Source organism: Pelobacter seleniigenes DSM 18267 (assembly GCF_000711225.1).
GTDB classification, from domain to species: Bacteria; Desulfobacterota; Desulfuromonadia; order Desulfuromonadales; family Geopsychrobacteraceae; genus Seleniibacterium; species Seleniibacterium seleniigenes.
The window spans coordinates 414753-530095 of the sequence record NZ_JOMG01000002.1 but is presented as its reverse complement, the minus strand read 5'-3'; the positions used below and the strand labels follow the sequence as shown (position 1 = coordinate 530095).

At 53.3% G+C, this 115343-nt stretch carries 98 protein-coding genes, 4 tRNA genes and 1 pseudogene (1 of these 103 only partly in view); 67 read left to right on the top strand and 36 right to left on the bottom strand.

What is annotated here, in order from left to right; genetic code table 11:
- On the bottom strand, nucleotides 1–1034 hold the 5' portion of the coding sequence (locus N909_RS0105065) for an SEL1-like repeat protein (RefSeq protein ID WP_051689537.1). The gene continues 64 nt to the left of window position 1, outside the view; the window shows 1034 of its 1098 coding nt (coding positions 1–1034); the start codon lies at nucleotides 1032–1034; its stop codon lies beyond the left edge, outside the window.
- Between the two features lie 162 nt (nucleotides 1035–1196).
- On the opposite strand from N909_RS0105065, the gene N909_RS0105060 reads away from it, so the two are divergent.
- Together N909_RS0105060 and N909_RS0105055 are read left to right on the top strand one after the other, a co-directional pair.
- Complete coding sequence (locus tag N909_RS0105060) at nucleotides 1197–2165, top strand: chemotaxis protein (RefSeq protein ID WP_029912296.1); 969 nt, start codon at nucleotides 1197–1199, stop codon at nucleotides 2163–2165.
- Between the two features lie 185 nt (nucleotides 2166–2350).
- Entirely contained in the window at nucleotides 2351–2965 is a 615-nt protein-coding gene (locus N909_RS0105055) for a LysE family translocator (protein ID WP_029912293.1), read from the top strand.
- 11 nt (nucleotides 2966–2976) lie between these two features.
- Here the strand turns inward: N909_RS0105055 and N909_RS0105050 are convergent, their stop codons facing one another.
- The 5 genes from N909_RS0105050 to N909_RS0105020 form a co-directional block, all read right to left on the bottom strand.
- The gene (locus N909_RS0105050) at nucleotides 2977–3420 is read right to left on the bottom strand and encodes an SRPBCC family protein (protein WP_029912289.1); all 444 of its coding nucleotides are present in this window, start codon (nucleotides 3418–3420) and stop codon (nucleotides 2977–2979) included.
- Between the two features lie 493 nt (nucleotides 3421–3913).
- On the bottom strand, nucleotides 3914–4516 hold the full coding sequence (locus N909_RS0105035; protein WP_029912285.1) for a superoxide dismutase: 603 nt from the start codon (nucleotides 4514–4516) through the stop codon (nucleotides 3914–3916).
- A 326-nt stretch (nucleotides 4517–4842) separates the two neighbouring features.
- On the bottom strand, nucleotides 4843–6567 hold the full coding sequence (locus N909_RS0105030; protein ID WP_051689536.1) for a methyl-accepting chemotaxis protein: 1725 nt from the start codon (nucleotides 6565–6567) through the stop codon (nucleotides 4843–4845).
- Nucleotides 6568–6943: 376 nt separating this feature from the next.
- Nucleotides 6944–7564 (bottom strand): response regulator, encoded by a 621-nt coding sequence (locus N909_RS0105025; protein ID WP_029912274.1) that lies wholly within the window; start codon nucleotides 7562–7564, stop codon nucleotides 6944–6946.
- A gap of 494 nt (nucleotides 7565–8058) precedes the next feature.
- On the bottom strand, nucleotides 8059–9498 hold the full coding sequence (locus N909_RS0105020) for an aminotransferase-like domain-containing protein (protein ID WP_155005868.1): 1440 nt from the start codon (nucleotides 9496–9498) through the stop codon (nucleotides 8059–8061).
- Between the two features lie 54 nt (nucleotides 9499–9552).
- Here N909_RS0105020 and N909_RS0105015 point away from each other — a divergent pair, with 54 nt between their 5' ends.
- Nucleotides 9553–10497, top strand: coding sequence for a DMT family transporter (locus tag N909_RS0105015; RefSeq protein ID WP_029912267.1), 945 nt, complete (start codon nucleotides 9553–9555; stop codon nucleotides 10495–10497).
- A gap of 448 nt (nucleotides 10498–10945) precedes the next feature.
- On the opposite strand, the gene N909_RS0105010 is transcribed toward N909_RS0105015, so the two are convergent.
- From N909_RS0105010 to N909_RS0104985, 6 genes are all read right to left on the bottom strand, one after another.
- Complete coding sequence (locus N909_RS0105010) at nucleotides 10946–12055, bottom strand: IS110 family RNA-guided transposase (protein WP_029912265.1); 1110 nt, start codon at nucleotides 12053–12055, stop codon at nucleotides 10946–10948.
- 107 nt (nucleotides 12056–12162) lie between these two features.
- On the bottom strand, nucleotides 12163–13359 hold the full coding sequence (purT, locus tag N909_RS0105005) for a formate-dependent phosphoribosylglycinamide formyltransferase (protein WP_029912264.1): 1197 nt from the start codon (nucleotides 13357–13359) through the stop codon (nucleotides 12163–12165).
- 278 nt (nucleotides 13360–13637) lie between these two features.
- The gene (locus tag N909_RS0105000) at nucleotides 13638–14057 is read right to left on the bottom strand and encodes a SufE family protein (RefSeq protein WP_029912261.1); all 420 of its coding nucleotides are present in this window, start codon (nucleotides 14055–14057) and stop codon (nucleotides 13638–13640) included.
- Nucleotides 14054–15292: an aminotransferase class V-fold PLP-dependent enzyme gene (locus N909_RS0104995; RefSeq protein WP_029912259.1), complete on the bottom strand. Its 1239-nt coding sequence runs from the start codon at nucleotides 15290–15292 to the stop codon at nucleotides 14054–14056. Before N909_RS0104995 ends, N909_RS0105000 begins: the two co-directional genes overlap by 4 nt.
- Nucleotides 15293–15364: 72 nt before the next feature.
- Entirely contained in the window at nucleotides 15365–15772 is a 408-nt protein-coding gene (locus N909_RS0104990) for a hypothetical protein (RefSeq protein WP_029912258.1), read from the bottom strand.
- Nucleotides 15773–15831: 59 nt separating this feature from the next.
- Nucleotides 15832–17379 carry a hypothetical protein gene (locus N909_RS0104985; RefSeq protein ID WP_029912256.1) on the bottom strand — a complete coding sequence of 516 codons (1548 nt, stop codon included), beginning with the start codon at nucleotides 17377–17379 and terminating at the stop codon, nucleotides 15832–15834.
- A 334-nt stretch (nucleotides 17380–17713) separates the two neighbouring features.
- On the opposite strand from N909_RS0104985, the gene N909_RS24415 reads away from it, so the two are divergent.
- On the top strand, nucleotides 17714–18355 hold the full coding sequence (locus N909_RS24415; protein ID WP_029912254.1) for a GntR family transcriptional regulator: 642 nt from the start codon (nucleotides 17714–17716) through the stop codon (nucleotides 18353–18355).
- A gap of 282 nt (nucleotides 18356–18637) precedes the next feature.
- Here the strand turns inward: N909_RS24415 and N909_RS23630 are convergent, their stop codons facing one another.
- Nucleotides 18638–19294 carry a class I SAM-dependent methyltransferase gene (locus N909_RS23630; RefSeq protein WP_211253923.1) on the bottom strand — a complete coding sequence of 219 codons (657 nt, stop codon included), beginning with the start codon at nucleotides 19292–19294 and terminating at the stop codon, nucleotides 18638–18640.
- A 191-nt stretch (nucleotides 19295–19485) separates the two neighbouring features.
- Between N909_RS23630 and N909_RS0104965 the strand changes: the two genes are divergently transcribed.
- Nucleotides 19486–20484, top strand: a complete 999-nt coding sequence (locus N909_RS0104965) for a metalloregulator ArsR/SmtB family transcription factor (protein ID WP_029912253.1) — start codon at nucleotides 19486–19488, stop codon at nucleotides 20482–20484.
- 26 nt (nucleotides 20485–20510) lie between these two features.
- Here the strand turns inward: N909_RS0104965 and N909_RS24410 are convergent, their stop codons facing one another.
- The 5 genes from N909_RS24410 to N909_RS0104940 all read right to left on the bottom strand — a co-directional run bounded on the left by N909_RS24410 (nucleotide 20511) and on the right by N909_RS0104940 (nucleotide 25337).
- Nucleotides 20511–21794: a GGDEF domain-containing protein gene (locus N909_RS24410; protein WP_051689534.1), complete on the bottom strand. Its 1284-nt coding sequence runs from the start codon at nucleotides 21792–21794 to the stop codon at nucleotides 20511–20513.
- 29 nt (nucleotides 21795–21823) lie between these two features.
- Nucleotides 21824–22942, bottom strand: a complete 1119-nt coding sequence (locus tag N909_RS0104955) for an ABC transporter substrate-binding protein (RefSeq protein ID WP_051689533.1) — start codon at nucleotides 22940–22942, stop codon at nucleotides 21824–21826.
- 550 nt (nucleotides 22943–23492) lie between these two features.
- Nucleotides 23493–23714 carry a hypothetical protein gene (locus N909_RS0104950; protein ID WP_029912247.1) on the bottom strand — a complete coding sequence of 74 codons (222 nt, stop codon included), beginning with the start codon at nucleotides 23712–23714 and terminating at the stop codon, nucleotides 23493–23495.
- A gap of 157 nt (nucleotides 23715–23871) precedes the next feature.
- Nucleotides 23872–24360 carry a universal stress protein gene (locus N909_RS0104945; RefSeq protein ID WP_029912245.1) on the bottom strand — a complete coding sequence of 163 codons (489 nt, stop codon included), beginning with the start codon at nucleotides 24358–24360 and terminating at the stop codon, nucleotides 23872–23874.
- Between the two features lie 44 nt (nucleotides 24361–24404).
- Entirely contained in the window at nucleotides 24405–25337 is a 933-nt protein-coding gene (locus N909_RS0104940) for a YeiH family protein (RefSeq protein ID WP_029912243.1), read from the bottom strand.
- Between the two features lie 117 nt (nucleotides 25338–25454).
- Here N909_RS0104940 and N909_RS0104935 point away from each other — a divergent pair, with 117 nt between their 5' ends.
- Entirely contained in the window at nucleotides 25455–26339 is an 885-nt protein-coding gene (locus N909_RS0104935; protein WP_029912241.1) for a LysR substrate-binding domain-containing protein, read from the top strand.
- 394 nt (nucleotides 26340–26733) lie between these two features.
- Nucleotides 26734–27837, top strand: coding sequence for a ribosome small subunit-dependent GTPase A (rsgA, locus tag N909_RS0104930; RefSeq protein ID WP_036682910.1), 1104 nt, complete (start codon nucleotides 26734–26736; stop codon nucleotides 27835–27837).
- Between the two features lie 287 nt (nucleotides 27838–28124).
- Here rsgA and uxuA read toward each other — a convergent pair whose 3' ends face one another.
- A complete protein-coding gene (uxuA, locus tag N909_RS0104925; protein WP_029912237.1) occupies nucleotides 28125–29336 on the bottom strand; it encodes a mannonate dehydratase in 1212 nt (403 codons plus the stop codon).
- 12 nt (nucleotides 29337–29348) lie between these two features.
- Nucleotides 29349–29556 (bottom strand): annotated as a pseudogene (locus N909_RS26475) (hypothetical protein); the annotation flags it as partial.
- Nucleotides 29557–29823: 267 nt separating this feature from the next.
- Between N909_RS26475 and N909_RS0104915 the strand changes: the two are divergent.
- On the top strand, nucleotides 29824–33123 hold the full coding sequence (locus N909_RS0104915) for an FG-GAP repeat domain-containing protein (protein ID WP_029912235.1): 3300 nt from the start codon (nucleotides 29824–29826) through the stop codon (nucleotides 33121–33123).
- Between the two features lie 148 nt (nucleotides 33124–33271).
- On the opposite strand, the gene N909_RS0104910 is transcribed toward N909_RS0104915, so the two are convergent.
- Both N909_RS0104910 and N909_RS0104905 read right to left on the bottom strand, forming a co-directional pair.
- Nucleotides 33272–34186 carry a DMT family transporter gene (locus tag N909_RS0104910; RefSeq protein ID WP_036682907.1) on the bottom strand — a complete coding sequence of 305 codons (915 nt, stop codon included), beginning with the start codon at nucleotides 34184–34186 and terminating at the stop codon, nucleotides 33272–33274.
- Nucleotides 34179–34679 (bottom strand): MarR family winged helix-turn-helix transcriptional regulator, encoded by a 501-nt coding sequence (locus N909_RS0104905; protein ID WP_029912231.1) that lies wholly within the window; start codon nucleotides 34677–34679, stop codon nucleotides 34179–34181. The genes N909_RS0104910 and N909_RS0104905 overlap by 8 nt, the downstream gene beginning before the upstream one ends.
- Before the next feature lie 220 nt (nucleotides 34680–34899).
- Between N909_RS0104905 and N909_RS0104900 the strand changes: the two genes are divergently transcribed.
- Entirely contained in the window at nucleotides 34900–35859 is a 960-nt protein-coding gene (locus N909_RS0104900; RefSeq protein WP_029912229.1) for an NAD(P)-dependent oxidoreductase, read from the top strand.
- 102 nt (nucleotides 35860–35961) lie between these two features.
- Here N909_RS0104900 and N909_RS0104895 read toward each other — a convergent pair whose 3' ends face one another.
- Together N909_RS0104895 and N909_RS0104890 are read right to left on the bottom strand one after the other, a co-directional pair.
- Complete coding sequence (locus N909_RS0104895; RefSeq protein ID WP_029912227.1) at nucleotides 35962–36165, bottom strand: tautomerase family protein; 204 nt, start codon at nucleotides 36163–36165, stop codon at nucleotides 35962–35964.
- Between the two features lie 16 nt (nucleotides 36166–36181).
- Nucleotides 36182–37375, bottom strand: a complete 1194-nt coding sequence (locus N909_RS0104890; protein ID WP_162179110.1) for a YbfB/YjiJ family MFS transporter — start codon at nucleotides 37373–37375, stop codon at nucleotides 36182–36184.
- Nucleotides 37376–37452: 77 nt separating this feature from the next.
- On the opposite strand from N909_RS0104890, the gene N909_RS0104885 reads away from it, so the two are divergent.
- Nucleotides 37453–38313 (top strand): LysR family transcriptional regulator, encoded by an 861-nt coding sequence (locus N909_RS0104885; RefSeq protein WP_029912223.1) that lies wholly within the window; start codon nucleotides 37453–37455, stop codon nucleotides 38311–38313.
- Between the two features lie 61 nt (nucleotides 38314–38374).
- Here N909_RS0104885 and N909_RS0104880 read toward each other — a convergent pair whose 3' ends face one another.
- The 5 genes from N909_RS0104880 to N909_RS0104860 form a co-directional block, all read right to left on the bottom strand.
- Nucleotides 38375–38887: a methylated-DNA--[protein]-cysteine S-methyltransferase gene (locus tag N909_RS0104880; RefSeq protein WP_029912221.1), complete on the bottom strand. Its 513-nt coding sequence runs from the start codon at nucleotides 38885–38887 to the stop codon at nucleotides 38375–38377.
- Nucleotides 38884–40290, bottom strand: coding sequence for a DNA-3-methyladenine glycosylase 2 family protein (locus tag N909_RS0104875; protein WP_029912219.1), 1407 nt, complete (start codon nucleotides 40288–40290; stop codon nucleotides 38884–38886). The genes N909_RS0104880 and N909_RS0104875 overlap by 4 nt, the downstream gene beginning before the upstream one ends.
- A gap of 101 nt (nucleotides 40291–40391) precedes the next feature.
- On the bottom strand, nucleotides 40392–40991 hold the full coding sequence (locus N909_RS0104870) for a class I SAM-dependent methyltransferase (protein WP_029912217.1): 600 nt from the start codon (nucleotides 40989–40991) through the stop codon (nucleotides 40392–40394).
- Nucleotides 40992–41257: 266 nt separating this feature from the next.
- Nucleotides 41258–43741 carry a hybrid sensor histidine kinase/response regulator gene (locus tag N909_RS24405; RefSeq protein ID WP_051689530.1) on the bottom strand — a complete coding sequence of 828 codons (2484 nt, stop codon included), beginning with the start codon at nucleotides 43739–43741 and terminating at the stop codon, nucleotides 41258–41260.
- Between the two features lie 273 nt (nucleotides 43742–44014).
- A tRNA-Met gene (locus N909_RS0104860) sits at nucleotides 44015–44091 on the bottom strand.
- Nucleotides 44092–44243: 152 nt separating this feature from the next.
- Between N909_RS0104860 and mnmH the strand changes: the two genes are divergently transcribed.
- From mnmH to N909_RS0104755, 19 genes are all read left to right on the top strand, one after another.
- Nucleotides 44244–45284, top strand: a complete 1041-nt coding sequence (gene mnmH / locus N909_RS0104855; protein WP_029912214.1) for a tRNA 2-selenouridine(34) synthase MnmH — start codon at nucleotides 44244–44246, stop codon at nucleotides 45282–45284.
- A gap of 122 nt (nucleotides 45285–45406) precedes the next feature.
- Nucleotides 45407–46720 (top strand): hypothetical protein, encoded by a 1314-nt coding sequence (locus N909_RS0104850; protein ID WP_029912212.1) that lies wholly within the window; start codon nucleotides 45407–45409, stop codon nucleotides 46718–46720.
- A gap of 89 nt (nucleotides 46721–46809) precedes the next feature.
- Complete coding sequence (locus N909_RS0104845) at nucleotides 46810–48306, top strand: leucyl aminopeptidase (protein WP_029912210.1); 1497 nt, start codon at nucleotides 46810–46812, stop codon at nucleotides 48304–48306.
- A gap of 196 nt (nucleotides 48307–48502) precedes the next feature.
- A complete protein-coding gene (hisZ, locus tag N909_RS0104840; protein WP_029912208.1) occupies nucleotides 48503–49795 on the top strand; it encodes an ATP phosphoribosyltransferase regulatory subunit in 1293 nt (430 codons plus the stop codon).
- An 83-nt stretch (nucleotides 49796–49878) separates the two neighbouring features.
- Nucleotides 49879–51171, top strand: a complete 1293-nt coding sequence (locus N909_RS0104835; RefSeq protein WP_029912206.1) for an adenylosuccinate synthase — start codon at nucleotides 49879–49881, stop codon at nucleotides 51169–51171.
- Nucleotides 51172–51233: 62 nt separating this feature from the next.
- Nucleotides 51234–51309, top strand: a tRNA-Lys gene (locus N909_RS0104830).
- 49 nt (nucleotides 51310–51358) lie between these two features.
- Nucleotides 51359–51436: transfer RNA gene (locus N909_RS0104825), tRNA-Glu, on the top strand.
- Nucleotides 51437–52046: 610 nt separating this feature from the next.
- Nucleotides 52047–54560: an ATP-binding protein gene (locus N909_RS24400; protein WP_051689529.1), complete on the top strand. Its 2514-nt coding sequence runs from the start codon at nucleotides 52047–52049 to the stop codon at nucleotides 54558–54560.
- Between the two features lie 250 nt (nucleotides 54561–54810).
- Nucleotides 54811–55542 carry a DUF1003 domain-containing protein gene (locus tag N909_RS0104815; protein ID WP_051689528.1) on the top strand — a complete coding sequence of 244 codons (732 nt, stop codon included), beginning with the start codon at nucleotides 54811–54813 and terminating at the stop codon, nucleotides 55540–55542.
- Nucleotides 55543–56009: 467 nt separating this feature from the next.
- Nucleotides 56010–56138, top strand: coding sequence for a hypothetical protein (locus tag N909_RS26290; protein ID WP_281174811.1), 129 nt, complete (start codon nucleotides 56010–56012; stop codon nucleotides 56136–56138).
- 626 nt (nucleotides 56139–56764) lie between these two features.
- Nucleotides 56765–58678 (top strand): potassium transporter Kup, encoded by a 1914-nt coding sequence (locus N909_RS0104800; protein ID WP_029912200.1) that lies wholly within the window; start codon nucleotides 56765–56767, stop codon nucleotides 58676–58678.
- Between the two features lie 310 nt (nucleotides 58679–58988).
- Nucleotides 58989–59066: transfer RNA gene (locus N909_RS0104795), tRNA-Glu, on the top strand.
- Between the two features lie 891 nt (nucleotides 59067–59957).
- The gene (gene trhA / locus N909_RS0104785) at nucleotides 59958–60596 is read left to right on the top strand and encodes a PAQR family membrane homeostasis protein TrhA (RefSeq protein WP_029912196.1); all 639 of its coding nucleotides are present in this window, start codon (nucleotides 59958–59960) and stop codon (nucleotides 60594–60596) included.
- A gap of 43 nt (nucleotides 60597–60639) precedes the next feature.
- A complete protein-coding gene (locus tag N909_RS0104780; protein WP_029912194.1) occupies nucleotides 60640–62067 on the top strand; it encodes an AsmA family protein in 1428 nt (475 codons plus the stop codon).
- 264 nt (nucleotides 62068–62331) lie between these two features.
- A complete protein-coding gene (locus N909_RS0104775; protein WP_245613571.1) occupies nucleotides 62332–62835 on the top strand; it encodes a nucleotide exchange factor GrpE in 504 nt (167 codons plus the stop codon).
- A 69-nt stretch (nucleotides 62836–62904) separates the two neighbouring features.
- On the top strand, nucleotides 62905–63867 hold the full coding sequence (locus tag N909_RS0104770; protein WP_029912189.1) for a DnaJ C-terminal domain-containing protein: 963 nt from the start codon (nucleotides 62905–62907) through the stop codon (nucleotides 63865–63867).
- A gap of 51 nt (nucleotides 63868–63918) precedes the next feature.
- A complete protein-coding gene (locus N909_RS0104765; RefSeq protein ID WP_029912186.1) occupies nucleotides 63919–64305 on the top strand; it encodes a chaperone modulator CbpM in 387 nt (128 codons plus the stop codon).
- A gap of 168 nt (nucleotides 64306–64473) precedes the next feature.
- Entirely contained in the window at nucleotides 64474–65307 is an 834-nt protein-coding gene (locus N909_RS0104760; RefSeq protein WP_051689861.1) for an AraC family transcriptional regulator, read from the top strand.
- Between the two features lie 11 nt (nucleotides 65308–65318).
- The gene (locus N909_RS0104755) at nucleotides 65319–65927 is read left to right on the top strand and encodes a LysE family translocator (protein WP_029912180.1); all 609 of its coding nucleotides are present in this window, start codon (nucleotides 65319–65321) and stop codon (nucleotides 65925–65927) included.
- A gap of 52 nt (nucleotides 65928–65979) precedes the next feature.
- Here the strand turns inward: N909_RS0104755 and N909_RS0104750 are convergent, their stop codons facing one another.
- A complete protein-coding gene (locus N909_RS0104750) occupies nucleotides 65980–66729 on the bottom strand; it encodes a sulfite exporter TauE/SafE family protein (RefSeq protein WP_029912178.1) in 750 nt (249 codons plus the stop codon).
- A gap of 105 nt (nucleotides 66730–66834) precedes the next feature.
- Here N909_RS0104750 and N909_RS0104745 point away from each other — a divergent pair, with 105 nt between their 5' ends.
- Entirely contained in the window at nucleotides 66835–67716 is an 882-nt protein-coding gene (locus N909_RS0104745; RefSeq protein ID WP_029912176.1) for a LysR family transcriptional regulator, read from the top strand.
- A 108-nt stretch (nucleotides 67717–67824) separates the two neighbouring features.
- Here N909_RS0104745 and N909_RS0104740 read toward each other — a convergent pair whose 3' ends face one another.
- Nucleotides 67825–68679: a DUF169 domain-containing protein gene (locus N909_RS0104740; RefSeq protein WP_029912171.1), complete on the bottom strand. Its 855-nt coding sequence runs from the start codon at nucleotides 68677–68679 to the stop codon at nucleotides 67825–67827.
- A 165-nt stretch (nucleotides 68680–68844) separates the two neighbouring features.
- Here N909_RS0104740 and N909_RS0104735 point away from each other — a divergent pair, with 165 nt between their 5' ends.
- The 16 genes from N909_RS0104735 (at nucleotide 68845) to N909_RS25190 (ending at nucleotide 88107) form a co-directional block, all read left to right on the top strand.
- On the top strand, nucleotides 68845–69729 hold the full coding sequence (locus N909_RS0104735; protein WP_036682904.1) for a LysR family transcriptional regulator: 885 nt from the start codon (nucleotides 68845–68847) through the stop codon (nucleotides 69727–69729).
- 200 nt (nucleotides 69730–69929) lie between these two features.
- Nucleotides 69930–70586 (top strand): hypothetical protein, encoded by a 657-nt coding sequence (locus N909_RS0104730; RefSeq protein ID WP_029912165.1) that lies wholly within the window; start codon nucleotides 69930–69932, stop codon nucleotides 70584–70586.
- Nucleotides 70556–71251, top strand: coding sequence for a hypothetical protein (locus tag N909_RS0104725; RefSeq protein WP_029912162.1), 696 nt, complete (start codon nucleotides 70556–70558; stop codon nucleotides 71249–71251). The genes N909_RS0104730 and N909_RS0104725 overlap by 31 nt, the downstream gene beginning before the upstream one ends.
- On the top strand, nucleotides 71251–72261 hold the full coding sequence (locus N909_RS26285) for a YecA family protein (RefSeq protein ID WP_029912159.1): 1011 nt from the start codon (nucleotides 71251–71253) through the stop codon (nucleotides 72259–72261). Before N909_RS0104725 ends, N909_RS26285 begins: the two co-directional genes overlap by 1 nt.
- 238 nt (nucleotides 72262–72499) lie before the next feature.
- Nucleotides 72500–73027: a hypothetical protein gene (locus tag N909_RS25570; protein WP_155005867.1), complete on the top strand. Its 528-nt coding sequence runs from the start codon at nucleotides 72500–72502 to the stop codon at nucleotides 73025–73027.
- Between the two features lie 613 nt (nucleotides 73028–73640).
- On the top strand, nucleotides 73641–74651 hold the full coding sequence (locus N909_RS0104710; RefSeq protein ID WP_029912156.1) for a tetratricopeptide repeat protein: 1011 nt from the start codon (nucleotides 73641–73643) through the stop codon (nucleotides 74649–74651).
- A gap of 32 nt (nucleotides 74652–74683) precedes the next feature.
- Entirely contained in the window at nucleotides 74684–76774 is a 2091-nt protein-coding gene (locus N909_RS0104705) for a WG repeat-containing protein (RefSeq protein ID WP_029912153.1), read from the top strand.
- A gap of 385 nt (nucleotides 76775–77159) precedes the next feature.
- Nucleotides 77160–77963: a class D beta-lactamase gene (blaOXA, locus tag N909_RS0104700; RefSeq protein WP_029912150.1), complete on the top strand. Its 804-nt coding sequence runs from the start codon at nucleotides 77160–77162 to the stop codon at nucleotides 77961–77963.
- Nucleotides 77964–78580: 617 nt separating this feature from the next.
- Entirely contained in the window at nucleotides 78581–79483 is a 903-nt protein-coding gene (locus tag N909_RS0104695) for a phosphate/phosphite/phosphonate ABC transporter substrate-binding protein (protein WP_084167469.1), read from the top strand.
- A gap of 101 nt (nucleotides 79484–79584) precedes the next feature.
- Nucleotides 79585–80955 (top strand): sensor histidine kinase, encoded by a 1371-nt coding sequence (locus N909_RS0104690; RefSeq protein ID WP_162179108.1) that lies wholly within the window; start codon nucleotides 79585–79587, stop codon nucleotides 80953–80955.
- Nucleotides 80948–82330, top strand: coding sequence for a sigma-54-dependent transcriptional regulator (locus N909_RS0104685; RefSeq protein WP_029912141.1), 1383 nt, complete (start codon nucleotides 80948–80950; stop codon nucleotides 82328–82330). The genes N909_RS0104690 and N909_RS0104685 overlap by 8 nt, the downstream gene beginning before the upstream one ends.
- Nucleotides 82331–82523: 193 nt before the next feature.
- Nucleotides 82524–83240 (top strand): 4Fe-4S dicluster domain-containing protein, encoded by a 717-nt coding sequence (locus N909_RS0104680; RefSeq protein ID WP_036682900.1) that lies wholly within the window; start codon nucleotides 82524–82526, stop codon nucleotides 83238–83240.
- A 14-nt stretch (nucleotides 83241–83254) separates the two neighbouring features.
- The gene (gene nrfD, locus N909_RS0104675; RefSeq protein WP_029912136.1) at nucleotides 83255–84304 is read left to right on the top strand and encodes an NrfD/PsrC family molybdoenzyme membrane anchor subunit; all 1050 of its coding nucleotides are present in this window, start codon (nucleotides 83255–83257) and stop codon (nucleotides 84302–84304) included.
- A 43-nt stretch (nucleotides 84305–84347) separates the two neighbouring features.
- On the top strand, nucleotides 84348–87485 hold the full coding sequence (locus N909_RS0104670; RefSeq protein WP_029912133.1) for a molybdopterin-dependent oxidoreductase: 3138 nt from the start codon (nucleotides 84348–84350) through the stop codon (nucleotides 87483–87485).
- 5 nt (nucleotides 87486–87490) lie between these two features.
- On the top strand, nucleotides 87491–87727 hold the full coding sequence (locus tag N909_RS0104665) for a hypothetical protein (RefSeq protein ID WP_029912130.1): 237 nt from the start codon (nucleotides 87491–87493) through the stop codon (nucleotides 87725–87727).
- 278 nt (nucleotides 87728–88005) lie between these two features.
- Entirely contained in the window at nucleotides 88006–88107 is a 102-nt protein-coding gene (locus N909_RS25190) for a deoxyribodipyrimidine photo-lyase (RefSeq protein WP_084167466.1), read from the top strand.
- Nucleotides 88108–88165: 58 nt separating this feature from the next.
- On the opposite strand, the gene N909_RS0104655 is transcribed toward N909_RS25190, so the two are convergent.
- Complete coding sequence (locus tag N909_RS0104655) at nucleotides 88166–88834, bottom strand: hypothetical protein (RefSeq protein WP_029912127.1); 669 nt, start codon at nucleotides 88832–88834, stop codon at nucleotides 88166–88168.
- Entirely contained in the window at nucleotides 88827–89423 is a 597-nt protein-coding gene (locus N909_RS0104650; protein ID WP_029912124.1) for a hypothetical protein, read from the bottom strand. Before N909_RS0104650 ends, N909_RS0104655 begins: the two co-directional genes overlap by 8 nt.
- Before the next feature lie 351 nt (nucleotides 89424–89774).
- Here N909_RS0104650 and N909_RS0104645 point away from each other — a divergent pair, with 351 nt between their 5' ends.
- Nucleotides 89775–91202, top strand: a complete 1428-nt coding sequence (locus N909_RS0104645) for a cryptochrome/photolyase family protein (RefSeq protein WP_029912122.1) — start codon at nucleotides 89775–89777, stop codon at nucleotides 91200–91202.
- Between the two features lie 22 nt (nucleotides 91203–91224).
- Here N909_RS0104645 and N909_RS0104640 read toward each other — a convergent pair whose 3' ends face one another.
- A complete protein-coding gene (locus N909_RS0104640) occupies nucleotides 91225–92379 on the bottom strand; it encodes a PQQ-dependent sugar dehydrogenase (RefSeq protein WP_051689526.1) in 1155 nt (384 codons plus the stop codon).
- A 118-nt stretch (nucleotides 92380–92497) separates the two neighbouring features.
- Nucleotides 92498–93517: a radical SAM/SPASM domain-containing protein gene (locus N909_RS0104635; RefSeq protein WP_029912115.1), complete on the bottom strand. Its 1020-nt coding sequence runs from the start codon at nucleotides 93515–93517 to the stop codon at nucleotides 92498–92500.
- Between the two features lie 68 nt (nucleotides 93518–93585).
- Between N909_RS0104635 and N909_RS0104630 the strand changes: the two genes are divergently transcribed.
- The 8 genes from N909_RS0104630 to N909_RS0104595 all read left to right on the top strand — a co-directional run bounded on the left by N909_RS0104630 (nucleotide 93586) and on the right by N909_RS0104595 (nucleotide 101085).
- Complete coding sequence (locus N909_RS0104630; protein ID WP_029912113.1) at nucleotides 93586–94086, top strand: cupin domain-containing protein; 501 nt, start codon at nucleotides 93586–93588, stop codon at nucleotides 94084–94086.
- A 101-nt stretch (nucleotides 94087–94187) separates the two neighbouring features.
- The gene (locus N909_RS0104625; RefSeq protein ID WP_029912110.1) at nucleotides 94188–94631 is read left to right on the top strand and encodes a MarR family winged helix-turn-helix transcriptional regulator; all 444 of its coding nucleotides are present in this window, start codon (nucleotides 94188–94190) and stop codon (nucleotides 94629–94631) included.
- Nucleotides 94632–94748: 117 nt separating this feature from the next.
- Complete coding sequence (locus N909_RS0104620) at nucleotides 94749–95459, top strand: pirin family protein (protein WP_029912108.1); 711 nt, start codon at nucleotides 94749–94751, stop codon at nucleotides 95457–95459.
- Between the two features lie 207 nt (nucleotides 95460–95666).
- Entirely contained in the window at nucleotides 95667–96215 is a 549-nt protein-coding gene (locus tag N909_RS0104615; protein WP_029912107.1) for an NADPH-dependent FMN reductase, read from the top strand.
- A 33-nt stretch (nucleotides 96216–96248) separates the two neighbouring features.
- Nucleotides 96249–96926, top strand: coding sequence for a hydrolase (locus N909_RS0104610; protein WP_029912102.1), 678 nt, complete (start codon nucleotides 96249–96251; stop codon nucleotides 96924–96926).
- Between the two features lie 119 nt (nucleotides 96927–97045).
- Nucleotides 97046–98191 carry a low temperature requirement protein A gene (locus N909_RS0104605; RefSeq protein WP_029912100.1) on the top strand — a complete coding sequence of 382 codons (1146 nt, stop codon included), beginning with the start codon at nucleotides 97046–97048 and terminating at the stop codon, nucleotides 98189–98191.
- Between the two features lie 383 nt (nucleotides 98192–98574).
- Nucleotides 98575–100257: a biosynthetic-type acetolactate synthase large subunit gene (ilvB, locus tag N909_RS0104600; protein WP_029912096.1), complete on the top strand. Its 1683-nt coding sequence runs from the start codon at nucleotides 98575–98577 to the stop codon at nucleotides 100255–100257.
- A gap of 75 nt (nucleotides 100258–100332) precedes the next feature.
- On the top strand, nucleotides 100333–101085 hold the full coding sequence (locus N909_RS0104595) for an alpha/beta hydrolase (RefSeq protein ID WP_029912093.1): 753 nt from the start codon (nucleotides 100333–100335) through the stop codon (nucleotides 101083–101085).
- Between the two features lie 46 nt (nucleotides 101086–101131).
- Here the strand turns inward: N909_RS0104595 and N909_RS0104590 are convergent, their stop codons facing one another.
- Nucleotides 101132–102517 (bottom strand): sigma-54 interaction domain-containing protein, encoded by a 1386-nt coding sequence (locus tag N909_RS0104590; RefSeq protein WP_051689525.1) that lies wholly within the window; start codon nucleotides 102515–102517, stop codon nucleotides 101132–101134.
- Between the two features lie 442 nt (nucleotides 102518–102959).
- Between N909_RS0104590 and N909_RS0104585 the strand changes: the two genes are divergently transcribed.
- The 12 genes from N909_RS0104585 to N909_RS0104525 all read left to right on the top strand — a co-directional run bounded on the left by N909_RS0104585 (nucleotide 102960) and on the right by N909_RS0104525 (nucleotide 115327).
- On the top strand, nucleotides 102960–103433 hold the full coding sequence (locus tag N909_RS0104585; RefSeq protein WP_029912088.1) for a hypothetical protein: 474 nt from the start codon (nucleotides 102960–102962) through the stop codon (nucleotides 103431–103433).
- Nucleotides 103434–103456: 23 nt separating this feature from the next.
- Nucleotides 103457–104812, top strand: a complete 1356-nt coding sequence (locus tag N909_RS0104580) for a GntP family permease (RefSeq protein ID WP_029912085.1) — start codon at nucleotides 103457–103459, stop codon at nucleotides 104810–104812.
- Nucleotides 104813–104828: 16 nt separating this feature from the next.
- Nucleotides 104829–106385, top strand: a complete 1557-nt coding sequence (locus N909_RS0104575; RefSeq protein ID WP_029912082.1) for an acyl CoA:acetate/3-ketoacid CoA transferase — start codon at nucleotides 104829–104831, stop codon at nucleotides 106383–106385.
- A gap of 63 nt (nucleotides 106386–106448) precedes the next feature.
- Complete coding sequence (locus N909_RS0104570; RefSeq protein WP_029912073.1) at nucleotides 106449–106865, top strand: MaoC family dehydratase; 417 nt, start codon at nucleotides 106449–106451, stop codon at nucleotides 106863–106865.
- Between the two features lie 10 nt (nucleotides 106866–106875).
- Nucleotides 106876–107670 (top strand): enoyl-CoA hydratase-related protein, encoded by a 795-nt coding sequence (locus tag N909_RS0104565; RefSeq protein ID WP_029912070.1) that lies wholly within the window; start codon nucleotides 106876–106878, stop codon nucleotides 107668–107670.
- 54 nt (nucleotides 107671–107724) lie between these two features.
- Entirely contained in the window at nucleotides 107725–108576 is an 852-nt protein-coding gene (locus N909_RS0104560; protein WP_029912054.1) for a 3-hydroxybutyryl-CoA dehydrogenase, read from the top strand.
- A gap of 91 nt (nucleotides 108577–108667) precedes the next feature.
- Nucleotides 108668–109804 carry an acyl-CoA dehydrogenase gene (locus tag N909_RS0104555; protein ID WP_029912052.1) on the top strand — a complete coding sequence of 379 codons (1137 nt, stop codon included), beginning with the start codon at nucleotides 108668–108670 and terminating at the stop codon, nucleotides 109802–109804.
- A gap of 34 nt (nucleotides 109805–109838) precedes the next feature.
- Entirely contained in the window at nucleotides 109839–110627 is a 789-nt protein-coding gene (locus tag N909_RS0104550) for an electron transfer flavoprotein subunit beta/FixA family protein (RefSeq protein ID WP_029912049.1), read from the top strand.
- Between the two features lie 15 nt (nucleotides 110628–110642).
- Nucleotides 110643–111662, top strand: a complete 1020-nt coding sequence (locus tag N909_RS0104545; RefSeq protein ID WP_029912045.1) for an electron transfer flavoprotein subunit alpha/FixB family protein — start codon at nucleotides 110643–110645, stop codon at nucleotides 111660–111662.
- Between the two features lie 53 nt (nucleotides 111663–111715).
- Nucleotides 111716–112891: a thiolase family protein gene (locus N909_RS0104540; RefSeq protein ID WP_029912042.1), complete on the top strand. Its 1176-nt coding sequence runs from the start codon at nucleotides 111716–111718 to the stop codon at nucleotides 112889–112891.
- Between the two features lie 497 nt (nucleotides 112892–113388).
- A complete protein-coding gene (locus N909_RS26005) occupies nucleotides 113389–113550 on the top strand; it encodes a hypothetical protein (RefSeq protein WP_155005865.1) in 162 nt (53 codons plus the stop codon).
- A gap of 511 nt (nucleotides 113551–114061) precedes the next feature.
- Nucleotides 114062–115327: an acetate kinase gene (locus N909_RS0104525; protein ID WP_029912025.1), complete on the top strand. Its 1266-nt coding sequence runs from the start codon at nucleotides 114062–114064 to the stop codon at nucleotides 115325–115327.
- Nucleotides 115328–115343: the final 16 nt, after the last annotated feature.

Below are 115343 nucleotides of genomic sequence, written 5' to 3'. Positions count from 1 at the left end.
ACCCCTTTCCCGGTTGAGTACATCATGCCCAGGCAATATTGGGCCTTGGTATGACCCTGGTCGGCGGCCAGGGTCAGCCACCTTTTACCTTCCATTGCATCGGTCTGCACCCCTTTACCGTTCAGGTACATGATCCCGAGGTTGTATTGGGCATCCGGGTTGCCACTGTTGGCTGCTTCCAGCCACCAATGATAGGCCAGTTGCAGGTCTTGCTGGATACCGTTGCCTTTGGCATAGTGCTGCCCCAGCAGCACCTTGGCGCGCTGATGTCCCCGCGTGGCGGCCTGTTTCAGCAGGGTGACGGCAGTCAGCGGGTCACGGACCTCTTCGCTGCCTGAACTGTGCAGCTTGCCAAGATTGTAGATAGCGTCGAGAAAGTTCTGTTCGGCTGCTTTGCGCAACCATTTGCTGGCCTCGGTATAGCTCTGCAGGACACCGGTCCCGCGGGCATACATCATCCCCAGGTGATACTGGGCGGTCGGTAGCCCCTGTTCCGCAGCCTGGCGCAGCCATTGGCGGGCTTTTGAATAGTTTTTTTTCACCCCTTTGCCGACCAGGTACATGTGGCCGAGGGTAAACTGAACCTTGGGATTGCCCTGCTCGGCGGCCATGGCCCACCAGCGTTTCGCTTCAATGAAGTCCTTGGGCACCCCATGCCCTTTGGCATACATCAGGCCGAGGTTATATTGGGCATCGGAAAAATTCTGCTCAGCGGCTTTTCTGAACCAGTGGAGGGCCTGATCGTAATTAGCCGGCACGCCGCGACCTTTGATGTAGGCCTGGCCGAGCGTGTTCTGCGCGCGGGCATAACCCAACTCCGCAGCCGCCTGGTAATATTTGGCTGCTTCAGCAGGATTAGCCGTCGTGCCCTGCCCGTTATCATACATACGTCCCAACATGAAAATCGCTTTGGGATATTTATGCTGGGCGGCCAGGCGGAACCACTTCATGGCTTCAACAAATGATTTCTCCACACCTTTGCCCCGGAAATAATTCATTCCCAGTCGATAATGGGTCTGGGCCATATCTGTCATCGAACACCTCAACTAACTGAAAATTAACTTGATTAATCATCTATCTTACATGAGAACTCAGTTGTTTGGGCAGGAAAATATTGAAGAGGCAAATATTGACAAATTGTTATTAAAGTGATCAAATAATAAAAATATTATAACTCTGACCAGCGAGGCACGCCCATGAGCGAATATCAGAAGCAGGAGATCCTGCTTGAAAGCGGTACCAACGAGATGGAAATTATTGAATTCTATCTTGGTCATCAATCTTTCGGGATCAATGTCCATAAATTAAAAGAAATAATCCCCTTTGATGAAAAAGCCTTGACCGTGGTACCCGGCAGTTCCCCCGGCATGCTGGGAACTCTGCTTTTGCGTGGCAACACCATTCCGCTGATCGACCTGAAAAGCCACCTTGCCAAAAAGCATTCCAGCGAGGATGAAGATGTGCGCCCGGTGGTGCTGGTCTGTGAATTCAATGATCGGGTCAACGGCTTCAAAGTCGATGGAGTGAATCAGATTCACCGGGTTTCCTGGGGCAATGTTCAGCCCATGGCGACCTTTATCGATCAGTATCGGCCGCGCTTTACCGGCAGTATCAATATCGAAAAACGTGAAATTCTTATTGTCGATCTGGAACATATTGTGGCGGAATTCGATCCGGATTCCGGCCTTGATTACGAAACCGAGGTCTTGGGCACCAGCGATGGCACCATGACCCTGCCAGAAATGCGCCGCCAGAAAAAACTGATGTTGGCGGAAGATTCTTCGCTGATCAGAGCCGGGATTGAAAGGGTTCTGAAAAAAGCAGGATATGAAAACATCAAAATTTATGTTGATGGGCAGGACTGCTATGACCATATCATGCAGATCCGGGAACATGTCTCAGCTGAAGATACGCTGGACAATCATTTGCATCTGTTGATATCGGACATTGAAATGCCCAAGATGGACGGACTGACTCTTTGTAAAAAGGTCAAGGACGATCCTCTCTTGCGCGGCACCAAGGTGGTCATGTTTTCATCGCTGATCAATGAGCAGATGGCACGCAAGTGTGACCAGGTCGGTGCTGACGGCTACGCCACCAAACCGCAGATCCCCTACCTGGTGGAGATGATGGATCGGATGCTCGGAATCACCGCAGCCCATTGAAGACAGCCTGTGGATAAAGTTGTTGATTTGTGTGGAAAAGCCGACTGAATGGTCGGCTTTTCCTTTTGAAATCGAGCAGGTTAGTTATTCTTATGTGACTGCTGGCAGCAAATTGTCAGCATGCCCGCCATCTTCCTGTATAATGTTTTCCTGATATCTTATCCACATTGCTTAAGGGGGTAACAGTGATTTCAACAGACTTCTTAATGACCGCGCTGATTGTTGTGCTGATCCCGGGAACCGGGGTCATATTTACGGTTTCAAATGGGCTATTGTTCGGGCGAAAGGCCAGCCTGGTGGCGGCTCTCGGCTGCACCGCTGGGATTATTCCGCATTTGTTGGCCAGTAGCCTGGGTCTGGCCGCCCTGCTTCATGCCAGTGCCGTGCTCTTTCAGGCCGTCAAATTTGCCGGAGTGCTGTACCTGTTTTATCTGGCCTGGACGCTGTGGCACGACACCGGGACCTTTCAGCTGCCGGGGAAAGCCGATCATCTTGCGGGCCGCGGCCTTTTTGTCAAAGCGGTGTTGATCAATATTCTCAATCCGAAGTTGTCGATTTTCTTTCTGGCGTTCCTGCCGCAGTTTATAACCCCCGGTCACTATTCGGCCCTGATGCAGATGATGGCCCTCAGCGGTCTGTTCATGCTTATGACTCTGCTGGTGTTTGTCGGCTACGGGTTGCTGGCTGACAGGTTCAGAGTGCATGTCGTCGAATCGAACCGGGTTCAGCGCTGGCTCAAGAAAGGATTTGCCGGGATCTTCTTGCTCCTCGGTATTGATCTGGCTTTGGCGGATCGGTAATTGGCCAACAGCTAATCGGGAATGTCCGGCTCCACCAGTTTGGCAAGAAATGCCAGGGATTCCTGCCAGCCAAGATAGCAGGCGTCGGCAGGTACAGGGTCGGGAACACCTTCCTGGATAATGTTGAGTTCCGTGCCGACGGCACCTTTTTTCAGCGAGACGGTCACGAACATCTGTCCGGAAAGATGCGGATCGTCAAAATCATCGCTGTAGCGGATCAATTCATAGGGGACCAGCTCAAGGTATTGTCCGCCGAATGAATGAACCCGACCGGTGGAAAAATTGGTGAAGGACATTTTGAAGGTTCCGCCAATCTTAACGTCCATGTGATGGACCTTGCCGGTAAAGCCGTTGGGCGGAACCCACCTGGCCACGGCATCGGCATCAAGAAAGGCTTTGTATATTTTTTCTGGGGTCGAGCGAAATACGCGATGCAAGCGGATTGTGTTCGGCATGTATCAGCACCTTTCTGCCTATAACGGGGTTGTTCAGATCAGCATCTCTTTTCTTCCGTTCTCAAATCAAGGCCTGGAAAGAGAAAAATCAGCTAGTTTTCATCCGGAAACGGCCCTTTTCCGCTGTGGCGGTGTCAATCTGCGGGTTTCTTGTGCGGCGTAAAGTCCTACGACTCAGCGCAACCTCTTGATTTCCTTGCCACAACGAGAAATTGCTCGTTTCCAATCTGAAAACTTAGCCATTGCCCTTCGGAGTTTTCGGATGGCAACCAGCTTGCTTCCTTATCTTTGTCACTGTGGATTTATATCTATCCGTAACCGAATTGACAGGGAGATTTCTTGAGCTGAAAGGATCGATTCATGGACGAAAAGTCCCCTGGCCGGGAGTCATCGCGATTCTCCAGCCAGGGGATGACGGTCAACCTGCCTGCTTTGGTCAAGTCAATCCTTCCGTTCCGGTTCCTTGGGGCCATATTCAGCTGAAAGTTCGAGCTCAGGCCCCATAACGCTGCGCGACAGCGGCCCAATTGATGACATTAAAAAAGGCATCGACGTAATCGGGCCGCCGGTTCTGGTACTTCAGATAATAGGCGTGTTCCCAGACGTCGAGGCCGAGCAACGGTTTATTGCCGGTCATCAACGGGCTGTCCTGATTGGGTGTACTCTCGACCACCAGTTTCCCGGCCGGATTCAGGCTTAACCAAGCCCAGCCGCTGCCAAAGCGGCCGAGGGCGGCCTGGGAAAAATCCTCCTTGAACTTGCCAAACCCACCCAGCTCTTTGTCAATGGCTGCGGCCAGCGCACCGCCGGGCTCACCGCCACCCTGCGGGCTCATCAGGGTCCAGAACAGGCTGTGGTTGGCATGGCCTCCGCCGTTGTTACGCACGGCGGTGCGGACTCCTTCCGGGACCTCGTTCAGCCGTTGCATGAGGGTGTCGACCGGTAATTCTGCCAACGGTGAGCCTTTGAGGGCGTCATTCAGTTTATTGATATAAGCCTGATGGTGTTTGGTATGGTGGATTTCCATAGTACGAGCATCAATGTGCGGTTCGAGAGCGTCGTAACTGTAAGGAAGATCGGGTAATGTGTAGGACATAAAATAACTCCTTGGGTTGTTATCATGAGTTGCATTTGATGTCATGGCTTGAGGTTTTACGACCCAGTCACATCGTGCAACCCGGTGTTCGTGGTAAAAAACTGCTTCGACACTGGCAGCCGAGTGTTCTGCTGTGTTGAATTCTCGGCACAAGAGAATAATATCTTACCATATTGGTCATGTTTTTTGGGGGAGAGGGTCAATTTCCTGCTGATTTTTATCTCGATTGGAACGGTGAATGGTATGAAAAGGGGACAGCTTCTGGGCAAATGGATTCCTCAGTGCCGGGTAACCGCTGCTGGTTGCCCGGCACTGAGGCTCAGTGGCTAAGTGAGCAAGGTGTAAGGCCGTTGTTGCTCGACTTCCGGTTGTGGCTGATGCAGGATAAAATGGTGCAGCATCCCTTTTAACTGCTGTGACTGCTCGGCCAATTCTTCCGCGGCAGCAGCGCTTTCTTCCGCGCTGGCAGTATTCGCCTGGGTGACCTGATCAATTTGGGTCAGGCCCACGGTAATCTGACCAATGCCTTGAGACTGTTCATTGGATGCGATTGATATTTCCTTGAGAATTTCCGCCACTTCAGTTGTTCGTTCCGTAATGTGTTGCAAGCTGGCTTCGGTTTCCCTGGCTATCAGGACTCCCTGCTCAGCCAGTTGTACCGATCCTGCAATAAGATCCGTTGTTTCCTCGGCTGCCTTGGCACTTCTTGCCGCCAGGTTCCGGACTTCTTCGGCCACAACGGCAAATCCTTTACCATGCTGCCCGGCTCTGGCCGCCTCAACGGCAGCGTTGAGGGCGAGAAGATTGGTCTGGAATGCGATCTCGTCGATGACTTTAATAATTTTTCCGATATCCTGACTGGATTGATTGATTTTATCCATTGAAAGGGCCATTTCAGCCATTTTTTCATTTCCCGATTGTGCCGCGTGTTGGGCGTCGGAAGACAAACGATTCGCCGTGCCGGAGTGCTCGGCATTAATCCGAATCTGCTCCGCTATCTCATTCATCGAGGCCGTGACTTCTTCCATGGAACTGGCAGACTCGGTTGCTCCTTGAGACAGGGCCTGGCTGGCGTCAGAGACCTGACCAGCGCCGGCCGCGATCTGATCCCCGGCAGCCTGGATGTGCTCGATCATTTGTTGCAGCGAGTGCAGCATGTTGTTAAGGGCATTTCCCAGTTGATCTTTTTCCGAAGCCGGTTCGATTTTACTCGTTAAGTCCCCTTTGCCTATTTTTTCAGCCGTTTGGGCCAACTGACTGAGGCGTTCGGTCATGGCGTCCAGGGTTCCGGCCAGGACACCGATTTCATCCTTCTGCTCCAGATTAAGGCGTTGATCAAACTCACCCTGGAGGATAAATTTCGCAAGACGGACTCCCTGATGAATCGGTTTGGTCAGGGAGCGGGTTATGAAAAATCCCATGGCTATGGCAATGACCAAGGCCAGAAACAGGGTCACTGCTACAGCTAAGACAACATGCCGGTACAGATCGAGAGCCTCGGCCTTTGTTTCCTCAATGATCTGTTCGTTTAAATCCTGAAGTTTGTCCATGTTCTGGCGCAGGGTTTCGAACGCTTCTTTTGCACTCCCTCGACTCAGTTTGATCGCCGCTGTCAGGCCATCCTCTGTCCCGGCCTCCCGTTGAGAAATAATCTGCTGGGAAAATTGGTCCCAGACGGCCCAGTCCCTATTGAATTTTTCTGCTAAAGCACGCCCGGCAGAAGACGAAAATAGCTTGGCTGCAGTCTGGAATCGTTGACTTGCCTGGTCTTTGTTTTCAAAAAAGTCTTCTTTGAGCTTGTTCAGCGTGGTTTGGTCCAGATTGTTGAGAAGCATGGATCTTTCTGCGACTAATGCCTGTTGCAAGTCGCGGTCGGAAGATGCGAGATTGTTGGTGACCACGATTCGTCTATGAAGAGTGTCCTCCAGCAAGGCGTCCAATGTTTTAAGGCCGTGATAGCCGGTTCCGGCAACAATAGCCAGCAACAGAATCATGACCGAAAAGCTGATCAACAATTTTATTCCAATTCGTAGATTTTTGAAGCATTGCATGTGAACTCTCCTTTTTTCGTCTTCTGATTTTTAATGGATGCCCCCCTTCCTTAGCTGTGCGTTTTCTGTCAAACCCGCGATAAATGTTCAGCGGCGCCCTTTACAAGAGCGCGAAATTCTTAAAATGCATGCTTATAGGGCATTGAAGGCCGCTGTTACGGCTTTGATCGTTCTACCCAAATTTCATTTTTGAGCGACCTTTGCTGGAACGATTTGGAAAAGAGAGATTTGAATGTATTAATGGCTTCGTTAGGATATTTTAAATATGAAAAAATTCAAGACGCTATCTCCTGAAAGAGGCTCAGGGTTTTCCTGATAAGGGGTAGGGGGATAGCTTACTGAAAAGGGTATTCAGTTGAAGGAACGGACACTTTGCTTACGGCTGAATCAAATTGCGTCGAATTGCATAGCGGGTCAAATCGGCCAGGTTTCCAAGATTAAGCTTCAGCATCAGGTTTCTACGATGAGATTCAACGGTCTTAGGGCTGATACACAAGTCCGTAGCAATTGTTTTGATATTAAAACCAAGGGCAAGCAGCCGCAGGACTTGATTTTCCCGTTGTGAAAGAGATGGTTCTCCCGATTTATAATAGGTGCGGGTGAGGTTTGAGCTGAGCTGGGGTGACATGTATTCTTTTCCTTGAAGAACAGTTTGAATTGCAGCGAGTAAATCTTCGAAGGAGTCACTTTTTAAGATGAATGCATCAGCACCGGCATGAAACATCTCGCTGACGAGATAGAAATCTGAAGCGGCTGACAGGGCGATTACTTTGGCTGCAGGACATTCTTTTTTTATTTTTGAAGTTGCGTCGATACCGTTCAGCAACGGCATGTTAATATCCATAATGATGATCTCCCAAAGTTGCTCTTTGATTTTTTCAACAGCATCAAGCCCATTATGTGAAAAGTGAATAAGAAAATCAGAAAATTCACTGAGCAGGGATTTGATCCCTTGGCAAATGATCTTATGGTCGTCAACAATGAGTATTTTTTTCATGTTACCGTTCTAGTGAGAGAGAAGGTAGAATCGTTATGTATATTAATATTTTCCGGGAGATGGTTTTATAGATTGGTTATGTTTTTTCTTTTAGAAAAAATCTATTAACTTTCCTATGTATAGTTTCCATAACGAATTCTATTTTTAGAAATAGAAGTAATTTAAAAAATAAAATGTTATGATTGTTTACTAAATGCCTGATAAATTATCTTCATTTTCAATGTCTATAAGAATATGACTAGATTTCTTTATACATCATAAGATATTGGGATGATACTGGGTAAATATAAAAAATATTTTAGTTAATTTTTGTTATTGAGATGAAATTAAGATGAGAGAGGATTTGTTTTCTTTCAGAAAAAGAAGAAGGGGATTTTTTAATTGTTTGGCTTTTTTGAGTGAAAAGATTGATATTGATGCCTTCCCAGAAAATCACTCTGTCACGATCTCCACATCGGCTGATTTTAAAGTGAAAAGTCAGCTCCGATTTATGTTTAAATCAGTAGAGGACGGGATGTCGCGGCAGGCCTGATCAAAAGCTCGGCCAGCTTTTTCAACCCCATGGCAACCCGCTCCCGGTCTGCTTCATGGCTGAGACTGATGCGCACAGCCTGCGGTTGCAGGCGTTGAGCAACGCAAAATGCAGTCCCTGGCGTCAGGAGAACCCCTGTTCTGGCCGCTTCGCTACAGAAAAGGTCTGCTTGCCAGTGTTCAGGAAGTTGCAGCCAGACATGGAAGCCATGACTGTCTGCCTGCAGCTTGAAGCCGCCCAAGAGTTTCTGCGCCAAAGCCTGCCTCACATTGGCTTCAGATCTTTGGGCTTGGGTCAATAAATCGGCCGTTCCATCGCTGATCCAACGTGCTGCAATCTCTGCCATCAGTGGCGGAGGCATCCAGCAGCTGAGAGTTACGGCGCGGCGTATAGCGGTTGCCAGAGCTGCTGGCGCACGCAAAAATGCCACTCGCAAACCGGGCGAGAGGCACTTCGAACAACTGCTGATATAGATGGTTCTTTCCGGAGCCAAAAGGGCCAGTGGGGGAGGGCTTTGAAGCCGCAACGGGCCGTAGACGTCATCCTCGATCAGCAGCAGTTGGTGTTTCCTGGCCACCTCAATCAGGGCGTTTCGCCGCCCTTCACTCATCGTCACGGTCGTCGGCGTCTGGATGGTTGGCATCAGGTAGAGAACCCTGGCGGCGCGCCTGTCGCAAGCCTCTTCCAGAGCTTCGGGCAAAAGGCCGTCCCTGTCCATGGCGACACTGTGCAGTTTCAATCCCAGGTGCTCGGCCATATTGAAAACCGGCGCATAGCTGAGTTCTTCTGTTAGCAAGACGTTGCCCGGTTCGGTGAGTGCCATCAATGTGGCCAAAATGCCATGCTGAGCGCCACAGGTCAGGACGATCTCGTTGGGAGCCGCATTCACTTCCATTTGTCGCAGCCATTGGGCCCCAGCTGCAAGATGATGGGCATACTCGTGATTGGTCTGATAGTCAAGAAAGGCCTGCAATCCAGGTTGCCCGCTCAGTTCTGCGAGGGTCTGCGAGAGGAACTTTGCAGCCGTTCCGGGAAAAGGCAGGTTATGGCAAAAATCAACCGGTCCTTCGTTTGTCCGGTGAAGGTTGGCCGACAGTTCCCGGTTGGAACGGTCTTGTGGCATTCGAACAAAAGTTCCCCGACCAATTTCTCCCTGTAACAAACCTCGTGATACGCACTCTGCATAGGCCCGGTTGGTGGTGTTTGGTGATATGCCAAGAGCATAGGCTAATCGTCGATGTGGCGGTAAGCGGGTTCCAGGGGCTAATGTCCCGGATTTGATCTCATCGGTGATTGCTTCAACGAGCTGGCTATATTTTGGGCCTTTGCGCCCGCCCAGATCAGGTATCCAAATTGCCATGAGTGCAATACGTTTCTTGTCTGAATTTAAAGTGAGGTGCAATGATCCTATTGCTATGAAGCAATAGGATCAATTGTTATTTTTAGGAGTGACTCTATGGCTCGTCCGGCACCGCGAATCGGAATTGCGTTATCCTTTCTCTGCCTACTCATCCTTGGGGTGATGCCAATCATCACCAATAGTCGGCCTCAGGGCAGCTCCGCCCTGGGATTTGCCTGGATATTGTCCCTGTGGCAGCTGATATTTGCCCTCCCTCTCTTTGTCCGCGAGCTAACCTCCAGCCATAAAGGTCTTTTTGGCGCCCATTTTCCCCGGCGCGTACTGGCTCGCATGTTTATTGTGAACCTGTTGACCGGGTTGATGTTTGGTCTGGCTACCTGGTTCTATGTCCTGGCTATGGAACAGGCCGGTGCGGTCAGTGCTGCGATCGCTATCCAAGCTTACCCGCTGTTCGCTATGTTGGTGGAAATGATTTTGCTGCGGCGGATGAAGGGGCGCTGGGAACTGGCCAGTACAGGGATTCTGCTGGTGACCCTGTATTACCTTGGAACGGCCGGAAGCTGGCGTATCGACGGCTTCTCACTCTGGTTTCTGGTCGCTCTTTGCGTTCCTCTGCTCTGGGGGGTTGCTCATGTCCTGATTCGGGAGGAACTGACCAACACCCCTATTACACCAGCTCAGGTGACCTTCTTTAGAGTTTTGTTGTCGGCTCTGTTTCTGGGTGTTCTGTATGGACTGAGCGGAGCTGAAGATTGGGCTGTGCTGTGGCAGCGGGATCTCATGATGTTCGGTATGGTGATGGGCTTGTTTTATTATCTGGAACTGATCGTCTGGTTTCACGCGGTTCGCCATATTGACGTTTCGTTGGCCAGTTCGGTGACGACACCCTGGCCGGCTGTAACTATGATTCTGGCAGTGATTTTTCTGGATGAAACTGTTTCGTATTCTCAACTGGTTGCTTTTATTGTTGTTGCCCTGAGTATTTATCTGCTCCTGGCCGCCGCCGGGAAACGGTTGGCGGCCAGGGCGCGTCTGCCATAGTGCTGGAATTGAAAAGGACTAAGAACCCTCGCAGGCTGTGGAAAAACAGCCAGCTGCGGCCATGGACGGGCGATTAATATCTTGCAAGTCATTGATTTGTAAGGCGAAGAAAATTGCACTTCTCTCCACCAAGCTTGAAAAAGGCCAGGGATGGACTTTTTCGACAACCTGCTGATATGGCTGACAATTACAAGAGTAAACGCACTGCTCCTTGAAAACTGTGGTTAAATCTCTGTCACGAAAAAACGGGGCCGCTTTTTACGACGGTAGATCACGCTGATATTCGCGGGTTGGTTACCGCCTGTCTTGGCTACGTCGTGGAGCTGCCTCTCGCTAGAGCCGGGAGTTCGGCAAATGCCTGATCCCATAACAGGCCCGAGGATTCTCCGTTACCGGGGCCGCGCTTTTTCGCGACAGAAGCTGGTTCCGTTGTTCCTTGACTCCTTCGCTATGCCGGGCGTGGCACCGTTTGGGCGATGGCCCAGATAAATGCTGATAACTCACGGGCGATGGCCGCAATGACCACCTGACTGCGTTTCCCCTTGGCGGTCAGCAGTCGATAGCGGGAGCAGAGCCTCAATTGTGCTTTCCAGGCGATCTCCCAAACAGCCTGCGGTAGGTGCCTCTGCCGTTCAAGCAGCCGACGACTGACCCGAGCCGGAAGTCGATACGACCAAGCCGCTTCGACCAGCATGCGCCGGGCATGTCCGTTCCCGGTTTTGGTGATCCCGCCACGCTTGACCGTCTCGCCGCTGGAGTGTTCCGAGGGAACCAATCCCAGGTACGCCATGAGCTGTCGAGGATGATCAAAGCGGGTCAGGTCTCCCAATTCGGCAACCGTTGTTGTCGCAACAATCAGGGAGACGCCTCGCAGGGCCTGAATCGCCTCGACGACAGGATTCATGCGCCACGGCTCGGCAAGTTGGCGAATCTGTTCAGTCATGCGTTCAACTCGTTCTGTGCAGGAACGTATGGCATCAATATATTCCTGCAAGGTGATCTGCTGGGCCGGATGCGGCATCTTGATGCAAGAGATCCAGTTCCAGTGAGCCTTGCTCCAGGGTGTTTTCCCGCTGTAGCGGAACCCGCTGCGCAGGAGAAAGGCCCCCAGTTGTTGGCGCGCTTTGCGTTCAGCACTTTTGCTGTCGATGCGGGCTCTGCACAAGTCGCGCATCGCCTCATCTTCGAGACAAGGGACATAGACCGGAGTCAGTTCTCCAGCACGATGCAGCCGCGCCAGCATCTCAGCGTCGCGGCGATCATTCTTGATGCGGTCGCCGCTTTTTCGCGGAATCAGCGATGGGGCAACCACCTTGCAATCGTATCCTTGCTGTGTCAGATGCCGATAGATTTCATAGCCACAGGGTCCGGCCTCGTAAACAAAGGAGGGTCTGGTTCCCCGTGAGACCAGTTTACGGATCACCTTGTCCAGTGAGGCAAGATCTCCGTTAATGGTGCCGTAATAGCGGATCTCACTCTCGCGGCCAGCATCGGCTAACGCGACATCGATCGAGTTTTTATGAACATCGAAACCAACATAAGTGATAGACTTTGTCATGACCTGTCTCCTTGGTTATGGCTCTGTGCCGGTTGTTTCAACGACTCCAGCATAACCCATGTTTGCAAGGGGCAGGTCTTCTCTTTTTTAACTGTCAGCCATGATGGCTAGAGTGTCACCTGAATATCTGTAATGACGGCATTAGCGGTCTGGCGTGCTTTGGCGACGTTCTCCGCTCGTGCCAGCGCGACTCCAAGGCGGCGCTTCCCGGCGATTTCAGGCTTGCCGAACAGGCGCAGTTGGGTGTCTGGTCGGTTTAATGCGGCTTGCAGGTTGCCGTATTGCATTCGGGTGGAATGTCCTGAAGCCAGCAATACCGCTGAAGCTGATGGTCCGTTCTGCACGATATTAGGGATCGGCAGGCCGAGGATGGCGCGAACATGCAACGCGAATTCGGACAGATCCTGGGAGATCAGGGTGACTAACCCGGTATCGTGCGGTCGGGGGGAGACTTCACTGAAGATGACCGCATCTCCTTTGATAAACAGTTCCACTCCAAACAGCCCGCGTCCGCCCAGTTCGTCCGTGACCGCTTTGGCAATGCCCTGGGCACGCTCCAGGGCCAGGGGGCTCATGGCTTGCGGCTGCCAGGATTCCTGGTAATCACCGTCTTCCTGACGGTGACCGATGGGAGCACAAAAACTGGTGGTGATTTGCCCGGTGGCATCATTGTGGCGGATGGTCAGCAGGGTGATTTCAAAATCGAAATCGACAAATCCTTCCACGATAACCTTGCCTTTTCCGGCGCGGCCGCCTTCCTGGGCATAATCCCAGGCCGCTTCAATCGCTTCCCTGGTTTTGACCAGACTTTGCCCTTTACCCGAAGAGCTCATGATCGGTTTGACCAGGCAGGGCAGGCCGATTGCAGCGACTGCTGCGCGATATTCGTCCCGACTTGCGGCAAAGCGATAGTTGGAGGTCGGCAGGCCCAGGGTTTCTGCCGCCAGACGGCGGATTCCCTCGCGGTTCATGGTCAACTGAGTAGCCCGGGCGGTGGGGACCACGTTAAATCCTTCCTGCTCCAGTTCGGCCAGGGTGTCGGTGGCAATGGCTTCAATTTCCGGGACGATATAGTGTGGCTGTTCCTGCTCGATAACCGCTCGCAAGGCCGCTCCATCCAGCATCGAGATGACATGGGAACGGTCCGCAACCTGCATGGCCGGAGCATGTTCATAACGATCGACGGCGATCACCTCGCAGCCGAGGCGTTGCAGTTCAATGGCAACTTCCTTGCCGAGTTCGCCCGCACCGCAGAGCAGCACGCGGGTGGCTGTGGACGAGAAAGGGGTTCCTATTGTGGTCATAACATGATTCCTGTCTGATGATGTCCCGCAGCACGGGCGGGACGACCGGTATTTATCAGGTTTAAATTTCGGATTGAGAAACTACTGATGTCAGAATGGTAAGGTTTTAAACGATAGGCCGCAGGAATTCAATCCCTTGAGGAAGAAAATAAAGCCGTGCCAAACGGTCAGTGGCAAGCAACCGGAAAAGCGTTTCAGCCGGTCGGGAGACCGGCTTGATGGCTGGGCCGCCCTGGGTATGAAATATGACGGGTCGCCCGAGAGCAACCCCGAATCACTTAAACAGAACCGAGACAGGCCGCTGCATAAGAACGGATTTTTGCCAGGATGGCGGCAATACCGTTGGCCCGGTCCGTGGACAACACATCCGTGATCCCTGCCTTTTGTAACAGGTAGAAGTCGGCGGTAACGATTTCCTCCGGGCGGCGGCCGGAATAGACCGTGGCAATGATGGCCAGAATGCCGCGGACGATTAAGGTGTCACTGTCCCCTTGCAGCTCGATTTTGCCATCGCGGCAATGCATCTCCAGCCAGGCTTGGGACTGGCAGCCGGCGACCAGGTTGGCAGTCGATTTCTGTTTCTCGGTCAGCCTGGGCAGGGTGGTTGCCAACTCGGTCAGGTAGGCGAACTTGGTGAAACTGTCTTCCAACTCCTCAAAATCGGCAATAATCTTGTTCTGCAGGTCGTTAATGGTCATGGTTTGGATTCCTGGTGGCGCAGTAATGCGATCACTCGTGATAGTGAGTCAACCAGATTATCGATCTCTGCTCTGGTGTTGTAAAAGGCCGGTGAAACCCGAACCGCACCGCTTAAGCCGAGTTCTCCGAACAACGGTTGGGCGCAGTGCTGGCCGGAGCGTACGGCGATGCCGAGCTTATCCAGCAGCGTGGCAATGTCGTAAGGGTGGAGGCTGTTGACATTGAAACTGATCACCCCGGCCCGGTGCTGCGGCTGGCCAAGGATGTGCAGGTCCGCCATGGTGCTGAGCCGGGCGCAGCAGTAATCGGTCAAATCCTGTTCGGCACGCTGAACTGCGTCCCGGCCCAGGCTGTTCAGATACCGCAGGGCGGCGGCCAGGGCCACGGCTCCGGCACAGTTGGGCGTTCCGGCCTCAAAGGTATGGGGCAGGTCTTCGGCAACCGCCTGCTGCCGGTCGACTTTGGCCATCATACCGCCGCCGAAGCGGGTCGGCTGCAATTGCCGCAGCACATCTTCCTTGGCATACAACACCCCAATTCCGGCCGGTGCCAGAACTTTATGGCCGGAAAAACAGAAAAAGTCGCAATCCAGCTGCTGGACATCGATGATTTCATGGCGAATGCTTTGCGCGCCGTCGACCAGCACCGGGATGTCCCGCTGATGAGCCAGCTTGATGATGGTTTCAAGAGGGTTGACGGTGCCGAGGACATTGGATACCTGGGTCACGGCGACCAGACGGGTTTTGTCGCAGAGCAGTTCGGTAAAGCGGTCCAGGCACAGATCACCCTGGTCATCCAGCGGAATGACTTTGAGCCTGGCACCTTGTCTGCGACACAACATCTGCCAGGGAACCCAGTTGGAGTGATGCTCCATGGCGGAGACAATGATCTCATCGCCCGGCTTCAGGAACGCATCGCCAAAGGACGCGGCAACAAGGTTGATGGCGTCGGTTGTGCCCGAGCAAAGGACAATTTCGCATGGATTGCGCGCGTTGATAAAGGCTCCGATCTCTGCGCGGGCCGACTCCCGGTCGGCAGTGGCCTTGGCGCCGAGGGCGTAGATCCCCCGATGGGGGTTGGCATTGCAATAGCAATAATGGTTTTGCAGGGCATCGAGGACCGCAATGGGCAACTGGGTGGTGGCGGCGTTGTCCAGATAGATCAGCGGTCGGCCGTATACTGTTTCCTGCAGGATCGGAAAATCCCTGCGTATCTGTTCCACATCCATTGACATAAGGTGCTCCGCAAGAGGGCCTGAGCGACAGGATCCGCAGCCTTTTTAGTAGGCTGCGGATCCTGGTGACGCTTAACGCAGTTTGGTCAGGACCGCTGTGGTCAGGTCGGTGATGGTTTTAATGCGCACGCTTTCCTGTTCCGGGATGGAAATGTTCAATTCCCGTTCCAGGGCCATGAGCAGCAACACTTTCTTGCTGAACACCGAAGAGCTGCCGGTACAGGTCTGCGACAGATCGAGCCCTTTTAATTCGGCCGGCGAGACCGCCAGAGTCTTGGCCAGGCTGATCGCCGCCAGTTCCTGCAGGTTCTCGCTCCGGCAGTCTTCTTCCTCAAGAAGAAACCTGCTTTTGAGGTAGTTCCGCAGATGAAAAAACAACGCCTCCTGGTTCAGTTCCGGCAGGGCTTTAATCGCAGCGATTTGCTCGGCCGCCTGGTTCTTGGAGCATAAGAGTTTTTCCTTAAGCGCTGTTGCCGACATGATTTCGCTCCTGTTGGGATTTTTGCTTCACCAAACCGTCACCCATCGAGCCCACTGGCTCAGGCGGTTACAATCTCCATCCCCAGCAGTTCGCCGAGGGCGATCAGATCGTCAAGATGATCGCCATAGACCAGTGGCACATGGTTGCCGAAAGCGACCTGCTTGTTAAAGAAGTCTTTGTCGCTTTTCACGGTGAAGAAGACCCCTTCGCTGCAGTTCTTATCGGTGTAGCCCACGCCGCCGACGATGGTCCCTTTGGCTGCGAACAGCTTGCTGCAGGTCGGGTCGAAGCGGCACATGGTGATGGTCTGGCCGATATCCTTTTTGAAGTCGTAACGGATGGTGGCTCCAAACTCAGCATCGCGGGCAAAGGCGCGCAGGGCATAGGAGGATTCGGCACTGTCAAAACCCTTCATCTTGCGGTTGGGGACCGAGTGGAAGGTCAGCATGACATTCTCCTGCTCACCCAGTTCCGGGATATCCTGTTCCTGCGACTGGTCCGCTCTGAAGAAAGTTGGCCGTACATTAACCCGTTTGCCGTTTTTCAGCAGGGTCGGGAAAGTATTGCCCATGTAAGGGGCAGCGTTGGCCAGGTTCATCAGCACCACCATGGAAATCAGGGCAGGGATGTCATACTCGCAGGCCGATGGAATCCCTTCTTCATTGAGCATGGAATGGATAAAGCAGGGGGTGATCTTTTCCTGGTTCAGGCGTCGCGTCGCACAGGCGTCCGGGCAGGGCATGGAAAAGGCGTTGCACTCATTGTGGGCCAGGAACTTTTTGACTGTCGCATAGGCCATGACCGAGCGCAGCACGTTTTCGCGGGTCATATCGCATTCGACCGCACCGGCAATCATTTTGTCGGTCAGCGCGTAGATCTCTTTCATTTCGGCGTCGGTGGGGTTGAGACCGCTTACCCCGGGGGTGGTATGGTTGCTGTCCGCAGCAACGTGCCGGGTCTGGTCGAGGAGTTCATGGACATCGACATAGCGGAATTTGACGCCAAGAACATCGCTCACTTTTTCCAGGGACAGGAACGAATCAAGGGCGCTCAAAGATATATTGGAATTTCCGCGCGGGGCAAGCAGGACTTTGGTCTGTTGCAGCGCTTTGCGGACGCGCAGGAGTTTCAGTTTTTCTACCGTGTCTTCCCAACACATGGTGGGGTAGGCTTCCAGGCCGCGAGCAAGGATCGGTGCGGCGGTGCAGGTGATATGCAGGGCGTTTTCCGCAAACATCACCGGTTTTTTGTAGCGTTGGGCAAACTCAATGATCACATCGAAGCCGCGTCCGGCCTGACCGAACAGATAGACATCGACCTCTTCCACATGGCCGGCCATTTTCGCCAGCATTGCATCGGTGACAGCGAATTCCTCGTTGCGGTCAATGAAGACCGGTTCCAGCAGGTTGACTTCTTTGGCAACATAGGTTTCCACATCGCCAAGAAAAGCGGCATAAATTTCCTGATTGATCTTGAGATCAAAATCCTTGGTCAGCCCGACTCCGCTACCGAAGCGGCAGGGCCCTTCGAAAACGTAGTCATGGTGCATGGCTACAAAGACCGGTTTGACATTCAACTTTACATCTAACGTCCGTTCGATCGACATAACAACACTCCTTTTTGTGTGATAGCTGGTTATCCAGCTGGTTTTGTCGTCCTTGGCCTGGTATGTTATCGAATGCAACACTGAATTCAGTAATGAATTCAGTGTTGCATTCAAAATATTCGAAGTCAAGAAATTTTCGAGCTATATGGGATAGGCCAGAACGGAAACAATGTGTTTACGAGACAGAAAATGGGCAGGCGGATGGGAAAATCTGCGCCAAGATGGCCTGTCCTTGCGGCTTACTGAAAATTATTATATAAACCGCAGGCAGCCGTTTTTTCTTTTATTCCTCAGGCCTGAAGAAAAACAGGAGGCGGCAGACAAGGAGAGGTGAATGCAGGAAGACTCGCTCGAAGTTCAAACCTATCTCAAAATCAGGAACATGATGCTCAACTTCGAACTGATCCCCGGACAACGGTTGGTGATCAGCGAGTTAGCCGAACAACTCGGGGTTAGCCGTACTCCGGTCAAGATTGCAGTGATCATGCTTTACAAAGAGGGGTACCTCGATTATTCGGCTCGAAAAAGTTATTACATGGTCCATCAACTCACCAAGGAGGAGCATGATCAGTTGCATGATTTTCGCCGTTTTCTGGAACTCGGTGCAGCAGAAAAGGCCATTATCAACATTACCCCGGAAAGCCTGCGGGAGATGGAGCGCCGGGCCCAGGTCATCAGGGAGACTGCCGCGTCGGATGATCATCGCTTGCGCTTCACTCTTGAACTGAATTTTCATTCATTGATTCTTGAACTCAGTGAAAACCGGTATATCCTGGACACCTTCCATGACACCTTTCAGCGGTTTTTTATGCGCCGCCATATCAGCCGTCACTACGGTGCTCGCTATGAAGAGTTTTTGAATGAGCACGATGCCATTGTCGAGGCTTTCCGCAGTGAAGATATCGTTCGGGTCCGCGAGGCCCTGCTTGAGCATATCGACAACGGCAAAGAGTTTATCGACTCCATCTATTTCTGATCTGCGGTTGTTTTGCAGCGGCTCGGTGCCACCCGGTGGTCTTCCTTTGACTGGTTGTTGAAAAATCCATCCGGGAATTATTGCAGGCAAGGTCCTGTACACCTCGTTTTATCTCAGCCAATGATTTGACAGGTCGGCATTGACTCTGCTTGTCTCCCTGCAGAGCCCGCAGGCGATTTTCCCACGTCAGCGTTTGTGTGCCGCAAAGCGCAACCGGACATAGTCGGCATGCCAGCCGTCCCGTTCCGAGTACAGTACCGGTTTGACCAACTGCTCGGTTTGTTAAAGAAACAGCTCTTCGCCTCCCTCCGGTAAATCTGCAATCACATGGTTGGCAAAAATTTTCAGCCACTCCCGGACCCCGGACCGTAACGGGGTCGGGCGGGGAATCAACTCGCAGTAATCGACTCTGAAACCGTTTCTTTCCAGGAGTTGTTGATATTCTTCCGCCCGGGGGAAGAACCAGGGGTTGGTAAAAGGCCCCATCTCCGGATGCTGTGCGACCACCGTGCCCATGGCCTGAACCAGGGTGGCGATATTGTCGTGGCCACCGAATTCTCCGACAAATCTTCCCTGTGGCTTCAGTGCATTGAAAACTCCCTTGATAACCGCCGCGGCATCATTGATCCAGTGCAGGGCGGCGTTGCTGAACGCGGCGTCAAAGGCATTCCGGTAAGTGATATCCGCACCGCTCATCAGCTCCGCATGCAGTCCTTTTTCCAGGGCGGCCCGAACCATGCTCGGGCTGGAGTCGATGCCGACCACCCGGCTGGCGATCTGGGCAATTTTTTCGGTCAGCGCGCCATCGCCGCAGCCCAGGTCCAAAATCGCTTCATGGGGCTGCGGGTTCAGTAATTCCAGCACCGGGGTGCCGAGGTCGGCAACGAAAGAGGCTTTATCCTGATATTGGCGGGCGTTCCAGGTTTGTTGGTTCATCATCGCTCCGGTGTCCATGAAGGAGATTGGTCAGTCTGCTGTTGCGGGGCCTTGTTCAAAAAACTGACAATAGAAAAAACTTCCTTCTTATTCAACCTGGAGAAGGTATTTGTTTCGATATGTATAGAATTAGTTTGACAAGGCCTTGTTTGTGCCGTAATTTGATTCGATAAATATCGAAACAGGAGGTTCCGGTGAACGCCGCACAAAGTATCGCCATCATGAAGGCCCTGGCTGATGAGTCACGTCTGGCCATGCTCAACTCATTGCTTGAGCAGCCCCAATATGTGGAAGAGCTCGCCAAACGGCATGCCCTGGCACCGTCAACGGTCTCCTTCCACCTCAAAAAGTTGGAACAAGCCGGACTGGTGCAGAGCAGAAAAGAACAGTATTACGTGATCATTGCCGCAAATGAGCAGCTTTTGCAGGTAACCCTGCGTGAGATTGTCTGTGCCGCTCCGGCCAGCAAGAATTTGCAGGATCAGCGGATGGAGGTCTATCGCCGCAAAGTCCTGACCACCTTTTTTAACGGGGGCGTGCTGGAAAAGTTGCCGGCTCAGCATAAAAAGCGACTGATTATCCTGGAAGAATTTGCACTGCGGTTTCAGCCGGGACAACGCTACTCCGAAGCCGAGGTCACTGGTCTGCTGCAGCCGCTCTATGACGATTATTGTACCATCCGCCGGTTATTGGTCGATGAACGCCTGATCCAGCGGGATGGCACCGGTTACTGGCGGGAGCCTCAGGATAACAAAACGAATGGGAAAGCGATGATGAATCTTGAACAATCAGCCCGAAAAAAAAGCAAGCGGGCACAGCTCAAGCAGGAATACAAAGAGAGTCGGCCGGAGATGGGGATTTTCCAGATTCGCAATAAAGCCAACGGAAAAATCTATATCGGCAGCAGCGAGAACCTGGAGGCAGAAAAGAAAAGCCGCCTGTTTCAGCTGAAGATGGGAAAAGTGGTCTTTAACCGTGCGTTGCAGGCTGAACTGACGGAATTTGGTGCCGCCAGCTTTGAATTCAGCGTGCTGGAGACCCTGGTCGAACCTGATAAGATTGACCATCCCAAGCGGGCCTTATTGGCATTGAAGCTAAAATGGCAGGAGCAACTGCAACCATTTGCTGAGCGGGGCTACAACAGCCGCAAGGGCTTTGAGCGGGAACAGGCCAGCGGGCTGGCGGGTGGTTAACCTTTTGTCGGAGAGCCGACGGCTGGCTATTGCCAGACAATGCGGTTGCGGCCAAACCGCTTTGCTTCATAGAGAGCGTCATCGGCTCTCTTGACCAGGCCGGCAGCGGAATCTCCGGGCAGATATTCGCTGATGCCAAAACTGGCGGTAATGGTAATGTTGGCATCGGTAAACCGGTGGCTGCAGATCGTGTTGCGGAGCTTTTCCGCCAGCTGTTGCGCATGCAGCCGTTTTTGTTGGGGCAGGATGATGATGAATTCTTCGCCGCCCCAACGTCCGGCAATGTCGGTTGTCCGTAAACAGTTCTGCAGCAGTTCGGCCAATTCCACCAGAACCCTGTCCCCGACCAGGTGGCCATGGGTGTCATTGACGGTTTTAAAGTAGTCGATATCGATCAGGATGAAGGCAAAGGGATTTTGGTAGCGGCTGGATTGCTTGATTTCGAAGGCCAGAACTTCATCCAGCTTTCTGCGGTTATTGAGTTTGGTCAGGACATCGGTTCGGCTGCCGATATAGGCATTCTTCAGGGCCAGCAGCATTTGCTGAAAAGCATAGCCCAAAGAGCCGATTTCATCCTGGGTCTCTTTCGAAACCTTCAAGTGGCAGGAGTGTTCGTCAAAAGCACAGACCATCCTGGCCAGTCTCTGTTCGTCGTCGATCTCTTCCTGATCGGCTGGACCATCCCTGTTTTCGATAGAGTGCATGGTTTTTTGCAGCGCATAGACCGGTTTGAGGACAAAGCGCCGCAGAATATTATTGAGCAACAGGCCGAGGAGCAATGACAGGGAAATGATCAGGGCGCTAAAGATGCTGACGATCTCCAGAGTCTGCTGGTTCAATGTCGTCATGGCATAGCGGATCTGCCAATAACCCACGGGTTCGTTGTAGGCAATGATGGGGCTGATATAGCTCAGCACCGGCTGGTTATGCCAATGCTGCAGGCGGGCAACAGGGGAACCGAACGGTCGTAACTGATCCAGTTCGAGACCTTCCGGGGACTTAGCTGCGGTGGTGACCACAAGGTTACCGACCTGATCATAAGTGTCGATCGTCAAAATGTTACTTCGCTTCTTGAGCTGAGCCAGGGTGGCGGAAAGTGCCAGTTCCTGACCGGCAAAAATTTCATTGCCGAGCTGTTCCGAATATTGGGCGGTCAGGTCATCAAGGAACTGTTTGACTTGCTGGATGGCATCGTTCCGGCGGGTGATTTCATAGATCGCCAGAATGGAGCCGAACACCAGGGTGACGATCAGCAGGATCATGGCGATGGAGAGATTGATTTTAAAGCGCAGGCTTCTGTTGCTCAGCATAGCTCGCCTTGATCGCACAAAGTTGCTGGTCAGTTGGGCATGACAGTTGAGAACAGGGCCGGGCGCCCGGCGGTGATTTTCATCATCACCACCTGTTTCTGGGGATCTCCGTTTTTGTCAAAGGAGATCTTGCCGGTCACTCCATAAAAAACCGTGGCAGCCAGTGCATCGCGAATGGCCTGATGGTCGACCGATCCGGCCCGTTTTATGGCATCAAACAGGAGCGTTGCCGCATCGTAGGCCGTGGCGGCAAACTCCGTGACGTCATAATACTTACCATAACGGGCCGCAAAAGATTGGGTTGCCGGCGTGGCCAGCTCTTTACTCCAGTGGGCAGAGTAATAGCCCAGCTTGAGGTCTTGCCCGCCGTTGGCATAAAACTGCCGATAAGGCCAGCCATCGCCACCGAGCATGATGGCATTGATGCCCATGTCCTGGGCCTGGCGGATGACATAGCCGCTTTCCGCGTGGCCGGGGATGAACAGAATGTCGGGATTCAGCTGTCTGGCGTGATTGAGCAGCTCGGTGAAATCGGTCTGCGGATATTTGTAGTTGAGAACCCTCTGTACCTTGCCGCCTCTGGCTTCGAATTCTTGCTTGAAAAAGGCGCTCAACCCAAGGCTGTAATCGCTGGTGATGTTCTGGATGATGACGGCAGTGCTTGCATTGAGTTGCTGCATGGCAAACTTGGCCAGGGCTTTGCCCTGGAACGAGTCGATGAAACAGGCCCGGAAAATATAATCACCGGCCGTGGTGACATCGGGATGTGTCGAATCCGGGCTGATCATCGGGATCTTCATCTTCTGCAGGTAGGGGGCGATGGCCAGGGAGTGGGAACTCCAGGACGCTCCGATCACTGCGACAACCCCGTCTTTTACGGCCTGCTTGGCTGCCAACAGGCTTTGAATCGGGGTGCTGTGATTATCGTATTCAAGAAGTTTGATTTTTCGTCCGAGCAGCCCGCCGGCCTTGTTGGCCTCATCGACAGCAAACCGGACCGCCTGGAAAAGTTCCAGATTGTCCTCCGCTGCTTCTCCGGATTTGGCATAGATTGCGGCAATTTTGAGCGGCTCCTGGGCGGTGGCATCAAGCGCAGGGGCAAGCACGATGATCAGGAGCAGGCTGAACAGAATGAATGATCTGAACATGTCGTGTTCCTCCTTGCTGACAAAAGACTCTTCCCCCCTCCTGAAAATGCCTTGCAGGGAAGGTTGCACTCGTTGGGCGTGGGCTGCCGCTAAGGGAAAATCATGAATTCATCCGGAAAAGATCTCTGTTGATTTACCTGAAAAACCTCAAGAGGTAAAGATAAATTTCCTTTTTTTTCTTTTAGGATCAGCTGGTTATGGTCCTCATGTCGATTCTTCCAAGCCCCTTTTTTCTGCTGACCGTGCCCTGGCAAGTGGATTTTTAGAAGTGGCGGATGGCCGGTTAAAAACGGTTTCCTGGCAAGAAATGACCGGTAGTTCCCAGAGTTCTCTTTCTTTCATGAGAACCGGAACCGGCGCAGGCTGAATGGTCGTCTGCCGATTGAATGGGCTGAACCGTTTTTCAACGACCTGTTTTGTCCATGACTGGGCTATCAAAGTTAATAATGACTTGTGTTGATTTTGTCCGCTTGAGAAGAGGGGCTTTGTTCCCACCGTGCTTGGAAAAGTCCCTGCTGGGGCTCGTTCAAGCACGGTGGCTGGAGTGTCTTCAGATTTTCAATGGGTCACACAGATGATCCGGTTGGTCCGCCGGGCGGCCGCAAGAATTGCACATATAGGCGGCTTGTTTCTTCATGGGATTGCACATGACGGTGGGTTTATCGTCCGTTCCACAATATTCATCCTTATCCTCAATGGCCACTACATCGCATACTTGTTCACTCGCTTTGGTGACCGCCCCGCAAATACCACACTTATACAGCTCTGCCATGTTCACTCCTGAAACTGGGAAAATGAGTTGAATAGGAAGATGACCATTTCACTCTTTAATTTCAGTTTAAGAGGACTTAAGAGCCGAGGCAAGGGAGGCTGGGAAAATTTCTCGAATCATGCTCAGAGCTGCCCCTGACAAAACACACAAGCGTCGGCTAAGCTGGCAGCGGGATAACCAGAACCGGTCGACTTGCATGACGCAGGACCTTTTCAGCGACACTGCCGAGCAGCGCGTGTTCAATGAAGCCGCGGCCGTGGGTTCCGAGCACGATAACATCGACGTTATTCTGATCGGCAGTGGCAACAATCTCTGTCGCAGGTGTCCCGATGACCACCTCGGCCCCGTTGAAGCGTTGCAGGTCCTCGGGAAAATCAGCCAGTTCGGTGCGGGCGAAGTCAGCGAGTTCCTGCTGCAACTCCTGCTGTAATTGCTGATATTTTGATTTTTCCAGCTCAGCAATCATTTCGCTGCCGGGTTGGTCCGAAAACAGGCTGCGGAAATAAGGATCCAGGGGCTGCATGACATGCAGCAGCTGAATCTGGGCATTGTTGTGTCGGGCCAACATCACGGCATGTTTAAAGGCCATGGTCGAATGAGCAGAAAAATCTGTCGCTACGAGGATTTTTTTATAAAGGGGTAACATCAGAATTCTCCTAATCCTTTTAAATTGTTGAAAAGTTATGTTGCTCAGGCGACACCAAACAGTTCCAGACAGGTCAGGGTGAGGCTGCCGACCAGCAACCACAGCACCACTCCTTGCAGCAGTGGGCGGACCCCGACTTTGCGCAGCAGCTCCCGGCTCAGGCCGGCGCCAATCAGAAACAGCGTCACCACCAGCAGTTGCTTGGCAATCAGCGCCAGCCAATGCCATTGCGAAGCAAATTGTGGCAGCGCAGTGCGGATGGCTGCGGCCAGGATAAAGCCGATGATAAACAGCGGCACGGCTTTTTTGCCGGTAGCCCTGCTGCGCCAGGAAACGAACAGCACAAAGGGGGTGATCCACAGCGCCCGCGACAATTTGACCGTGGTTCCCACCGCCAGGGCTTTGGCTCCGTAGACCGAGGCCGCGCCGACCACGCTGCTGGTATCGTGGATCGCCATTCCGGCCCAGGTGCCGAAAATGGTCTGGCTTAAATGGAGCTGATGGCCGATGACCGGGAACAGCAGCAGAGCGACTGCATTCAGAGTGAAAACGGTTGCCAGGGAGACCGCGATTTCATCATCTTCGGCTTTGAGAACCGGTGCCATGGCCGCAATGGCGCTTCCTCCGCAGATCGCCGTGCCGAACGCCACCAGCGATGCCGTGCGTTTTTCGACCTTGAACAGTCGCCCCAGCGCAGTTCCCAGCAGCAGGGTAAAACAGATGCCGACAAAGGTATAAATGATGGACGCGCGGCCCGTGGTCCAGACTTCACCAAGGCTCAGGCCGAAACCCAGACCGACCACCGAGAGTTGAAGCAGTTTCTTGCTGGCGGTGGCCGCCTGCTGCGGCCAGGGATTGCCGAACGCCATACTGAGAACGATTCCTGCCAGCAATGCATAGGCCGCATCCATGAACGGGCACAGGCAGAGCAGCAGGCAACAGAGAAAAAGGATCTTTACAACCAGGGAATCACGCACAACAGCCTCCACATGAAGTTAAATCATTGAACAGGAGCCATTAAATAGCAAGTTTTCTGCATAAATAAAATTTCATAATAATGATGAAAAATATCATTTGAATTGATATAAGAATTTATGGCCATTTCTCTGCGACAATTACAAATTTTTGCCAAGGTTGCCGATCTGGAAAGCGTGACCCGAGCCAGTGCCGAACTGCAGCTGACCCAGTCGGCCGTCAGCATGGCCCTGGGGGAACTCGAACGCTATTCCGACGCGCCGCTCTTCAACCGTCATGGCAAGCGGCTGCACCTCAACGACCGGGGACGGCAATTCCTGCCCATGGTCAAACAGTTGCTTACCCAGCAGCTTGAGATCGAAATGTTCCTCAACCAGTCACTTCGCGAGCCGATTGGTATCCTTCAGGTCGGGGCCAGCACCACCATCGGCAATTATCTGATGCCGGGATTGATCGCCCGTTTTTGTCGTCGGCACAGTAAAGCGCAGATCCTGCTGCAAGTCGCCAATGCCTGGCAGATCGAGCAGGATGTGGAGAGTGGGAAGCTTGATATCGGGCTTATCGAAGGTTTTCTGCACACCGCTGGCCTTCACACCCGGAAATGGCGGGATGACGAACTGATCATTGTCACCGGGCCGCAGCATCCCTGGGTTGAGACTGGCGTGATCGGCGACGACCAACTGCAACATGGGGAATGGGTCATGCGCGAAAAAGGATCGGGCACCAGGGAAGTCTTCGAGCGCGCCATGCTGAAAAGGCAGCTGGCGTTTGCGGTTACCATCGAACTGGGCCATACCGAAGCGATCAAAAAGGCAGTCGAAGCCGGGACCGGCTGTGCCTGTCTGTCCCGGCTGGCCGTACAGCGTGAACTGGATCACGGCTGGCTGGTGGAAATCGATTCTCCCCTGGACCTGAGCCGTGACCTGAGCATCCTCGCCAAGGAAAGCGTTCACCAGTCCGTCCTGTTGCGAACTTTTCTGGATGCTCTGCGGGAAACAGCCTGAACAGGGATTGGCCGGCGGCAGTTGTTCTTGACTGTCTTTCCGGTTGCTATATAGTAAAGATCATCTTTAACAGACCAAGAGGTTTTATGTTGATGAACGTTATGGATATTGTGTCAATCAGTGCCGGCCAGGGGAGTTTCTTCGCGGCAGTTGATTGATCAGTGTTCTGCGCAATCCTGACAAATTTTTATCCGCTTCACTAATGGGCCAATTTCTTTCGGCCTGTTCCTCTGCAGTTCTCTGATTGAGAATCTTCCGCTACAGTTGCGTCCTGCGCCGGCAACACATCCTGTTTAAACCTGGCAATTGTTGATTAACCATCGGTATTCCGTGCGCGTGGCCCATGTCTTGGTGTCCGCCGCGCAGTTGCAGACAGGAAGGATGCAAGCAAATCATGAACGATACGCAAATTTCAGATAATAAAGACAGCAATCAGCGGCTTTTACAACTGGGCTGGAGCCCCTATTTTCAGGCCCAGCTGGATTCATCGCCCAGTGCTGATGGGACTCCGGCCAGAGTGGTCGGAGTCGGGAAAAACCTCTTTCGGGTCAGGGATGGTCAAAAGGAACGGCTGGCAAGTCTGGCCGGGCGGCTGCGCTATGCAAGCGGCGGCAGTTATCCGGTGACCGGGGACTGGGTTCTCTTAACGGATTCGGTGATTTGCCGGGTCCTGGAACGGAAAAATAGTTTATCCAGAGGGGCTTCAGGGGCCCACCAGAAGGCGGAAGCCTTGCCGCAGAAGGAACAGCTTCTGGCCGCAAACCTGGACAACGTCTTCATCGTGTCCGGACTGGACCGGGATTTTAACCTGCGGCGCATCGAGCGTTACCTGACCCTGGTCTACAACTGTGGTCTGCGGCCGGTCATCATCCTGACCAAAGCAGATCTGCACCAGGAACCCGAGTTTTGTGCCAACGAGGTCGAGAATATTGCCTGTGGTGTTCCCATCCACCTGGTTTCCGCAGCGGATGATGAAGGTTTGACCGGCCTGGGCCAATATCTCGGCTGCGGTCAAACCACAACCCTGATCGGGTCCTCCGGGGCGGGCAAATCCACCCTGGTCAATCGGCTCTGTGGCGAACCCGTTCAACTCACCGCAGCGGTCAGCGAGCAGGTCGGTAAAGGGCGGCATACCACCACCAGCAGGGACCTGTTCATGGTCCCCCAGGGGGGGATGATTATCGACAATCCCGGTATCCGGGAGATTGCCTTCTGGGATGGTGAAAGTGGTCTTTCCGCAGCCTTTCCGGACATCGAAAGACTCGCTGTGCATTGTCGCTTCAGGGATTGCAGCCATCTTCACGAACCCGGTTGTCATGTTCGGGAAGCTGTCGCCCGCGGAGAACTCGCGGCAGAACGTTTGGCAAACTATGAAAAAATGAAACGCGAGCAAGATTACCTGGCTCAACGGCAGAATAAAAGTGCCGACCGGGTTGAAAAGGAGCGCTGGAAGGATGTCGCTCAGAAGATCAAAGCAATAAAAAAGAGCTGGAAATAGCCGGTTGTTGGAAAAGGCCATCCTGGAATTTCTCCAGGCATGTCCATGTCTTCCGCAATTTTGGTCAACTTGTTCCGTTCCAGAGGTGAGGGGGAAAAGTAAAATGTCCTGGAGAATTCTGCGATAGATGTCCATGGGTCCCCAGGACGGGTGGTTGGTGCTGCGATCGGTTGTGAAGACCCGCAATGATGAGTTGGTATTTGACCCGCTTGCGGCACCGACTCCTCTGCCTTGCGCAAATAATCGACCGGGGTATTGAGCCCCGGTCGATTATTCTACTGGTTGGGCTAGTCCATTAAATTTTTCAGTTTCGGGAGGGAGCGGAGGATGCCAAGCTCCAGCCCGCGAATTTCAGCAAGTCCGCGCAGCCGGCCGATCGCCGTGTAGCCAGGATTGTCGATGGGGGGCTTGTTCAGATCATCCATCATGGTATGGCCGTGGTCGGGGCGATAGGTCAGCCGCCAATCTTTCCGGCCGCTGCTCTTCCGCTCAGCCATCTCTTCCAGCAGAGCCAGAACCACCTCATACATATCCACCGAGCCTTCCAGGTGGTTGGCTTCGTAGAAGCTGCCGTCCGGATTGCGCTGGGTGCTGCGCAAATGCGCCACATTGATGCGTCGGCCGAACTTCCTGATCATCTCCGGCAGGTTGTTGTCGGCACGCGGGCTATAACTGCCGGTACAGAAACAGAGGCCGTTGGCCGGGTCGTCCACCATTCCCAGAAGGTCACGGATGTCTTCTTCACAACTGACAATCCGCGGCAAGCCCATGATATTCCAGGGGGGATCATCCGGGTGAACCGCCAACCTGACGCCGGCCTGGGCGGCAACCGGGACCACCGCTTCCAGAAACAGCCGGTAATGCTCTTTCAGCTTGGCCCGGTCAATATCCTTGTATTTGGCCAGCATGTTGCGGACATCTTGAATATCCAGCCCCATCCTGGTGCCGGGAAAGACATCGATGAGGTTGCGTTCAAAGGTTTTCTTTTCTGTTGCGGAAAGGCCGTTGATAAACTGCTCGGCGGCCTTGACCTGCTCTGGAGAGTAGTCCTGTTCCGCCCCTTCGCGCTGCAGCAGGAAGATATCAAAAGCGGCGAACTGAACCGGGTCGAAGTAGAGGCATTCCGAGCCGTCCGCGAGCTTGTGGGTCAGTTCGGTGCGCACCCAATCGAGCACCGGCATGAAGTTATAGATGACCACATCCACCCCGGCCTTACCCAGATTGATCAGGCTGGTCTGGTAATTCTCAATATACTTCTGATATTCCCCGGTCCGGGTCTTGATGTCCTCATGGACCGGCACCGACTCGACCGCGGCCCAGCGCAGACCAGCCTCTTCCAGCATGGTTTTGCGCTCCATAATGGCCTCAAAGGGCCAGGCTTCGCCGTAGGGAATTTGATGCAGACTGGTGATAACCGATGTCGCACCGGTTTGTTTGATATATGCCAGTGAAACGGTATCGTTCGGTCCGTACCAGCGGAAAGATTCTTCTAATGCCATCCTGATGACCTCCTAGATGCCTGAGCAGGCGGAAAATCCGTCGTCAACCGGGACCACCACACCAGTAACAAACCTGGCCGTGATGGCTTTCCTTCTGATTTTAACCTTTGCCATGTGAACTGCCAACCTCTGAGTGAAATTACTGCTCGCAGCCTTGGCTTTGATTGGCCCGGATCTTGGCCAGCGCGGGAAAGGCCTTCATGGAGGAGATATTGATAATGCCGCATTCAGGGTTGGTCGAACCTTCCTGGTAGTTCGCCGAATGTTTCAATCAAGTAACTTTTTTATTGTTGGGGTGTTCTCCGTTGACAGATATGTGAATATCGGTAACTTTATGTTAATTGTTGTGGGAGGGGAGGTTAACGTGTCGGCAAAACAAGAATATTATTGGGTTCAGTCATAGGGACGTGCTGCTTTGTATCAAAGTGGTCTGTCCCTATTTTTTTGCAAAACGGATCAGTCTGAAATCTTTGCCAGGAGGGCGGAAATGAAGCAATTATTATCCTTGGTTTTAACCTTTGCTCTTGTCTTGCAATTGAATGCCTGCGGCGGGGGCGGCGGCGGGGGCGGTACTACCGATAACTCATCCAGCCTGAGCTATTCGGGCCTGACCTCCGCGGCGGCAGTTGATGAGACGAATGCCGAACCATTGGCAGTCGGTGCCTACTTTGGCCAGCAACAGGGGATGACAGTTGGTTTGATGTCCGTTGAAACCCCTGCTGACAGCAGCACGATGTCCGCCCAAAGCATTTCCGCAACCTTACGCAAGACGCTGCATCTTGAGCGTCTGGTTCCGCAAGCGTCCAGCCTGTCGGCTCAAACAGCAGCAACCAAGCTGCCCACTGCCTATTATGCAGGGTCTTGCGGTGGTCGACTGGTGAGTAATATGGAGGTGGACACCGACAAGCTCAGCTTCAAAGACTTTTTTGAATTTCAGGATTACTGTGACAACGGCCTGGTTATCAATGGCGGGGCCTCGGTCGCGGGGACATTTCTAAACAGCGATGGAGATCTAGGTACGGTACATATGAGCTTCCATTCACTGAAGGTGAGCCAGGACAGCTCCAGCAATACATCGGACGGAGAATTGCAGATCAATTTTGTCAGTACGCAATACGCAGAAAGCCTGACCATGAATATGCTCCTGGGCGATGACGGCAGTGGTCAGGTGTTCCGCTATGAAAACTTTTTCAGCGGTATTAACTATGGTTCGGGGTATGTGGAAGAGACGGTCTCTGGCCGTTACTATCACCCTGATTTCGGCTATGTCAATCTGGAGACCGAGCAGCCTTTGCGAACCTATAATGATTTGATCTGGCCGACAAGAGGGGCATTCAAGTGCAACGGTGATGCTGAAACCTTTGTCCGAATGTCTTTTGTTACAGAAACGTCCTCCCATTTGGAGGCAGACACGGATGGTGACGGCGATGGCGATTGGGAGACGGATATCAACAATCCCCTCCCGCCGGACTATGTGCCGACTAATCATGACCCGATTGCCGACGCTGGCAGCGACCGGAGTGTTTATCAAGGCAACCTGGTGACTCTCGATGGCAGCGCCAGTAGTGATCCTGAAGGGGATTTGTTGAGCTATCAATGGTCCTTCTCTGCTTGCCCCGCTTACAACTGCCCAACCTTGAATTATCGTACGACTGCGACTCCCAGTTTTCATGCCGTAGAGAGTGGCAGTTACACTCTGCAGATGGTGGTGAATGATGGTAATAATAGCAGTGACCTGGACAGCGTTCATGTGGAGGTCGTACCGGTTTCGCCAGCCAATCCCGAACTCCTAAGTCAAGAGTGGCTTTACGGTCGCTTTGGCACCTCTATAGGCCGCTCAGGTCTGGCTGTTCAAGATCTGAATGGAGATGGATCTTTGGAAATCGTGACCGTGGCCTCCTCATTGGGAGATACTGACCAGTATTGGTATGTCCTCCGGGCCGATGAAGATGGTGGCTATGAACAAATTTTTCTGAGTGAGCTGTCAGCGGTTGGGGTCACTCGGATGGTTGTTGCCGATCTGGATGGTGATGGCACCGGAGAGATCCTGGTCAGTTATGAAAATGGGGCCATTGAGATCTTTTCCGGGGACAATTTTGTCCGTCAGGCCTCATTGCAGACGCCGGGGGCGGTGAGTGCCCTGGTTGCGGCGGATCTGAATGGCGATGGTCAGGCTGAAATCATCACCAGCGAAGGTCTCAAGGTTTATGTCTATACTGCTGCGGGGAACCTCCTTTGGCAGACTGAGGGCTATGGCGGCAGTGATATAGCGGTTGGCAATGTTGATGATGACCCGGCAATGGAGATCGTCATTGCCGGAGTCAATCATGGTTATGTGATCGATGCCGCCACGCGGCAACTTGAGTGGGACTATATTAACGGGTTCGGTGCCATTGTCCGTACCGGTGATATCGATGGCGATGGCCGCGACGAGATTGTAGCTGCCGCTTCTTGGTACAAAATTACCCTTTTCGATGCGGAACTGCAAACTCCAAAGAGTGAGATGTCTACCGACCTGGATATTGGGACTCTTTTGGTGACTGATCTGGACGAGGATGGTATCGCCGAAATTCTTTATGGCGATGATCAGTGGGGCTCGATTCACTGTTACGAAGGTGATGGTATTGCCGAACGCTGGGCGATTATCAATCCGGCCTCTGGGAGCGCTGGCCTGGCGGTTGGCGATGTGGATGACGACGGGACCATGGAAGTCTTATGGGGAGCGGGAAGACGCAACTTAGCCGGTAATTTCCTGCTCGTTGCCGATCCTGCGACAGGGATTGAATGGCAGAATAGCCACCTGGATGGCCCCTTGAGCGCTGTTGCCATTGGCGACGTGGACGACGATGGCGAGGAGGAGATTGTCATGGTCTCTTTCACGAGCAACAGTGGGTATGGCGATGGTGTTATCAGTGTTTTTGATGCAGCGACCCATTTTTTGGAATGGCAGAGCAGTAACGATTTACCGGGTATTCGTTCTTGGGAGGGGATCAATCAGGTTCGGATTGCCGACGTTGATGATGATGATGAAACGGAGTTCATCCTCGCTGCTTCTGATCACCATGACGGACTGGTTCAGGTTTACAATGGTCGGACCCATATATTGGAGGGACAAAGTGCCATTTATGAAGATGAACCGTTTACGGCTTTGAAAGTGGCGGATGTCGATGGCGACGGTGACACTGAAATAATCGGAGCAACCGGAGGTTACCTGGTCGTACTGAACGGAGTTACCCTGGCCGAAAAATGGAAAAGTGTCAGTTTGCAAAATAGTTGGAGAACCATTAGCGATATCGACGTCGCGAATGTTGACAATGATGAGACTCTGGAAATTCTGGTAGTCGTCAATGGTAGCAGGGTTTATGCCATCGACGGTGTCACTCATCACTACGACTGGCTTAGAGAACTGGCGGCTACAACGATCGACGTCTACGACCTTGATGGAGACGGGCAGATGGAAATCCTGATCGGTCAGGAGGATGGAACCATCGGCATCTATTCTGGGGCACCTTTTTCCCTTCAAGCGACCTTCGGGACCCTGAGTGAGTCTCCTGTTGCAGCCCTGACCCCAGCCGATCTTGACGATGACGGCGTGCCCGAGTTGCTGGTGGCCAGCGGCGACGAACTCAGCGTATTGGCAAGCGGAACCGGGCAATTGCTGTGGCGCGAGACCAACCTGGGGGACCAGCTTGGCCGCTACAATAATTTGCCGGTCAGAGATATTGATGGTGATGGCAGACTGGAGGTCATTTCCGGTTCTAATTTCGCGCTATATCAATTCGATTGAAGACTCATCCCTGAACAACCGACAAGACCAGGAAAGGTGCTCGGCCGGGTGTACCTTTCCTGGCATTTTAGCTGTAATTCGCCGCTGGCAAATGTTTCAAGCGGTTGGCGGCAGCAAGCGCCTTTTTAAGAAAGCACTCGGGCAAACCTCAATTCAGTTTTTGTCTCTTGTTCAGGTCATAGCGGAGCAGCTGGAGGATGGCGACGGCGACCAGGAGGCTGCCCGGCAGCCATTTTAAACTCAGTTCCGCCGGATTTTCCACAAACAGAAAAACCATGGATACAAAGGGAACCAGATAGCTGTAGGCCGTCACTGCTGCGGGGGTGAGGACAGCCGTGGCGTATTGCATCAGCCAGAAGGTCAGCCCGCTGGAGAATATGCCGAGATAGACAATGAGCAGGACATCCCGGAGGTTCATGCGCAGCAGATCGGCAGGCGCTTCAAACAACAGGCCGGCCAATGCCATCAGCAGGCTGCCCAAGAACAGGCTCCAGAAAGTGCGGACCAGCGCAGAGGAAGACAGCAGCCCCTTTTGCAGGCCGGCTTTGGTCAGCACCGGGTACAGGGCCGAAGCGATGCAACCGACAAAAAAGACCGCCTCTCCCTTCCCGAAGGTCATCCCACCGTGGACCCGGCCCGCATCGATAAAAGCAAGCAGCAAGGCTCCGACCGCTCCGGTCAGCAGAACGACGAGCATTTTAAGGTCGGCTCTCTCCACGCTGAGTAGCCGGCCGAAGAGATAGGCCAGCAGCGGAACGCTGACATACAGGGTCGCCATGGACAGGGACGTGGCCCTTTCGGCTGCCCAGAACATGCCACAGAAGAACAGGGCTAGGCAGAAGGCCATCAGGGTATAGAGGGCAAACCCTTTGCGGGACGGTTTGACGTCTGCTTTCCCCTTTAAAAACGGGGCTATGGAAAGGATGGCAACGGCAAACCGGAACGAAGTCAGCAAAATCGGCGGTAGTCCTCTGCTCAGCATACTGACCGCCGGAAAAGAGAGGCCGACGATGAAGGTCCAGAGCAGCAGATTCAGATGAGCGCCGAGGATGGTTTTATTCATCAGCCGTGCCCTCGATGTGGATAAGCAGTTTGCGGAGTATGGCTGCGCCCGTGTCACGTTCTGCTGTACTCAGGCAGCTGAGCAGGTTTTCCAGAACATCCAGATAGTCCGCAAGGGAATCCTCTACCGTCTGTCGGCCTTTGGCAGTCAGTTTGATCAGGGTGCTGCGCCGGTCCTGCGGATTCGCTGCGCGCACAATAAGCCCGGCCGATTCCAGCCCGTCGAGCCGGTTGGTCATGGCCCCGGAGCTGAGTACGATGGAACTTCTGAGCTCGTTGGGGGTCATGCCGGCGGGCTGGTTACTCCGGAACAGGGTCGCCAACAGATCGAAATCACCGTCATGAAGATGGTGTTTCCGGAAGGTTGTGGCCAGCGGCTGGCGCATCTGTTTATTCAAGCGGAATATCCTGGTCAACACCGCCATCGGCGAAACATCTGCGGCGATTCCGGTTGCTGCCCATTGGGCCATGATTTTGTCGACATGATCTTGCATGGTCACCTCATCTCAATATCTTCACCTCAAGATACTTTGTCTGGAGATAAAGTCAAGCCTTCAAAAGCGATTCCGCTGAACAGCAGTACCGGCCCGATTTGCTCGTCGTGGGAGGGGGCGGTCAAAAAAAACAGGCTTGAGCGAAGGGCATTCTCTGTTATCCTCTTCCCGGTTTCGAAAAACTGAATTCAGCTTGAAAATATCATTAAGAGAGGTACCCATGAAAAAAGCGGTTTTTTTGAATGTCGATAAGATCGATTTTGACAAATGCCTGGATTTCTCTTCGCTGGACAGGATCGTCACCTGCTCCAGTTATCCGGAGACCAGTGAAGACGACATCCTTGCGCGCGTGGCTGGGCAGAATATCGTCATCACCAAAGAAATGCCGGTCAGCGGCGAGTTGATAGCTCAGTTCCCGGACAGTGTCGAGATGATCTGCGAAGCCGGGACCGGGTTCAACAATATCGATATAGCGGCCGCCCGTGCCAAGGAGATTGCCGTGTGCAATATCCCCAGTTACAGCACCGAAGCGGTGGCCCACCTGGTGATTACTTTCATCCTCAACTTCAGCGCATCGTTACCCCAGCAGCAGCGGATGCTGAGTGCCGGCCAGTTCGATAATTTTACCCGCCACCTGCTGGTGCCCCATTTTGAAGTGACCGGTAAAACTCTCGGCCTGATCGGCGGCAGCGGGGCCATCGGCCAGGCGGTGATGAAAGTTGCCCTGGCGCTGGGCATGAAAGTGCTGATTTCCAGTCGGACCCCAAGGGACTGGGCCGACCCGCAGGTTCAGTCGGCTTCGCTCGAGGAACTGCTTAGCCAGAGCGACTTTATCAGTATCCACTGCCCCCTCAACCACCAGACCCGGCACCTCATCAATCGTGACAGCCTGGGGTTGTGCAAGCCTGGTGCGTACATCATCAATACCGCCCGCGGCGCCATCATCAACGAGGGCGACCTGATCGACGCGTTGGAAAGCGGTCGCATCGCCGGGGCCGGGCTCGATGTCCAGGATCCGGAGCCGCCGGCCTTGGATAACCCGCTGTTCGCCAAAAACAATGTCATCATGACCCCGCATATCGGCTGGCGACGGTTGGAAACCCGGCAACGGCTGATCGAGCTGATTGCGGCAAATGTGGCGGCGCTTCTCGATGGTCGAGCGGTGAATGTGGTTAATTGAGGTGTTTTGAGGTGGTGAATCCTCCCTTGCCAACTGCAACGGAGGTTCGCAACGACTGCCGTGAACTGTCTGGCGAAAGGCTGGCAGGCGTGTTTCTCGATGTCATTTGCCCGCCTTGCGCCTGACGGTTATTGTTTCGCCGGCAATGCCCCAGTTGTCTGTTTCAACTTCGTCGATAACGACGATAGTTGTGGCGGGATTTTTCCCAAGCTCATCAACCAGCAACTGGGTCACATTCTTGATCAGCCGGGCTTTCTGCTCTCGACTGGCGCCTTCCCTGGTGATTTTGATATTGACATAAGGCACGATAAGACTCCTTTTCTTATCTCGGGTTTGAAAAACGTCGATCCAGGGCGGTCAAGACTCCGCCCATGGCAACACAAGCTGCTGCCAGCAGCAGAGGAAGAGTGAACCCATCCTGCCGGTCGGCCAGGCTGCCAGCCACGATCGGCCCAAGTATCTGACCGACGCTGAAACTGGCAGTCAGGAACGCAGCGGCTCGTCCTGCCTCCTTACCCATGCGCAATTTGCCTTCCGCCAGGGTCAACGCCACAATACCGAGGAAGGTCCCACCGAAAGATATCGCAGCGAACAGCACCGCGACGATGTTATGTGCACTGGCACTGACAAAAATACCGGCGGCCTGTAACACATAGGCCGCCAATAGTGCCTGTTTGTTCCCGATCCGACGGGCCAGTTGCGGCCAGAGAATCGTGGAAGGGATGGCCGACAAGCCGACGGCGACCCAGCTGTATGGTGCAAAAGCTTTTAATTCAGGGGTGCCGGCAATAATGGTGACAATGAAGGTCGCCGTGACGATATAGCCCAGACCCTGTAGAAAATAAGCAACGGCCAGGATGCGGATACTGCGCAAATCTGTCTTCGGTTGGGCCGGATCGTTTACGGAGGCTGTGCTATGAACATGCTTTCGACCCAGGGTAATACCGATTATGGCCAGAATTACGGCAATAGCTCCGATCCCTGTCCAGGCGGTATGCCATCCTCCCGCTTTATCCAGCAATGGTACAAGCAGGCCGCTCAGGGCGATGCCGAAACCGACGCCGCCATATAGCGCGCCAAACCAATGGCCATAGCCACGTCTGGTCAGGGTTTCCCCAACCTCGGCGGAAATAATGATGAATAGTACGGCGCTGGCGAAACCGCCACTGAGGCGCATCAGGCTCCAGAAAAACTCCGACAGCGTCATGCCCATGAAAATGGTGGTCAACAGGCTCAGCAATAAAGAGCCTCCCGCCATCAGCCGGGAGCGCAGGAGGCCGGGGGCGATCGTACAGACAACAGCACCGGCCAGATAGCCGAGGTAGTTCCAGCCCGCCAGCCACCCTGCCAGCGTATTGGTTATCCCCAGGTCACGCTGCATGAGCGGCAGGATAGGGGTGTAGGCGAAACGCCCGATCCCCATGGCTACCGCCATACCGAGGATGCCTCCAACCAGAACTTTGCAGGAGGTCCAGTCCCGCCCGGAAAATTCCTTATCGATGATCTTTGAATCCATGTTTGACATTCTAACGTTCTGGTGATATCAGTTCAAGTGAATGTTGTTGATATTTTCTATCTGCAAAGGAGATGGTCTTGGAAGTCAGCGAGTTGAAGATTTTTCTGGCTGTTGCCAGAAACGGGAGCATTTCCCGGGCGGCGGAAGAGCTTCATTGTGTGCAATCCAATGTTACGACCCGTCTCAAGCAGATGGAAGAGCGTCTTGGTGTCGCCCTTTTCCATCGGAAAAGCAAAGGGGTTGTTTTGACCCACTCCGGACTGCTGTTGATGGATTATGCCGAACGGATCGTTCGCCTCTCCAAAGAAGCTGAAGACCTTGTCAGCGATCAGGATGAGCCCAAAGGCAAGCTGCGGGTCGGGACGATGGAAACCACGGCAGCGGTACGCCTGACTCCTCTCATGATCAATTATCATCAGCTTTATCCCCGGGTTGAATTGAGCCTGGAGACAGGCTCTTCGTTGGAGTCGCTGAAGCGACTGCTTAACTTCCGGATCGATGGTGCCTTTGTGGCGGGCGAGATCACCCATAACCGCCTGATTGCCGAAAAGGCATTCGCAGAAGAACTGGTTCTCGTGACAGCGTCTGATATCACCTCGCTTGAGCAGATCGAAAACCTGAAAATTCTCGTATTCAGGGATGGATGCAGCTACCGGGAGCAACTGGAGGAGTGGCTCAGGAGAACGGGCAAGCTTCCTTACCGGATTGTCGAGTTTGGTTCGCTGGAAGGGATCATGGGCTGTGTTGCTGCTGGAATGGGGGTCAGCTTTCTCCCGCGGTCGGTGGTGCAGCGGCCGCAGTATCAAGATCATTGCTCTTTTCACCGCCTGCCGGAGGATATTTCCAACATGACCACCTGGTTTGTCCGGCGCCGGGATGAAGTGCCTGGTAAAGCCATGCAGGCGTTTATGGATTTGATCGGGCTTGAGCGGGGATGATCCGGATTCAAGGGGATAAGGGAGCACGACTGCCGGTAGGACCCGGTCCATGTCAAATTGTTCAGCCTTCTATATTTTTAACTCCTTCATGATTGAGCAACCAGCTTTTCCGTTCCAGCCCGCCTGCGTATCCGGTCATCTGGCCGTTGGCGCCGATCACCCGGTGGCAGGGATAAATCAGGGAAATCGGATTCAAGGCATTGGCCCGGGCCACGGCGCGGACCGCTTTGGGGTTGCCGATGCTGATGGCCAGATCCCGATAGCTGATGGTTTGCCCGACCGGTATGTTTTTCAAGGCCTTCCAGACGCTGCGTTGAAACGGACTCCCCCCCGGATCACAACTGATTTTTTCCAGGGCCGCATAATCCCCCGCCATATAGGCTTCAAGGCAAGGGCGGATCAGCTGTGAGTGTCGCTTGACCAGTTCGAACTTTTTATAACGTCTGGAGAGCAGCCGGTGCTGGCGCTCTCCCTGATCGGGAAAATCGAGATGCAGCAGGGTTTCCTGCTCATCGAAGACAATGGATAAAGCTCCGCAAGGTGTTTCAATGATGTCTTCATAAAGTCTGATCATCCTAAAACTCTCCAAAGGTAGAGTGCCCCGTAAGCCCGCCAGGGTCGCCATTTCTCGGCGCGTGCTGTTAAATCGTCTTTACCTGCCGGTACCGCCAGTTTCTCCAGGGCGCGGAGCAGCCCAAGATCGGCAACCGGATAGACATCCGGTTCCGCTCCGCTGCGCATGACAATATAGTGAGCCGTCCAGGGACCGATGCCGGGGAGGGCGCACAGTTCAGCGATGCGCTCCTCGACCGGCTTGGTTGTGTCCAGAGCGGGCCAGGCCTGTGCGAGACTCTGTAGGGTTGCGATGCGTCGGCCGGTGAGGCCCAACCCGTCCAGGTTGCTGCGCAAAATATCCTGTGGGTTAGGAAACTGACTCCGGCCGACCCGCTCGACCAGGCGGGTGCAGATGGTGCGCGCCCCTTTCACGCTGATCTGCTGGCCGATCACCGCCCGTACGGCGATTTCAAAGCTGTCCCAGGCGCCGGGCAAACGTAAACCGGGAGATGCGGCGATGAGCGGGTGCAAGACCGGGTCCTGGCCAAGGTCCGTCGCAATCGCCTGCGGGTCGGCATCGACATCGAACATCCGCCTGATTTTGTACGCGACCCTATGTAAGTGGCGGGTCAGAATACCGCTGAGGGTACAGCGCAGGCGGTTTTTACCCGCTTCATTCCTGACCTCAATATCACCCGGTTGGCCGTCGATTTCGATGTGTCGCCGGTAGCTGTTCCGGGTCACCTGTTCTACCGGTACAATGGCGCGGGATTGAAAGAAAGCCAGCAAACCGTCCCAATCATAAGGGGGACGATAGGAAAAGTGCAGCTGCAGCCCTTCTGCCAGAGGTTCATGTGGAGCGGTCAGGTTGCGTTCGCGGGACGGGGCAAAGCCGAAGGTCTTTTTATAGGCATCGTTAAAGCGGCGCAGGCTGTTGAATCCGGCAGCAAGGGCAATCTCCGTGACCGGTAAGGTGGTTTGGGTCACGAGGTTTTTGGCAAACAGCAGGCGTTGGGTTTGGGCAATTTGTTGCGGAGATGCTCCAAGGTGGATCTGGAATAACCGGCGTAACTGGCGTTCCCCCACCGCAAAGCGCTCACAGAGATTGCTCAGTGATTGGCCGTGATCCAGCGCCCCTTCTTCAATCAGCCGTACCGCCCGGCGCACCGTGGCTGCCGTACCCAACCAGGCCGGGCTGGCCGGAGCCGCTTCCGGTCGACAGCGCAGGCAGGGGCGAAAGCCCGCATGTAAGGCGGCCGCAGCGGAAGGAAAAAAAGTGCAGTTCTCCGGCTTTGGCGTGATGGCCGGGCAGATCGGCCGGCAAAAAATCCCGGTACTGGATACCCCGGTAAAAAACCTGCCGTCGAAACGGGCATCACGGGTTTTCAGGGCCTGATAGCATATGTCGTGTTCGCTGTTCATGATGTTGAGTATACATCAACCGTGATTTCGAACCCGCCATTTTCGGACATCAATACTGGTTATTTAACAGGGCATGAAAGTGATCTTCATATAAAACAATGTCAGGAATTTTTGTCGATTGAGCGCGTGGCCAGAAATTCACCCTTGCCAACCGGCACCAGGCTGGTGGTGAAATCGGGATCTGCTTCGACCATTAAAATAAAAGCTTTGATTTCCTCCGGGTGCGAGAGGGCATTATCAGCAACAAGCAGCCCGCCCGGTCGGATAACCCGCTTCAAGTCTGGCCACCAACCCGGATATTCCACCCTTTCCGAGTCGAGGAAAATCAGATCGTAAGCACCTTCGTCGCTTTTGGAAAGGAAGTCAGCCGCGTTCTCCTGAACCTGCCTGATCGTGGATGACAAATTGCTGCGCTTGAAGTTCTCGGCCGCCAGGTTGTATTTGTGCTCGGACAGCTCGACCGTGGTGACTTTCCCACCGATGGCATTGCAGGCATCGGCAAGCCAAAGGGTCGAATAGCCATTGGATGTCCCGATTTCCAATACCTGTCGCGCAAGAGTTGCACGGATCAGGACCGCTAAAAACTCCCCAGTGTCGCGGGTGATATTTAACATCCGTTGGGAACGTTCGGATGTGCCTTGGTCGTTTTCTTCGCCAAATTGCTCCAATTCAGACAATAAGTTTTGCAGTGAGCTGTCCATAATCTCATCTTCTCCATTGCTCTGGGCAGAATTTTCAAGTCCCTTAATTCTGTTGATAGCCAGCATTCTTAATGTGGTTTTCCTCCAGGATTTCCAAGGATATCTTTGCTTTGTCTTGCTTTCAACAAGTATCGGGTTGATATCGTGCACAGGCGATAAGCGCGAGCCCGGCGGCGATCATACAAAATGCCATGATTGCCTAAAATGATCATTGGTATCCGCAACCAGAATAGTGAAAATAATCCTGCGGCAAAGTTTTTATCAAGTCATTGTGTCGTATGCCTGTCCGGAAGCAGGTCGGACAACATGCTGGAGAGCTGCTTGAGGGTATAGGGCTTACGCAGATAGCCCGAAGGCTTTTCCCCGGAGAAGTGGGTGGTCATACCTTCCTCCGTAAAGCCACTGGCCAAGACGACCTTCAGCTGAGGATTCAGCTGCCGCAGGATTCGAAATGTTTCTTCGCCACCCATTTTCGGCATGGTGAGGTCGAGAATAACCAGATCGATCTCTGCCTGCTTTTTCCGATAAATATGAATTCCCTCCTGTCCATCTCGGGCTATTAAAACCTTGAATCCGAGCATTTCAAGCTGACTTGAACAGACCGTGCAGACAAGCTCCTCATCATCGATCAGGAGCACTTTTCCACCAAAATTGTCCTTTTTCGTATTGCCTCTATCAGGACATTCCGGAACTTTCTTTACATGGCTTTGGAGCGCGGGAAGAAACACTTCAAAAGTTGTGCCCCGACCCAGCTCAGAATGAACCCTGAGCCCTCCGCCGTGGGATCGGATAATTCCAAGGACAGCCGAAAGGCCCAATCCCCGGCCGGTAAATTTTGTGGAAAAGAAGGGCTCAAAGATCCGACCGAGCGTCTCATTATTCATGCCGGGGCCGTTATCGGACACTTCCAATTTTACATAAAGGCCAGGTTTTAAAGGTTTTATCACATAGTCATCGGTGAAATATGACTGCTCGCAAATCATGCTGGTGGTCAAAATATTGATCGTGCCGTGACGGTCGCCTATGGCATCGGAGGCATTAATGACGAAATTCATCAGGATCTGCCGCACCTGGGAGGAGTCACCGATTGTCATTGGCAGCTGCTCTTCCAGATCCAGGTTCAGAGCGCAATTTTTAGCAATAGAGGTTTGCAGCATCTGGGCCATTTCACCGGCCAGCTCGCTGATAGAAAACTCTTTTTCCTCAATTCTACCCTGACCGGAATAGGCCAGGAGTTGGGTACATAGATCTGCAGCCCGCAAGGAAGCGTTTTTGATATTTTCCAGGTTCTTTGTCACCGGGGAAAGTTTCGGAATCTGCATTAACGCGATATCGGCATGCCCGAGAATGGCCATGAGTAGATTGTTGAAGTCGTGGGCTATGCCCCCAGCCAGAACTCCCAGGCTTTCCAGTCGCTGTGCCTGTTCCATACGTTCCTGGATCAGTTTTTCCTGTTTTTCTCGCTCAATCTGATCAGTGATGTCGTTGCTGACGATGACAGCCAGTTCCACCTCGCCCTGCGCATTATAAATCGGAACGCCGGAGATCATCATGACCCGATGATACTCCTTGTCCAACCGTTTGATATCAATGATCTCTCCGTCCAGGTGTTCGCCGGCCAGCACCCTTGAGGCGGGCCACTCATCGGCCTTTAGCTCCCTGTAGTCAGGATAGGTCTGCACAGCAAAACGGCTGACAACAAATTCAATGTTCAGACAGTTCCGTGGCGTTTTATCTTCTTTTTCAAAGCCATAGATCTCTGCATGAATACCATTGGCATAAATCTGATTCCCGGTAGCATCAAAGACTGCAACGCCATTGCTGACGTGGTCAAGTATGGCCAGCCATTTGGCCTGCTCCTGCTCGGCAAACTCTTGGGTTTTACGGAGCTCTTCCTCTGCCTGTTGGCGTTCGGTGATATCGGTCATCATCAGCAATTCGATCTCCGGGTCGCCATTGGCATTGCGGATCAGAGTTCCGTATTGCTCGATAATCCGCTCCCGGTCTGTGGCAAGCCGCAAGATGACACACTTCTCATTGTTTATCGCCTCCCCGCGGGATAATCGTGCCCACGGCCATTTATCAGGTGGGATCTCTTTTCTTTCGGGATAGGAAAAGAGCCGGAAGCAACTCTCGAAATTGCTGGTATCCAATGGCAGTTCAGATTTATTTTGGTAGCCTAGAATCCTTGCCAGCGCATCGTTGACATGAATGGAATGACCCTCCATATCAAATGCGGCAACCCCGTTATCCATGTTGGACAGTACGGCCTCAAGTTGTTTTTTATCCCGTTCTTCCTTCTCCTTCGCTTCTTTCAAGACCCGCACCTGCTCGGTGATCACCTCTGAATAGAGAATTATGCCACCGATTTTGTCCTCTTTGTCATACCACGGGCGGCATTCCCAACTGGTGTAACAGGTGGATCCATCGGGCCTTGTAAACCAGTCTTGCTCCTTTTTTTCAACAAAGCCATGCAATGCCCGCTGATGAACGTCACGCCATTTCTTTGGTATTTCTGGAAAGGCTTCATAGTGATTTATCCCGATGACCTGATCTTCCGCCACCCCATAGTCCAACAGATAACGATCGCTGCAGGCAAGGCAGACCATATTCCGATCATAAATTGCCGCGGCATTAGGGCAGTGTTTGATGAAATATCTGATCAGATTTTCAGAGAAGAATGTTTTACTGGAGGCGCTAAGCTCAGAATTGACATTTTGGTTGTGCAAATCAGAATTCGTTCCTGACATATCCAACCTCCTTTCCAGAACATAAGCCCCTCCAATAAATACGGGAATAAATTGCTCTTTCTTAGACCAGTGAAGAAAAAACCAGCGAATCGGTTGGAACTATTTGCTCCCCCCAATTTGTTTATACAGGTGATCCCTGTGGTCAATTTTCCGTATTTCAGCAGGATTTATGTGGAAAGGTGCCGAAAATCATTAAGTATAATTATATACTTAAATCAATGAAGGGCAATAAAAAAGGGACTTGCAGTTTTCTGCAAATCCCTTGAATGTTTTTGGTTGCGGGAGGCGGATTTGAACCACCGACCTTCGGGTTATGAGCCCGACGAGCTACCAGACTGCTCCATCCCGCGGCAACGGATGACGACCCTATAGGATTTGATTTGGATCGTCAACCTTTTTTTCTGCTTTTCTTCTCCACTATTGTTCTTCGGGGTCGATTGGTGTAGAACCACTGCATTCAGGTATTAATAAAATAAATCCATCAGCAGGAATCGATAGGTAAATGCAGGAACCGATTGAATTGGATAAAGCGCTGGAGCAGCAGCGCAAAGGCGCATTGCTGGTTGATGTCAGGACGCCGGCCGAGTTTGCCGAAACGACCATCCCCGGTGCGATCAATGTGCCAATCTTTTCCAACGAAGAGCGGGCGCAGGTTGGGACGGTCTACAAGCAGCAGGGGAGTAAGATCGCCCGGCGGTTGGGGGTGGATCTGGTTGCGCCAAAAATTCCCCAGATTATCTCCGCTATCGAAGCGGCTCAGGAAGGGCGCAAGGATCCAGTTATCGTGTTCTGCTGGCGCGGCGGGATGCGCTCCCATGCGGTCTGCTGTTTTCTGAACCTGGCCGGAATCCCGGCGCGCCAGCTGATTGGCGGGCACAAAGCATTTCGGCGGCTGGTGGTCGATTATTTTGCTACCGAGCAATGGCAGCCGATTTACGTGCTGCGCGGGCTGACCGGAGTCGGCAAAACCCGGGTGCTGCATGCTCTGGGCAAAGAAGATTATCCGGTGGTTGATCTGGAGGGGCTGGCCAACCACCGTGGCAGCGCATTCGGCAACCTTGGACTGGCGCCGCAACCGTCGCAGAAGATGTTCGAAGCTCTGCTCTGGAGCCGGCTCAACCAATTGACGGCGGCTCCATATCTGCTGACCGAAGGGGAGAGTTTGCACATCGGCCGGGTGGTGGTGCCGAAACGTTTTCACCAAGCCATGCAGGTCCAGACCAGTCTATGGCTGAGTGCTACGCTGGAGACCCGGATCAAGGTCATTCTGGAGGAGTACCCGGCCCGTGATCAGTTGCGGGCCCAGTTTGAACGGCCGCTGCTGCTGCTCAAGGAACGGCTCGGGAAAAAGACCGTCGCCGAGTTTTGCGAATTGCTGCAGCAAGGGGAGTGGGAGCTACTGACCCGTGAGCTGATGGTCCGCTATTACGATCCGCTCTATTTGCATACGCTGCCGGAACAGCGCATCGAAGTCGACCTTGATCCTTTCCCGAGCGGCGTTCGGCGGGTCGCGGAAGCGCTGGAAAAATTGACCTCATCCTGAATCTTTTCTCCCGCCCCGGCTTGCCCGGCCCGCGCCGGAGGGTTATCCTGTTGGTTGATGCCTGAATGGCAGGAGTTCAGCCGACCCGTTTCCGAACTGGAAGCGAAGCGATGGGATAACCGATGCCGGAGCCGATCCGTACGCCAGCACAGATATCACCGCTGTTCATGAGCAATTTCGAAGTTGATGAGAATGCGCCCTTTACGCGCTATCTCAACCGGCTCGAAGTGGAGATCGCCCGCGAGGACTATGGCGAACTGAAGCAGGTTGAACGCCTTACAACTTGTCCGGACGACGCTTTTTTCGACGGCTGCGTGGAATTGACCGAGCGGCTGCTGGAAACCTCCCAGAACCGTTACAATTGCAGCCTGATCCGGCGGGAAAAGATCCGCATCTATATGGATCATGCGCTTTATCATGTGTATTATCGAATGCCGCGGCAATGCCTGCGCTTTGTGCCGACCTGGCGCGAAAAGGTCCTGGAGCAGGTTTTCGGGTTCATTCCGGCGGGCGATACCGAATGGCGTCCCTGTCGCCGTTTGCTGGACAGCTCTGCGGCCAAGTTTCTGGCCGATAAGGCGGGCGGGGCACTGTTGCTGAGAGGGCCGGTGGACAACCCGGAATTGCCGGTGTTGACCGTCAGCCACGGCCCCTACGACCCGCACACCCTGGAGGTGGCGCTCTATTTTCTGCGCTACGGCAAGGGCCGGGCGGCGCTGATCAACCTGGGTTTTTCCGGGCGCGAACCGCTCACCGATGAAAACCTCGCCAAGCTCAAGACCTGGGGGGTGCCGCTTAATCCGAGTAATATCGATGTGATCTATCCGTATGTCGATGATCATGGCCAGCCAAACTGTTATAAGCATGAAGAAAGCCTGTGCCGTTATATCAATCAGCTGGGCGGCCCGGAGCCGGAGCTGATCGTTGATGTTCATGGTTACGTGGGGACCCATGCCGAAGACAACCGGGTGCTGGTGGGCATGGGCGGGTTGCCCCCTTATCCGCAGTTGGCGGAGCTGGGACATACGGAGCAGCGGGGCGAAGTGCTGGAGTTGCGGCCACACAGCAGGTTTCGGCGGGGCCTGGCGATGATGCGGGAGCTGTCGCCAGAGATTTTTGTGCAGCTGTGCTGCGATGCCCAGCGGGGCTGTCATCTGCGCCTGCGTGACGATCTGCAACTGGTCGGTCGGACCTTTGACCCGGGCACCGAAGTAATCGATATGTTGCCCGGGGAAACGCGCAGTTTTCTGCCCCGCGAGAATATCCGCTGGCTACCGAGTGCCGGCGCCAATGCCCTGCAGCGCATGCAGGCCTGCAAACTGGGCACCCAGGCGCTCTGCCTGCATGTTGAAATTCCGACCCGCATCCGGCAACGGATTGCTTTGAAGATGAAGCAGCAGGCGCTGGAAGATTCCTACCTGTCGAGCGAATTGTGAGTATTTCTCAGCCAGAGGCTCGGCAGGTTGTATGATAATTGACTGGTCATGCAAAGCATGATCACTGAGCAGATAACGAAAGGATTGTCATGAAAATTTCCGTAACAACAGGAGCGGCTGAACAACAGAAAACCGCCTGCCTGGTCGCAGGTGTTTATGAGGGCAGAAAAAGGCTCGATATCGAGATCGGCAAAGGGCTGGATGAACTGTTTGGGCGCGCGCTAAAAAGCAAAGAGTTTTCCGGTTGCAAAGGTGAGGTTCTGCTCCTGCACGGGGTGAACAAAGGCGGCCCCGAGCGGGTCCTGCTGCTTGGCCTGGGTAAGGAAAAGGATTTTACTCTGAGCGACCTGCGCCAGGTCGCCAGCGAAGCGACCAATATCCTGACCCGCAAGCAGTTGGGATCGTTTGTCCTGACTCTGGCGCAGGTTGCGATGAAAAAGGCAGAGCTTGGCGAAAAGGTTCAGGCCATCGCCGAAGGCCTGCTGCTCGCCGATTACAATTACGATCGCTACCTGCCTAAAAATCGGCCAGGACAGCCGGTCAAGGTCAGTGATGCCCTGTTGCTGCTGGCACCGGGAGATGATAAGCATGTGGCCGAGACCGCTCTGGGCAAGGCTGAGGCGATCTGCGCCGGGGTGTGTCTGGCGCGTGATCTGGTCAATGCGCCGGGGAACCTCAAATCCCCCGAATATCTCGCTATGCAGGCGGTGGCCATGTCCGAGCAGGTGAATATCAAGGCCAAGCTGCTCAACCGTCAGGAAATGGAAAAGCGAGGTTTCGGCGCTTTGCTTGGCGTTGCCCAGGGCAGCCAGCGCGACCCCTATCTGATCGTTATGGAATATAACGGTGCCAAGGCAGATGAAAAGCCGGTGGCGCTGGTCGGAAAAGGTGTGGTCTTTGACAGCGGTGGCATCTCCCTCAAACCCGGCGAGAAGATGGATGAGATGAAAATGGACATGGGCGGGGCCGCCGCGGTGATCGGCACCATGCTGGCCGCGGCCCGGCTGCAGCTGCCGATCAACCTGGTCGGCGTGGTTCCGGCCGTGGAGAACATGCCTTCGGGAACCGCCATCCGTCCCGGCGATATTCTCACCTCGCTGTCCGGAAAGACTATCGAAGTTCTCAATACTGACGCTGAAGGGCGGCTGATTCTGGCCGATGCCCTGACCTATGTCGGTCAATACCAACCGCGGCTGGTGATCGACCTGGCGACCTTGACCGGCGCCTGCATTATCGCCCTGGGCAATCAGGCGGCCGCGGTCCTCGGCAATGACGACAAGCTGATCGGCCAGCTGCTCAAGGCGGGCGAGCGCAGCGGTGAGCGGCTCTGGCAGCTGCCCCTCTGGGAAGAGTACGCCGCCCAGATCAAGAGCGACTTTGCCGATGTCAAGAATACCGGTGGCCGACCGGCCGGGACCATTACCGCTGCGGCTTTTTTACAGAAGTTTGCCGACAGCTATCGCTGGGCTCATCTCGATATCGCCGGCATGGCCTGGGAAGAGAGCGGCAAGGCCGGTCGCCCCAAAGGCGGCACCGGGTTCGGCGTGCGCGCCCTGGTCGAGTTTCTGCACGGGGAATGCGCGTAAATTAAGCTGGGCGCCGGTGATTCGCCGGCGCCCGGTTAGGCCGACCTTTCCTTGACAGAACGCAGAGACTGTTGGTAAATTGCCACGTTCGGCTGTTCCTGACCAGGACCGCCGAGACCGTTCCTGTTTGACCTGAACCCAGCATATTTTTCTACTTTCAGAACTACTTTTTTGGAAGTGGAATGGAGAATAGTTCATGCGTTTTTCCGATTCAGTGCCCGAAGCGGACCTGCCGAAAGGGGTACGGGATTTCCTGCCTCTTAAAGCCGCCAAAGTGGAATATCTGCAGCAACAGTTGCAACAGGTTTACTCCGCATGGGGGTTTCGTCCGGTTATTACCCCGCAACTTGAATTCCTCGATGTCCTGGAGCGCGGCATGGGTGATGAACTGCGCGACCGGGTCTTTCGGTTTGATGACCGGCAGAGCGGCCGCCTGTTGACCTTCCCGCCGGACATGACCCCGCAGATTGCCCGGATCGCCGCCACCCGGATGCGGGAGCTGCCGTTGCCGTTGCGCTTGAGTTACAGTGGCCGGGTGTTGCGTCATACTGAGCAGCAGGCCGGCAAGGATCGCGATATCTTTCAATCCGGTGTCGAACTGATCGGGCTGGACAGTCCCGAGGCCGATGCGGAAATGATCGCCATGGCCATCGAAGCCCTGGCCGCGGTCGGTGCGGAGGATTTTACCGTCGATATCGGCCAGGTGGAATTTTTCCGCGGGGTCATGGACGGTCTGCCCCTGGCCCCGAAAGCGGCCAATCAGGTGGCGGATGCCATTTTGCGCAAGGACAGCTCCGAGTTGAAGCAACTGCTGGATGAATCCTCTCTGACGGAATCCGCCCGCGCCGAGATTCTGGCCCTGCCCCGTCTGTACGGCGGCCGGGAAGTGATCGACCGGGCCGCCAAGGCGGTCAGTAACGAACGGTCCCAGCGCGCCCTCGACGGTCTGGCCCAGGTTCTGGATATTCTTGAAGTTTACGGTGTCCTCGAACATGTCACGATTGACCTTGGCGAGCTGCGCGGTCTGAACTATCATACCGGAATCACCTTTCAGGGTTTTCTTTCCGGGGTTGGCCGTGCCGTTTGTAGCGGCGGGCGCTATAATAATCTTATGTCCAATTACGGACTCGATGCACCGGCGACCGGTTTTACTTTCAGTCTGCTGCATCTGTTGTTCGCCCTGGACAAGGTTCTGGATGGGCGGATCGAGCCGCATTGTGACCTGTTGATTTTTTCCACCGGCCGCAATCTGCGTTCGGCCCAGAAACTGGCCTGCCGGTTGCGTAAACTGGGCTATTCGGTGTCACGGGACATCCTTGATCGGAGCCGGGAAGACGCCCTGGCATATGCCCGCCAGTTGGATTATCGTTACCTGGCGGTCGTGGAAGACGACGATCAGGATATTGAACTGACCTCGCTGCGCAGCGGACAGCAGAAAAATCTATCCTGGGAGGAGATCTGTCAGCCAGGGATTGATTTGCAGTTATAATGAGTCGCCATCCGGCAGCTGCGGATGGCAACAAATCTATTACGGCCGGCCATTGTTGCCGGCAAGACAGGAGCACACAGAGCATGGCCAACGTAATTGTTGTCGGCGCCCAATGGGGCGATGAAGGCAAGGGAAAAGTTGTCGATATCTATACTGAATATGCACAGGACGTAGTGCGTTTCCAGGGCGGGAACAACGCCGGACACACGCTGGTGGTCGGCGATCAGAAAACGGTCCTTCACCTGATTCCGTCCGGAGTGCTGCATGAAGGCAAGCGCTGCATTATCGGCAACGGTGTCGTGCTCGACCCGAAAGTGTTTCTGGAAGAGATTGATGGCCTGCAGAGAAAAGGTTTTCTCAAAGATCCGGCTCAACTGATGGTCGACGGTGCGGTCAACCTGATCATGCCTTACCACAAAATCATCGACATCGCCCGGGAACGCAAATCGGGAGCCAAGAAGATCGGCACCACCGGGCGCGGCATCGGACCGACTTATGAAGACAAGGTGGCCCGGCGCGGGATTCGTTTTGCCGACCTGCTCAAGCCGGAAACCTTCAAGCGCAAGCTGGCCGAACTGCTGCCGGAGAAGAATTTCTATATCGAGCAGTATCTCGGTGAGAAACCCCTTTCTGAAGAAGAAATTTTTGAAGAGTATATGGTCTATGCCGAGCGCCTGCGCTGCTACCTGGGCCGGGTCTCGCCCTATCTCGACCAGTCGATGAAGGCCGGCCACAATATTCTCTTTGAAGGCGCTCAGGGCAGCCTGCTTGATATCGATCACGGCACCTATCCCTACGTCACATCCTCTTCCACCATCGCTGCCGGAGCCTGTACCGGGACCGGAATCGGCCCCCATCGGATTGATGAAGTGATCGGCATCTCCAAAGCTTATGTCACCAGGGTTGGCGAAGGACCGTTCCCGACCGAACTGGATGACGAGATGGGTGAACGCCTGCGCACTGCAGGAGGGGAATTTGGGGCCACCACTGGACGGCCGCGGCGGACCGGCTGGCTTGATATCGTCGCCTTGCGTGAAGCGGTCAGAACCAATGGCCTGACCGGCATCGCCCTGACCAAAATGGATGTGCTGAGCGAATTCGAATCCCTCAAGGTCTGCACGGCCTATCGCTACGGCGAACAATTGCTGGAAGAATTTCCTCAGGATCTCGATGTTCTGCAGGAATGCAAACCTGTTTATGAGGAAATTGCCGGCTGGCAGAAAGATATCTGCAGCCTCGGTTCTTACGCCGATCTGCCGGTGCAAGTAAAGGATTATGTTGATAAAATCGAAGCTTGGACGGGTTGTCCGGTGGTTCTGGTTTCGGTCGGACCACGGCGTGATCAGACCCTGATTCGGTCAAATCCTTTCGCATAAAAAAAATTGAAAAAAAGGTTGACGGCATAAAGTGATTCACGTATAAAAGGTCTCCGTTGTGAGGGCCGGTAGCTCAGTAGGTAGAGCATCTGACTTTTAATCAGATGGTCACAGGTTCGATCCCTGTCCGGCTCACCATTTAAACGCAACACTCTGCGGGGTCATTTCCTGCGGGGGCTTTACATAAGTCCCTATCGTCTAGCCTGGCCCAGGACACCGCCCTTTCACGGCGGCGACGGGGGTTCGAATCCCCCTGGGGACGCCAATTAAAACAAAAGCCTCACTGTGCAAACAGTGGGGCTTTTGTTTTATCTGCCTCTGTCGGGATTCGAAGCGGAGCGAGCGCTGACTTAATGGGGTCGAGTCTACGTCAAAGAAAGGGGCAACTCTTTTCGGGTCTACACCAAAGAAAGGGGCAGGTAACTTTATCGGGTCTACACCAAAGAAAGGGACAACTCTTTTATTCCGCACCAAGCCTGATCAAATATCCGCTATTTGGGGTTTACATCAAAGTTTCTCGCGTTTCGCAATTTCATATATTTGACGCAACGATCCTAAATTAAGAGAGAAATTGTTTGTCCTAGGGTTTGCGTATGCACAATTCCGAAAACTGTATATAATTAGTTTTCATCTGGAAACGGCCCTTTTCCGCTGTGGCGGTGTCAATCTGCGGGTTCTCTTGTGCGGCGTAAAGGACTACGCCTCCGCGCAACCCCTTGATTTTCTTGCCACAACGAAAAATTGCTCATTTCCAATCTGAAAACTTAGTCGTTGGCATCCCGAGTTCCCGCATGCCAACTATTTAGATCGCTCATATATCCCATTTCTGGTTTCAGATTGCCCACTGTTTCACAGTCATTATAAGAGTCCGAGCTATGCTGAGCAGACTTCTTCAAGATTATCACTTAAAAGCCCCACTCATAATTTTGGTCAACCTCCTGTTCATGCAGTGTCTATTGCTGACAATATTGCCTTCAGCGTTGGCGCGTGGGATGGATCCTGCCATCAAACTGACTCCAGAAGAAACTGTTTGGCTCGATGAAAATAGAGGCAACATCAGCTACGCCCCGAATCCACATTGGCCGCCGGGTGACTACATGGAGGACGGGGTACATAAAGGAATTGTTGCCGATTACATCAAGTTGTTTGAAAAAAAGCTCGGTATTACTTTTAAACGGGTTTACTACGATGATTGGGAAAGCCTCTACCATGGCATGATGACAGGGGAGTTTGATCTTATTGGGGCGGCTCAGAAAACCGAAGAGCGCTCAAAAGTTCTCGTATTTACCCAACCATTTCTAACGACGCGACTTGGCATTTTAACCAGGACCGACACTCCAGACTTACAGTCATTGAATGATCTCAATTCCATGACTCTCGCCGGAGTTGAAGGTTATTCCAGCCTGGATTATGTAAAAGCGAACTATCCGGGGAGCAAAGTTTTACAATGTGACGATGACCTCACGGCCTTGTTAAAAGTTTCGGCAGGAGCTGCCGACGGTGCAGTTGTTGATTACATGGAGGCCAGCTACCTGGTCGATAAGTATGGCCTGACGAATCTTCAGTATGCCAAGGAGCTTGATTTTCACTGGGACTTACGGTTTGCCATCAACAAGAAGAAAGCCCCCTTGCGCTCAATTCTCGATAAGGTCCTTGACACCATCAGCGAACAGGAACGTAAAGCTATTTACAATAAATGGGTCACGTTAAACCTTGAGCACAAGCCAAGTTTTGTTGAGCGCAACCTGAAACTGCTCAGCGGCATTTTTTTGGTTATCCTGTTGCTGTTATCTGTCGTGGTCTATTTCAATCGTTCTTTAAAAATGCAGGTCTTGGCACGGACAAAAGAACTGAGTGAACAAAAAGAGAAATTGCAGGTTGTTCAAGATTCGACCGGGGATGCAATTATTATCGCGGCTGCGGATACGCAGAAAATCATAGAAGTCAATCGGCGGGCCACAGAAATGTATGGCTATTCGTATGAGGAAGCTTTACAGATCAGTTTCACCGAACGCAACCAGGGGGAACCACCCTATTCCAGATATGAACTATCCGAATGGTTCAGGAAAGCGAAAGAGAATAGTCCGCAAACATTTGAATGGCCATCTCAGCACAAAGAGGGCCATATCTTTTGGGTCGAGGTGAAAATCAGTTTTGTTCTTCTTGGAGGTGCTTACTGCTACGTCATCGCAGTACGAGATATTCACCAGCGAAAACAAATTGAAGAACAGCTACGAGAGACCCAGAAGATGGAAGCCATTGGGACCTTGGCTGGTGGGATCGCCCATGACTTTAACAACATCCTTTCAATCATACTTGGCAATGCTGAACTGGCTTTGTTGAATCCTGAAACCAATCTCCAAAATCGAGAGAAGTTCGATCAGATTCTGACCGCGACCAAAAGAGCAAGAGAGCTCGTGAGCCAGATCCTCCTGTTCAGTCGGAAAGATCAAGAACCGAAAAAGCCTCTGTCTTTTGCTTCTGTTGTCAACGAGGCGGCAGACCTTTTAAGAAAGACTATTCCTCGATCAGTTGGGTTGGTGCTGCATGTGGATGACAGTATTGGGTCAGTTCTAGCGAATGCGACACAACTGTATCAAGTGATTATGAATCTGGGGACCAACTCTTATCACGCATTGCCGGACGAAACCGGAACAATTACTATAACACTTCAGTCAGAGTACATTGATGAGGCCACAGTCAAAAAACATCCCAACTTAAATCTCGGACAACAATATGCCAAGTTGGCAGTGACTGATAATGGGGTGGGTATATCAGCAGAGGCTTTATCCCGAATGTTTGATCCGTTCTATACAACCAAGCCGCCGGGTAAAGGAACCGGCTTGGGGCTTTCTGTCGTCCATGGAATTATCGAAAAACACGAAGGTGTAATCTGGGCAGAGAGCACTGTCGGGAAAGGGACAACCATGAACATCCTGATTCCGATTATGGAAGAATCCGACGATGTCTTGCCGGAGGAAGAAAAACTCGAAGTTGTCGGTGGGCGTGAGAAGATTATGCTTGTTGATGATGAGGTCATGCTTGCGGAGACAACAAAGCAATATCTTGAGGTGCTGGGTTACCAAGTCAGCACATTTACCTCGTCACAGGAGGCAATAAGCGCTTTCCGTGAAAATCCCGATTCCTATGATTTGCTCATAACAGATCAGGCTATGCCGGATATGACTGGAGATATTCTTGCCCAAAAAGCATTGGAGTTTCGTCCGGATATTCCCGTTATCCTCTGTACTGGGCACAGTCATATAGTTGATCAGGAGAAAGCAAAAACTATAGGTATTAAGTCTTTTATGATGAAACCCGTCAGCGGTCATGAGCTGGCAAGAGAAGTCCGCACAGTACTGAAATCTTCACTGCCTCATAACGCGTAAGTTTTGACATGTTTTCCGTTACCTCCTCCAGATTACCTTGGCTCCCCCAACGATGCCGTTGCTCTGATCTTTGCAAACGGCCCGCTGTTTGCGCACCGGTCTCGTGAAACGACTGCAACCTCGCTGAGTTTTTAAGGAAATGATTTATACTAAAAAGCGGAAGGTTCCTGCTGCTGCCGCAGGCATGGGGCGTCTCACCCGCCACCGGCGCGGGATTCATTGTCCAGCTTGATAAAAAGAGGATCCGCGGATGAAAAAAGCCAAGAGCAGTTGCGTGGTCTGCAAAAAAAACTTTGAGACGGCTGAGCTGGTTCCCTTTTCTGCCGTGAGGACGGTCATTTCTGCCATCATCAAGGAAGATTATCCCGCCTGGGCTGATGGCTGCTATATCTGCAGGGCGGATATGACGACCTATCGCGCTAAAGAAGTGCAGATCATGATTGAAGAAGAATTGGGCGAGCTTTCAGCCCTTGAAAAAGAGGTTTTGGAAAGCTTGCAACGACATGAGTTATTATCTTCCAACACGGAGCAGGAGTTCGATAAGGAGCGGACGCTCGGCGAAAAACTGTCGGATAAATTAGCGACCTTTGGTGGCAGCTGGAGATTCCTGATCATTTTTTCGGTGTTCCTGATTTGCTGGATCACCATAAATTCATTGGTGATGTTTTGGCGACCCGCAGATCCATATCCGTTTATCCTGTTAAATCTCCTCTTGTCCTGTCTGGCAGCGGTGCAGGCGCCAATTATTATGATGAGCCAGAACCGGCAGGAACAAAAAGACCGGTTGCGCTCGCAACATGACTACCAGGTCAATTTGAAGGCCGAATTGGAGATAAGACTGATTCACGAAAAATTGGATCATCTTCTTTTGCGGCAATGGCAGAAACTCATGGAGATCCAGGCGACCCAGATTGAAGAGATTGCCGATATAAAACAGGGGCTGAAGCTGATCAAGCCGGCCGCATTCAAGAATGATGGATAGTCTTTTGCACCAGTTGGGCAACGCTGTGTTACGCCAGGAATGACCCTGATTCTGCTGAGCTGCGAATCTTCACGGAACATCACAAAATTATTTATTTGTTAAAATAGTACACATATCTATAATAGTGTCGATTCAAACTTCGGCAGAAGCATGACCCTGCTATTGCTGTTGCCCCAAAAGGGTTTCGCCAACTGCAAATTGCGGTTAGACCGGCCGGTCCATTGCCGGGATGGTTCGAAGCTGAAGCATGTGCCGTCGGCACCTTTCGATTAAACAGGGGAAGGGATATTCGTATGAATCTGAAACTGACTCCCAAAGCGCAAAAAATCATCTCCGAAAAAGGCAGCGATATCACGGTCAGTCTAAATCAGCAGATCTGTTATAACTGAGGCGGCGCTCAGTCGCGAGACATCCCATCCGTGCGATGGGGCCTACCAGAACCCGCCGAGATCAACGAATACCAAACGATGACAATTGACGGAACAGCCATCTATATCCATCGTGCTGTCAGAGGGATCGCCAATGCCCGCATTGATGCCGTGACCGGCGGCGCCGGGACAAAGCTTATTTTTCTTGGCTTTGCCGGGAGCCATTAGCCTTTTTGCCGAACGGCAAGGAGGTAAAGTCCACTTGTCGCGAATGCTCAAACCATGAAAAAAGCCTCTTTTGAGCAATTGGCTTAGGCTTTTTTGTGACGACCAGGCCCGGAGCTAATGAGCCGGGGCTCGCCGGGAACGTGCTCTTTTTTCATCCAAGGGGTTTTTCTCCAAATTTAGGGAAATCTTTCATCGCAACGAATTTGGTGTTATGAAGACAATCGATTTAATTCGGGGCGTTCCGGATTAGAGGATGTTTCTTGATTGCTGACGTACTGCTCAGGTTGTGACCGGATTCTCTTTGCTTGCCGAAAGAGTTTTTGAGATGTGCTAACCTCGTTCCCCTGAAGTGTTTTTTTGATTTCAGAGAGATGTGAAGATGATTGCAGCTGTACAGCCACTATTCCCTTCTGTACCCCGGCGGGATGGCCATATCCCGCAGGTCTGCCAGCATATACTACAATAAAATGAAAATTTGCATTCTGTACTGACAGTCACCGGCTAAAAGGCGGTGGGATTACTGTTTGTGTCCAGCAGCGCGGTAGCTGGGCGCTGTTCAACTGGAAAGAAGTGTCTTTTTGTTTTGCTGCCAGGCAGCACACTTTTGGATTGAGGATTTTCTCAAAATGAATATGCCAACTGATACCGGGTCGAATAACGACCAACCATCCGCTCACCAGCGGAGCTCTTTAGCAGCTCTTTCGCTGACCGCCCTTGGTGTGGTTTTCGGCGACATCGGGACCAGCCCCCTTTATGCGTTGAAAGAATGTTTTCATACCAGCCATGGCTTGACGCCGACGCCGGAAAATGTGCTCGGCATCCTGTCGCTGATCTTATGGGCACTGATCCTGGTTATTTCCATCAAGTACCTCAGCTTTATCCTCCGCGCCGATAATCAGGGGGAGGGCGGCATCATGGCCCTGACCGCCTTGATCCTGCCGCAAAAAGCCCGCCAGCAGGGGAATCGCTGGGCTCTTGTCACCCTTGGTTTGTTCGGTGCCGCGCTGCTTTACGGTGACGGCATGATCACCCCGGCCATCTCGGTCCTCTCCGCCATCGAAGGTCTGCGCATCGCGACCCCGGCGATCTCCGCCTATATCATCCCGATCACCGTTGTGGTGCTGGTTGCCCTGTTCCTGGTGCAGTACCGCGGTACCGGCAAGGTCGGGGCGGTTTTCGGACCCTTGACCTTGCTCTGGTTCATTGTCCTGGCGATTCTCGGGATCAGGCAGATTATCGAATATCCGGCAATTCTGGCGGCCGTCAGCCCCCACTACGCCTTCCGTTTTTTGCTCCACAACGGGTGGTCGGCTTTTCTGGTCCTCGGTTCGGTCTTTTTGGTGGTGACCGGCGGGGAGGCACTGTATGCCGACATGGGGCATTTCGGTGTCCGGCCGATCCGGTTGGTCTGGTTTTGCCTGGTGCTGCCCGCTCTGGTTCTGAATTATTTTGGCCAGGGTGCCCTGTTGCTGAGCAATCCCGCAGTGCTGGAGAATCCGTTCTATCACCTGGCGCCTTCCTGGGCGCTGATCCCCTTGGTTGTGCTGGCGACGATTGCGACCATCATCGCCTCCCAGGCAGTGATTTCCGGATCGTTCTCCATTACCATGCAGGCCGTACAGCTCGGGTTCTGTCCGCGGCTCAAAGTGACCCATACCTCGGCCCGGGAGCGCGGCCAGATCTATGTCCCGGCGGTCAACTGGATTTTGATGTTCAGCTGCATCGGCCTGGTCATCGGCTTTGGCTCGTCCAGCCACCTGGCCGCGGCTTATGGCTTTTCCGTGACCACCGACATGGTGATTACCACATTGTTGTTCTTTTTTGTCGCCCGCGAAAGATTCCACTGGCCGCTGGGTTGGGTCCTGCTGTTGTGTGGCGGATTCCTCTCCTTTGACCTGGCGTTCTTCGGCGCCAACTTTGCCAAGATTCTGCATGGCGGCTGGTTCCCGTTGCTGGTCGCCACCCTGGTCTTTACCTTCATGTCGACCTGGAAGACCGGGCGGAAGATTCTTGCCACCCGCATGCGGGAACGGCTGATGTCGATCAGTGACTTTCTGACCGTGATTCGCTCCTCTATGCCGCAGCGCGTCAACGGCACCGCCGTGTTCATGTCCGGCAACCTGAAAATTGCCCCGCCGGCGCTGTTGCATAACCTGAAGCACAACCGGGTTCTTCACCAGCGGGTGATTATCCTGTCGGTGGTTACCGAAGATGTTCCCCATGTCATCGGAAACGATCGTTACGATGTCGAAGATGTTGGTGAGGGGATCTATCTGTTGGTGCTCCATTCCGGCTTTATGGATGAAGCGGACGTGCCCGAGCTGCTCAAGGCGATTGAAATCGGGAACGCTCCTTTCCTGATGGAGGAGACCACCTTTTTCCTCGGTCATGAAGCGATTATCCCGTCGGATAAGCCGGGCATGGTCATGTGGCGCGAGCATTTGTTCATGCACATGTCCCGAAACGCCCGCTCGGCCACCAGCTTTTTCGGCCTGCCGCCGAACCGGGTGGTGGAACTGGGGATGCAGATCGAGCTCTAGTGTCCTGTGCGGTTAGTTCTATAGTCCAATTCTGGCCCTTTTTACTGCTGTCTACGTTCTGCCTTCTCGACTTGGCTTTGGCCAGGCCTGCGGCGGCACGCCTTGGCAGCAGAAAAAATGACTTAGAATTTATACAAACAACTAACCGAACAGGACACTAGGCGATTTTGCGAGCAGGTTGATTTTTTTTCTTGCAACTTTTCAGTTCTTTAGGTATTTAATGCATCTCCTCGCGACAGCGGCGGAGAAAAGCAGATTAAAAAGTAGCGTTCTGCGGGTACATTTCCCGCAGGGACTTGAAGTTTTCTAAGTCCCTATCGTCTAGCCTGGCCCAGGACACCGCCCTTTCACGGCGGCGACGGGGGTTCGAATCCCCCTGGGGACGCCACTTAAAACAAAAGCCCCACCGTGCAAGCGGTGGGGCTTTTGTTTTATCTGCCTCTGTCGGGATTCGAAGCGGAGCGAGCGCTGACTCAATGTCAGAACAGCGGCCCGGATGGCCGCGGCAGCGAGCGCAGGGGAGCCGACGCAGATATCCGCACGATGCGGATGTCGAAGTGGGCGAATCCCCCACCCCACCGTGCAAACGGTGGGGTTTTTGTTTTATCTGCCTCTGTCGGGATTCGAAGCGAATCCTCCTGGCCGCGCCCATCGCGGGACGAATTGCAGATCGGAGCGGACCTGAACGAGTCACCCTGTTGGGCGCAACCTTGATTCTCCTGTCATTCGCGGCCATGTTTTTATGCCAAGGCTTTCATCCCGGGCGCTGCTGTGAATATTCGCTATCAGCGAGATTGGTTTTGATCTGGGCCTTCAGGTCCCTTGATTGCTCACCAACAGCATATACACATGCAACTCAATAATCGTCTCGCGTTAGTCTCTGGTAGTACAGCCGGAATCGTCCGGACGATAGCTTTGGCCCTAGCGCAAGAAGGTGCCCGAGTTTTCAAATACCGCACCGTCGATGATGTTTGCAACGCCGTAAAGACCTTCATCGAACTTTACAACAGCAAATGGCGCGTTGAGAAAAACGGTTTCAGATCGCCTGACGGAATCCGGCAGGTGCCATAATCTAAATTTGTGTCCAAGGAACCGGTTTCGCTACACTTATGCGGGGCAATATTTGAGCAATCGGAAAATCCCGGCCGGGATACTCTGCAAAGATATGACCGCTTTTACCGTGGCAAGGCGCCGTGCCCGGTTTTTCTTTGTTAAAATTAAATCGATAAAGAGGATAGATCTCCGGAAACCATTTTTTGTGACATTTAGGTCAGGAACCATGGAACAGCGATATTACAAATCGACCCAGATTGCCAACATTGCTTCCCCGGCGTTGGGCTTCATTCTGAGCATTCCCGGACTGATCGCCTTGCTTCTGCATGCAAGCAACGATGGGAATGGCATGCATCTCCTGACCTTTATCATCTACGGCTTGAGCCTGGTCATCTCCTATGCGGTGTTTACGCTGTACCATATCTTTAAATTTCATGCGCGCCTTGGGAAACTGTTCAAAATTTTTGATCATGCGACCATCTATCTCCTTATCGCCGGAACCTATACCCCATTTGCGCTGGTTTTTCTGCGCGGCAACTGGGGGTGGACCTTGTTTGGCGTGGTGTGGGGCATCGCTTTGCTGGGGGTGATTTTCAAAATTTTCTACATTGATCGTTTCAAAATATTAGGGCCGCTGATCTATCTGGCGATGGGCTGGTTGATCGTCATCGTCGTCAAGCCGGCAATCGAATTGATCCCCACGGCAGGCTTAGTGCTGCTGTTGGCTGGCGGGCTGTTTTACAGCTTCGGGCTTATTTTTTACGCCTGGAAGCAGCTGCGTTTTCACCACGCGATCTGGCATCTCTTCGTCATGGCGGGGAGCATCTGTCACTATTTTGCGGTCTATTATCATATCATTTCATGAACCCGACTGATCCCTGTCGATCATGCGAATCTGGGGCAAGGCCATGGCAAGAGCGCTTAAAATAGTCATTATTATCGCCGGCGGGTTGATTGCGCTATTCGCCATCGCCACCATGGTCCTGTTTCTTTTTGTGGACACAGATGCCTATCGGGCCAAGCTGGAGGCCACAGCATCGAAAGCGCTGGGAATGGAGGTCAGGGTCGACGGCGCTCTAGGTATGACCCTCCTCCCGAGTTTGCATATCACTCTGGAGGACGTGCACCTTACTCAGCAGGGGACTGAGATCGCCAGTGCCGAAAAGGTCCGGCTCGGGATTGACCTTTTTCCTTTATTGCAAAATAAAATCCGTATCGGAACGTTCGCGCTGAAACATCCCAGGATATCCATTGAACGGGATCTGGACGGAAAATTCAACTACCAGAATAAGGAGCCGGACGGCGATGCTGAAACCACTCTGGGCTGGTCGAAAGTCTCCCTGTCAGAAGGGACGCTGATCTTTTCGGACCAACAATCGGGAGCGGGGTTCGAGGCATCGAACTGCAGCCTGATAGTCGACCAGTTGCGGCCTGCGGGTTGGAAGGTCTCGGATCTGCGGAAAAACCTTTCCTTTACGGCGGAACTTGCCTGTAGAGAGATGCAAAGTCATGACCTGACGCTGTCCGCGGTGAACCTTTCAGCCAGCGGGAAGGACGGCGTCATCGATCTTAGTCCGGTCACGATGCAGGTTTTCGGTGCCCAGGGGGTGGGAAGCCTCCGTGCGGATTTTGCCGGCGAAACCCCCATTTACGTCCTCCGTTATGAATTGCCCGCGTTCCGAATCGAAGAGTTTTTCAAGCTCCTGTCGCCGCAGCCCGTCGCAACGGGAACGATGGATTTTTCCGCAGACCTCTCGGCGCAGGGAAAGACCTTGAACGAGATAAGACCGACGATCATGGGAAACGTGACCCTGCATGGCGAGAATATCCAGCTCTTGGGCCGGGATCTGGATGAGGAGTTCTCCCACTTTGAATCCAGTCAAAACTTCAATTTGGTTGACGTGGGCGCCTTTTTCTTCGCCGGACCGCTTGGGCTGCTGGTCACCAAGGGTTACAATTTTGCCAGCAACCTTCAGGGCTCGGAGGGAAGCAGCGAGATCCGCACTCTCGTTTCCGATTGGCAGGTCGAGCGGAGCGTTGCCAATGCGCGGGATGTCGCTCTGGCAACCGGCAAGCACCGGGTCGCCCTCCAGGGGGGACTCGATTTGGCTAACGAAAAATTCAATGACCTGACCCTGGCGTTGATCGACGCCGATGGCTGCGCCAAGGTGCGTCAGAAAATTCGTGGCAGTTTCCTTAACCCGGAGGTAGAGCCGCCGAATTTCCTCAAGGCTCTCGCTGGACCGGTAACGAAAGTCTTAAAGATGGGGAGAGATCTTTTTCCTGGTGGAGAGTGCGAACCCTTCTATACCGGCTCGGTTGCTTCGCCGAAATGATTGCTGGCGCGCTATTTTAACGCTTCAGTTAGCGCGTGTTGAGCACAGTGTCCCATAGTGGTGTGGTTACCCCGAAATTGATATCGGGATGGTAATGCTGAATGCTGATGGTTGGCTGCTCAACGTTGGGGTAAAAGACTCCACTTGGCGAAGCTGTTGATTATTGCCGAAAATGGCATCTATCTTCATTATTTTGCTCCATCAGCGCAGCTGCCCATAAGAGAAAGAAATGGGTCTGAAAAATAACTTGTTGACAGAGGTGAGATGATGGTCGATGAGAGGCAAATAAATACCGGTAAGCCCGGGGATAGAGATCCGGAAACCGAAAATCTGTCACCGGATGAAGGAGTTGTCTGGAAAGAGCGATACCTGCGCCTGCTTGCCGACCTGGAGAACACTAAAAAACGGCTGGCACGTACCTCCGCCCAGGAAGTCGAGGCTGAAAGGGAAGCGCTGCTGAAAGATATTTTGCCTGTCGCTGATGGCCTTGACCTGGCCTTGCGGCATATTTCGCAAGAGGAGGATAGCCGAAATATCTTGCAGGGGATTGAAATGAACCGAATCCTGCTTGGTAAATTTTTGGCCAAGTATCATGTCGAAGAACTGGAAGCCCTGGGCCAACCGTTCGAACCCAGTCTACACGAAAGCATAGGTGTGGTCCGGTATCCCGGGGTCGCACCCAATACCATCATCAGGGTCGAGCAAAAGGGTTATCTGCTCAACGGCAAGCTGTTACGTCCCGCGCAGGTGTTGATCGCATCGAGTTGAGCGGAAACTCCGGACCGGGTGTAATAATCTCCCGTTGAACCTGTCTGGATGCGACTGATTGGAGCCAGCATGGAGTTTAAGGATTACTACAGCATTCTGGGTGTGGATCGACAAGCGGATGCGAAAGAGATTAAACAGGCCTACCGCAAGCTGGCCCGAAAATATCACCCGGATGTCAATTCGGCCAACAGTGATGCCGCAGCGAAATTTCAGGATATCAACGAGGCCAACGAAGTTCTTTCCGACCCCGCAAAACGCCAGCAGTACGATCGCCTGGGCTCGCAGTGGCAGCAGCACCAGAAAAGTGGAGGAACGCCAGAAGACTTCAACTGGGGAGAGAGGGCGGCAGCAGCCGATCAGAACTCCAGTTATCGAACCGTCAGTCCCGAAGAATTTGAAGAGTTATTCGGCTCTGGCGGCGGCTTTTCGGATTTTTTCACTAATCTGTTCGGCGGCGGAGCCCGGCAGCAAAAGACTGGAGACAGGGGTGGTGCGCAATTTTATCAGCAGGTGCAACCGAGGCACGGAGAAGACCTCGAACATTCACTGCAGGTGAGTCTCAGCGAAGCTTACCACGGAACCAAGCGGGTGTTGGAATGGGAGGACGGCCGTAAAATTGATGTCAAAATTCCTCGCGGGGTCAATACCGGATCCAGGGTCAGGCTCAAGGAGCAGGGAGGTTCTGGTACTGGAGGAGGGAGGGCAGGGGATCTGTATCTGACCATTGACGTTTTGCCCGACAAACGGTTTCTGCGCGACAACGATGATCTCAAAACTACGGTTCCGGTGGATTTGTTCACCATGCTGTTAGGCGGCAAGCTCTCGGTTCCCGGCATCGATCGCACAGTGAGCCTGACTATTCCACCAGAAACCTGTAATGGTCGGGTTTTCCGGCTGCGCGGGTTAGGGATGCCTAAAATCAAACATCCAGAGCAACGTGGAGATCTGTATGTCACCGTGGAAGCTGTTCTGCCGCAAAAGCTGACTACCAAAGAAAAGGAACTGCTTGAGCAGTGGAAGACTCTGCGTTAAGCGAAACGTTGTGCCGGTTGTGAAATTAGCCGGACCGGTGAGGAGCAGGCTATGACGAAATATCCCATTTCACCATTTTGCGGGGATCCGGATGTTCACTACGAATATCGGATAGTCGCCCGTATGACCAGAGTCTCAGAAGAGTTCATCTTCCAATGTGAACATGAAGAATTGGTTACTGCGCATACGATGTTGCATGGTGCAAAGGGGTTGAGTGCCGCGGATGTCAGGAAGCTTAAACTCATCCGCTACCTGCACGAAGATATGGGGTTGACCCTGGATGCCATAGACTTCGTGCTGCGTTATCGGGAGCGCGTAAAAACAATGGAACGTGAGCTTGAAGAAACGAAACAACGATTCCGGCAAAAAGAGCAGGAACATCAAGCACAGGTTCTGGACCTTTGCCGCCGGTTGGCACAGCTGATGGGTGAAGAGTAGCATTTTTGCCCTGTTTCTCACCCTCTTTAGTTCAGATAACGCCCTCACTCCGACTCAACCAGCCGGCCCCTAAAATGTTTGACAGGAGAGAAGATCGATTGAGCAACTTTGTACAAGCGCAGCTGCTCATAGGTAGGGTATGGTATCGACCAGGGTATGGGTGAAAAAATGTCATTGAGTTCAGCAAACAGCTTTCATTTTCAGAATCCAGGGTCCTCATCGGGGATAACCGTGCTGAATGCCGTCATGGCGGATTTTTCCTACGGCAAGCACGCGCATGAAGAACTGGCCATTGGCGTGACCACTGCAGGCGTCCAGGAGTTCTCCTGCAAGGGGCGCTATTTCAGCAGCTTGCCCGGCGATATTATCCTGTTCAACCCTGAGGATGTGCATAACGGTAGCCCTGGCGGGGGCGATGTCCTGAAATACACCATGCTGTATTTTGACCCTGGCAAACTCTATCCACTGGTTGGGTGTGCCAGCAATGAGCTGATGACAAAGTGCCGGATTCCCCAAACCCACTTCAGAGATGCCGCGCTTCGCTCCACGCTGCTGGGACTCTCTCGGCATGCCGGGCAACTGGCCAATTCCCCCCTGGAACAAGAACATGAGCTTTATGCTGTCGCCGTGCACATCGCCAAGATGCTGGGCCGGTTTCACCCTGATGGCTGGACCAATAAAAAAGATGCGCTCCTGCTGAGGGTGCGTGACTACATCCACGCTAACATTGAAGCGGACATCTCCATTGACGAGCTGAGCCATGTCACCACTATGTCCAAGTATCACCTGATCCGTCTGTTTCGCAGCCAGTTCGGGCTGACGCCGCACCAATATATTCTGAATCATCGCATCAACAAGGTCCGCGAAGCCTTGAAAAACGGGGTGTCCGCGACCAGTGTCGCACATGAATTCGGTTTCTTCGACAGCAGTCACTTGAATCGCCACTTCAAACGGGCCTATGGAATCACCCCGAAGCAATACCAGCTTCAAGTGCAGAGATAAAAGGTCAACCCATGCTGGAAATCATCCTTTTTGCCATTGGGGTCATGTACACCCCAGGGCCGGTCAACATCCTCAGTTTGAACAGCGGCGCGCAGAAGCAGTTTCGGGCGCACATTCCCTTCTGCGGCGGTGTGGCAAGCGCTTTGGCCTGCTGGTTTTTGTTGGTTGGCTATACGGGCAGCCTGATCGTGAACGACCGGTTGTTGCCCGTTATTGCTGCGGTGGGCGTCTGCTTTGTCCTGTACCTGGCTTACAAAATAATGTCGAGCAGGGTCGAGACCGGCGGGGCAAGCCAACCCGCAGCTGTTCTTACCTACAAAGACGGGTTGCTGATGCAGCTGTTAAACCCCAAAGCCATGATGGTCGTGCTCCCCGTAACCACCGTTCAGTTCCCTGCCGCGGGGATCCATGGCGGGTGGATCGCGCTCTGGTCTGTCGGTCTCAGCGTTCTCGGGTTCGGCGCTCCCCTGACGTACGCTGCCTTCGGGGCCACTGTTTTTCGCTCTCTCCGCGGCAACACCTGCCTGAAAGTCATGAATATCATCATGGGGATGATGCTGATCGCCGTGGCCGTGGATATGGGGTACTCCCAGGTGTATCTTGCCTTGGCGGGGCAGTGAACGGCTTCCAATCGTCCGCCGGGGCTTTGCTCATCCATCTTTGCTACGGTCATCAGCGCATCATTTTCAGAAAGAAGTAAGCGGTGATGATGATATTGAAGAGGGTGATCCCGCGCCGCAAAAATATTGGGTTGAGGTGCCGGGCGCAACGGGCGCCGCTGTAACCACCGATGACCGCGCCTGCCAGCATGATCAGGGCCTGGGGCCACCAGACCATGCCCATTGCCGAGAACCAGAGAACAGCGGCGGCATTCGTTACTCCCACCAGTAAGGTCTTTATCCCATTCATGACCCGAATATCCAGGATGCCGAACAGGCTCCACACTGCCATCATCATGATCCCCACCGCCCCGCCGAAATAGCCGCCGTAGATTCCCAACAGCAGCTGGGCGGCGAGAAGGGCCGCGGATTGTCCCTGACGTTTCTGCTGCATGAGCCATCCCAGCTTCGGACCTGCGGCAAAGATGACGGTTCCTGTGGCCAGCAGCCAGGGGATCGCCTTGTCGAAAAGCGGCGTCGGGGTGAGCTGGAGCAGCAGGGCACCCAGTAGGCCGCCGGTCAGGCTGGTTAAAATCATTGCCTTGAGTGGCGCCGCGGTGAAAGAGGTACATTCGCGGCGATAAGCCCAGGCGCCGGCGATGCTCCCCGGGAACAGGGCGACGGTGCTGGTTGCGTTCGCTGAAACCGAAGGCACCCCTGCAAAGATCAACGTCGGAAAAGTAATGAACGATCCGCCGCCAGCCACGGAATTCATGAATCCTGCTAATAATCCAGCAATAAATATGAGTATTGACGTGTCCATGGCGTAATGGTCGACGAACTTGCGAATCCGGTCAATGTGGGATATTTTGAGGGTGACTTCGTATAATACGAAGGGAAGACGTTTTACAGACCATGCGGAGTGACTATGCGCTTTGACTTCACCGATTTGCGATTATTTCTTCATGTGATAGATGCCGGCAGCATTACCGGTGGGGCCGAACGGGCTCATATGGCCCTGGCAGCGGCAAGCGCCCGGATTCGCGGCATGGAAGAGGAATTGGGAACGCCCCTGCTCGAGCGGTTGCGCCACGGCATCGAGCCGACCGCTGCCGGACAGACTCTTGTTCAGCATGCGCGGATCATCCTTCGCCAAGCGGCGGATATGCGCTGGGCGCTCGGTGATTATTCCAGGGGAGTGAGGGCGCAAGTGAAGCTGCTCTGTAATACTGCAGCCCTGACCGAGTTCCTGCCCGCAGTCCTCGGCTCGTGTCTGAACCGTTATCCGCATATCAATGTTGAGCTGCAGGAAAATCCCAGTACCGAGATTATCCGGTTGGTAACGGCAGGGCGGGCCGATCTTGGTGTCTTCGCCGATTCCGTCGATGCGGGCCGTCTGGTCACGCGACCTTTCCGGGTTGATCAATTGGTGGCCATCATGCCCCGGCATCACCCGTTGGTCGGCAGGGAGTCGGTCAGTTTCAGGGATCTGCTCGAATATCCGTTTGTCGGGTTGAGCAAGACCAGTGCACTGCAGGAGCACCTGGATCACCAGGCGGAACGGTTAGGCCGTCGCATCGAGTACCGGGTCCGGCTTCACGACAGTGCGGCCGTCTGCAACCTGGTGGCGGCGAATGTTGGCATTGCCGTTGTCTCGGAAACTGCAGCTCTGCAGCAGAGTCGGGAGATGGCGCTGCAGCATATCCCTGTTACCGAGGGCTGGGCGCGGCGAAGGCTCATGTTCTGCGCACGGGACTTCGCCGCTTTGCCACCCTATACCCAACTGCTGCTGGATGCTCTGACCTGCTGAGCCGGCTGCCCCCAAAGGCCTCATCATTTATCAATGAAAACGGCCAGCCCCAAAGCAGGGCCGGCCGTTTTCATTGACTCTTATCGTCGCAACAGAATGTGTCCCAAATTACGCGGTTGCGGTATCTTCCCCCCAGGCTTTGGCGCTGCGCGCCACCTTCTTGCGTACCTCCTTCCAGGCACCATCGACGTTGAACATCGATTCCGGCAAGGTTTGCAACATTTTTTGATAGAGGGACCAGGACACCGTGAAGGTCAGTTCGTCCCCTTTCATATACTTTCTGACCGACGGATCAAAGCCGCCGAGTACGGCTTTCTCGACACCCTGTTCCTGATAATACAGGGGCCAGGCGACCATATTCGTGCAGCCCGCACCGAAGGGTGATGCGACGCAGTCCATCTCCCCGGTCGTAAAAATCGTATGGGTGAAGAGGCCGCTCAACACTTCGGGCCGGGCGAAAAAAATCACCAACTCCGGCTCTTCTCCGTCGGCAAAGCTGGAGAGTGGTTTGAAGATGCAGTATCTGCCCGGGGCTTTGCGCGGATCGACCTCAGCAAGAAATTTACGCATGGCCTCCGGAGTCGGTAGGTACCGTTCGCCATGCACGGGCGTCCCGCTGAAGCCGGTGGTCACATAGTGCTCGATGAAACGCAGGTGCGGCTTCATCAGCGAGCAGTAGTAGACCCCGCCAAAGCAGCCATACTCTTCCTTGGAAATGAAGGCGGCGCAGCCCTTTTTGCGCGCAAGCCGGATGTTGGCCATAACACAGGAAAAGGTCTTCATGGCTTCCTGCAGATCGAGTTGTCCCGCGTCTTCCAGCTCTCGTGAAATGGGCACCCCGGTTTTGGGGCCGACGGCATTGTCCGGCAGGCGGTCTGCATAATAGACGCCGAATGGTTCTTCGCCCAGGCCGAGATGCTCCAGAAAGCGCTGCGTGTCTTCAAGAACATGCTGAACAGTCATGATCGTTCCTCCTTGCTGGTGTTGTTGACTCCGCCAGGATCTCTCCCATCGAAAGAGTCTTTAGCGACTTGGCGTCTTGCATTGAACAGACATCATTCTATATTGTATCCAAATACAGAATAAAGCGGATAAAATAAAAACTCTCATCCAAAAATGGGCATAATCATGCAGGACTTTCTTAATGACGTTCCCCTCCTGGTCGAAGTGGCCCGCCAGAAGAGCTTTGCCAAAGCCGCAGAGATTCTCGGGCTGGGAGCATCGACCCTGTCGCGGCGCATCAAGTTACTGGAGCAACGCATGGGGGTGCTGCTCTTCTACCGGGATACCCGCAATGTCGATCTGACCCCGAACGGAGTAGAACTGCTCGAAAGCTGCGAATTCATCCTCGCTGAGTCGCAAAAAGCTTACGACGCTGTGGTCACGAATATGCAAAGGCCCGCCGGGCTGATCCGCATCAGCATGTTCAGGGATCTCTTCACTCCGCACATGAAAGAGGTTCTGCTCAGCTTTGCCGCCAAGTGGCCTGACATCCAGATCGACCTGACCTTCGCCGAACACGCGGTTGACCTGCGGACCGATCCTTATGACATCGCCTTTCTCATCGGTCCGGCGATCGCTGCACCGCTCATCGTGCGAAAGCTGCTCAGAATCGAACCTTATCTCTACGCAGCGCCGGAACTGTTTGAGCACTACCCACGACCCGGCGAGCCGAAGGACCTGTACAAGCTGCCCTGCATCGTTCTTGAGCGTTTCGGCAATCGCTGGACAATGACCAACGGCAGCCGCCAGGAGACTCTCGACATCCAGCCTGCCTACCGGTTCAGTTCCGCCGAACTGTGCCGCGACTTTGCCATCGCCGGGCACGGGATCGCCCTGGTGCGGGATGTCTTTGTCGCTCAAGAGGAAAAGGAGGGGAGGCTGGTCAGGGTGCTCCCGGAATGGAGCGGAGGTTTCAAACATGACGTCTACCTGGTGACCGGCCCCGGCCAGCTTCCCCAACGGGTGCGCCATTTCATCGATCATATCCAGGAACTGCGGCCTGTTCTGTAATATCTGAAACGCTGACAAGCTTGCCAAAGATAATGGTGTGGGGAATTATCCCGCCCTTGGTTACAGATGGTCTGTTCTTGTTGATTGGAAAATGAAGGAGAACACCCCTTGAGATGATAAAATATTTCTCTTGACAATAACCTTGTTTGCTCTGGAAGATGTCCCATGTCCTGGGATTAGGGACATTTCGTGGAGGTGCTATGAAAAGTCAAGATATCTTTCTGCTGCTAAAACTGGTCTCGATAGAGCAAAGGCAAGAAGGTTGGAAACTGCCATCGTGCGAGAGAGATTGGTGGGATTGGGAAGATTGGAATGTCTCTCCATTAAAAGAAGTTCCAACCAAGTCGGAACTAAGGGGGAATGACTATACGATGCGTTCCCTGGCTCTCGAAACAGGGATAAGTAAATCCCAAGTCAATCTTGCCCTGCAGAGGTGCTACGCCGTAGGGCTGCTTAAGCCCGACAGAAAAACGGGACTCCCTCGGGTGAATATTTCCTCTTTGTTTGAATTTATCGTTTATGGATTGCGCTATGTTTTTCCTGCCAGGCCTGCAGAACTAACACGAGGCATTGCTACGGGCTTGGCTGCGCCGGTCCTTCAGGGCAAGTTGATGTCGGCTGGAGACATTCCTCCGGTGTGGTCGGACGCTAAGGGAAACACCAAGGGATCTTTAATTGAACCGCTTTTCAAGACAGTACCTCAGGCAGTCAGGAGAGATCAGAGGTTATATGCTTTTTTGGCTTTGACTGACGCCATTCGGATGGGACAGCCTAGAGAGAGAACAATGGCAGCTGAAATCTTGAATAAACTTCTCAAAGAAAGCATATGTCAAGATTCAATTTATTTAGAGAAATGATAACGCGAGTCGCTGTTGCTCTTGGTGAAGAATTGCTTGATCAAGTGGCATTTGTCGGGGGATGCACCACAGGCCTCCTGCTCACAGACGATTATACGCGGGAACAGGTGCGTTATACTGATGATGTCGACTTGATCGTACATGTTGTCAGTCATGTCGAATGGGCCAAGTTACAAGAGACCCTGCGTGAAAAAGGCTTTGCAGAAGATGCAAGTGAGTCGGCAGTTATTTGTCGAATGGTTCTCGGAGAGCTTAAAGTTGATTTTATGCCGGATTCGGGTGTGCTTGGATTTTCGAATCCTTGGTATCCTGAAGCCCTTAAAACAGCGAAATACTATAGCCTTGCAGATGGGATTAATATCCGTTTGGTGAGGCCTGAATACTTTGTAGCAACAAAACTGCAGGCCTATCAGGGACGAGGGAAGAATGACCCCATGGGCAGTCATGATATTGAAGATATTCTTAATCTATTCAGCGGGAGAGCGTCACTGGTAAAGGAATTAGAGCAGGCTGATTTGAAATTGAGAGAATGTGTCGCTGAGCAGATTTCGCAATTACTCGACAATCGGGATTTTGAATATGCAGTTCAGGCTGCAGCAAATGATGAAGGAAGAGAGCGGGAATTGTTCGGACGGCTTGAAAGAGCAGCAAAGGTTAAGTTCTGATGAAAATAAACAGAAATGATCCCTGCCCATGCGGCAGTGGCAAAAAATACAAAAAATGCTGTCTCGGAAAGCAGCAACCTGCTGGCCAGCCTGAAGCTGTTGCCGAAACCTTCGCTGAGATCCAGCAATTGCTGCAAGGGGAAGAGTTTGCTTCGCTTGAAGAGGTCAACAGCTTTCTTGCCACGCATATCCCTGAACGCAATCAGGCCCCGGAGAATGATTTCGCAGGATTATCTCCGGAGCAGATGCATCGTTTCCTTTATTTTCCCTTTGAATCGAATCTGCTCGTTGCCTTTCCGGAACAACTTGCAACCGAACCCGCTGCGCCGATTGTGACCCTGTTCAGTATGCTGGTCGAAGCGATTGGCGATAATGGCCTGAAACCGACCGCGACCGGCAATCTGCCCAGAAATTTTTGTCGCCAGGCAGCCCTCAGCTATTGGGGTGAGGAGCTTTACCGTAAGAACACTCAGATTGGCAATATCAACAAAGAAGAGGATTTTTTTGATCTGCACCTGACGCGTGTTGTTGCCGAACTCGCCGGGTTGATCCGCAAATACAAAGGAAAATTCATTCTCAGTCGGGAATGTCGCAAGCTGTTGGGGGACTCCGGGATGAGGTGCTTGTATCCGCGACTTTTTCGCACCTATGTTGAGTCATTCAATTGGGGGTATCGGGACGGTTATCCAGAGTTCGGATTGATCCAGAAGAGTTTTCTTTTTTCTCTCTTTCTCTTGAATCGGTATGGTGGAGACTGGCACCCTCAGACCTTCTATGAAGACCGTTTCCTACAGGCTTTCCCCATGATTCTGGAAGAGGAGGCGGGCACAGACTATATGACTCCGGAGGCAATGGTCCGTTCTACATATAGTTTCCGCAACGTGGAAGGATTTTTCGGATTTTTGGGGTTGGCTAAAGTGGAGCCGATATCAACTGAGCGATCTTGGCCGCGACAATTCAGGGTGAAGAAACTCCCGTTGCTTGAGGCTGTTGTTAAGTTCAATATTTAGGTGAGATGAAAAAGAAGCTCCGGAATTTCATCTGGAAAAATAAATCTGCCCCTTTTCTTCTAAAATGAGACCCCGCAAACCGGGAAGGCCAAAGAAAACTGGGACGTCCCAGTTTTTTTGGACGGAAAATACGTCTGCGCAAACTTGAAAAGCAAAACCAAATTGCGGTGGTGTTCGGACATTTCGTCGCTGCCGGTTATCATTACCTGTTTAGGCTTAAAAGAAAAAAGGTGAAATTTTGAAGAAAATACTAATAGCCGTACTTATTTCTCTTGCACTTCAAGGCTGCTCCTCAAGCCTCAGCCCAAGAATTATAGAGAATCCAGAGCTTAGACTGTCAAATTTTGGATATAATCCACCTACTCCCCCAAAAGGCATTGTTAGCATCATATACCCACGCACAAGTAAACATTGCGAAGCCCTTGAAAATTTAGAAGTTGCTTTTTTTGATCAGAGTGCAGTTTACAACCTTTCATTATATGCAAAAAATGAAGATCAAAAGTTGTTAAGTTCATCAACATTCAAATCAATCATTGAATCAAATGAAAATATAACTCAATCAACAGCTCACAAAAATCTAGCGGATCGCAACTTCAACAAAATCAAAAACAAAGCAAAAAAGATCTTTTTAAAAATAGCACGGGAAGAAGGCTATCAGGTTGGATATGAACTTTCAACAATGCCAGAAGACGTTGAAAAGTGTTCTTATAGTTTTACAGACCTAAGCGGTCCAGTAATTGACACATTGGATCGACAGCTAAAATAAAAAAGGCCTAACGAATAAGGATAGATAGCGCGAGGGACGAGCTGCGATCTTATCCTGTGGTTGGACAATCCCGGTCTTTATAGAGATACCGAGTGGCAAGGGGGCAGATTTATTTTTTGGCAGTACCTCATGTGAGCATAGAGCCACTGTCCAATCTTCGATAAATCACCATTTCCAAAGCAAAACGAGCCCCAACTTGCACAAGGACGTTGGGGCTTTCGTCTATGTCGGATCATATTGTGGAAAAATAAATCTGCCTCCTTTTCTCCTATCGGAGGCTGTCCCAAGAGTTTGTGAGCCATGAAACTGTAGCGGTTAGCACCGCAAAGACCTGGGACAGCCCCCGTGTGGGACAGTCCCGGTTTTGCTGCCATCTCCTCTTAAACGAGCGTCGTTCGGGAGCGCCCCTGGTTTTTCCTTAAGGTAGATGACGATCCCGATGAAATAACTGTGACGAGTTGAGACCTGCCCCCCCTTAGATTGGGAAGATAAGTTATAACGGATTAAAATTGCAGGTTTTATTACGATTGCCGCAGAAAATATGATATTTTTCTCAGATTCAATTTCCCCCGCATAATCGATGAGGCTTCACTTCCTGATCGGAGAATAACTGATGAAAATCATATTTTTTGTTGCCCTTTGCCTGTTGTTGATCCTGCCGGGGTGTGGAGGCAGTTACTCAAAGCTCCAGGAAGTCCCCTTAGGTCGGGAAACTTTTTACGACGCGGACAATACCTCAGCCTGTGGCATAAAAATCAACAGTGTGGAGGTCAACGGTCGAAACTTTGATGTGACCGTCAGCAGAATCTATTGCACCCCTGAGGTGAACGCCGAAAAATACAAACAAATTCGCCACAGCGGCAAAAGGCCGAATCCGGTGGCTACGACCCTTGCAGCTCCGATTGCAGTTCTTGTCGATGGACCGAAAGAGATCCTGCAGGGGTTTGTCGGTGAGCATCATAAATACGAATCCATCCATTACCGGGATAAAAAATCGACCGGCCGCTCCAAACAGGAATACAAGCCCTTTCCTGGTAAAACCATGTGGGCCAACCTGCTCATAAACTCAGTCAATCTCCACAACGGAAAGCCCCTGACAAAAGAATTTCAATGGGAAAAAGTCATCACAAATAGCAATTCCACCTTTTCAATCCCCCTGGCAACATATCTGGAAAAACTTGAAGAGCAGCCGCAGAGCGTCGACTACAAGCTCTCTGTCAAACTGGCGGCCAGCGATTCCGGAAGGCACTCTTCTTACGCCACGTCCATCACGGCGCAAGAGCTCGACGAATTCAAGCTGACAAGTTCACTGTGGCAGGAAAAGGCCAAAGAGAGAGCCCTTCAGGCCCTGCCCAAACAAGAGCAACGTCAGCTGTACCAACAGGAACTGATCAGCGCCCTGAAAAACGAAGACTATCCCCTGGCCCTGAAGAATTTTCAACGCTTTGAACGGCTCGCCATGGATCTGCCCACCAGCTTTCAATATCACTATGGCAAAACCCTGCTCGAAGTCGGCGACAAGGAGATGGCGAAACAAAAATTTCAGGCCTATCTCAAGCAGGCAGGCGAACAGGGGCGCTATGCCCGGCAGGCCGGCCAATATCTTGCCGATCTCAATCAATGATACGGGTACTGTCTGCCAAATAGGGAATTCCCATGAATAAACTGATCGTTCTTTTCACCGTCATCCTGGCCATGTCCGTTTGCTCTGCTTCCGTAACAATGGCCGATTCCGCCAAGGGGAAAAACAGTTCTCAGGGCCAATTGCATATTGAAAGTCGCCCCTCTCTCCTCGACGAAGAAGGCATGCCCTGTTACTTCGATATTCACTGGAAGCAGTGGACGCTGATTGGGGAACCGGTTTTCAATACCAAAATTGTCTGGGGGATAAATGATCTTATCGGCTCCTTCCATTTCAAGGACAGGAATGGCAAGAGCGTGACCCTGTCCCCATCCGGGATACCGCTGGAGGTCTTGCAGGAGATCTTCATCGTTGACCTCGATTTCGACGGCAGAGTCGACCAAGAGGCTGTCCGCAGTGCGGGGCTGTCGGCCAGGGAAAAGGTCTATTTCCAAATAGGCTCAGGGGTGCCGGGAAAACCCACGGTCCAGCATTTTAAAGCCCGTGAAACACTGCCCGGAACCGAAAACTTCAATGTTCCCGGCAGCCCGAACTGGGACCGCGTCTTCTACACCTATTCCGGAGATGAGCGGAAGTATTTGCCGCCCGAACAGGCCAAACAAATCGTCAAGCACGGTTTTGAAGCGGTCGAGATGCTTTCGCGCGTTTCCAGACTCGAAGCCAGCCTCTCTTCCGTTAAAGCCTGGTATAACTCCAGGCTTGAGGAACAAGAGCTCAAAAAGCTCAAGCGGAAGCAGCAGCAAGAGAGTAAACAGCTAGCGGCCAGTTATCAATTACAAGAACGCCGCAACAAAGAAGCGCAATCACGGCAAGACGCGGGACAGGATGATTTTCTGGCCGAACTCGATGACCAGCTCTCCCAAATTGATCTGGATAAAGAGCGGCAACGCGCTACAGAACGACTGGCAGCACAACAACGCCAGCAAATCGCGGATCTGGAAAGAAGCTCTCAGGAGTATCTGGACGAGCTGGACCGACAGCAAAAGAGGGACGCCCTCAAGCTCCAGGCCAGACGTAGCGAGGTGGCAAGGCGGACCTTGCCGACCGGGAAGTTGCTTGTTTTCCAGGACAGAAACGAGGGTTACGGTTACAAAGACAGCAAAGGAAATATTGTCATTTCAGCCCAATATTATAGCGCTGCGTCTTTTTATGGTGACTACGCCTCTGCCTGCACTGGTGAGCATAAATGCGGAATCATCGATAAAAAAGGAACCGTCATCATCCCGATGGATTATGACGATAGCAAGGTTGTCGGGCCGGATCTGTTTGTCCTTGAAAGAGGTAAAGAGGGGCTGTTTGACCGCAATTTAAATGAGATCCTCCCTTTTCGCTACAGTCGCATTGAAGCATTCGGGGGCGACCATGTCGCCGTACGCGAACTGGGCAGTGACTATGCCAATTTTGCTTTGGTCGATCGCAGCGGAACCTTTTTGACCGGTTATGATTACGATACTTTTTCGACATATAAATATGGTGCCGAAGAATTTGGCGGTCAATATGCCGCGGTCTGCACCGCTTACAACTCCTATCACCCCGAAAATAACCGTTGCGGCATCATTGACGAACAGGGGAAAACCGTTGTTCCTTTTGATTATAAATACACGAAGATTGTCGGACCGGGACTCTTCGCTGTCCGCAATGGCAGATATTATTACGGTGTGCTCGACAGCAATCTCAAGCAGATTTTTCCCTTTAAATTCTATGATATCAAACCCCTCGGAGACTCCCATATCACATTGAGAAACGCGGATGAAAAATGTGCTTTGGCAGATCATCAGGGACATGTATTGACCGGTTTCGATTTCAGCGAACTCGAGCTTTTTTCAGATGGCTATGTCCGTTTCCAAAGTGAAAGTAAGAAAGGCCGCAAGGTGGGGCTGCTGAGCATGTCAACGGGAAAAGTGACTGTTCCTGCCGAGTATTACGCGATCAGCGCACTTGATCAGGATCGCGCTGAAGCGACTATCTCTATTCATACAAAAGGGCACTGCAGTGCATATCGTGAATATACAGAATCAGTTGTAATTGATATGCATGGCACCCGACTGGAAGCACCGAAAACAAGTTTAACCAAAACAGGGGAGTTGTGCCTGAACAGGGAGTAAAGCTCCCGCAGATTCCCTGGCAGGATGTTAAATACCTTTTCGTGATGACAATCTTGATGACCGGAAAACAAACTTATAATTGATGGGTCTCGTCCCACCGTTTCCAGCCCCATCAACAAACCGATGGGGCAACCTGCGTTCCAGCATGATTTCCAGGCCGTTCCCATGCGCTACGCTTAACCTCACGGCAAAACTCCGGAAATCAAGCCTCCACTCCGGTGGAAACAGAGGGGGATGCAATAAGCTTACAGCTGCGCTTACCCATGTGACGCTGCCGGAATGAAGCTAGCGGCTTTGTTCAACAACCAAGGGCTCCAGCGGATTTGTTACACGCTACGCGTTCCGCAAACGCCCTGAGCCCAAACGTTATTAAAGAAGAAAGTATATGAAGCATTTTCAGACGATATTTGGATGTCTTGTTGTATTGACACTGACTATTTTTATTGTCGCACCTTCTTATGCTTATGCCGATGATGCTGGCTTGGCTAACTTGTTCCAAGATCGTGGGGTGGAGGGCACTATTGTCATCTCGTCACTTGACGGAAAAATGAACTATATCCACAACAGTCGTCGGTCCGAAACCAGATTTATACCAGCATCAACCTTCAAGATTCCCAACACGCTCATTGCCCTTGAAGAAGGTGCTGTCAAAAACGAAAATGAAGTTATCGCGTGGGACGGAAAAGACAAGGGATTTAATGCATGGAACAGAGACCAGACCCTTAAAACAGCCTTTCCTGTGTCTTGCGTGTGGTTTTATCAGGAACTTGCCAGGCGTGTCGGCAACCAGAAGTATTTGGCTCATCTTAAAAAGCTGGAGTATGGCAACGAGAAGACCGGCCCTGATGTCTCCACTTTCTGGCTAGAAGGCGACCTGAAAATATCCGCCAAGGAGCAGATAGTTTTGCTGAAGAAACTCTATGCAGAGTCACTTCCTTACGACAGTAATCATATAAAACTGTTGAAGAAAATGATGATCGTCGAGGAAAATCCGCAATTTACTATAAGGGCAAAAACAGGTTGGGCTATGGGAACTGATTCCCAACAAGGCTGGTATGTAGGATATGTGGAAACAAAAGGAAATATCTGGTTTTTTGCAACTAACCTTGAGATTAGAAAAAAAGGCGATGCTACTTTCCGAAAAGAGATTACGATGGCGGCGCTAAAAGCAAAAGGAATACTAAAATGATGCATAACCAAAAGGCCCATCGGCCCGGTGATTCACTGGCACGACTCACTGTCAGGTAACTTTCCCGATAGGATGGGACGGGCTGTCGTACCTCACGCCATTGCTAGATTCCACGCTACGCACTCCACCTATCAATGGCGTTCGAGCCAACTGCGGTTCTCGACCCGAAAAGTATCTGCTGCAGGATGAAAATGAGACCCCGGAATTTCATCTGGAAAAATAAATCTGTCCGTATTTTCTTTGTGAGAGGGTTTTGACGGTTCTTAAGGATGAGGGTGCTCCGTCTTTGTCAGTGAGGCCCTGAGTTTCACACAACGCCTCTTCTGGTTCAACCCGGATCTGCGGCTACTCGGTAACTCGGCCTGACGGTGGCGGTGTGGACTGGGACCGTGCTACTGGTTTATATTCTGACCGCACTCTTCTTTGTCATGTTCCTAGGCCTGAAAAGTGCATAGATCCCAAATGAAAGCTATTGTCAGAGGTCCGAAGAGATCTCGGGGGATACCTGATGGGATACAATAATCGCATTCGGCTACATGGATGGAATGGGGGCTTGTTGTGTGTGGCTGCCGAAGCAAAACTTTAATCTGTGTCTGAAATGAGTTGACCACAACATAATGACTCACAGATGGAGCTTTAAAATGTTTAAGAGGGTTGTTCAGAGATCTGTCGCGCGTGTTTTCACACTTTTGTTTTTTTTAGTGGCTAGCATAAGCAACTCCGCTATGGCAGAGGAAAACCAGGCGCCTTTTATTTTCGCTGTTTCCGCCATGACTTCACCGGCAACGACATTCAAGCATTTTTCAGAACTTAAAGATTATCTTGCTGAAAAACTTCAACGGCCTGTCATTCTGAAGCAAAGGCGAACCTATGCAGAAATAAACCAGCTGCTGGAAAACAACAAGATATCGATGGCGCTTACCTGCACCGGGGGATTTCTTGATGGCCACCAAGCATTCGGGTTGGAAGCATTGGTTGCTCCGATGATAAATGGGGAAACCCGTTACCAGTCGTTTATTATTGTCGCAAAGGATGAAACAGCGCAAAGTTTAGCGGATTTACAAGGTCGTGTTTTTGCATTTACTGACCCGTTGTCTTTAACCGGACGCGTTTACCCGACAGCTAAAATCAATGAACTGGGCTACAAAACGAATCAGTTTTTCAAAAAAACTTTTTATACTGCCAGCCATGACAAATCTATTGCTGCTGTCGCGAATGGTATTGCTGATGCCGCTGCCGTTGACAGTTTGATATATAAGGCCTTGTTAAAAGACCCACAGTCAGCTGCCCACAAGGTAAAGGTGATTGAGGTTTCTGAATATTTTGGCATGCCTCCATTTGTCGTTTCCCCTTCAATGCCAAAAGATGAAAAACTCTCTTTGCTGAAAATTCTGTTGGGAATGGCCTCCGATCCGGAAGGTCGGCACGTCTTGGAGGCTTTGGACTACAATCGGTTCACAATTCCGGACCCGGCAATGTACCATTCGGCTTTGAGACTGATTAAACATGTTTCGGAATAGTGCTGATATCTTTTGGGGCTAATCACTTCAGTTTTCAGAAGAAAGGTATCGTTTTGAGGTGGCCTAACAGTATTGCATTTCGATTATCGGCGTCAATTGCTGTGGTGTTTATTGCAACGGCTTTAACAATTGCCAGTGTTATCCTGAAAGAAGAGCAAAAAACGCTGGAAAATCTTCTCGAGATTAGGGCGTTACAGCTGGGAGAAATCATGAGCCGGCAGATGGTGGAGCCGCTTCTCTACGAAGAACGATATTCAATTTTTACTCTTTTTCAATCCTACATTAATTCTGCTGACAGCATCATCATCTATGCCGAAGCTTATGACCAACAAGCCAAATTCCTTCTCACCTCTTCTCAGCAATTAAATATAAAACCGCTTCCAGTTGAGTTGTCTACCTATCAGTCCAAGGCAGGGTTTATCCATCGTGCGAAAGCGATACAAAACAGGAAAGCTTTTGATCTTATTTTTCCGATAACAACTCCGAGTTTAGGCCTCATCGGCTATCTTAGATTAGGCATTACGCCAGAGCATCTCATTGAAACCATACGGGATATCAAAAATAAGGTGCTGACGTTAACAGTGGCGATTGTTTTTTTAGGGATCTTGGCCGGACTGTGGATGGCTCGGCGCATATTGAAGCCGATTTTAACTTTAAATCGAGCGGTTCTTCAGCTTGAAGGAGAGAATCTTGGGGAAGATATTGAAGTCCTCGGTATTGGCGAGATCAGGGAATTGACATTGTCTTTTAATGCCATGTCGAAAAAGTTGAAAGAATCAATGATGGAAATAAAAAAAACTCAGGACGCACTGGTGCGAAAGGAAAAGCTTTATGTCCTGGGCGAGTTTTCCGCCGGGCTGGCGCATGAGATCAAAAATCCTCTAACCCCGATAAAAATGCTGATACAAAGAGCATATGAACAGAACGAACCGTTGGAAGGGACCGACCTTATTACTATTAACGACGAATTGAGGCGCATTGATAAGATTGTAAGCCAGTTCCTTGGATATGCCCGAATGAACGCCCCACAAATTCAAACTGTTGATATTAATAGACTCGTTAAAGACGTTATCGCTCTGACCAAACGAAAAATAGAGAAATCCGGCGTTGATTTGGCGATCAACATAGATGACACTCCTCTGAACTGTGAAACCAGCGCCGACGGCTTGCAACAGGTTGTCATCAATCTGGTGCTCAATGGTTTACAGGCCATGCCGAACGGAGGAGTATTGACACTGTCCGTTAAGCGCGATGACAACTATGTAAAAATAGCAATCAGCGATTCCGGTGTTGGTATGACTGAAGATCAGTTGGAAAAGATTTACGACCCATTTTATACGACAAAGCAAAATGGAACCGGCTTGGGTCTGGCCGTCGTTTGGAATATTATCGAAACATTAAATGGGAATATCGAATTTTCATCTGAACCGCAGATGGGAACCACCGTTATCGTGAGTCTACCCTATGGATAAAGTTCTGATTGTTGATGATGAAAAAACCGTCCGCTATGCGTTCAAGCGTACTTTTGAAGATGAGTATGAAATTCTTGAAGCTGAAAACGGCGAAGAAGCACTCTCGATTCTGGAAAGAGATATTCCTGATGTCATTCTGATGGACATCCGCATGCCGGTCATGGATGGCCTGACCGCTTTGAGGACTATCAAGCAACGGTCATCGGATATTCAAGTGGTGCTTATGACCGCTTATACCGATACCGGGACAGCCATGCAGGCAATGAAAGAAGGGGCTTTTGATTATGTTATCAAGCCATTCGAAAATGCAGAGATCCGGCAGGTCCTCCAAAAAGCTTGTCACTTGTCTCGCCTTCAGGGACAGGTGCGCGAAGCCGATGATAAGACGCCGTCTTCGGCGAAAACGGATTACATTGTTGGTTGCAGCAGGGCGATAATCGCCGTTAGTAAGCTTATTGGGCAAGTTGCCCCGACAGAATTTCCAGCGCTCATTCTTGGCGAGACCGGTGTCGGCAAAGAGCTGGTTGCACGAGCAATTGTTCAGCACAGTCCTCGAACGGCAGGACCCTTCATGGTGGTCAATTGCGCTTCGCTTCCGGACACGCTTATTGAAAGTGAACTGTTTGGTTACGAATCAGGAGCATTTACCGGCGCAGTCAAACAGCGTGTCGGCCGCTTTGAGCAGTGTCAGGATGGAACCATTTTTCTTGATGAAATAGGCGATTTGCCGGCACCTATGCAGGCCAAAGTATTGAGAGTCCTTCAAGATGGCTCATTCGAGCGCTTGGGCGGAAAAGCTACGCTCTATACAAATGCCAGAGTCATTGCTGCAACGAACCGCGACTTACTGGAAATGGTGGATAACGGTGAATTTCGACGAGACCTTTACCACCGCCTGAACGTCTTTCCTATCCACATCCCTGCGTTGCGTGACCGGCGGGAAGATATCCCTTTGCTGGCAAAATATTTTCTCTCCCGCTTTGGTCAGGCAATCACTCCCCCAGTCACCGACATTACCCCTGAGGCACTCAACAAACTTCACGACTACTATTGGCCGGGCAATGTTCGTGAGTTGCAGAATGTTCTTCGCCGGGCAATTGTTTTGGCCCGTTCCGCCACTGTCACAGCAGACAATTGCCAGTTGGATATTTCGGTTTCCGTTGAAAAAAGTGAAAGATACTCTATCAGCGCCCTGATCGATGAATCGTTCCTGGAAGGCGACGATTCTCCATTTCATCAAGTCATTTCCAAGGTTGAGTGTGTCTTGATAAAAAAGGCTCTAGCCCTTTCCGGAGGAAACCAGGTCAAGGCAGCTAAACTTCTTGGCATCAACAGGGTGACCTTAAGAAAAAAAATGGAATTATACTCCTGTTAGAACACAGCCTCACCCACACACCTTCTCTCAAACGATCTGTATAGCGAGCATACAGGTTATTGTATAGCAACTATACAGTCTCCCTGCTTTTCTATATCGAACCTCCGCTGATTCAAGTCTTTTCTGCTTGGCAAACTTATTGCTCTTAGACGCTCTAGAGCAATATGCGCCAACCTACGTAAAGGAGGACTTGATGAATCCAAAGATGGAAGACCCGGTTGTCACAATGTCGGATGACTTGGCCAAAGCATTGAAGCGCCCACGAAGTGCGCGGAGATGGGGCATGGTCATCGACAAGAAAAAATGTTCGGGATGCTTTGCCTGCACAGTTGCTTGTGTTGCGGAATACAAACTCCCACCTGGGGTTGTCTACCGCCCTGTCATGGAAGAGGAAATCGGCAAGTTCCCTAACGTGACCCGTGAATTTACCCCCCGTCCCTGCATGCAATGCGACAATCCTCCTTGCATCAAACCATGTCCGGTAAATGCAACCTTCAAACGCCAAGACGGGATTGTTGCCATTGATTACCACAAATGCATCGGCTGTCGTTCCTGCATTGTCAATTGTCCTTATGGCGCGCGAACGACCGACCTCGGAAAATATTACACAGACAACACGCCTCAGCGGCAAGAGTATGAAGCAGCAGAGACATACGAATACAACAAAAGCTGGAACCGTAAAGAAAAAGGGGCTTCACCGATGGGGAACGCCCATAAATGCCATTTCTGCACGAATCGTATAGAGGAAGGCCTGCTGCCGTTGTGCGTTAGCACTTGCCTGGGACGCGCTACCTACTTTGGAGATCTGAATAACCCTGATGCGCTGGTCAGCCGTGTGCTCCGGGGGAGAAGCGTCGAGATCCTGAAGAGTGAGCTGGGGACTCATCCTAAAGTCTATTATCTGGCCTGATAAAGGGGGTAGTTATGAAGATAGTTTTAGCATTATTGGCTCTGGGAGGCGGCGCTCTCGCCATCGGCAAAATAGTTATCTGGGGGGATAATTCAGTCGGTTACGGAAGTTATGTGCCATGGGGACTCTGGGTTGCCTCCTATGGATTTCTGATTACCTTGTCGGCAGGGTCGGCCCTGGTGGCTAACATGTACTATGCTTTCGGTCGTGAAGGTTACAAGGCCTCTGCAAGGCCAGCACTGTGGCTGGCAATTATCAGCCTGATTACGGCGCTCCCGATTATCGGGATGGACCTGGGACATCCGTTTCGCGGGATCATGGTTCTTTTTACTCCCAATTTTAAGGCCTTCCTGCCATGGGCAGTCTGGAGCTATGTCCTGTTCCTGATCGTTTCATTTTTGCTGCTCAAAAAAGATAAAGCAGGAACCGATACCCGCATGCTCGGCAGACTTTCTCTTCTTTTTGCCGGGCTTTTCACGATTTTTGAAGCCCTCCACTTTGGCACCGTCATTGCCCATCCGGTCTGGAACTCGGCAATGACGATCCCGTTGTTTTTTGCGACTGCGGTCGCACTCGGTTATTGCGTACTGGCTCTTCTGGGAGCAGGTGAGCGTGAGTATGTGCGCACAATGCTGCTGGCGCACCTTTTGATCGTTGATATTATGGAACTCGGCAAGTTTACTGTGGAATGGTATTCCTCAACCCCGGCAATGAGTGCATCGGCCAGTGGAGCTTTAGCCTCTCCCATGTTCTGGATATTCATTGTGTTGGCTGTTTTGTTGCCACTTTTTATGCTCTCACAAAAGAAACTTTCCTCCTCCCTTATCAAGTTTGCCGCGTTGTCAACAATAGTTGGTTTGTTTGCTGCGAAATATGAATTTGTGACCAGCGCCTTCGCTTTGGCGCAGTTTGCTGAGCTTCCAGCCGCATTCAGTGGACCCGGCCTGACAACCCACTATGTGCCATCCTTGCTGGAAATCGGTGTAACGATCGGATTTGTGGCTGCTGGATTGTTGGTGTTGATCTGGACTGTGCAATCGAAGAAACAAGCCCAAGAAAACTAACTTCATTCACGATTGCCATATAAAATCTGCAGAGGAGAAACGAATGAAAGAACTATTCGATAAAAAAATATCCAGGCGCTCGATCATGAAAGGAGCGGTTATTGCCGGCGGTGGCGCTTTTTTGGGAGACAAACTGGGTTGGTGCAACAAGGTTCTGGCTGCAGTTGCTGACACCAACACCTACCCCTTGGGCAGCGCGGAATCCATTATTTACTCAGTCTGCCTGCAATGTCATACAGCTTGCCCGTTGAAGTGTAAAATTCAGGAAGGTTTGTTGGTCAAGATCGATGGCAATCCCTATACCCCCCAGAATATGCTGCCTCACTTGCCCCACAAAACATCGCCGTTTGAAGCCGCCAAGGTCGATGGAAAAATCTGTCCCAAGGGGCAAGCCGGCATCCAGAGCCTTTATGACCCCTATCGGATCGTCAAAGTCCTGAAGCGTAACGGGCCCCGTGGAGCAAACAAATGGAAGGTGATTCCCTTTGATCAGGCCATCAAAGAGATTGTTGAAGGGGGAAAACTGTTCTCCTCCATCGGCGAAGATCGGCATGTCGAGGGATTGAAAGACATTTACGTCCAACGGGATTCCGCTGCCTCGTCCGCCATGGCCAAAGACTGGAAGTCGGTGGCCGGTGGCGAGATGTCGGTGCAGGAATTCAAAACCAAGCATGCCGCACACCTTGACTCCCTGATTGACCCGGATCACCCGGACCTGGGCATGAAAAATAACCAGTTTGTTTTCCAAGCCGGACGGATTGAGCACGGGCGCAAAGAGTTGGGCAAGCGGTTCATAGGCAACAGCTTTGGTTCTGTCAACTTTTACGAGCACACCACTATTTGTGAGCAGTCCCATCACATCGCGTTCTGGGGAGTGTCAAACAAATATAAAGACGGTAAATGGGGTGGAGGTAAAACCCATATGAAACCGGACACTCTGAATTCCGAGTTCAATATTTATTTCGGCACCAGCCCCTTTGAGGCCAACGTTGGTCCGCCGATCATGACCGGTAAAATTACCGATGGCATTGCTGATGGTCGCCTGAAAATTGCTGTTGTCGATCCCATGCTCAACAAAACCGCAGCCAAAGCCTGGAAATGGGTTCCAGTCAAACCGGGTGGTGACGCGGCTCTGGCACTTGGAATGACCCGCTGGATTATTGAAAATAAACGCTATGACAAGCAGTTTTTGGTCAATGCAACGGAAACTGCCGCACATGAGTCGAAGGAGGTCTCCTGGACGACGGCAAGTTTTCTGGTGAAAATCGATGCGGAAGGGCCGGAAACTTACCTGCGCGCCTCCGAGGTGGGCCTTGGTGACGAGGATGCCTTTGTTGTCGCCGTCAACGGAGTACCAACAAAGGTTGATGAAAAACAAGCAATTTACGGTGATCTTGAGTTTGACGGGATCGTTGCTGGAAACAAGGTCAAGAGCAGCTTTACTCTGCTGAAAGAATTGGCGTTTTCGCAAACTCTCGAAAGTTGGTCGGAACTGGCGGGAAGCTCTGTTAGAGAGGTTGCCGAACTGGCCAAGGAGTTTACCGCCCACGGCAAACGTGCGGCGATCGACTTTTATCGCGGCCCGGTTCAACACACCAACGGCTATTACAATGGACAGGCTATCATCACCTTGAATATGCTGGTCGGCAATATCGATCACAAGGGCGGACTGCACGCTGGTGGAGGCCACTGGCACGAACTTGGTGATAAGCTGCATTTCCCATTTGACCTGACGAAACTTCATCCGGGCAAATTGAGCCCATTCGGCCACAAAATTACCCGGGAAGGTTCCAGCTACGAAAAATCGACCTTGTTCAAACGATACCCGGCAAAACGTCCCTGGTTCCCCTTTACCGGCAGCGTTTATCAGGAAATCATCGCTTCAGCGGACGACCAGTATCCCTACGGGATCAAGGCCCTGTGGCTGCACAAAGGGACGCCCGGATTTGCCACACCAGCAGGTCATACGGCGCTGAAGATCCTGGCCGACACCAAGAAGCTGCCGTTGATTATCGCTGATGACATCGTGATCGGTGAGTCGTCCATGTATGCGGATTATCTTTTCCCGGACACGGCTATCTGGGAACGCTTCGGGTCACCACATACAACTCCTGATTCTCCGACCAAAGCATCCAAATTCCGTCAGCCTACAGTGACGCCACAGACGGAACTGGTGGAAGTCTATGGTGAAAAGATGCACTGCTCCATGGAAGCGGTCATGCTGGCCATTGGTGAAAAACTTAGCTTGCCGGGATGTGGCAAAGATGCTTTCGGGCCTGGCTTGGACTTTACTCGTCCTGAAGATTTCTTCCTGAAACTTGCCGCTAACCTCTCATGGGGGGACAAAAAGGATGATGATCTCCCCGATGCCTCCAAAGAAGAGATGCAGTTGTTCCTGAACGCCCGCAAGCATCTTGAAAAAACTGTTTTTTCACCTGAGCGCTGGGAGAAAGCGGCGGGCACTGAGAGCTGGAAAAAGGTTGTGTATTTCTTGAATCGTGGCGGTCGTTTCGAAGATTTTGACGAGGCCAAGCAGATGGGGCATGACGGTTTTGTCGAACATCAGACCAAGCAGCGTTTCAATCTGTACGTCGAGAATGTCGGGACACAGCGTCATTCCCTGACCGGAAAACGCTTCAGTGGGCTGGGGATTTACGAACCTGTCACGGATGCCGCTGGCAATCCGATAAGTTCAAACGGCTATGAACTGGACCTGAGTACCTACAAAGAGATTCTTGGCGGGCAATCGAGAACCCTGCCTGGGAACTATTGGCTTTCTTCGATTCTCCCTGAGAATTACATTATGATTAACGCGGATACGGCCGCCAAGCTTGGCTTCAAAAATGGTGATCGGGTCCGTGTAGCGTCTCCAACCAACCCTGACGGTGTTTGGCCGGTGCCGAATAACAAACCGGTGCCTATGGAAGGCCGTCTGAAAACCATTGAAGGGATTCGTCCGGGGGTTGTTTCCGTCTGCTGGAGTTACGGTCACTGGGCCTATGGTGCGGCCGATGTCGATGTTGACGGTAAGATGACCTCTGGGGACAAGAGGCGTCAGGCAGGTTTATGCGCGAACGCAGCCTGCATGGTTGACCCGGTTTTGCAGAATGTCTGTATGAGTGATCCCATTGGTGGCAGCGCCAGTTTTTACGACACCAAGGTGAAATTGATCCGGGTTTAGCTAAAATGATCAGAAAACTGTGCTGCGTTCTCATTTTTATTCTGCTGGCAAATACGGTTACGTGTCGGGCCAAGGGGCAGCCTGGAGAGGAGTCTCTCACTCCAGCTGACCCTGCGGCCACCGCGACGTTGAAAAAAAAGGAACCACAGAGAAAAAACTCAGCATCGCAGGAAGATAAGCCGGGGAGTACCGCTGAAGATGAGGGCGAAGGCGACTCCGTTTATGACGACGGGCACGGCTGATAGAGCGATCCCATCAGTTTGATGGGCAAATACATTCCTGGCAGGTTCAGCACAACGGACCTGCCAGGATCCAATCAGAATTTGTTACCGGTTGAAGTCTAACTGCACCCACGTTTCTTTGGCCTTGTCTATCGTGTTCAAAAATAACCGCAGCATGCATAGGCCTTATCTGAAAGTGTTATTATTACAGCATGTTTGCAGCGCTCACATGCGCTACTGACCTGCCACCGTTGCAGAGCACGACTCTCAATTAACCTCTTACCACCCGGAAAGAAGTCATGCCTAAAGCCCCGGTGATCTTCTGGTTCAGACAGGATCTGCGGCTGGCCGATAACCCCGGCTTGACGGCGGCTGAGACCGTGCTGTCGTTCTTTTCTTGATGACGAGAATACAGTGGGTGTGGGTGTTTTCGTTTGTTTAGAGGTGACAAGCTACTGTTTACTGCTCAAGTAATTTTCTGGCTAAGCTATGCAACTCCGAGTTGGCAAGTGCAACCACTTTCTTCTTGACCGTTCGTGAGTAGTATTCCTGTTCGGTTTTGGTTAGGGCATCTCCTTCCAATTTCTTTTTAAACAGTTCTTTTTGTTTTGGTGAGAAAAGCTGCGATAAAGCATATTCCAAAGAAAATTCTTCGTAGCGGTCTTTTCGCCTGCGATCTTTCTCGATTTTTTGCTCATAATACAGTTCGAACAGGCCTCTGACTCGTTCAGGGTCGACGTCAGCGGGCCAGCTATTTGTCTGGCGGTGGGCTAAACCTTTCCGCAAGGATTTGACGAGGGTTTTGTCTTGGTCGGAAAACGACTTTTTTAACTTGTTCAGCCATGAAAAAGACAAGTGATAATGGGTGTAGACGGCTGCCGATAACAATATCAGCTGGTGGTACCGTTGTTTAAGTTCCTTGTTAGGAAGGCGTTGTTCAACTTGGTCCGAGGCAAATTGATAGCTTTCTCCTGCATTGGCCAAGAGGACAGGAAATCCCTCCCATATCCGGGTATCGTTGCTTTTGACTGCTTCAGCCAAGGTTTCATTGACCTCAAGTTCTTCATTCGGTTCGAACATTGGGAATCCGAGCCTGGATAGACTTTTGAAAAATTTATCGTCAGTCATGTGGTTCATCCTCCCGTAGTCGTTCTAGGAAGTCGTCTATGTTTGGCCTTAAGCGTTCCTCTGCGACATCATAGCTGATCATTTCGCAGAAGTGTCTCCTAAGCCGTTCCAGATCTAATTCTGCTTCATGGGATTTTGCCAACATTATGCAGTCATCAAAATCAACTCTGGTTCCACGCATTAGTTTGCTGGAGATGAGGTCATAGTCATTGAGGATGCCGATATAAAGGTGTGAGAATTCATGCAGAAGTTTGTTCCGGCCGGATTTCAGGGGTGATTCCAGTAATCCGGTTGTGTGGATGTTGTTTCCACGGAATATGTCAAAATGAAAGACTTCACCTTTTCGCTGCCAGCCATGTCCGCTGGTTTCCGTGTACCCCATTGCAGGTAATTGTTTTGTCAAGTAGTTGTATTCTTTGATTTCGGGGACCATGAAGTCGACATCTTTTGTCGATGCTTTGACGCCCAGTAAGGTCATGGCCGTGCCGCCACAAGCGATTAAGTGAACTTTTTGACGCAGAAAACGATTCCACGCTTTTAAATTGTCAAGGAGTTCATTTTTGTCAAGTCTGTATCCATTTTGTGCCATTAAATACAAATCCTTGTATTGATAAGTGCAATATATTGTATGGAATAGTACAAAAACTAATTTTTGTCAAGAGCAGCATAGTGACAGAAAAATGAGATTCCCAACAAACACAAAAGATGATGCCCGTTTAAGTCATTTCTTGTTTTCTCTATAAATAGGGCAGAGTGACCCCGCGCATCACTGGACACATCTATGTCGGATTTATAGTGTTCAAAAATAACCGCAGCATGCATAGGTCTCATCTGAAAGTGTTATTATTAAAGCATGTTTGCAGCGCTTACATGCACCACTAACCTGCTGCCATTACAGAGCACGACTCTCAATTAACCTCTTACCGCCTGGAAAGAAGTGATGCCCAAAGCTCCGGTGATCTTCTGGTTCAGACAGGATCTGCGGCTGGCCGATAACCCTGGCCTGACGGCGGCGGTGCGGGCTGGGGCTGTGCTGCCGGTTTATATTCTGGATGACGAGAATGCCGGCAAGTGGCGGATGGGGGCTGCCAGCCGTTGGTGGTTGGAGCAGGCTTTGGCGCGGCTGAACGACAGCTTGGGGGGCACACTGAGCTGCTTTGTTGGAGCTGCGGATCAGCTGCTGCCCGAGTTGGTCAGGCAGAGTGGAGCTGGAGAGGTGTTCTGGAATCGCTGTTACGAACCTTGGCGGATTTCCCGCGACAAGAAGCTCAAACAGCGACTGACCGAGCAGGGGATCAAGGTTCACAGTTATAACGCCTCGTTACTCTGGGAACCCTGGGAGATCCTGAAAAAAGACGGCACCCCGTACCAGGTGTTCACCCCTTATTTTCGCAAAGGCTGTCTGTCCGTCCCCCCGCCCAAGCCGCTGCCTCCTCCGGCGCAGGCCGAATTTATCAGTGGCAACCTGGATGCGTTGCTGTGTCCCCGCCTGGAGCCGCTGCCGGTCCGGCCCTGGCATGATAAACTGGCGGCGCGCTGGGCGGTTGGCGAGCAGCAAGCCGGGCTGGCTTTGGAGGATTTTCTTCGCGATCGTTTGCAGGGCTATAAGGAAGGGCGGGACTATCTGGCGGATGACCATGTCTCGCGGTTATCGCCGCACCTGCATTTTGGCGAAATCTCCCCGCGCCAGGTCTGGCAGGGAGCCTTGCGGGCCGGTCTTGAGGCGGGTTGCGAGGCGGATCTGGATCATTTCCTCAGTGAACTCGCCTGGCGCGAATTTTCCCATTACCTGCTCTATTATTTTCCGCAGCTGCCCGAGCACTGTTTCAACGCAAAGTTCGAAGATTTTCCCTGGCAGCGGGATGCGATGGCCTTTGATGCCTGGAAATGGGGGGAGACCGGTTATCCCCTGGTTGATGCCGGCATGCGTGAGTTGTGGGAGACCGGCACCATGCATAACCGGGCGCGGATGATCACCGCCTCGTTTTTGGTGAAGAACCAGCTGGTCGACTGGCGGATGGGGCAGGAATGGTTCTGGGACTGCTTGGTCGATGCGGATCTGGCCAGCAACAGTTTCGGCTGGCAATGGGTGGCGGGCAGCGGGGCGGATGCCGTGCCTTATTTCCGCATCTTCAACCCGGTCACCCAGGGTAAAAAGTTCGATCCCGACGGTCGCTACGTCAGGCGCTATATCCCCGAACTCAGGCGGTTGCCGGATCGTTATCTGCACGCCCCCTGGGAAGCCTCGACCGAGGTGCTGGCCGAAGCCGGAGTCCGCCTTGGGCGGGATTATCCGCAACCGGTGGTCAATCTGCAAACCTCCCGCGAAAAAGCCCTGGCCGCTTTTCATTCCCTGAAGAGGTCTTGAGGCCGCACTGTCCACCTGTTACTCAGGACGCGGGTTCGAGCCGGTAGAGGCCGCCGTCTGCTTCATCGGTCAGCAGGTAGATGTAGCCGTCCGGACCTTCCCTGACATCGCGAATCCGCCCCAGCTTATTCTGCAGGAACCGTTCTTCGGCAACCACCTTGTCCCCGTCCAGCTCCAGCCGGACCAGCAGCTGATCCTTGAGCGCGCCGACCAGCAGATTGCCCTGCCAGTGGGGGAATTTGTCGCCTTGATAAAAAGTCATTCCGGACGGGGCAATGGACGGCACCCAGTAGTGGATCGGCTGGACCAGCCCGGGTTTGTGGGTGCCTTCGCCGATTTTGGTGCCGATCCCGTAATTGACGCCATAGGTGATCACCGGCCAGCCGTAGTTGCTGCCGGGTCGGATGATGTTGATTTCATCCCCACCCTGCGGGCCATGCTCATGGGTCCACAGCTCGCCGGTTTGCGGATGGAGGGCCGCGCCCTGCATGTTGCGATGGCCCAGGTCGTACTTTTCCCCTTTCCAGCCCGGCCGGTCGACAAAAGGATTGTCCGCCGGGATTCGTCCGTCCGCGTGCAGGCGGATGACCGAACCGGCATGGTCGTCCGGTTGCTGAGCCCGCTGTTGGTCACCGCGATCGCCAAGGGTGATATAGAGATAACCCTGCTGGTCAAAGACCAGCCGCGAGCCGAAATGGCGGCCGGTTGTTGATTTGGGTTCCATGCGGAAAATAATTTCAAGATCGTTCAGTTGCTGGCCGTCCAGCCGGGCGCGGCCGACCGCTGTACCGAACCCGCCGGAACCGGGTTCGGCAAAGGAAAAATAGACCAGCCGATTGCTGCTGAACTGAGGATGCAGGGCGACATCAAGGAGCCCGCCTTGCCCCTGGCGGGCGATTTCCGGCAGGCCCGCAATGGGCTGGGACAGCTGATTGTTTTGGAAGATGCGCAAGCGGCCGGGGCGTTCGCTGATCAGGATGCCGCCTTCCGGCAGAAAGGCCATGCCCCAGGGATGTTCCAGGCCGCGGGCCAGGGGCACGCTGCGCAGATCATGTTTTTCCGTGTGGATCAGGCCAGGTTCCGGGCCGGGGCTGGCACTGAACCCGCCGAGCAGGCTGATAATGAGCGCGGCACCCAACAGGCAGCCGAGCAGGGAGCATGCGGTTCTGAACCTCATGACATAGCCTCCTGTTGCCTTGTGGCAAGTGATTGTTCGTGGCGCTGGAGCGGAGACTGTCATCATACCATGCCCGGGCGGTGGCGATTCAAGGGGCCGGCCGGAATAGGGTGGATGGTTAGAGCAGCGGGAGCAGGTTGCCAAGATTGATTTGCGGCCGGTGCCGGTACTCCCGCAGCAGGGTGACGAGTTGCTGATGTTCGGGATGGGTCGGCAGGTGAACGGCCCGACGGGTGAACTCTGCTTTGGCAAAGGTCCCCCAGTTGACCAGGCGGCTCAGGTAGACGCGGGCTTTGAGGCGGGTGGCCAGTTCGATCAGCAGGGGGATCTCCTGGAAATTGTTCTGCTGCAGCACCATGCTCAAGGTCAGGGGGAAGGGCTGCTCGGCCAGGTAGGCGAGGTTGTTGAGCAAAATCTCAAAGGAACCGCCCGGCCGGTTGACGGCATAGGTCGCAGCGCTGGCGGCGTCGACGGAGATCTCCGCTTCCTTGACCCGATCATGCAAACGGGGCAGCTGCTCCCAGCGCTGGCGGGTCCAAAGCTGGCCGTTGCTGTGCAGGCGGAGCTGGGGGATCTCCCCGCTGCTGGCATTGAGCTGGCGGAGGATCGCCAGGTAGGCCGGGCTGGCAAAGGGGTCGCCATAACCGCTCATGGTCACTTCCTCGGCCCGGGGAAGCAGCTCGGCGCAAATGATTTCACTGATCCGCCGCGCTTTGTCGCGGGCGCTCCCGGTGGCGACCTGTCTGGCGGGGCGGCAGCTCGGGCAGGCCAGGTTGCAGCTGTGATCGAAACAGAGATTGAGCCGGGTCGGCGGAAAATCGAGGTGTGCGGCCCGCGTTTCCAGTGCGCGTTTGATCCTTTGCTCGGTGACCGCGACAAGGGGCTGGACCGGACTTAAGGAGTCTGCCAGGAACGGGCAGCGGACCTTGCTGCAGTTGTGAAAGCTGCGGTTATGGATGGTTTTGCGGATCTCCTGTGCCACCGGGCTGTTCCAGATGTCGGCCACGGGCGTTTGCAACAGGTTGCCGATGGGGCGTTTCAGCCAGGCCGGACAACAAAGGAAGACATCGCCGTGCCGGTGGATTTCAAACCAGCTGAAAGGGTGGGTGCAGATCAACTGCGGGTCTGTTATGCTCACTGAAAAACTCCTGACGCCATGGGGCATCTTAGCTTGCCAGCGCTCAGAAAGGGAAGGAGCTTTCGCCCATGCATCCACGTGCTGCCCAACTTATCGCCAAACTCGATCTCCAGCCGCACCCGGAAGGGGGCTTTTTCAAAGAGGTCTATCGTTCGCAACACCAGGTCCATTCCAGCGGGGTCAACGCGGTCCGCTCGGCATTCACCGATATCTATTTTCTCCTCATCGCAGGTCAGGTCAGCCTTTGGCACCGGGTCATGCATGATGAACTGTGGAATTTTTATGAAGGTGCACCCTTGCGCCTGCTCCAACTGGCCGGCGATTTTTCCCGGTTGCATGACTATCGGCTCGATCCCGAGGGCGGCCATTACAAGCAGCTGATCAGCGCCGGCAACTGGCAGGCCGCCGAATCGGCAGGGGATTACAGCCTGGTCGGCTGCACGGTGGCGCCAGGGTTCGATTTCGCCGATTTTCGGCTCCTCAAGGATCTGCCGGAGGTGGCGGCGCGGGTCTATCATGACTATCCCGACCTGGGCCGCTTTGTGCAAAGTGGGCCGGAGCCGCGTTGATATTCAGCTCTGGAGAAAATAATTCAGGCATGGCTTGAAATATTACCTAATCGGTGATATTTTAAAGTCAATATTTCGATGTCGAAATAAATGGAGGCCGGATGAAATACCAGTTCCTCACCGAAGCGCAACGCAGTGCTCTGAATGTTTACGTGAAATTGATGCGGGCCACCAACCGGGCGACCCGGGAGATCCATCGCCATCTGCAGGAGGACAATCTGACCCACAGCCAGTTTGCCGTGTTGGAGGCCCTGTTCCACCTCGGCCCGTTGTCCCAGGGGGAGCTTTGTCAGAGGATTCTCAAGAGCAATGCCAACCTCACCACGGTGGTCGATGGTCTGGAAAAAAAGGCCCTGGTCAAGCGCGATCGTTCCCCCCATGACCGGCGCCTGGTCACGGTCAGCCTGACCGCTGCGGGGGAGGAGCTGATCGCCAGGGTGTTTCCCCGGCATGCCGAAGCCGTGGAGCGTCAGTTTGCGGTGTTGTCGGATAAAGAACAGTCGGAACTGGCCAGCTTGTTGAAGAAACTCGGTCGCGGAGAGTAAGCTTTTGACTAGATCTTTCGATGTCGAAATAAATAATTTTTTGCGGGTGCCCGGTGCGTGCCGAACCCTGTTCACCGCAGGGCGGCAGCGGTAGCTCCCGGAGCAGAGGAAAAGATCATGACTCAGATATTACATAAAGCCGCTTCGCGCGGTCTGGCCGACCACGGCTGGTTGCTCAGCAGACATACCTTCAGTTTTGCCAATTACCACGACCCGGAGCGGATGGGCTTCGGCCTGTTACGGGTCATCAACGACGACATCGTACAACCGGGCGTGGGGTTCGATGCCCACCCCCATCAGAACATGGAGATCATTTCCATCCCCCTGGTCGGGGCCTTGCGCCATCAGGACAGCATGGGCAACAAGCATGTCATCATGGCCGGCGACGTCCAGGTGATGTCGGCGGGAGCGGGCCTGGTTCACTCGGAATATAACGCGTCCTCCAGCGAGGAGGTCAACTTTCTGCAGATCTGGATCAAGCCCAAAGAGCAAGATATCCCCCCCCGCTATGGACAGCAGCGTTTTGAGCGGAGCGAGCGCCGCAACCGCTTTCAGACCCTGGTGTCCCCGGAGAAAGAAGCGGCTGCCATCTGGATCAATCAGGACGCCTGGTTATCCATGGCCAGTCTGGAAGCCGGTGCTTCGCTGCACTATTCTCCCCATCAGCAGGGGACGGGGCAGTACTTTTTTGTGATCAGCGGTCAGCTGACCATCGCCGGACAAGCCCTTGAACCACGGGACGGGTTCGGCCTGGTTGCTGACGGGGATGTCCCAATCCATGCCGCCGGCGCAGCCGAAGTGCTGTGCATTGAAGTGGCCATGAAATAACGCTTAGCAAGTTGTCATCCGGGAACGGCCTTTTTCGCCGTGGCGGTGGCAATCTGCGGGCTTATTTGTGCGGCGTAAAGAACTACGCCTCCGCAGAAGCCCTTGATGGCCTAGCCACAACGGAAAATTGCTCGTTTCCAATCTGAAAACTTATGCATTGGCATCCGGAGTTTCCGGATGCTACCCAGCAAGCAAAAGGAGTCAACCATGAAAAGCCTGAAAATTCTCGGTATCTGCGGCAGTCTGCGACGTCAGTCAACCAATATGGGATTGTTGCGCTACGCTCAACAGCATGCCCCGGCCGGGGTGGAGATCAAAATCGCCGAGCTGGCCGAGGTGCCGTTTTACAATGCCGATTATCAGGAAAAGCCCCAGGCGGTCCAGACGCTGCTGGCCGATTTCGAACAGGCCGACGCCCTGCTGTTCGCCTGCCCGGAATACAATTATTCCCTGGCCCCGGCGCTGAAGAACGCCCTGGACTGGGCCTCGCGCGAGCCGGACAATCACCTGCTGAGCGGCAAGCCGGCGGCGATCATGGGCTCCGGCGGCGGCATGAAATCTGGGCGGGCTCAGTATCATTTGCGGCAGGTGTGTGTGTTTCTTAATCTGCATCCGTTGAACAGACCGGAGATCTTCTGCAGCGCCTTCGGTAACAGCTTTGATCCTGATGGCAATCTGATCGATGAGAAAGCCCAGGAACTGATCGTGCAGCAGCTGGCAGCATTGCAGGACTGGACGCAACGGTTGCGTCCTTGAAGCGGGAACCCGCAAGAAGAGGAGAGATACATCATGGCAAATATTCTTGCACATACTGATGGCGGACTATTGACAGCGGATAACTGCGCGGTCGTCTTTATCGATCATCAGCCACAAATGACTTTCGGAGTGGCGAATATCGACCGGCAGTTGCTGCTCAATAATGTGGTGATGCTGGCCAAGGGGGCCAAGGAATATAAGGTCCCGGTCATTCTCACCGCAGTTGAAACCGAATCTTTCAGTGGGTACGTCTGGCCGGAGCTGATGGACGTTTTCCCCGGCCAGCAGCCGGTGGAACGCAGCAGCATGAATTCCTGGGACGATGAGAAGTTTCGTGCCGCGGTCAAGGCGACTGGGAAAAAAAATATCGTTATTGCCGGCCTCTGGACCGAAGTCTGTGTTGCCTGGCCGACTCTGAATATGCTGGCGGAAGGCTATAATGTTTATATCGTCGAGGACGCCTGCGGAGCGACTTCCGCCATTGCCCACGACGCAGCAATGCGGCGGACGGTGCAAGCCGGGGCGGTGCCGATGACCAGCGTCGCGACGGTGCTTGAGTTCCAACGCGACTGGGCCAACAAGGAGCACTACGATGCGGTCCTGAATATCTTCCGCAAGCATGGCGGCGCTTACGGTGATGGCATCGATTATGCCTATACCATGGTCCATAAAGCCCCACAGGCGGCCAAGAATCCGCACCACGTCAAATAGCTGTTCCCAAGGAACGGCAGCTGAGCATATCAGCAGGTCTGCCGGCTGTCGTTCCTTTGGGCTCCAAGCAGAGTTCTGCAACCACCTGTTGGGATATCCCGGGCTTTCAGGGAGGAACCATGCCTGCTCAAATGGCTCTCAGGACAGACGAATCGGGACGCAAAGCGACCTGGCTGGAACTCTTCTACGACCTGATCTACGTCGTTGTCATAGCCCGTCTTGTCCACTCCCTGGCCGATCATGCCGCAAACCATTTGACGGTTTGGGCAGTGTTTGAATTTATCTTTCTTTTCATCCCGGTCTGGTGGGCTTGGACCGGCCACACTCTCTTTGCCAACCGCTTTGATCCTGACGATACGCCACAGCGCTTGCTGACCCTGGCACAGATATTTTTCCTGATTCTTCTGGCCGGCTCGATTGAAGGGGTCTTCAGCGGCGGCGCTTTTTATTTTGCCCTCTATTATGCCCTGGTTCGGAGCTTGCTGGTGCTCATGTACTGGAGAGTCCACAGCCATGCCCCTCACCTGCATCCGGTGACCATACCATTTCTGTTTGGGTTTTCAGCAGGAGTGGTTCTGTGGCTGCTATCCCTGGCCTTTAGCGGCGCACTCCAATATATGCTTTGGGGTGCTGCGCTGCTGGTTGATTTTCTGACTCCACCGTTGGCACGTAAAATCCTCAGCGAGATATCGGTCCATCGGCATCACCTTCCCGAACGGCTGGGCCTGTTGACGATTATCCTCTTGGGAGAGTCGGTCACCGGACTTGTCAGCGGGCTGGGAAAAGGACCCTGGCAATGGCCTTCTCTGATGTCCCTGACGGGAGCTTTCATCCTCATGGCCGGCATCTGGTGGTTGTACTTTGAGACCCTGGAAACCTTAGTCGTTAATGCAAAATTGAAAGCGGCACAGCTGGCTATTTACGGGCATGCCATTATCTACGCGGGGCTGGCCTTTGTCGCTGCGGGAATGGCGTTGTGCATTAAGCAGGAAACCTCGACCGCAGATACCGCCTTGTTACTGAGTGGAGGAATGATAGCCATATTGGTCCCATTGCTTGCTGTTTGTGCACCTTTGATTCCTGCTCCGCATAACCGCAGTTTTGTTGTCACCATGATCGTTTTATTGGCCACTTATCTCTGTTTTTCCTGGGGGCTGCAATTCGTTTCCATAGAGTGGCAGTGTCTTGTGGCCGCAGTGCCTGTCTGCGTATTTATCGGATGGCATGCGCAACGTGGATATCTGTTGACCTGCAAAATCGACTGACCGCTTTTTCTTTGCTGGTTCGTAGTTGAATTGGTCTAAGGGAGCTATGTCCTTGTGCTTTCCCATTGAGTTTATCGTCCAGGTTTTTCGGATTCTAAGCCTTCGCTGCTCTGTGGGCGACGGATAAAACAGTGTTGACATTTATTCGCTATTTCCTATACAGTTCTTCGGCAAGGAGAGAAGATATGTTGCGCAGCTTAGTGAATGTTGTTCTAGTACTGGTCGTAGTCGTCATGAATTGACGGCTCGGAGCTATCTTCGGTTATCACAGAATCGAGGGAGCACGGGTCATTCGCCCCGCGCTCCCTTTGCAGTTTTAGCAAAGACCGCTGGGCGCAATCGCCCATGCGGTCTTTTTTTATTTTTTCTGAAGGAGAACACGGATGCAGAATGGGGCTCAGATCCTGGTGGAATGTTTGAAACGTGAGGGGGTTGATACGATTTTCGGCTATCCCGGTGCGCGCACCCTGCTGTTGCATGACGCACTGCTGGATGATCCGGATATCCGCCATATCCTGGTTCGTCATGAGCAGGCCGCGGCGCACGCGGCGGATGGCTATGCCCGCACCACCGGCAAGGTCGGGGTCTGCCTGAGCACCTCCGGACCCGGGGCAACCAACCTGGTGACCGGGATCGCCACCGCCTACATGGATTCGGTCCCCATGGTCGCGCTGACCGGCCAGGTGACCACGCTGGATATCGGCAACGATGCTTTCCAGGAAGCGGATATTGCCGGGATCACCCGGCCGATCAGCAAGCATAACTATGTGGTCACCGATATCAAGGATCTGGCCAGAATCATCCGCGAAGCCTTCTATATCGCCCGGACCCGGCGACCCGGCCCGGTGGTGGTCGACCTGCCCAGCGATGTGATTGCGGCGGTGAGCAATGACGGCATCCCGGAGCAGGTGACCCGGCGTGGTTATCAGGACAGTCCCCAGCTCAATTTCAAGCAGCTGGGGCGGGCTGCGGCAATGATCAACAAAGCCAAGCGGCCGCTGATCTATGCCGGTGGCGGGGTGGTTCAGTCGAACTCCTCGGCGTTGTTGCGGGCGGTGGCGGAAAAGGGGCAGATCCCGGTGACCCATACGCTGATGGGGGTCGGTCTGATGGACCCGCAGTCACCCCTGGCCGTCGGCATGCTCGGGATGTACGGCGCCTGGTACGCCAATATGGCGGTCAATCAGTGCGATTGCCTGATCGCCATCGGTGCCCGGTTTGACGACCGGGTGACGGGCAAGGTGGAGGCTTTTGCGCCCAATGCCAAGATCATTCATTTTGATATCGATCCGGCCAGTATCCACAAGGTGGTGCAGGAGGGGCTGCCCATCGTCTGCGATGCGGGGGAGGCGTTGCAGCAACTGCTGGAGCTGGTTGAGCCGCGCGATCGCTCGGCCTGGCTGACCGAAATCGCCGTGTTCAAGGAACAGGGCCCGCTGCCGCGCGACCAACGCGAGCACATCATGCCTCACGAAGTGATGGAGGCCTTGCATGAAGTGGCCGGTGACAACCCGGTGGTGGCTTCGGATGTCGGCCTGTCGCAGATGTGGACGGCCAACTACTTCCCTTTTTCCCAGCCGCGTCAGTATATTACCAGCGGCGGACTCGGTACCATGGGCTATGCGTTGCCCGCGGCGCTGGGTGCGGCTATCGGCAATGTCGAACGGCCGGTCTTCGCCATCAACGGGGACGGGGCGTTTCAGATGAACTGTCAGGAACTGGCCACCTGCGCCCAGTACGGCATCCCGGTCAAGTGCATCATCATCAATAACGGCAAGCTTGGCATGGTGCGGCAATTCCAGAACCTGTTCCTTGGCTCGCGCTATGCGTCCACCGACCTTGAGGCCAAGGTTGATTTCTGTATGGTTGCCAAGGGCTTCGGCGTGGCCGGGAAAAAGGTCGGCAGTCTCGGCGAATTCCGGGAAGCGTTGCGCTGGGCCGTGGATTATCCGGGGCCGGTGGTGCTGGATGTTGCCATCCATCCGGATACCTTTGCTTTCCCCATGGTGCCGCCAGGCAAGGAAACCACGGCGATGATCTTCAATGCCGGTAACGCCGGGGATTGAGCAATGCGGCCTGCTATACTGATGAGCAGGCGCGAACTGTCAGCTTTATAAAACAGCCTGCCAAGGAGAAAGAGCATGACGGATTTACTGGATCATCCGGTCATCAGCGGGCGGTATTTTTACCCTCTTGACGGAGATTTTCCCGACCCGTTCTGGATCGATTGCGGCGACGCCCGGCTGGCCTGCAGCTATCATGAGGTCGATCCGGCGGCAAAGACCCTGGTGCATTTTCATGGTAACGGTGAGATCGTTGCGGACTGGCGCGGCAGCTTTGTGCACCGGGTCGGGCAGGTGGGGATGAATGTGCTGCTGGCGGAATACCGTGGCTACGGAGCGTCGACCGGGCGTCCCCAGCTCGGGCGGATGCTGGCCGATGTCGGGGTGATCGGTCGGGCCCTTGGGCAGCCGGCGGAGCAGTTGGTCTTTTTCGGCCGCAGTGTCGGCTCGATCTTTGCCATCGAGGCGGCTGCGACCTTCCCCGGCGCCGCGGGGCTGATTCTGGAAAGCGGCATCGCCGATGTCCTGGAACGGCTGCTGCTGCGTCTGCGCCCGGAGGAACTCGGGGTGAGTGAAGCGCAGCTGCGCCAGGTCGTTGCCGAGCGGCTGGATCACCAGCGGAAGTTGGCGCAATACCTGGGGCCGGTGCTGGTTTTACACACCCGGCACGACGAACTGGTCGAGGTCAGCCATGGCCAGCGCCTCTATGCCTGGGCCGGTGGGCAGAAAGAGATCGAGATCTTCCCCCATGGCGGGCACAACGATATCATGGCGGTCAACGCCCCGGCCTATTTCGCCGCCCTGAACGCGTTCCTGGCCCGGCTCAAATGATCGCCGGGTTGGTAAAAGTCCCGGGACGGACCTTTGCACCAATCAGTCAGAGCTGGTACTCCTTCATCTTTTTGTAAAGGTTGGCACGGCTGATCCCGAGCAGTCTGGCGGTCAGATTTTTGTTGAACTTGGTTTCGGCAAGCTTTTCCTGAATCGCCTGTTTCTCGATGTCCTTGATCAGCGCCGGCAGCTTTTTATCCGTGCCGATCAGGGCCGGGGTGCTCCCCTGACTGTGCAGCCGGGGCGGGAGATGTTTTTTCTGGATGACAGTTTCGCTGTCAAGCAGGTTGATCGCCCGCTCAATGACGTTTTCCAGTTCGCGCACATTGCCGGGCCAGCTGTAATGCATGAAGGCGTCAAAGACCTCGTTGTCGATTTTTTCGACATACAACCCCATCTTGCTGGAGAGTTTCATCAGCAGGTCGTTGGCAATGGTGCGGATTTCACAGAGCCGGTCACGCAGCGGCGGCAGGCTGATCTTGACGACATCGAGGCGGTAGTAGAGGTCTTCGCGGAAGGTCTTCGCTTCCATCGCCTCAAGCAGATTGATGTTGGTCGAGGTGATGATCCTGACATCGAGCTTGATGGTCTTTTCCCCGCCCAGCCGGTTCAGTTCCTGTTCCTGCAGCACCCGGAGCAGCTTCGCCTGCATATTCAACGGCATCTCGCCGATCTCGTCGAGGAGCAGGGAGCCGCCGTTGGCCAGTTCGAACTTGCCTTTCTTCCCCTCTTTGCGCGCGCCGGAAAAAGCGCCGGCTTCATAACCGAACAGCTCGGATTCCAGCAGCTCGCCGGGAATGGCCGCGCAGTTGACCCTGATAAAGGGATTGTTCCCACGTTTGCTGGCCTTGTGGATGGCATGGGCATAAAGCTCCTTGCCGGTGCCGCTTTCGCCAACGATCAGGACATTGGAGTCGGTGCGTGAGGCATGCATGGCCAGCTGCTTGACGTTGCGGCTAAGGTCCGAATTGCCGCTGATCTGGTTGAAAAAATAGTTGTTGCTCAGTTCTTTGCTGAGCACGTTTTTGTAGTAGTCGACTTCGCTTTCCAGCCGGGAAACCTTCTGTGCCAGTGAGTAGAGCTCCTTGGCGTCCTTGAAAATAACCTTGCCGACCACCCCCAGCAACTTGTTGTCCCGGTCCAGAATCGGAATCCTGCTCGCCACCATATGGTTGCCGTTGATCTCCTGAATATCGCCTATTTCACTGGTCCGGGTATCCAGAACATGGTGCATGCGGGTGTTTTGGATCACCTCGGTGACATGTTTGCCGGCATAGTCCTTGACCTGCAGGAATTCCCGGTAGGACTCGCTCATCATGACAACCCGGCCGTTGTGGTCGATGATGACGACCATTTCGTCAAGTGAATCGAGCAGGGTCTCCAAAATTTCCGAATGATTCAGCAGGCTGTCTTCATTTCTTTTCGAAGTCATATGCTGTCCCTCGGCAAGCTCTCGGGCTCACCTCTTCTGCATGTTCTCCGGCGTGGCAACGGGTTGCTTCACCGGAAAACAACATTCTATGCGTTTGTCCGCAGGCTGATTCTTTATCCTCAATTGTAAGGATTTTATGAGCATAAACGAGACCTTATATCTCTGCTGGCACGCCTTGGGGAAAAGTAGTGTCTGAAAAGTAGACATGTCTATTTTGAGTACAGTAGCCGTCAAGCTCAGGTTCTAACGGCAAAGGGGGCAAGACGGATCTTTATAGTGTCCACAAAAAAGACAATTGCTGCAAGGCCGTCAGGTTTCTCCAGCGCGGGAAATGCGCGCGACGAATACCGTCATAACAGCATTTGACTGCTAATTTCAAGAAAAAATCCCATATGGCACATGAATTGCTCTATGTGGAAAAAGGAGAAGAAAGGAGTTCTCAATGATGATGACTTTAAATGAAGGAACAATGAAGTTTGCTTTTCATGGGGTGGGAGTAATATTGCTTATTCAAAATATATATTTCTACAATTTGAAATTCGGTTGGACAGTCCTTCCTCTGTTTGTTCTGTATGCCATTATTATTGATATCTTTAAAGCTGAAATAAGGAGTTATAAAAAAGAATTAATTTCATTACTGATATTCTCAAGTTTTTCCTTATCGCTAATCTTCTTGAATCAAAATAACAGTACCTATTTTACGATAGCCAGTATCGAGCTTTTAGCAGTCATTGCATTTTGTTTTCAATTGGTTCTTAAGATGTTTTTTCTTTTTAAAAATGAAGAACCTGGTTTTTTTATTAACACCAGAAACTCGAGGTTAATAGAGAAGAAAACAAGGTTTATGCCGGCCTTTTTGATCTGTATTGAATTCGCCCTTGTTTTCGCTGCCACCCGGGTCCTGTTGGGACTCTGAAATCAAACTGGAGGTTTTAATTTATGGATGCTGTTGCCGTAGTTTTGTCGTTGATTTTGTTGATGTACTTTGCGTACCGGGGGGTTACGGTCCTGGTGCTGGCACCGCTGCTGGCCATGTGCACAGTGTTGGTGACCGGGGATTTCCCGATGCTGGTGGCCTGGACCAATAAGTTCATGCCCGCTGCAGCGAGCTATATCAAGGCGTACTTTCCGGTCTTCCTGACCGGCGCGATTTTTGGAAAGCTGATGGGTGCCAGCGGTTGCGCCCGCTCTGTCGCCCATTACATTTCCTCCAAGTTCGGGAAGAAACGGGCGATCGCCGCGGTGATCATCTCCACCGGGCTGCTGGTGTACGGCGGGGTCTCCCTGTTTGTCGTGGTGTTTGCCGTCTACCCCATCGGCGCAACCCTGTTCCGGGAAGCGGATATCCCGAAAAGATTCCTCCCCGGTGCCATCGCTGCCGGTGCTTTTACTTTCGCCATGACCGCGATTCCCGGTACTCCGCAATATATCAACACCATCCCGATTCCGGCTTTCCATACTGATATCTATGCCGCCCCAATCCTCGGTATTGTTGGCGCCCTGATAATGTGTGTTGGCTCGATCATGTGGCTGAACTATCGCTCGGCCAAAGCTATGGCCGGCGGCGAAGGCTACGGCGATCATCCCGATGAAGGGCTTTCCACCGAAGGTTACATGCCGAATGTCTGGCTGTCCATGGCCCCCATCGTGCTGGTGTTTATCATCAACTTTGTTTTGACCAACGGGATCTTTAAAACCGAGGCCGCCATCAAGTACTACGCTCCTTACGGCGGGGTCAGCGGGATCTGGTCCGTGGTGGTTGCCCTGTCCGCTGCCATTATCCTGCTGCTGGTGATTTTTCAGAAAGCCATCGCCCAGCCCAACAAGGAAGTCTTCGACGGTGCGGTCGGCGGCCTGCTGCCGATTTTCAACACCGCGTCTGAGGTCGGTTACGGTGGCGTTATCAAATCCCTGGCCGTATTCGGCGGCATCAAGGCGGCCATCATCAGCATCCCCGGTCCACCGCTGATCTCAGTGGCCGTTTCCACCACCGCCCTGGCCGGGATTATCGGTTCGGCCTCCGGTGGTACCGCTCTGGCTGTGGAAGCACTGGGCTCCGACTTCTTGAAAATGGCGGTCGCTAACGGTATCGACCCAGGCGTTATCCACCGCATCATGATTATGGCCGCCGGCGGTCTGGATACCTTCCCGCACTGTGGTGCAGTCATCACCCTGTTGGCCGTGACCCGGCTGACTCATAAAGAATCCTATATGGATATCGCGGTTTGCACCATGGCAATTCCGTTGATCGCCACAGCCGTGGCAATTGTCCTGGCAACCATGGGCGTGGTCTGAGGCTTGGAGAAGAGATATGGCAGTCAAGATTTTAACAGCAAGAGAAGCCGTCGATTACATCGAAGATGGCGCGGTCGTGGCAACCGGCGGATTTGTCGGCCTCGGGGTTCCCGAAGAGATTGAAATGGTCCTGGAGGAAAAGTTCCTGGCGGAGCAGAGCCCCCGCGACCTGACCCTGGTTTATGCCGCCGGGCAGGGGGATGGTCAAGACAAAGGGCTGAACCATTTTGCCCACAGCGGCCTGGTCAAGCGGGTCATCGGCGGCCACTGGGGGCTGGCCCCGAAACTGGGCAAGCTGGCCATCGCCAATGAGATCGAGGCCTATAACCTGCCGCAGGGGGTGATCTCCCACATGTTCCGGGATATCGCCGCGAAAAAGCCGGGGACTATCACCCATATCGGCCTGAAGACCTTTATCGACCCGCGCCTGGAAGGTGGAAAGATCAACCAGCGGACCACTGAAGATATGGTTGAACTGGTCGAGTTTGACGGAGCCGAATATCTCCGCTACCGGCACTTCAAGCCGGACATCGCCCTGTTACGCGGCTCCTATGCCGATGAAAGCGGCAATATCTCCTTTGAAGATGAGGCGGTCACCCTGGAATCCCTGTCCATCGCCCAGGCGACCAGAAACTCCGGCGGCAAGGTCATCGTCCAGGTCAAAGGGATTGTTCAGAATGGCTCCCTGGACCCGCGCTTTGTGAAGATCCCGGGGATCTATGTCGATGCCGTGGTGGTGGTGAGCTCCCTCAAATATCACATGCAATCCTTTGGCGTCGATTACAACGCGTCCTACTGCGGCAGCAAACGGGCGGTGCTCAAAGGTGCCTCTGAGGAGGCCCTGACCGAAAGAAAGATCATCGGTCGTCGGGCGGCCTTGGAGCTGCGTCCGAACGTCGCGGTCAACCTTGGCATCGGCGTGCCGGAAGTCATCGCCGTGGTCGCCAATGAAGAAGGGATCGGTAGCGAGATGGTCCTGACCGTCGAGGCCGGCCCGGTCGGCGGGGTGCCCGCCAACGGTCTGAGTTTCGGCGCTTCGGCCAACCCGGCCATGGTGCTGGACCAGCCCTATCAGTTCGATTTCTACGACGGCGGCGGCCTGGACCTGGCCTTTTTGGGGCTGGCGCAGTGTGACCGCAAGGGGAATATCAACGTCTCCAAGTTTGGCCCCAAGGTGGCCGGCTGCGGTGGTTTCATCAACATCACCCAGACCTCGAAGCAGGTCATTTACTGCGGCGCCTTTACCGCCCGGGGGCTCAAGATCGAGGCCGCCGACGGCACGCTGCGCATTCTCGAAGAGGGGTCGGTGAAAAAGTTCATCGACAATGTCGAGCAGATCACCTTCAGCGGCGATTACGCCAACGATATTGCCCAGGATGTCATGTACATCACCGAGCGGGCGGTTTTTAAGCTGACTCGCGCCGGCCTGGAGCTGATCGAAATTGCTCCGGGTGTTGATCTGGAAAGGGACGTTCTGCAGCAGATGGAGTTCACGCCGATCATCTCCGCTGACCTGAAGTTGATGGACGCACGGATTTTCCGCCCAGAGCCAATGGGGCTGGCAAAAGCTTAACCGTTTTTTTATGAACCGCCCGGTCGACGCACGTGCTGCGGCCGGGCACTTGAGGAGGATAGCATGAAAGGATTGACCATTGCCGAGATCAGCCTTGGCGATCAGGCAAGTTTCCAGAAAACCATCACCGAGACCGATGTTTACCTGTATGCCGGCATTACCGGCGACAACAATCCCGCCCACATCAACGAGGTCGTGGCCGCTGAAAGCCGTTTCAAAGGGCGGATTGCCCACGGCATGCTGGTGTCCGGACTGATTTCGGCGGTGCTGGGTGTCCAGCTGCCCGGTCCTGGCACCATTTACCTGGGGCAGGAGCTGAAGTTTACCGCCCCGGTGAAATTCGGTGACACGATCAAGGCTGAGGTCGAAGTGGTTGAGAAGCGCGATGAGAAAAATATCCTCAAGCTGAAAACCACCTGCACCAACCAGGACGGGACCGTGGTGATTGAAGGCATGGCCACGGTCATGCCGCCGAAGTAGCGGGTGCGCTATGGAGACGCAATTGATCGAAGAGCGCCGCGAAGGGACCACCGCGGTTTTGACCATCAACCGGCCGCAGGCGTTGAATGCCCTGAACACTGCCGTTCTTCGGCAGTTGGACGAGGCCGTGGCCAGGGTGGCTGACGATGCAGCGGTTCGCGTGCTGGTCTTGACCGGCGCGGGCAAGGCGTTCGTCGCCGGTGCCGATATCGCGGAAATGGCAACTCTTGACCCCATCCAGGCCCGTGCTTTCTCCGCTTTTGGAGCGCGCGTGTTCCGGGCCCTGGAGCTGCTGGATAAACCGGTCATCGCCGCGGTTAACGGTTTCGCCCTGGGCGGGGGGTGCGAGCTGGCCATGGCCGCGGATATCCGGTTGGCTTCCCAGAAAGCCAAATTCGGCCAGCCCGAAGTCGGCCTCGGCATCATCCCCGGTTTTAGCGGGACCCAGCGGCTGGCACGGTTGGTGGGGATCGCCAAAGCCAAGGAACTGATCTATTCCGGAAAAATCATCCCGGCCGCCGAGGCCGCCGCCATCGGCCTGGTCAATCAGCTTTATGAACCGGAGGAGCTGCTTCCGGCGGCTCTTGAACTGGCTGCACAGATCGCCGCCCAGAGCCCGGCCGCGGTTGCGCTGGCCAAGACCGCCATCGGGCGCGGTGCCGACCTGGCTATCGAAGCCGGAATAGAGCTGGAAAACGACCTGTTCGCGCTCTGTTTTGCCGGTCCCGACCAACGGGAAGGGATGACGGCGTTCCGGGAAAAACGGCCGGCGGTTTTTACTGCCACGGTTGCAGGCAAATCATAATCATTAAGGAGGAGCATCATGAGCGCTGAAGTTTCTAAGGATGCAATTAAAAATATGAAAATCGCCGTGATCGGCGCCGGGACCATGGGCGCAGGAATCGCCCAGGTTTTTGCCGAGAACGGGTTTACCGTGCTGATCAAGGAAGTCAAGGAAGAGCTTTATCAACGCGGCCTGGCCAACATCGACAAGAATCTGGCCCGGAGCGTCAAGAAGGAGAAAATCAGCGAACAGGACAAAGTCGCGATCGTGGCCCGCCTGAGCGGCACCACAGAGGTCACGGATCTGGCTGACTGTGACCTGGTTGTCGAAGCCGCGGTGGAGAACATGGCCATCAAGAAGACCATCTTTGCCGAACTCGACAAGGTTTGCAAACCGTCCGCGATCCTCGCTACCAATACCTCGTCCCTGTCGATCACCGAGGTCGCCATCAACACCGAGCGGGCCGACAAAGTGATCGGCATGCACTTTTTCAATCCTGTGCCGGTGATGAAGCTGGTTGAAGTGATCACCGGTATCGCCACGTCCGAAGAGACCTGTGCCAAGATCCTGGCCCTGTCCGAGCTGCTCGGCAAAACCGCGGTGGAAGTCAAGGAAGCCCCCGGCTTTGTGGTCAACCGGATTCTTATCCCGATGATCAACGAAGCGGTCGGGATTCTGGCCGACGGAGTGGCCAGCGCAGAGGATATTGATCTGGCCATGACCCTGGGCGCCAACCATCCCATCGGGCCTTTGGCCCTGGCCGACCTGATCGGCAACGATGTCAACCTGGCAATTATGGAAGTGCTGTACGAAGAGTACGCCGATTCCAAATACCGTCCCCACCCGTTGTTGCGCAAGATGGTGCGCGGCGGACTGCTGGGCCGGAAAACCGGACGCGGCTTTTTCGACTATACCCCGGCCGGATAAGGGTTGCCGCTAACCGCTCGTGCCGGACCGTAACAATCGCGTTGCAACCCGCTTGCAACGAGTTTTTTGCAGAACACTGGAGATGCTCAGTATGGATTTCAATCTGGAAAACGAATACGAAATGCTCAGAACCATGTATCGCGATTTCTCCGAAAAAGAGGTCAAACCGCTGGCGGCGGAAATCGACGAAGAGGAGCGGTTTCCCGTCGAAACCGTGTCCAAGCTGGCCCGCTACGGCTTTCTGGGGATTCCCATCCCCAAAGAGTACGGCGGTCAGGGGGGCGATAACCTGGCCTATGCCATGGCCGTGGAGGAACTCGGCCGGGTCTGCGGTTCGACCTCGGTCATCGTCTCGGCCCATACCTCCCTCTGTGCGGCGCCGATCTACGAGTTCGGTACCGAAGAGCAGAAGCAGAAGTACCTGATCCCCCTGGCGAAAGGGGAAAAACTGGGTGCTTTCGGGCTGACCGAGCCGAACGCCGGGACCGATGCCGGTGCCCAGCAGACCACCGCAGTGCTCGACGGCGACAGCTATGTCCTTAACGGCAACAAGATTTTTATCACCAATGCCGGTTATGCCGATATCTACGTGGTCATGGCCATGACCGACAAAAGTCAGGGCACCCGCGGCATCTCCGCCTTTATTGTGGAGAAGGGTTTCCCCGGGTTCTCCGTCGGCAAAAAAGAGAAAAAACTGGGGATCCGCGCCTCGTCAACCTGCGAACTGATTTTCGAGGATTGCCGGGTGCCCAAAGAGAACCTGCTCGGTAAGCTCGGTAAAGGGTTTGGCCTGGCCATGAAAACCCTCGACGGCGGCCGGGTCGGTATCGCCTCCCAGGCGCTGGGAATCGCCCAGGGCGCTTTTGATGAAACCGTGGCCTATGTCAAGGAACGCAAGCAGTTCGGCCGGCCGTTGAGCAAATTTCAGAACACCCAGTTCGAGCTGGCGGACATGAACACCAAACTGGAAGCTGCCCGGCTGCTGATTTACAAGGCTGCCAACCGCAAAGATCTCAAGCTGCCCTACAGCGCCGACGCCGCCCGTGCCAAGCTGTTTGCAGCCGAGGTCGCTATGGAGATCACCACCAAAGCAGTCCAACTGCATGGCGGTTACGGTTATATCCGGGAGTATCCGGTCGAAAGAATGATGCGGGATGCCAAGATCACCGAGATCTACGAAGGGACCAGCGAAGTGCAGAAAATGGTCATCTCCGCGACTGTTCTGTGACGCCTATTTATCAGTTTAAGACGAGGTTATTGTTATGAAAATCGTTGTTTGTATAAAGCAGGTTCCGGATACCACCGAAGTCAAACTGGATCCGGAAAAAGGGACCCTGATCAGAACCGGGATCCCCAGTATCATCAATCCGGACGACAAACGCGGCCTGGAAGCCGCCCTGGTGCTGAAAGAGCAGGTCGGCGCCGAGGTGACGGTGCTGACCATGGGCCCGCCGCAGGCGGATGTCGCCCTGCGGGAATCCTTTGCCATGGGGGTCGACCGGGCGATCCTGCTGACTGACCGGAAATTCGCCGGCTCCGATACTCTGGCCACCTCTCACACCCTGGCGGCCGCTTTGCGCAAGCTCGATGCCGATCTGATCATCGCCGGACGCCAGGCCATCGACGGCGATACCGCCCAGGTTGGTCCGCAGATCGCCGAACACCTGCATCTGCCCCAGGTCTCCTATGTCTATGAGCTGGAGAAAGAGGACGATCAGCACCTGCTCGTCAAGCGGTCCTTTGAAGACGGTTACCATCGGCTGCGGATCAAAATGCCCTGCCTGATTACGACCCTGTCAGAAATGAACATCCCGCGCTACATGTCGGTTGGAAAGATTTTCGATGCCTACCGGGAAAAGGAGGTCGAAGTCTGGAACCTGGAGCATATCGAGATCGATCCGGCCCGGCTTGGCCTGGATGGCTCCCCGACCAAAGTCAAGAAGTCGTTCACCAAGAGCGCCAAGGAAAAGGGTCTGTACTACGACAACGTCACTCCCAAAGAGGCGGTACAGCTGATCGTGGATAAACTGAAAGAAAAATTTATCTTATAGCAGGAGAAGCAGGGCATGAACCTATCTGATTATAAAGGAATCCTGGTTTTTATCGAACAGCGTGAAAGCGTGATCCAGAAAGTCTCCCTGGAGTTGCTCGGCAAGGGTCGCGAACTGGCCGACGAGCTGGGGGTCGAGGTGACCGCATTGCTGCTGGGGCAGAACATCAGCCAGCATTGCCAGGAGATGATCCACTGCGGCGCGGACAAGGTCGTCTACCTGGAAGACGAAGCGCTGAAAATCTATACCACTGAACCCTATGCCCAGGCCATGACCGCGGCCATTCAGGTTTACAAGCCGGAGATCGTGCTGGTCGGCGCAACCGCCATCGGCCGGGATCTGGGGCCGCGGGTTTCCGCCCGCCTGGAAACCGGCCTGACCGCCGACTGCACCAAGCTGGAAATCGGCGAAGGGAATCATCTCTGGATGACCCGGCCGGCCTTCGGCGGCAACATCATGGCCACCATCATCTGTACCGAACATCGCCCGCAGATGTCGACGGTGCGGCCGGGCGTCATGAAGGTGCTGCCGCGCAATACTTCCCGCAGCGGCGAAGTGATCGCGCTGGACTATCAGCTGGTCCCCAACGAGCTGAATGTCGAGGTGCTCGAAGCGGTCCGCGAGGAGAAGCAGAAAATCAATATCGAGGACGCCGATATCCTGGTGTCCGGCGGTCGCGGGGTTGGCGGCAAGGACAACTACGGCGGTCTGGAAGCGCTGGCCAAACAGCTGCACGGTACGGTCTCCTCATCACGGGCGGCGGTTGATGCCGGTTGGATGACCCATGACCGCCAGGTCGGCCAGACCGGCAAGACGGTCCGTCCGGATGTCTATTTCGCCTGCGGGATCTCCGGGGCCATTCAGCATGTGGCCGGCATGGAGGAATCCGAGTTCATTATCGCCATCAACAAAGATCCGGGTGCGCCGGTCTTCGATGTCGCCGACCTGGGAATCGTCGGAGACCTGCACAAAATAGTACCGCTGCTGGTCGATGAAGTCAGCGCAGCTCACAATAACGACAGAAGCGGGAACTGATCCGGTGCCCGTGCGGCAGCGGATCACCCTTTCAGAAACAGGAGAGATCAACCATGCGTGATGTCTATATTGTCGAAAGTTTAAGAACTCCGTTCGGGGCCTTCAGCGGCAGCCTCAGCACGGTGCCGGCACCGGAACTGGCCGCGACCGTGATCCGGGAAATCCTCAAAAAGACCGGCCTGGACGGGACCGAGATCGATGAAGTGATTCTTGGCCAGGTGCTGCAGGGCGGAGCCGGTCAGGCTCCGGCCCGGCAGGCCATGCGACTGGGCGGCATCGCCGATGCGGTCCATGCCATGACCATCAACAAGGTCTGCGGCAGCGGGCTTAAATCCCTGATGCTCGGCGCCCAGTCGATAATGCTCGGGGATTCCGAACTGGTCCTGACCGGCGGGATGGAGAACATGTCCATGGCGCCCTATGCCATGCCGAAGGCCCGCAGCGGCTGCCGAATGGGGGATGCCAAAATGATCGACCTGATGGTCCATGATGGCTTGACCGATCCCTACTCCGGCCGGCATATGGGCGAATTGACCGAAGGCAGCGCGGAGAAGTACGGCATCTCCCGGGAAGATCAGGACACTTTTGCGGCTCGTTCCTATCAGTTGAGTCAAAAAGCGGTGAGTGAAGGTATTTTTGCCGCAGAAATAGTACCGGTGACCGTGAAAACCCGCAAAGGCGATATCGTTGTCGATACCGATGAAGATCCTTTCAACGGCAACATCGACAAGTTGCCGACCCTGCGGACCGCTTTCAAAAAGGATGGCACCATTACCGCCGGAAACGCCTCGTCCATCAATGACGGTGCCTCGGTGACCTTGCTCGCCAGCAAGGAAGCGGTGGACAAATACAACCTGAAGGTCAAGGCGCGGCTGGTGGCCTATGCCAGCAACAGCATCCACCCCGATGATTTCGGCGAAGCGCCGGTCGAGGCGATCAGCAAGGCGATTGCCAAGGCCGGACTGAACCAGGAGGATATCGATCTGTTCGAGATCAACGAAGCGTTCTCCTGCGTGCCGCTGATGGCCATCAAGCAACTCGGCATCAACCCGGACAAGGTGAACGTCAACGGCGGTGCGGTGGCCATCGGTCACCCGGTTGGCAGCAGCGGCGGTCGCCTGGTCAATACCTTGCTGCGGGAACTGGCCGTGCAGAACAAACGCTACGGTCTGGCCACTCTCTGTATCGGCGGCGGCGAGGCTGTGGCTGCGGTTTTCGAGAAACTCTAACTCGTTTCTGTCCGGAAACCGCCCTTTTCCGCAATCTCGGCGTCAATCTACGCATTTGATTGTGCGGCGTAAAGCACTACACCTCCGCACAAATGCTTGATTTCCTTGACCTTGCGAAAAAATTCTGGTTTCCAGATCAGAAACGTTACAGTGCCCCACCGGAGTTTCCGGATGCCAACTAACTATTTTGCAGGAGGCCGAAACGCCTGCGGCTGCGGACCTTCCCCCTCCGGCCGCGGACCGGACCAGGTCTTCGGTCTCCTGCAAAGCCCGGCTGCCGTTTTTCGGCCGGTCGGGTGGTCAATTGCCGGCCACGTCCTTTTATGTGGGGCGTGGCCGAGTTTTTCCGGTTTCTGCCGAACAAATAAAAAGAAAATATTATTTGCCAACAGCTGAGTGTTCTGGCTATCATCCGTTTCGGCCTGTTACCTGGCTGGACAGTGAATGTTGGAAAGCGACCAGTTGTTCCTCAATTAGTTGTCATCCGGAAACTCTGAATGGCAAAAATTAGGTTTTCAGATTGGAAACGAGAAGTTTTCGGTTGTAGCAAGGAAATCAAGGAATTGCGCGGAGGCGTACACCGTTACGCCGCACAAGTAAGCCTGCAGATTGACGCTGCTACAGCGGAAAAAAACCGTTTCCGGATGAAAACCAATTAGAACCGGCTGGCCAATTCAAGCCGGTCCCGCCATTGGATTCCGTTGCTCCAACCTGTTATCCTGCGGTCACATTAACCTCAATTGCGATGTTAAGACCTAGTGTCCTGTGCGGTTAGTTTTATAGTCCAATTCTGGCCCTTTTTACCGCTGTCTACGTTCTGCCTTCTCGGCTTGGCTTCGGCCAGGCCTGCGGCGGCACGCCTTGACAGCGGAAAAAATGACTCAGAATTTATCCAAACAACTAACCGAACAGGACACTCTTCATGCAATGACGCTTGTCAGGATTTCCGGATAAGTCAACAGGTGGGCCGCTTTCTTCACCAAGAAACGCGCCGGCTTGGTTGTTTTTTCTATGGCCTGGCGACGATCCGGGGCTATACTGCTTATTTTTGGAACGGTTTTGCGGCCTGAACGTGACTTTTGGTCGTCCCCTGTGACTGGGTGGAACGGCTTATAGACTTTATCAACCCTTGAATGAAACAGTATTTACATCACCAAAGGAGAGTTTTTCATGGACATTCTTGCATTGAATTGCGGCAGCTCGTCTGTCAAGTACCAGCTCTACAGCTGGGACCGGAAAGCAGTGATCGCCCAGGGGATGGTGGAACGGGTCACCATCGGCGATTCCTACATTATTCATGAGGTTCCGGGCCGGGAAACCTATCGGGAAGAATACGAATGCCCGGACCACACGGTTGCGGTACAGCTGATCATCAAAACCCTGACCAGCGCAGATCAGGGCGTGGTCAAGGATATGGCGCAGATTTCCGCCGTTGGCCACCGGATCGTCCACGGCGGGGAGAAATTCACCCGCTCGGTCAAGATCGACGATGAAGTGCTGGCCGCCATCAAGGAGTTCTCGCACCTGGCTCCGCTGCACAATCCGCCGAATATCTCCGGGGTCGAAGCCGCCAAAACAGTGCTGCCCGATGTCCCCCATATCGCTATTTTCGACACCGCTTTCCATCAGACCATGCCGGAACAGTCCTACACCTATCCGGTTCCGCATGAATGGTACGAAAAACACGGGGTCCGTCGCTACGGCTTCCACGGCACCAGCCATCTGTATGTCTCCAAGCGCGCTGCCGTGCTCCTCGGCAAAGAGCCCAAGGATTGCAACCTGATCACCATGCACATCGGCAACGGTGCCTCCCATGCCGCGATCAAAGGCGGTGTCTGCATCGATACCTCCATGGGCCTGACCCCGCTGGAAGGTGCAGTGATGGGGACCCGTTGCGGGGATATCGATCCGGCCATTCCGTCCTTTATCCAGCAGCGTGAAGGACTGAGCGCCAAGGAGATCGATAACGTTCTCAACAAGAAATCGGGGATCCTCGGTATCACCGGCAAATACACCGATCGTCGCGATGTCAGCGATGGTGTCAAGGCTGGTGACAAACGCTGTGAACTGGCGCACAACGTCGAGTGCTACCGGCTGAAAAAATACATCGGCAGCTACTGGGCCGCAGTCGGTCGTCTTGATGCCATTGTCTTTACCGCCGGGGTTGGCGAAATGGGTGCGGAAACCCGCGAAGGGGCTCTTGAAGGTCTGGAGCCCATGGGCATCATCATCGACAAAGAGCTCAACCGCAGCACCAGAACCCGCAAACGGGAAACCCTGATCAGCACGCCGGAGTCGAAGGTCAAAGTGTTTGTCATTCCGACCAACGAAGAGCTGGTGTTCATTGAAGACGTGGTGGCGATTCTGGAAGGAACTTACACCGATCATATGAACTTCAAATATTCTTTTGCTGACAGCAGTTTCAAACTGGGGTAAAAGAGATCTTGTCTTG

What these genes read in the sequence shown, in the direction of transcription:
- N909_RS0104610 (WP_029912102.1), top strand. Translation starts at nt 96,249, where the DNA reads ATGGCAAATATTCTTGCACATACTGATGGCGGACTATTGACAGCGGAT.
- N909_RS0105015 (WP_029912267.1), top strand. Translation starts at nt 9,553, where the DNA reads ATGGCTCGTCCGGCACCGCGAATCGGAATTGCGTTATCCTTTCTCTGC.
- N909_RS0104995 (WP_029912259.1), bottom strand. Translation starts at nt 15,292, where the DNA reads ATGTCAATGGATGTGGAACAGATACGCAGGGATTTTCCGATCCTGCAG.
- N909_RS0104615 (WP_029912107.1), top strand. Translation starts at nt 95,667, where the DNA reads ATGAAAAGCCTGAAAATTCTCGGTATCTGCGGCAGTCTGCGACGTCAG.
- N909_RS0104775 (WP_245613571.1), top strand. Translation starts at nt 62,332, where the DNA reads ATGATGGTCGATGAGAGGCAAATAAATACCGGTAAGCCCGGGGATAGA.
- mnmH (WP_029912214.1), top strand. Translation starts at nt 44,244, where the DNA reads ATGCAGGAACCGATTGAATTGGATAAAGCGCTGGAGCAGCAGCGCAAA.
- N909_RS0104770 (WP_029912189.1), top strand. Translation starts at nt 62,905, where the DNA reads ATGGAGTTTAAGGATTACTACAGCATTCTGGGTGTGGATCGACAAGCG.
- N909_RS0104750 (WP_029912178.1), bottom strand. Translation starts at nt 66,729, where the DNA reads ATGGACACGTCAATACTCATATTTATTGCTGGATTATTAGCAGGATTC.
- N909_RS0104630 (WP_029912113.1), top strand. Translation starts at nt 93,586, where the DNA reads ATGCATCCACGTGCTGCCCAACTTATCGCCAAACTCGATCTCCAGCCG.
- N909_RS23630 (WP_211253923.1), bottom strand. Translation starts at nt 19,294, where the DNA reads ATGATGAACCAACAAACCTGGAACGCCCGCCAATATCAGGATAAAGCC.
- N909_RS0104585 (WP_029912088.1), top strand. Translation starts at nt 102,960, where the DNA reads ATGATGATGACTTTAAATGAAGGAACAATGAAGTTTGCTTTTCATGGG.
- N909_RS0104680 (WP_036682900.1), top strand. Translation starts at nt 82,524, where the DNA reads ATGAATCCAAAGATGGAAGACCCGGTTGTCACAATGTCGGATGACTTG.
- N909_RS0104745 (WP_029912176.1), top strand. Translation starts at nt 66,835, where the DNA reads ATGCGCTTTGACTTCACCGATTTGCGATTATTTCTTCATGTGATAGAT.
- N909_RS0104845 (WP_029912210.1), top strand. Translation starts at nt 46,810, where the DNA reads ATGAAAATTTCCGTAACAACAGGAGCGGCTGAACAACAGAAAACCGCC.
- N909_RS0104670 (WP_029912133.1), top strand. Translation starts at nt 84,348, where the DNA reads ATGAAAGAACTATTCGATAAAAAAATATCCAGGCGCTCGATCATGAAA.
- N909_RS0104780 (WP_029912194.1), top strand. Translation starts at nt 60,640, where the DNA reads ATGGCAAGAGCGCTTAAAATAGTCATTATTATCGCCGGCGGGTTGATT.
- N909_RS0104605 (WP_029912100.1), top strand. Translation starts at nt 97,046, where the DNA reads ATGCCTGCTCAAATGGCTCTCAGGACAGACGAATCGGGACGCAAAGCG.
- N909_RS0104985 (WP_029912256.1), bottom strand. Translation starts at nt 17,379, where the DNA reads ATGTCGATCGAACGGACGTTAGATGTAAAGTTGAATGTCAAACCGGTC.
- N909_RS0104525 (WP_029912025.1), top strand. Translation starts at nt 114,062, where the DNA reads ATGGACATTCTTGCATTGAATTGCGGCAGCTCGTCTGTCAAGTACCAG.
- N909_RS0104760 (WP_051689861.1), top strand. Translation starts at nt 64,474, where the DNA reads ATGTCATTGAGTTCAGCAAACAGCTTTCATTTTCAGAATCCAGGGTCC.
- N909_RS0104620 (WP_029912108.1), top strand. Translation starts at nt 94,749, where the DNA reads ATGACTCAGATATTACATAAAGCCGCTTCGCGCGGTCTGGCCGACCAC.
- purT (WP_029912264.1), bottom strand. Translation starts at nt 13,359, where the DNA reads ATGACCACAATAGGAACCCCTTTCTCGTCCACAGCCACCCGCGTGCTG.
- N909_RS0105025 (WP_029912274.1), bottom strand. Translation starts at nt 7,564, where the DNA reads ATGAAAAAAATACTCATTGTTGACGACCATAAGATCATTTGCCAAGGG.
- N909_RS0104650 (WP_029912124.1), bottom strand. Translation starts at nt 89,423, where the DNA reads ATGGCACAAAATGGATACAGACTTGACAAAAATGAACTCCTTGACAAT.
- N909_RS0104950 (WP_029912247.1), bottom strand. Translation starts at nt 23,714, where the DNA reads ATGGCAGAGCTGTATAAGTGTGGTATTTGCGGGGCGGTCACCAAAGCG.
- nrfD (WP_029912136.1), top strand. Translation starts at nt 83,255, where the DNA reads ATGAAGATAGTTTTAGCATTATTGGCTCTGGGAGGCGGCGCTCTCGCC.
- N909_RS0104765 (WP_029912186.1), top strand. Translation starts at nt 63,919, where the DNA reads ATGACGAAATATCCCATTTCACCATTTTGCGGGGATCCGGATGTTCAC.
- N909_RS0105000 (WP_029912261.1), bottom strand. Translation starts at nt 14,057, where the DNA reads ATGACCATTAACGACCTGCAGAACAAGATTATTGCCGATTTTGAGGAG.
- N909_RS0104815 (WP_051689528.1), top strand. Translation starts at nt 54,811, where the DNA reads ATGAAAAAAGCCAAGAGCAGTTGCGTGGTCTGCAAAAAAAACTTTGAG.
- N909_RS0104900 (WP_029912229.1), top strand. Translation starts at nt 34,900, where the DNA reads ATGAAAAAAGCGGTTTTTTTGAATGTCGATAAGATCGATTTTGACAAA.
- N909_RS24410 (WP_051689534.1), bottom strand. Translation starts at nt 21,794, where the DNA reads ATGCTGAGCAACAGAAGCCTGCGCTTTAAAATCAATCTCTCCATCGCC.
- N909_RS0105010 (WP_029912265.1), bottom strand. Translation starts at nt 12,055, where the DNA reads ATGACAAAGTCTATCACTTATGTTGGTTTCGATGTTCATAAAAACTCG.
- N909_RS25190 (WP_084167466.1), top strand. Translation starts at nt 88,006, where the DNA reads ATGCCTAAAGCCCCGGTGATCTTCTGGTTCAGACAGGATCTGCGGCTG.
- N909_RS0104800 (WP_029912200.1), top strand. Translation starts at nt 56,765, where the DNA reads ATGAATATGCCAACTGATACCGGGTCGAATAACGACCAACCATCCGCT.
- blaOXA (WP_029912150.1), top strand. Translation starts at nt 77,160, where the DNA reads ATGAAGCATTTTCAGACGATATTTGGATGTCTTGTTGTATTGACACTG.
- N909_RS0104945 (WP_029912245.1), bottom strand. Translation starts at nt 24,360, where the DNA reads ATGTTACCCCTTTATAAAAAAATCCTCGTAGCGACAGATTTTTCTGCT.
- N909_RS0105035 (WP_029912285.1), bottom strand. Translation starts at nt 4,516, where the DNA reads ATGTCCTACACATTACCCGATCTTCCTTACAGTTACGACGCTCTCGAA.
- N909_RS0104575 (WP_029912082.1), top strand. Translation starts at nt 104,829, where the DNA reads ATGGCAGTCAAGATTTTAACAGCAAGAGAAGCCGTCGATTACATCGAA.
- N909_RS0104990 (WP_029912258.1), bottom strand. Translation starts at nt 15,772, where the DNA reads ATGTCGGCAACAGCGCTTAAGGAAAAACTCTTATGCTCCAAGAACCAG.
- N909_RS26005 (WP_155005865.1), top strand. Translation starts at nt 113,389, where the DNA reads ATGGCAAAAATTAGGTTTTCAGATTGGAAACGAGAAGTTTTCGGTTGT.
- N909_RS0104580 (WP_029912085.1), top strand. Translation starts at nt 103,457, where the DNA reads ATGGATGCTGTTGCCGTAGTTTTGTCGTTGATTTTGTTGATGTACTTT.
- N909_RS26285 (WP_029912159.1), top strand. Translation starts at nt 71,251, where the DNA reads ATGAAAATAAACAGAAATGATCCCTGCCCATGCGGCAGTGGCAAAAAA.
- rsgA (WP_036682910.1), top strand. Translation starts at nt 26,734, where the DNA reads ATGAACGATACGCAAATTTCAGATAATAAAGACAGCAATCAGCGGCTT.
- N909_RS0104570 (WP_029912073.1), top strand. Translation starts at nt 106,449, where the DNA reads ATGAAAGGATTGACCATTGCCGAGATCAGCCTTGGCGATCAGGCAAGT.
- N909_RS0104875 (WP_029912219.1), bottom strand. Translation starts at nt 40,290, where the DNA reads ATGAACAGCGAACACGACATATGCTATCAGGCCCTGAAAACCCGTGAT.
- N909_RS0104905 (WP_029912231.1), bottom strand. Translation starts at nt 34,679, where the DNA reads ATGCAAGATCATGTCGACAAAATCATGGCCCAATGGGCAGCAACCGGA.
- uxuA (WP_029912237.1), bottom strand. Translation starts at nt 29,336, where the DNA reads ATGGCATTAGAAGAATCTTTCCGCTGGTACGGACCGAACGATACCGTT.
- N909_RS0104735 (WP_036682904.1), top strand. Translation starts at nt 68,845, where the DNA reads ATGCAGGACTTTCTTAATGACGTTCCCCTCCTGGTCGAAGTGGCCCGC.
- N909_RS0104740 (WP_029912171.1), bottom strand. Translation starts at nt 68,679, where the DNA reads ATGACTGTTCAGCATGTTCTTGAAGACACGCAGCGCTTTCTGGAGCAT.
- N909_RS0104725 (WP_029912162.1), top strand. Translation starts at nt 70,556, where the DNA reads ATGTCAAGATTCAATTTATTTAGAGAAATGATAACGCGAGTCGCTGTT.
- N909_RS0104590 (WP_051689525.1), bottom strand. Translation starts at nt 102,517, where the DNA reads ATGACTTCGAAAAGAAATGAAGACAGCCTGCTGAATCATTCGGAAATT.
- N909_RS0104640 (WP_051689526.1), bottom strand. Translation starts at nt 92,379, where the DNA reads ATGAGGTTCAGAACCGCATGCTCCCTGCTCGGCTGCCTGTTGGGTGCC.
- N909_RS0104710 (WP_029912156.1), top strand. Translation starts at nt 73,641, where the DNA reads ATGAAAATCATATTTTTTGTTGCCCTTTGCCTGTTGTTGATCCTGCCG.
- N909_RS0104755 (WP_029912180.1), top strand. Translation starts at nt 65,319, where the DNA reads ATGCTGGAAATCATCCTTTTTGCCATTGGGGTCATGTACACCCCAGGG.
- N909_RS0104565 (WP_029912070.1), top strand. Translation starts at nt 106,876, where the DNA reads ATGGAGACGCAATTGATCGAAGAGCGCCGCGAAGGGACCACCGCGGTT.
- N909_RS0104835 (WP_029912206.1), top strand. Translation starts at nt 49,879, where the DNA reads ATGGCCAACGTAATTGTTGTCGGCGCCCAATGGGGCGATGAAGGCAAG.
- N909_RS0105050 (WP_029912289.1), bottom strand. Translation starts at nt 3,420, where the DNA reads ATGCCGAACACAATCCGCTTGCATCGCGTATTTCGCTCGACCCCAGAA.
- N909_RS0104665 (WP_029912130.1), top strand. Translation starts at nt 87,491, where the DNA reads ATGATCAGAAAACTGTGCTGCGTTCTCATTTTTATTCTGCTGGCAAAT.
- N909_RS0104910 (WP_036682907.1), bottom strand. Translation starts at nt 34,186, where the DNA reads ATGAATAAAACCATCCTCGGCGCTCATCTGAATCTGCTGCTCTGGACC.
- N909_RS0104850 (WP_029912212.1), top strand. Translation starts at nt 45,407, where the DNA reads ATGCCGGAGCCGATCCGTACGCCAGCACAGATATCACCGCTGTTCATG.
- N909_RS0104880 (WP_029912221.1), bottom strand. Translation starts at nt 38,887, where the DNA reads ATGATCAGACTTTATGAAGACATCATTGAAACACCTTGCGGAGCTTTA.
- N909_RS0104705 (WP_029912153.1), top strand. Translation starts at nt 74,684, where the DNA reads ATGAATAAACTGATCGTTCTTTTCACCGTCATCCTGGCCATGTCCGTT.
- N909_RS0104645 (WP_029912122.1), top strand. Translation starts at nt 89,775, where the DNA reads ATGCCCAAAGCTCCGGTGATCTTCTGGTTCAGACAGGATCTGCGGCTG.
- N909_RS0104730 (WP_029912165.1), top strand. Translation starts at nt 69,930, where the DNA reads ATGAAAAGTCAAGATATCTTTCTGCTGCTAAAACTGGTCTCGATAGAG.
- N909_RS0104935 (WP_029912241.1), top strand. Translation starts at nt 25,455, where the DNA reads ATGGCCATTTCTCTGCGACAATTACAAATTTTTGCCAAGGTTGCCGAT.
- N909_RS24405 (WP_051689530.1), bottom strand. Translation starts at nt 43,741, where the DNA reads ATGTCAGGAACGAATTCTGATTTGCACAACCAAAATGTCAATTCTGAG.
- N909_RS0104890 (WP_162179110.1), bottom strand. Translation starts at nt 37,375, where the DNA reads ATGGATTCAAAGATCATCGATAAGGAATTTTCCGGGCGGGACTGGACC.
- N909_RS24415 (WP_029912254.1), top strand. Translation starts at nt 17,714, where the DNA reads ATGCAGGAAGACTCGCTCGAAGTTCAAACCTATCTCAAAATCAGGAAC.
- N909_RS0105060 (WP_029912296.1), top strand. Translation starts at nt 1,197, where the DNA reads ATGAGCGAATATCAGAAGCAGGAGATCCTGCTTGAAAGCGGTACCAAC.
- N909_RS0104655 (WP_029912127.1), bottom strand. Translation starts at nt 88,834, where the DNA reads ATGACTGACGATAAATTTTTCAAAAGTCTATCCAGGCTCGGATTCCCA.
- N909_RS0104555 (WP_029912052.1), top strand. Translation starts at nt 108,668, where the DNA reads ATGGATTTCAATCTGGAAAACGAATACGAAATGCTCAGAACCATGTAT.
- N909_RS0104625 (WP_029912110.1), top strand. Translation starts at nt 94,188, where the DNA reads ATGAAATACCAGTTCCTCACCGAAGCGCAACGCAGTGCTCTGAATGTT.
- N909_RS0104560 (WP_029912054.1), top strand. Translation starts at nt 107,725, where the DNA reads ATGAAAATCGCCGTGATCGGCGCCGGGACCATGGGCGCAGGAATCGCC.
- trhA (WP_029912196.1), top strand. Translation starts at nt 59,958, where the DNA reads ATGGAACAGCGATATTACAAATCGACCCAGATTGCCAACATTGCTTCC.
- N909_RS0104870 (WP_029912217.1), bottom strand. Translation starts at nt 40,991, where the DNA reads ATGGACAGCTCACTGCAAAACTTATTGTCTGAATTGGAGCAATTTGGC.
- N909_RS0104955 (WP_051689533.1), bottom strand. Translation starts at nt 22,942, where the DNA reads ATGTTCAGATCATTCATTCTGTTCAGCCTGCTCCTGATCATCGTGCTT.
- N909_RS0104595 (WP_029912093.1), top strand. Translation starts at nt 100,333, where the DNA reads ATGACGGATTTACTGGATCATCCGGTCATCAGCGGGCGGTATTTTTAC.
- N909_RS26290 (WP_281174811.1), top strand. Translation starts at nt 56,010, where the DNA reads ATGACAATTGACGGAACAGCCATCTATATCCATCGTGCTGTCAGAGGG.
- N909_RS24400 (WP_051689529.1), top strand. Translation starts at nt 52,047, where the DNA reads ATGCTGAGCAGACTTCTTCAAGATTATCACTTAAAAGCCCCACTCATA.
- N909_RS0104540 (WP_029912042.1), top strand. Translation starts at nt 111,716, where the DNA reads ATGCGTGATGTCTATATTGTCGAAAGTTTAAGAACTCCGTTCGGGGCC.
- N909_RS0104550 (WP_029912049.1), top strand. Translation starts at nt 109,839, where the DNA reads ATGAAAATCGTTGTTTGTATAAAGCAGGTTCCGGATACCACCGAAGTC.
- N909_RS0105030 (WP_051689536.1), bottom strand. Translation starts at nt 6,567, where the DNA reads ATGCAATGCTTCAAAAATCTACGAATTGGAATAAAATTGTTGATCAGC.
- ilvB (WP_029912096.1), top strand. Translation starts at nt 98,575, where the DNA reads ATGCAGAATGGGGCTCAGATCCTGGTGGAATGTTTGAAACGTGAGGGG.
- N909_RS0104915 (WP_029912235.1), top strand. Translation starts at nt 29,824, where the DNA reads ATGAAGCAATTATTATCCTTGGTTTTAACCTTTGCTCTTGTCTTGCAA.
- hisZ (WP_029912208.1), top strand. Translation starts at nt 48,503, where the DNA reads ATGCGTTTTTCCGATTCAGTGCCCGAAGCGGACCTGCCGAAAGGGGTA.
- N909_RS0104685 (WP_029912141.1), top strand. Translation starts at nt 80,948, where the DNA reads ATGGATAAAGTTCTGATTGTTGATGATGAAAAAACCGTCCGCTATGCG.
- N909_RS0104545 (WP_029912045.1), top strand. Translation starts at nt 110,643, where the DNA reads ATGAACCTATCTGATTATAAAGGAATCCTGGTTTTTATCGAACAGCGT.
- N909_RS0104695 (WP_084167469.1), top strand. Translation starts at nt 78,581, where the DNA reads ATGACTCACAGATGGAGCTTTAAAATGTTTAAGAGGGTTGTTCAGAGA.